Annotated in this window: 111 protein-coding genes and 2 riboswitches (2 of these 113 cut by a window edge); of the genes, 70 read left to right on the top strand and 41 right to left on the bottom strand. The window is 41.0% G+C overall.

What is annotated here, in order from left to right; translation table 11 throughout:
* From FQ085_RS04600 to FQ085_RS04505, 20 genes are all read left to right on the top strand, one after another.
* A protein-coding gene (locus FQ085_RS04600; RefSeq protein WP_149456040.1) for an acyl-CoA dehydrogenase family protein crosses the window boundary here: on the top strand, positions 1-459 show its final stretch. The gene continues 768 nt to the left of window position 1, outside the view; 459 of the gene's 1,227 nt are visible here — the last part of the coding sequence; its start codon lies off the left edge, out of view; the stop codon is at positions 457-459.
* 172 nt (positions 460-631) lie between these two features.
* Complete coding sequence (locus FQ085_RS04595) at positions 632-2,152, top strand: class I adenylate-forming enzyme family protein (RefSeq protein WP_149456039.1); 1,521 nt, start codon at positions 632-634, stop codon at positions 2,150-2,152.
* Positions 2,153-2,278: 126 nt separating this feature from the next.
* Positions 2,279-3,457: a lipid-transfer protein gene (locus FQ085_RS04590; RefSeq protein WP_149456038.1), complete on the top strand. Its 1,179-nt coding sequence runs from the start codon at positions 2,279-2,281 to the stop codon at positions 3,455-3,457.
* A 177-nt stretch (positions 3,458-3,634) separates the two neighbouring features.
* On the top strand, positions 3,635-4,261 hold the full coding sequence (locus FQ085_RS04585; RefSeq protein ID WP_149456037.1) for a TetR/AcrR family transcriptional regulator: 627 nt from the start codon (positions 3,635-3,637) through the stop codon (positions 4,259-4,261).
* Positions 4,248-5,015, top strand: a complete 768-nt coding sequence (locus FQ085_RS04580) for a 3-hydroxyacyl-CoA dehydrogenase (protein WP_149456036.1) — start codon at positions 4,248-4,250, stop codon at positions 5,013-5,015. The genes FQ085_RS04585 and FQ085_RS04580 overlap by 14 nt, the downstream gene beginning before the upstream one ends.
* A gap of 56 nt (positions 5,016-5,071) precedes the next feature.
* Entirely contained in the window at positions 5,072-5,845 is a 774-nt protein-coding gene (locus FQ085_RS04575; RefSeq protein ID WP_149456035.1) for an enoyl-CoA hydratase/isomerase family protein, read from the top strand.
* A 36-nt stretch (positions 5,846-5,881) separates the two neighbouring features.
* Positions 5,882-7,030: an acyl-CoA dehydrogenase family protein gene (locus tag FQ085_RS04570; protein WP_149456146.1), complete on the top strand. Its 1,149-nt coding sequence runs from the start codon at positions 5,882-5,884 to the stop codon at positions 7,028-7,030.
* 30 nt (positions 7,031-7,060) lie between these two features.
* On the top strand, positions 7,061-8,146 hold the full coding sequence (locus FQ085_RS04565; RefSeq protein WP_149456034.1) for a CaiB/BaiF CoA transferase family protein: 1,086 nt from the start codon (positions 7,061-7,063) through the stop codon (positions 8,144-8,146).
* Positions 8,147-8,372: 226 nt separating this feature from the next.
* Positions 8,373-9,776, top strand: a complete 1,404-nt coding sequence (locus FQ085_RS04560) for an MBL fold metallo-hydrolase (RefSeq protein ID WP_149456033.1) — start codon at positions 8,373-8,375, stop codon at positions 9,774-9,776.
* Between the two features lie 60 nt (positions 9,777-9,836).
* Positions 9,837-10,202, top strand: coding sequence for a rhodanese-like domain-containing protein (locus FQ085_RS04555; RefSeq protein WP_149456032.1), 366 nt, complete (start codon positions 9,837-9,839; stop codon positions 10,200-10,202).
* 166 nt (positions 10,203-10,368) lie between these two features.
* Positions 10,369-11,613 carry a dicarboxylate/amino acid:cation symporter gene (locus tag FQ085_RS04550; protein ID WP_058384297.1) on the top strand — a complete coding sequence of 415 codons (1,245 nt, stop codon included), beginning with the start codon at positions 10,369-10,371 and terminating at the stop codon, positions 11,611-11,613.
* A gap of 498 nt (positions 11,614-12,111) precedes the next feature.
* Positions 12,112-13,095: a LacI family DNA-binding transcriptional regulator gene (locus FQ085_RS04545; protein WP_058384298.1), complete on the top strand. Its 984-nt coding sequence runs from the start codon at positions 12,112-12,114 to the stop codon at positions 13,093-13,095.
* Positions 13,092-13,973 carry a ribokinase gene (gene rbsK, locus FQ085_RS04540; RefSeq protein WP_058384299.1) on the top strand — a complete coding sequence of 294 codons (882 nt, stop codon included), beginning with the start codon at positions 13,092-13,094 and terminating at the stop codon, positions 13,971-13,973. The genes FQ085_RS04545 and rbsK overlap by 4 nt, the downstream gene beginning before the upstream one ends.
* Positions 13,970-14,356 carry a D-ribose pyranase gene (gene rbsD, locus FQ085_RS04535; protein ID WP_058384300.1) on the top strand — a complete coding sequence of 129 codons (387 nt, stop codon included), beginning with the start codon at positions 13,970-13,972 and terminating at the stop codon, positions 14,354-14,356. Before rbsK ends, rbsD begins: the two co-directional genes overlap by 4 nt.
* Before the next feature lie 17 nt (positions 14,357-14,373).
* Complete coding sequence (locus tag FQ085_RS04530; protein ID WP_058384301.1) at positions 14,374-15,873, top strand: sugar ABC transporter ATP-binding protein; 1,500 nt, start codon at positions 14,374-14,376, stop codon at positions 15,871-15,873.
* Entirely contained in the window at positions 15,857-16,801 is a 945-nt protein-coding gene (locus FQ085_RS04525; RefSeq protein ID WP_058384302.1) for an ABC transporter permease subunit, read from the top strand. Before FQ085_RS04530 ends, FQ085_RS04525 begins: the two co-directional genes overlap by 17 nt.
* Before the next feature lie 13 nt (positions 16,802-16,814).
* Complete coding sequence (gene rbsB / locus FQ085_RS04520; protein ID WP_149456031.1) at positions 16,815-17,738, top strand: ribose ABC transporter substrate-binding protein RbsB; 924 nt, start codon at positions 16,815-16,817, stop codon at positions 17,736-17,738.
* A 167-nt stretch (positions 17,739-17,905) separates the two neighbouring features.
* Positions 17,906-18,175 carry a hypothetical protein gene (locus FQ085_RS04515; RefSeq protein ID WP_058384304.1) on the top strand — a complete coding sequence of 90 codons (270 nt, stop codon included), beginning with the start codon at positions 17,906-17,908 and terminating at the stop codon, positions 18,173-18,175.
* 178 nt (positions 18,176-18,353) lie between these two features.
* Positions 18,354-19,076 (top strand): gamma-glutamyl-gamma-aminobutyrate hydrolase family protein, encoded by a 723-nt coding sequence (locus FQ085_RS04510; protein ID WP_149456030.1) that lies wholly within the window; start codon positions 18,354-18,356, stop codon positions 19,074-19,076.
* Positions 19,077-20,030 carry a dipeptidase gene (locus FQ085_RS04505; RefSeq protein ID WP_149456029.1) on the top strand — a complete coding sequence of 318 codons (954 nt, stop codon included), beginning with the start codon at positions 19,077-19,079 and terminating at the stop codon, positions 20,028-20,030. It abuts the gene before it with no gap.
* A 59-nt stretch (positions 20,031-20,089) separates the two neighbouring features.
* On the opposite strand, the gene FQ085_RS04500 is transcribed toward FQ085_RS04505, so the two are convergent.
* The 3 genes from FQ085_RS04500 to FQ085_RS04490 form a co-directional block, all read right to left on the bottom strand.
* Positions 20,090-20,977, bottom strand: coding sequence for a YihY/virulence factor BrkB family protein (locus tag FQ085_RS04500; RefSeq protein ID WP_149456028.1), 888 nt, complete (start codon positions 20,975-20,977; stop codon positions 20,090-20,092).
* Between the two features lie 381 nt (positions 20,978-21,358).
* Positions 21,359-22,660, bottom strand: a complete 1,302-nt coding sequence (locus tag FQ085_RS04495; protein WP_058384308.1) for a hemolysin family protein — start codon at positions 22,658-22,660, stop codon at positions 21,359-21,361.
* Between the two features lie 88 nt (positions 22,661-22,748).
* Positions 22,749-23,378: an HD domain-containing protein gene (locus FQ085_RS04490; protein WP_058384309.1), complete on the bottom strand. Its 630-nt coding sequence runs from the start codon at positions 23,376-23,378 to the stop codon at positions 22,749-22,751.
* A gap of 235 nt (positions 23,379-23,613) precedes the next feature.
* Here FQ085_RS04490 and FQ085_RS04485 point away from each other — a divergent pair, with 235 nt between their 5' ends.
* Both FQ085_RS04485 and FQ085_RS04480 read left to right on the top strand, forming a co-directional pair.
* Positions 23,614-24,090, top strand: a complete 477-nt coding sequence (locus FQ085_RS04485) for a metal-dependent hydrolase (RefSeq protein WP_149456027.1) — start codon at positions 23,614-23,616, stop codon at positions 24,088-24,090.
* Between the two features lie 212 nt (positions 24,091-24,302).
* Complete coding sequence (locus tag FQ085_RS04480; RefSeq protein ID WP_058384311.1) at positions 24,303-25,949, top strand: SLC13 family permease; 1,647 nt, start codon at positions 24,303-24,305, stop codon at positions 25,947-25,949.
* A 23-nt stretch (positions 25,950-25,972) separates the two neighbouring features.
* Here FQ085_RS04480 and FQ085_RS04475 read toward each other — a convergent pair whose 3' ends face one another.
* Complete coding sequence (locus FQ085_RS04475; RefSeq protein ID WP_058384312.1) at positions 25,973-27,172, bottom strand: MFS transporter; 1,200 nt, start codon at positions 27,170-27,172, stop codon at positions 25,973-25,975.
* Between the two features lie 276 nt (positions 27,173-27,448).
* Positions 27,449-27,880: a hypothetical protein gene (locus tag FQ085_RS04470; RefSeq protein ID WP_058384313.1), complete on the bottom strand. Its 432-nt coding sequence runs from the start codon at positions 27,878-27,880 to the stop codon at positions 27,449-27,451.
* Positions 27,881-28,194: 314 nt separating this feature from the next.
* Here FQ085_RS04470 and FQ085_RS04465 point away from each other — a divergent pair, with 314 nt between their 5' ends.
* The 17 genes from FQ085_RS04465 to FQ085_RS04385 all read left to right on the top strand — a co-directional run bounded on the left by FQ085_RS04465 (position 28,195) and on the right by FQ085_RS04385 (position 44,637).
* Positions 28,195-28,872 carry an SOS response-associated peptidase gene (locus FQ085_RS04465; protein ID WP_058384314.1) on the top strand — a complete coding sequence of 226 codons (678 nt, stop codon included), beginning with the start codon at positions 28,195-28,197 and terminating at the stop codon, positions 28,870-28,872.
* A gap of 39 nt (positions 28,873-28,911) precedes the next feature.
* Positions 28,912-29,766 (top strand): patatin-like phospholipase family protein, encoded by an 855-nt coding sequence (locus tag FQ085_RS04460; protein WP_188074719.1) that lies wholly within the window; start codon positions 28,912-28,914, stop codon positions 29,764-29,766.
* 54 nt (positions 29,767-29,820) lie between these two features.
* A complete protein-coding gene (locus FQ085_RS04455) occupies positions 29,821-30,267 on the top strand; it encodes a GNAT family N-acetyltransferase (protein WP_149456025.1) in 447 nt (148 codons plus the stop codon).
* A gap of 50 nt (positions 30,268-30,317) precedes the next feature.
* Complete coding sequence (locus FQ085_RS04450) at positions 30,318-30,767, top strand: Lrp/AsnC family transcriptional regulator (RefSeq protein ID WP_058384316.1); 450 nt, start codon at positions 30,318-30,320, stop codon at positions 30,765-30,767.
* 229 nt (positions 30,768-30,996) lie between these two features.
* Positions 30,997-32,601, top strand: a complete 1,605-nt coding sequence (locus FQ085_RS04445; RefSeq protein WP_058384321.1) for a gamma-glutamyltransferase family protein — start codon at positions 30,997-30,999, stop codon at positions 32,599-32,601.
* A gap of 11 nt (positions 32,602-32,612) precedes the next feature.
* A complete protein-coding gene (locus FQ085_RS04440) occupies positions 32,613-33,194 on the top strand; it encodes a chromate transporter (protein WP_058386837.1) in 582 nt (193 codons plus the stop codon).
* Complete coding sequence (locus FQ085_RS04435; protein WP_058384322.1) at positions 33,191-33,724, top strand: chromate transporter; 534 nt, start codon at positions 33,191-33,193, stop codon at positions 33,722-33,724. The genes FQ085_RS04440 and FQ085_RS04435 overlap by 4 nt, the downstream gene beginning before the upstream one ends.
* 162 nt (positions 33,725-33,886) lie before the next feature.
* Positions 33,887-34,369: an RrF2 family transcriptional regulator gene (locus FQ085_RS04430; protein WP_058384323.1), complete on the top strand. Its 483-nt coding sequence runs from the start codon at positions 33,887-33,889 to the stop codon at positions 34,367-34,369.
* A gap of 20 nt (positions 34,370-34,389) precedes the next feature.
* Positions 34,390-34,629, top strand: coding sequence for a DUF896 domain-containing protein (locus FQ085_RS04425; RefSeq protein ID WP_058384324.1), 240 nt, complete (start codon positions 34,390-34,392; stop codon positions 34,627-34,629).
* A 14-nt stretch (positions 34,630-34,643) separates the two neighbouring features.
* Positions 34,644-35,522, top strand: a complete 879-nt coding sequence (gene hslO, locus FQ085_RS04420) for an Hsp33 family molecular chaperone HslO (RefSeq protein WP_149456024.1) — start codon at positions 34,644-34,646, stop codon at positions 35,520-35,522.
* Positions 35,523-35,660: 138 nt separating this feature from the next.
* Positions 35,661-36,263 (top strand): alpha/beta hydrolase, encoded by a 603-nt coding sequence (locus tag FQ085_RS04415; RefSeq protein ID WP_058384326.1) that lies wholly within the window; start codon positions 35,661-35,663, stop codon positions 36,261-36,263.
* Positions 36,264-36,408: 145 nt separating this feature from the next.
* Positions 36,409-37,374 carry a glutaminase gene (locus FQ085_RS04410; protein ID WP_058384327.1) on the top strand — a complete coding sequence of 322 codons (966 nt, stop codon included), beginning with the start codon at positions 36,409-36,411 and terminating at the stop codon, positions 37,372-37,374.
* A gap of 123 nt (positions 37,375-37,497) precedes the next feature.
* Entirely contained in the window at positions 37,498-39,543 is a 2,046-nt protein-coding gene (locus FQ085_RS04405) for a catalase (protein ID WP_149456023.1), read from the top strand.
* Between the two features lie 106 nt (positions 39,544-39,649).
* Positions 39,650-40,747 carry a DUF2382 domain-containing protein gene (locus FQ085_RS04400; protein ID WP_149456022.1) on the top strand — a complete coding sequence of 366 codons (1,098 nt, stop codon included), beginning with the start codon at positions 39,650-39,652 and terminating at the stop codon, positions 40,745-40,747.
* 92 nt (positions 40,748-40,839) lie between these two features.
* On the top strand, positions 40,840-41,040 hold the full coding sequence (locus FQ085_RS04395) for a YwbE family protein (protein ID WP_058384330.1): 201 nt from the start codon (positions 40,840-40,842) through the stop codon (positions 41,038-41,040).
* 149 nt (positions 41,041-41,189) lie between these two features.
* Positions 41,190-43,316, top strand: a complete 2,127-nt coding sequence (locus FQ085_RS04390) for an ATP-dependent helicase (protein WP_149456021.1) — start codon at positions 41,190-41,192, stop codon at positions 43,314-43,316.
* 52 nt (positions 43,317-43,368) lie between these two features.
* Positions 43,369-44,637: an MDR family MFS transporter gene (locus tag FQ085_RS04385; RefSeq protein WP_149456145.1), complete on the top strand. Its 1,269-nt coding sequence runs from the start codon at positions 43,369-43,371 to the stop codon at positions 44,635-44,637.
* A gap of 20 nt (positions 44,638-44,657) precedes the next feature.
* Here the strand turns inward: FQ085_RS04385 and FQ085_RS04380 are convergent, their stop codons facing one another.
* Complete coding sequence (locus FQ085_RS04380) at positions 44,658-44,969, bottom strand: DUF3243 domain-containing protein (RefSeq protein ID WP_049693048.1); 312 nt, start codon at positions 44,967-44,969, stop codon at positions 44,658-44,660.
* A gap of 162 nt (positions 44,970-45,131) precedes the next feature.
* Between FQ085_RS04380 and FQ085_RS04375 the strand changes: the two genes are divergently transcribed.
* Entirely contained in the window at positions 45,132-45,956 is an 825-nt protein-coding gene (locus FQ085_RS04375; protein WP_058384332.1) for a VLRF1 family aeRF1-type release factor, read from the top strand.
* Between the two features lie 32 nt (positions 45,957-45,988).
* Here the strand turns inward: FQ085_RS04375 and FQ085_RS04370 are convergent, their stop codons facing one another.
* Positions 45,989-46,672, bottom strand: a complete 684-nt coding sequence (locus FQ085_RS04370) for a hypothetical protein (RefSeq protein ID WP_262499751.1) — start codon at positions 46,670-46,672, stop codon at positions 45,989-45,991.
* A 130-nt stretch (positions 46,673-46,802) separates the two neighbouring features.
* On the opposite strand from FQ085_RS04370, the gene FQ085_RS04365 reads away from it, so the two are divergent.
* Positions 46,803-47,165: a VOC family protein gene (locus FQ085_RS04365; RefSeq protein ID WP_149456020.1), complete on the top strand. Its 363-nt coding sequence runs from the start codon at positions 46,803-46,805 to the stop codon at positions 47,163-47,165.
* 146 nt (positions 47,166-47,311) lie between these two features.
* Here the strand turns inward: FQ085_RS04365 and hmpA (FQ085_RS04360) are convergent, their stop codons facing one another.
* A complete protein-coding gene (hmpA, locus tag FQ085_RS04360) occupies positions 47,312-48,496 on the bottom strand; it encodes an NO-inducible flavohemoprotein (protein WP_470382025.1) in 1,185 nt (394 codons plus the stop codon).
* Between the two features lie 738 nt (positions 48,497-49,234).
* Positions 49,235-50,422: an NO-inducible flavohemoprotein gene (hmpA, locus tag FQ085_RS04355; protein WP_149456019.1), complete on the bottom strand. Its 1,188-nt coding sequence runs from the start codon at positions 50,420-50,422 to the stop codon at positions 49,235-49,237.
* Between the two features lie 90 nt (positions 50,423-50,512).
* On the opposite strand from hmpA (FQ085_RS04355), the gene FQ085_RS04350 reads away from it, so the two are divergent.
* Entirely contained in the window at positions 50,513-50,947 is a 435-nt protein-coding gene (locus FQ085_RS04350) for an RrF2 family transcriptional regulator (RefSeq protein ID WP_058384336.1), read from the top strand.
* Between the two features lie 34 nt (positions 50,948-50,981).
* Here the strand turns inward: FQ085_RS04350 and FQ085_RS04345 are convergent, their stop codons facing one another.
* The 9 genes from FQ085_RS04345 to FQ085_RS04305 form a co-directional block, all read right to left on the bottom strand.
* Positions 50,982-51,404 (bottom strand): pyridoxamine 5'-phosphate oxidase family protein, encoded by a 423-nt coding sequence (locus tag FQ085_RS04345; protein WP_058384337.1) that lies wholly within the window; start codon positions 51,402-51,404, stop codon positions 50,982-50,984.
* A 99-nt stretch (positions 51,405-51,503) separates the two neighbouring features.
* Positions 51,504-52,391 (bottom strand): EamA family transporter, encoded by an 888-nt coding sequence (locus FQ085_RS04340; protein WP_149456018.1) that lies wholly within the window; start codon positions 52,389-52,391, stop codon positions 51,504-51,506.
* 107 nt (positions 52,392-52,498) lie between these two features.
* Complete coding sequence (locus tag FQ085_RS04335; protein WP_058384339.1) at positions 52,499-52,729, bottom strand: hypothetical protein; 231 nt, start codon at positions 52,727-52,729, stop codon at positions 52,499-52,501.
* Between the two features lie 276 nt (positions 52,730-53,005).
* On the bottom strand, positions 53,006-54,223 hold the full coding sequence (gene pepT, locus FQ085_RS04330; protein ID WP_149456017.1) for a peptidase T: 1,218 nt from the start codon (positions 54,221-54,223) through the stop codon (positions 53,006-53,008).
* Positions 54,224-54,391: 168 nt separating this feature from the next.
* Positions 54,392-55,597 (bottom strand): M20 family metallopeptidase, encoded by a 1,206-nt coding sequence (locus tag FQ085_RS04325; RefSeq protein ID WP_149456016.1) that lies wholly within the window; start codon positions 55,595-55,597, stop codon positions 54,392-54,394.
* Positions 55,598-55,636: 39 nt separating this feature from the next.
* Complete coding sequence (locus FQ085_RS04320) at positions 55,637-56,470, bottom strand: MetQ/NlpA family ABC transporter substrate-binding protein (RefSeq protein ID WP_058384341.1); 834 nt, start codon at positions 56,468-56,470, stop codon at positions 55,637-55,639.
* Positions 56,471-56,502: 32 nt separating this feature from the next.
* Positions 56,503-57,153: a methionine ABC transporter permease gene (locus tag FQ085_RS04315; protein ID WP_058384342.1), complete on the bottom strand. Its 651-nt coding sequence runs from the start codon at positions 57,151-57,153 to the stop codon at positions 56,503-56,505.
* Entirely contained in the window at positions 57,143-58,174 is a 1,032-nt protein-coding gene (locus tag FQ085_RS04310) for a methionine ABC transporter ATP-binding protein (RefSeq protein WP_058384343.1), read from the bottom strand. The genes FQ085_RS04315 and FQ085_RS04310 overlap by 11 nt, the downstream gene beginning before the upstream one ends.
* A gap of 133 nt (positions 58,175-58,307) precedes the next feature.
* A riboswitch (SAM riboswitch) is annotated at positions 58,308-58,422 on the bottom strand.
* Between the two features lie 111 nt (positions 58,423-58,533).
* Positions 58,534-59,175 (bottom strand): glycerol-3-phosphate acyltransferase, encoded by a 642-nt coding sequence (locus FQ085_RS04305; protein WP_149456015.1) that lies wholly within the window; start codon positions 59,173-59,175, stop codon positions 58,534-58,536.
* 133 nt (positions 59,176-59,308) lie between these two features.
* A riboswitch (SAM riboswitch) is annotated at positions 59,309-59,424 on the top strand.
* Between the two features lie 98 nt (positions 59,425-59,522).
* Between FQ085_RS04305 and FQ085_RS04300 the strand changes: the two genes are divergently transcribed.
* A complete protein-coding gene (locus FQ085_RS04300; protein ID WP_058384345.1) occupies positions 59,523-60,815 on the top strand; it encodes an O-acetylhomoserine aminocarboxypropyltransferase/cysteine synthase family protein in 1,293 nt (430 codons plus the stop codon).
* A gap of 12 nt (positions 60,816-60,827) precedes the next feature.
* Complete coding sequence (metX, locus tag FQ085_RS04295) at positions 60,828-61,841, top strand: homoserine O-acetyltransferase MetX (protein ID WP_149456014.1); 1,014 nt, start codon at positions 60,828-60,830, stop codon at positions 61,839-61,841.
* A 115-nt stretch (positions 61,842-61,956) separates the two neighbouring features.
* On the opposite strand, the gene FQ085_RS04290 is transcribed toward metX, so the two are convergent.
* Complete coding sequence (locus tag FQ085_RS04290; protein WP_058384347.1) at positions 61,957-62,187, bottom strand: helix-turn-helix domain-containing protein; 231 nt, start codon at positions 62,185-62,187, stop codon at positions 61,957-61,959.
* A 273-nt stretch (positions 62,188-62,460) separates the two neighbouring features.
* Here FQ085_RS04290 and FQ085_RS04285 point away from each other — a divergent pair, with 273 nt between their 5' ends.
* Complete coding sequence (locus tag FQ085_RS04285; protein ID WP_058384348.1) at positions 62,461-63,723, top strand: mechanosensitive ion channel; 1,263 nt, start codon at positions 62,461-62,463, stop codon at positions 63,721-63,723.
* A gap of 122 nt (positions 63,724-63,845) precedes the next feature.
* Here the strand turns inward: FQ085_RS04285 and FQ085_RS04280 are convergent, their stop codons facing one another.
* The 5 genes from FQ085_RS04280 to FQ085_RS04260 all read right to left on the bottom strand — a co-directional run bounded on the left by FQ085_RS04280 (position 63,846) and on the right by FQ085_RS04260 (position 67,262).
* Entirely contained in the window at positions 63,846-64,481 is a 636-nt protein-coding gene (locus tag FQ085_RS04280; RefSeq protein WP_058384349.1) for a response regulator transcription factor, read from the bottom strand.
* Positions 64,456-65,502, bottom strand: a complete 1,047-nt coding sequence (locus FQ085_RS04275) for a sensor histidine kinase (RefSeq protein WP_058384350.1) — start codon at positions 65,500-65,502, stop codon at positions 64,456-64,458. The genes FQ085_RS04280 and FQ085_RS04275 overlap by 26 nt, the downstream gene beginning before the upstream one ends.
* Entirely contained in the window at positions 65,499-66,197 is a 699-nt protein-coding gene (liaF, locus tag FQ085_RS04270; RefSeq protein ID WP_058384351.1) for a cell wall-active antibiotics response protein LiaF, read from the bottom strand. Before liaF ends, FQ085_RS04275 begins: the two co-directional genes overlap by 4 nt.
* Before the next feature lie 65 nt (positions 66,198-66,262).
* A complete protein-coding gene (locus FQ085_RS04265) occupies positions 66,263-66,901 on the bottom strand; it encodes a PspA/IM30 family protein (protein WP_149456013.1) in 639 nt (212 codons plus the stop codon).
* A 13-nt stretch (positions 66,902-66,914) separates the two neighbouring features.
* Positions 66,915-67,262, bottom strand: coding sequence for a lmo0954 family membrane protein (locus FQ085_RS04260; RefSeq protein WP_149456012.1), 348 nt, complete (start codon positions 67,260-67,262; stop codon positions 66,915-66,917).
* A 337-nt stretch (positions 67,263-67,599) separates the two neighbouring features.
* Here FQ085_RS04260 and FQ085_RS04255 point away from each other — a divergent pair, with 337 nt between their 5' ends.
* The 4 genes from FQ085_RS04255 to trhO all read left to right on the top strand — a co-directional run bounded on the left by FQ085_RS04255 (position 67,600) and on the right by trhO (position 71,782).
* Positions 67,600-68,688 carry a metallophosphoesterase gene (locus FQ085_RS04255; RefSeq protein WP_149456011.1) on the top strand — a complete coding sequence of 363 codons (1,089 nt, stop codon included), beginning with the start codon at positions 67,600-67,602 and terminating at the stop codon, positions 68,686-68,688.
* Positions 68,689-68,701: 13 nt separating this feature from the next.
* Positions 68,702-69,316, top strand: coding sequence for a DedA family protein (locus FQ085_RS04250; RefSeq protein ID WP_149456010.1), 615 nt, complete (start codon positions 68,702-68,704; stop codon positions 69,314-69,316).
* A 72-nt stretch (positions 69,317-69,388) separates the two neighbouring features.
* Positions 69,389-70,339, top strand: a complete 951-nt coding sequence (locus tag FQ085_RS04245; protein WP_149456009.1) for a 2-hydroxyacid dehydrogenase — start codon at positions 69,389-69,391, stop codon at positions 70,337-70,339.
* 480 nt (positions 70,340-70,819) lie between these two features.
* A complete protein-coding gene (trhO, locus tag FQ085_RS04240) occupies positions 70,820-71,782 on the top strand; it encodes an oxygen-dependent tRNA uridine(34) hydroxylase TrhO (protein ID WP_149456008.1) in 963 nt (320 codons plus the stop codon).
* A gap of 52 nt (positions 71,783-71,834) precedes the next feature.
* Here the strand turns inward: trhO and FQ085_RS04235 are convergent, their stop codons facing one another.
* The 7 genes from FQ085_RS04235 to FQ085_RS04210 all read right to left on the bottom strand — a co-directional run bounded on the left by FQ085_RS04235 (position 71,835) and on the right by FQ085_RS04210 (position 78,394).
* Complete coding sequence (locus tag FQ085_RS04235; RefSeq protein WP_058384358.1) at positions 71,835-73,361, bottom strand: tripartite tricarboxylate transporter permease; 1,527 nt, start codon at positions 73,359-73,361, stop codon at positions 71,835-71,837.
* 18 nt (positions 73,362-73,379) lie between these two features.
* Positions 73,380-73,829 (bottom strand): tripartite tricarboxylate transporter TctB family protein, encoded by a 450-nt coding sequence (locus tag FQ085_RS04230; RefSeq protein WP_149456007.1) that lies wholly within the window; start codon positions 73,827-73,829, stop codon positions 73,380-73,382.
* A gap of 49 nt (positions 73,830-73,878) precedes the next feature.
* The gene (locus tag FQ085_RS04225) at positions 73,879-74,898 is read right to left on the bottom strand and encodes a Bug family tripartite tricarboxylate transporter substrate binding protein (RefSeq protein ID WP_149456006.1); all 1,020 of its coding nucleotides are present in this window, start codon (positions 74,896-74,898) and stop codon (positions 73,879-73,881) included.
* A gap of 136 nt (positions 74,899-75,034) precedes the next feature.
* Positions 75,035-75,712 (bottom strand): response regulator, encoded by a 678-nt coding sequence (locus FQ085_RS04220; protein WP_410477390.1) that lies wholly within the window; start codon positions 75,710-75,712, stop codon positions 75,035-75,037.
* Positions 75,705-77,297 carry an ATP-binding protein gene (locus tag FQ085_RS04215; protein ID WP_188074708.1) on the bottom strand — a complete coding sequence of 531 codons (1,593 nt, stop codon included), beginning with the start codon at positions 77,295-77,297 and terminating at the stop codon, positions 75,705-75,707. Before FQ085_RS04215 ends, FQ085_RS04220 begins: the two co-directional genes overlap by 8 nt.
* Before the next feature lie 106 nt (positions 77,298-77,403).
* Positions 77,404-77,544: a hypothetical protein gene (locus tag FQ085_RS17990; protein ID WP_169835278.1), complete on the bottom strand. Its 141-nt coding sequence runs from the start codon at positions 77,542-77,544 to the stop codon at positions 77,404-77,406.
* Complete coding sequence (locus tag FQ085_RS04210; RefSeq protein ID WP_262499750.1) at positions 77,537-78,394, bottom strand: MerR family transcriptional regulator; 858 nt, start codon at positions 78,392-78,394, stop codon at positions 77,537-77,539. Before FQ085_RS04210 ends, FQ085_RS17990 begins: the two co-directional genes overlap by 8 nt.
* A gap of 263 nt (positions 78,395-78,657) precedes the next feature.
* Between FQ085_RS04210 and FQ085_RS04205 the strand changes: the two genes are divergently transcribed.
* Both FQ085_RS04205 and FQ085_RS04200 read left to right on the top strand, forming a co-directional pair.
* Complete coding sequence (locus FQ085_RS04205) at positions 78,658-80,139, top strand: aldehyde dehydrogenase family protein (RefSeq protein WP_078080690.1); 1,482 nt, start codon at positions 78,658-78,660, stop codon at positions 80,137-80,139.
* 18 nt (positions 80,140-80,157) lie between these two features.
* The gene (locus FQ085_RS04200; RefSeq protein WP_149456003.1) at positions 80,158-81,324 is read left to right on the top strand and encodes a saccharopine dehydrogenase family protein; all 1,167 of its coding nucleotides are present in this window, start codon (positions 80,158-80,160) and stop codon (positions 81,322-81,324) included.
* 87 nt (positions 81,325-81,411) lie between these two features.
* On the opposite strand, the gene FQ085_RS04195 is transcribed toward FQ085_RS04200, so the two are convergent.
* Positions 81,412-82,323 (bottom strand): diacylglycerol/lipid kinase family protein, encoded by a 912-nt coding sequence (locus FQ085_RS04195; RefSeq protein ID WP_149456002.1) that lies wholly within the window; start codon positions 82,321-82,323, stop codon positions 81,412-81,414.
* A gap of 107 nt (positions 82,324-82,430) precedes the next feature.
* On the opposite strand from FQ085_RS04195, the gene FQ085_RS04190 reads away from it, so the two are divergent.
* The 5 genes from FQ085_RS04190 (at position 82,431) to FQ085_RS04170 (ending at position 88,433) form a co-directional block, all read left to right on the top strand.
* A complete protein-coding gene (locus tag FQ085_RS04190) occupies positions 82,431-83,612 on the top strand; it encodes an alanyl-tRNA editing protein (protein ID WP_149456001.1) in 1,182 nt (393 codons plus the stop codon).
* A 68-nt stretch (positions 83,613-83,680) separates the two neighbouring features.
* Positions 83,681-85,840: a beta-propeller domain-containing protein gene (locus tag FQ085_RS04185; protein WP_058384367.1), complete on the top strand. Its 2,160-nt coding sequence runs from the start codon at positions 83,681-83,683 to the stop codon at positions 85,838-85,840.
* Positions 85,841-85,941: 101 nt separating this feature from the next.
* Positions 85,942-87,081: a zinc-dependent alcohol dehydrogenase gene (locus FQ085_RS04180; RefSeq protein ID WP_149456000.1), complete on the top strand. Its 1,140-nt coding sequence runs from the start codon at positions 85,942-85,944 to the stop codon at positions 87,079-87,081.
* Positions 87,082-87,197: 116 nt separating this feature from the next.
* Positions 87,198-87,953 (top strand): threonine/serine exporter family protein, encoded by a 756-nt coding sequence (locus tag FQ085_RS04175; RefSeq protein WP_058384369.1) that lies wholly within the window; start codon positions 87,198-87,200, stop codon positions 87,951-87,953.
* 12 nt (positions 87,954-87,965) lie between these two features.
* A complete protein-coding gene (locus FQ085_RS04170) occupies positions 87,966-88,433 on the top strand; it encodes a threonine/serine exporter family protein (protein WP_058384370.1) in 468 nt (155 codons plus the stop codon).
* A gap of 224 nt (positions 88,434-88,657) precedes the next feature.
* On the opposite strand, the gene FQ085_RS04165 is transcribed toward FQ085_RS04170, so the two are convergent.
* A complete protein-coding gene (locus FQ085_RS04165) occupies positions 88,658-90,664 on the bottom strand; it encodes a bifunctional diguanylate cyclase/phosphodiesterase (RefSeq protein WP_058384371.1) in 2,007 nt (668 codons plus the stop codon).
* Between the two features lie 165 nt (positions 90,665-90,829).
* On the opposite strand from FQ085_RS04165, the gene FQ085_RS04160 reads away from it, so the two are divergent.
* The 6 genes from FQ085_RS04160 to FQ085_RS04135 all read left to right on the top strand — a co-directional run bounded on the left by FQ085_RS04160 (position 90,830) and on the right by FQ085_RS04135 (position 98,281).
* Complete coding sequence (locus FQ085_RS04160; protein ID WP_058384372.1) at positions 90,830-91,372, top strand: copper resistance CopC family protein; 543 nt, start codon at positions 90,830-90,832, stop codon at positions 91,370-91,372.
* Complete coding sequence (locus tag FQ085_RS04155; RefSeq protein ID WP_149455999.1) at positions 91,369-92,430, top strand: copper resistance D family protein; 1,062 nt, start codon at positions 91,369-91,371, stop codon at positions 92,428-92,430. The genes FQ085_RS04160 and FQ085_RS04155 overlap by 4 nt, the downstream gene beginning before the upstream one ends.
* A 54-nt stretch (positions 92,431-92,484) precedes the next feature.
* Positions 92,485-93,417 (top strand): DMT family transporter, encoded by a 933-nt coding sequence (locus tag FQ085_RS04150; RefSeq protein WP_058384374.1) that lies wholly within the window; start codon positions 92,485-92,487, stop codon positions 93,415-93,417.
* A 247-nt stretch (positions 93,418-93,664) separates the two neighbouring features.
* On the top strand, positions 93,665-95,392 hold the full coding sequence (locus FQ085_RS04145) for an ABC transporter ATP-binding protein (protein ID WP_058384375.1): 1,728 nt from the start codon (positions 93,665-93,667) through the stop codon (positions 95,390-95,392).
* Positions 95,385-97,208 carry an ABC transporter ATP-binding protein gene (locus tag FQ085_RS04140; protein ID WP_149456143.1) on the top strand — a complete coding sequence of 608 codons (1,824 nt, stop codon included), beginning with the start codon at positions 95,385-95,387 and terminating at the stop codon, positions 97,206-97,208. The genes FQ085_RS04145 and FQ085_RS04140 overlap by 8 nt, the downstream gene beginning before the upstream one ends.
* A gap of 227 nt (positions 97,209-97,435) precedes the next feature.
* A complete protein-coding gene (locus FQ085_RS04135; protein ID WP_149455998.1) occupies positions 97,436-98,281 on the top strand; it encodes a GNAT family N-acetyltransferase in 846 nt (281 codons plus the stop codon).
* Positions 98,282-98,349: 68 nt separating this feature from the next.
* Here the strand turns inward: FQ085_RS04135 and FQ085_RS17985 are convergent, their stop codons facing one another.
* Positions 98,350-98,496 (bottom strand): hypothetical protein, encoded by a 147-nt coding sequence (locus FQ085_RS17985; protein WP_188074707.1) that lies wholly within the window; start codon positions 98,494-98,496, stop codon positions 98,350-98,352.
* A 266-nt stretch (positions 98,497-98,762) separates the two neighbouring features.
* Here FQ085_RS17985 and kynA point away from each other — a divergent pair, with 266 nt between their 5' ends.
* Both kynA and FQ085_RS04125 read left to right on the top strand, forming a co-directional pair.
* Positions 98,763-99,617, top strand: coding sequence for a tryptophan 2,3-dioxygenase (kynA, locus tag FQ085_RS04130; RefSeq protein ID WP_058384379.1), 855 nt, complete (start codon positions 98,763-98,765; stop codon positions 99,615-99,617).
* A gap of 10 nt (positions 99,618-99,627) precedes the next feature.
* A complete protein-coding gene (locus FQ085_RS04125; RefSeq protein WP_058384380.1) occupies positions 99,628-100,341 on the top strand; it encodes a glycerophosphodiester phosphodiesterase family protein in 714 nt (237 codons plus the stop codon).
* Between the two features lie 95 nt (positions 100,342-100,436).
* On the opposite strand, the gene FQ085_RS04120 is transcribed toward FQ085_RS04125, so the two are convergent.
* From FQ085_RS04120 to FQ085_RS04105, 4 genes are all read right to left on the bottom strand, one after another.
* Positions 100,437-101,456: a DUF2804 domain-containing protein gene (locus FQ085_RS04120; RefSeq protein ID WP_058384381.1), complete on the bottom strand. Its 1,020-nt coding sequence runs from the start codon at positions 101,454-101,456 to the stop codon at positions 100,437-100,439.
* 129 nt (positions 101,457-101,585) lie between these two features.
* On the bottom strand, positions 101,586-102,449 hold the full coding sequence (locus tag FQ085_RS04115) for a DegV family protein (RefSeq protein WP_078080684.1): 864 nt from the start codon (positions 102,447-102,449) through the stop codon (positions 101,586-101,588).
* Between the two features lie 107 nt (positions 102,450-102,556).
* On the bottom strand, positions 102,557-103,117 hold the full coding sequence (locus FQ085_RS04110; protein ID WP_149455997.1) for a glycerol-3-phosphate acyltransferase: 561 nt from the start codon (positions 103,115-103,117) through the stop codon (positions 102,557-102,559).
* A 78-nt stretch (positions 103,118-103,195) separates the two neighbouring features.
* A complete protein-coding gene (locus FQ085_RS04105) occupies positions 103,196-104,572 on the bottom strand; it encodes a dipeptidase (RefSeq protein ID WP_149455996.1) in 1,377 nt (458 codons plus the stop codon).
* A gap of 149 nt (positions 104,573-104,721) precedes the next feature.
* Between FQ085_RS04105 and FQ085_RS04100 the strand changes: the two genes are divergently transcribed.
* The 3 genes from FQ085_RS04100 to FQ085_RS04090 all read left to right on the top strand — a co-directional run bounded on the left by FQ085_RS04100 (position 104,722) and on the right by FQ085_RS04090 (position 108,604).
* Positions 104,722-105,966, top strand: a complete 1,245-nt coding sequence (locus tag FQ085_RS04100; protein WP_149455995.1) for a CNNM domain-containing protein — start codon at positions 104,722-104,724, stop codon at positions 105,964-105,966.
* A 552-nt stretch (positions 105,967-106,518) separates the two neighbouring features.
* A complete protein-coding gene (locus FQ085_RS04095) occupies positions 106,519-107,055 on the top strand; it encodes an RNA polymerase sigma factor (RefSeq protein WP_058384386.1) in 537 nt (178 codons plus the stop codon).
* 94 nt (positions 107,056-107,149) lie between these two features.
* Positions 107,150-108,604, top strand: coding sequence for a phospholipase D family protein (locus FQ085_RS04090; RefSeq protein ID WP_149455994.1), 1,455 nt, complete (start codon positions 107,150-107,152; stop codon positions 108,602-108,604).
* A gap of 45 nt (positions 108,605-108,649) precedes the next feature.
* Here FQ085_RS04090 and FQ085_RS04085 read toward each other — a convergent pair whose 3' ends face one another.
* Positions 108,650-110,215 carry an ABC-F family ATP-binding cassette domain-containing protein gene (locus FQ085_RS04085; protein ID WP_058384388.1) on the bottom strand — a complete coding sequence of 522 codons (1,566 nt, stop codon included), beginning with the start codon at positions 110,213-110,215 and terminating at the stop codon, positions 108,650-108,652.
* A 37-nt stretch (positions 110,216-110,252) separates the two neighbouring features.
* The gene (locus FQ085_RS04080; RefSeq protein ID WP_058384389.1) at positions 110,253-110,435 is read right to left on the bottom strand and encodes an SE1832 family protein; all 183 of its coding nucleotides are present in this window, start codon (positions 110,433-110,435) and stop codon (positions 110,253-110,255) included.
* 146 nt (positions 110,436-110,581) lie between these two features.
* On the opposite strand from FQ085_RS04080, the gene FQ085_RS04075 reads away from it, so the two are divergent.
* Together FQ085_RS04075 and FQ085_RS04070 are read left to right on the top strand one after the other, a co-directional pair.
* The gene (locus FQ085_RS04075; protein WP_149455993.1) at positions 110,582-112,405 is read left to right on the top strand and encodes a cation:proton antiporter; all 1,824 of its coding nucleotides are present in this window, start codon (positions 110,582-110,584) and stop codon (positions 112,403-112,405) included.
* Between the two features lie 134 nt (positions 112,406-112,539).
* Complete coding sequence (locus FQ085_RS04070) at positions 112,540-113,103, top strand: NADPH-dependent FMN reductase (protein ID WP_008430413.1); 564 nt, start codon at positions 112,540-112,542, stop codon at positions 113,101-113,103.
* Positions 113,104-113,291: 188 nt separating this feature from the next.
* Here FQ085_RS04070 and FQ085_RS04065 read toward each other — a convergent pair whose 3' ends face one another.
* Positions 113,292-114,386: an NERD domain-containing protein gene (locus FQ085_RS04065; protein ID WP_262499749.1), complete on the bottom strand. Its 1,095-nt coding sequence runs from the start codon at positions 114,384-114,386 to the stop codon at positions 113,292-113,294.
* Between the two features lie 106 nt (positions 114,387-114,492).
* Here FQ085_RS04065 and FQ085_RS04060 point away from each other — a divergent pair, with 106 nt between their 5' ends.
* A protein-coding gene (locus tag FQ085_RS04060; RefSeq protein WP_149455992.1) for a DNA topoisomerase III crosses the window boundary here: on the top strand, positions 114,493-115,343 show its beginning. 1,309 nt of this gene lie beyond the right edge of the window; 851 of the gene's 2,160 nt are visible here — the first part of the coding sequence; the start codon lies at positions 114,493-114,495; its stop codon lies beyond the right edge, outside the window.

Raw genomic sequence — 115,343 nt, 5'->3', positions numbered from 1 at the left:
GGACCTGGGCGTATACATCATTGCATGCGTGCAATTGGTGCTGCGGAACGTGCACTTGAACTGTTGTGTAAACGTGCGGATAGCAGAGAGGCGTTTGGATCTACGTTAGCTGATAAAGACGTCATCCGAGAAATTATTGCTGAAAGTCGGATTGAAATTGAACAAGCGCGTCTTTTGACTTTGCATGCAGCTCACAAAATCGATGAAGGTGGGGTGAAATCGGCACGTAAAGAAATCGCTATGATCAAAATCGCGGTGCCACGCGTCTCCATTAATGTGATTGATCGTGCGATACAGGTTTTTGGCGGAGCTGGACTTACAGAAGATTTCCCGTTAGCAGCACATTACGCCAATGCTCGTGCACTGCGTTTGGTTGATGGACCGGACCAAGTGCATTTGCGGGATGTTGGTCGCCTTGAACTGCGCGAACAATTAGAAGAAATAATAAATATGAAATAAGGGAGGTGTGATAGGAGGAGAGTCGTTAACAGTCCATAAAATTCAAACCAAATAATCTCAAATTCTTCACTAGCACATTTTACAGAGTCAAAAAGTAAGAGGAGTAATTAAGTACTTTACTTTTAAGAAATTGATACTATAAAAATCAGAAACTATTATTGGAGGGGAACACATGAATATTGTTAGCATTTTAGCACAAAACGCATTGAGACATCCGGATAAACCAGCACTTGTTTTTGAAGACAGGTCGTACACGTATCATGAATTTAATAAAATGGTTAATCAGCTTGCCAACGGTTTAATTGCTTTAGGCATACAAAAAGGAGAAAAAATTGCATTGATGATGAAGAACTCGGATTACTTTGCGATTTCTTATTATGCAGTTGCTAAAGCAGGTGCCGTGGTTGTGCCCATGAACTTCAGACTAGTCGCACGAGAAGCAAATTATATTCTGGAACAATCAAATAGTGTTTTTGTTATTTGTGATCAAGAATATGAAAAAATGATTCACGATGCTAGCCGTACGATTCCTGCAGTTCGCCAAGTGATTACAGTAGAAACAGCAGAAAACAAAGGCAGTCTCTCTTTGCAAGATGTATTATCGAAAAATAGTGCTGAACCGGCTGTCGAAATCAACAACACGGATGATCTTCATATTTTATATACATCAGGAACAACAGGTAACCCAAAAGGAGCGGTTTTTGATCACCAGCGCGTTTTGAATGTAACTGTTGGGTGTATTGGATTGCTCGGTTATAACACGCGCGAAAGATTTATTCATGTAGCACCTTTATTCCATGCGGCTCAATTGGTTATTTGTATGACGAGTAGTTTTTTGTTAGGTGGATTCAATGTAATCCATAAAGAATTTAATCCAGAAGCCATGTTACGAGATATCGAAAAATATAAGATTACTAGTCTTTTTGCCATTCCAACGATGTTCAAATTCTTAATCGAATTCCCAGGTGGAGAAAAATACGATGTTTCTTCTATTCAACGGTTCCTGTATGGCGCAGCTCCGATGTCTAGAGAAATGGTCAATCAGACGATGAAATTCTTTAACTCGAACAATTTTTACAGCTTGTGTGGATTAACAGAAGGTGGACCATCAGGCATATACCTATCGCCGGAAGATCATAAAGAAAAAGTGGGTGCTTCTGGTAAAGACGGGCTATTGTTCACAGAAGCTAAGTTAGTTACGCCGGAAGGACAAGAAACAGAACCCAACGTGGTGGGAGAATTTGTTCTTAAAGGTGATACGGTGATGAAAGAATATTATAAAAAACCTCAAGAAACTGCCGCAACACTTAGAGATGGGTGGTTATACACAGGTGATTTAGGTTACCGAGATAAGGATGGCTACATCTACATTGTAGACCGCATAAAAGACATGATTATTACAGGTGGAGAGAATGTCTATTCTGTGGAAGTGGAAAACGTTTTAGGAACTCATCCGAAAATTGCAGACGTCGCAGTAATCGGATCACCTGATGAGCAGTGGGGTGAAATCGTAACAGCTGTTATTGCAAGCAAGCCAAACGAGACCATTGAACTGGATGAACTTGAAGCTTTTTGCCGACAACATTTATCGGGATATAAAATCCCGCGTAAAGTTGTCTTTGTAGAAGCGTTGCCTCGTAATACTTCTGGCAAGCTAATGAAATACAAACTAAGAGAATCGGTAAAAAAGTAATAAATGCAGAATAGCATGTATAGAAGGACAGTGAGGTCAAGCTTGAATCGAACATCTCACTGGCTTCTTCTGCATCAGAATAACTTACCTGTCATCAATACTGACGGATAAACAAGGAGGGATAAAATGAAAAAAAATGCCCGAGTACTTGGTGTAGATATGGTTAAGTTTTCGAAACCAGGAACAAATGAACCCTACGAAGTGATGGCTGCTAAAGCAGTAAAAGGTGCACTTACAGATGCAGGAATTGAATACCGAGAAGTGGAACAAGCTTTTGCTGGATATGTTTATGGAGACAGCACTTGCGGCCAACGAGCATTATATGATATTGGAATGACGGGTATCCCGATTATTAATGTGAATAACAACTGTTCATCAGGTTCTTCCGCATTGTTCATGGCTCGTCAAGCTGTTGAATCTGGTGAAGTCGAATGTGCACTGGCATTTGGTTTTGAAGAGATGAAACCAGGGGCCCTAGGAAGTGTTTGGGAAGATCGCACGCCACCACTCGGCTGGATGATAGATCATTTGGAAGAAATTGATCCGAATATCCCGAATTCTCCGGAAGCGATTAAAATGTTTGGCGCAGCTGGTAGTGCATATTTAGAAAAATATGGAGCGAACCCAAATATCTTTGCGAAAGTAGCTGTCAAAACGCGAAATCATGCTGTTTTGAATCCATATTCTCTTTTCAACAATAAACTATCGATTGAAGAAGTCATGAATGCACCACTGTTGTATCCAACATTAACTCGTCTCATGGCCTGCCCACCAACTTGTGGCGCAGCTGCTGCTATCGTATGTAGTGAAAATTTTGCGAAAAAACACGGTGTAGAGCATGCGGTTACAATCATTGGTCAAGCGATGACGACGGATACGGTCGTTACTTATGAAAATCCAATGACACTCGTGGGTGCTGAAATGACGCAGCGTGCAGCAAAGATTGTCTATGAAAAATCCGGATTTGGACCGCAAGATATTGATGTTATCGAATTACATGATTGTTTCACACCAAATGAAGTGATCACTTATGAAGGGCTTGGACTTTGTGGTGAAGGAGAGGCAGAAAAATTTATCAGTGATGGGAACAATACACACGGAGGAAAATACGTCATCAATCCATCAGGTGGATTAATGTCAAAAGGACATCCACTTGGAGCAACCGGATTGGCCCAATGTACAGAACTCGTATGGCAATTGCGTGGACAAGCAGGAAAACGTCAAGTTGAAGGAGCAAAAATTGCACTTCAACATAATTTAGGGCTTGGCGGAGCATGTGTAACGACCATGTATCAATTAGGTTAACATTTGGAATAGGAAGTAATAGGAAAAGCTCAAAAATATGAATACTATTATTTCCTTATTTTTTTATTCTATTTTTGAACGTGTATTCAAAAATAGAACGGATATTGATTTTACATTATAAGCGTATTTCTAGGGATAGTGCAGGATGGATCTATTCTATAAGAAAGAGGGATTCTCATGTCATTACATGCACAAAAAATTGCGAAGAAAAAAGAAGACATTATTAAAGCGGCGACTGCGATCGTCACAGAAAAAGGATATCTAGGAACGACCATGGAAGAAATTGCTGCTACCTTGTTAATGACAAAAGGCTCTGTTTATTATTATTTCGATAATAAACAAGACTTGTTGTATCAATGTTTCATCTTATTGCTAAACGAAAGCATTGCCAATATCGAAAAAGTAGAACAACAAAACGTGCCGTTTAAAGAAAAATTACACCAAGCGATGGTTGTGCATATCGTGTATGTATTACGCGAAAGAGGCGAATTTGAATTAGTAACTAAAAAGGAATCTTTTTTCGATGGGGAACAATTAGAGCATATTCTTGCGCTTCGAAATGATTACGAGCAACTATTTGATCGACTTATTGCTGGAGGTGTCAAACAGCGAGTTTTTCTGCCAGTAGACATAAAAATCGTTCGAAATCTTATACTTGGGGCCATGAACTGGATGATTGAATGGTATTCAGAAGATGGAGAAAAAAATCTTGATGATTTTGCCGAGACAAGCGCTAGTTATTTAATGAGACTTGTCTTACATTCTGAAATAGAAAATGGAGGAATAGAAAATGGATTTAAGTAAACTGGTAGCTGTAGTAACGGGCGGGGCATCTGGATTGGGAGCAGGAACGGTTCGGAATTTAGTTAACAGCGGTGCGAAAGTAGCTATTTTCGATTTGCAAGAAGAGTTGGGAACAGAACTTGCTGGAGAATTAGGTGAAGCAGCTATATTTTGCAAAACTGATGTGACAGATGAAGCAAGTGTAACGGCAGCGTTAGATCAAGCGGTAGAAAGGTTTGGTTACGTAAACACGTTAGTAAATTGTGCAGGTATTGGCGTTGCGGAAAAAACAATGGGGAAAAAAGGTCCACATAGTCTGAAATCATTTTCTAAGGTTTTAGAAGTGAACTTAATCGGTACGTTTAATATGATTCGCCTTACAGCTGAAAGAATGTCGAAAAACACACCAAATGAAAACGAAGAGCGAGGCGTCATCGTTAACACAGCTTCAGTAGCTGCTTATGATGGTCAAATTGGTCAAGCGGCATACAGTGCTTCAAAAGGTGGGATTGTTGGAATGACATTGCCTATTGCTCGTGATTTGTCTTCAGTAGGCGTGCGTGTTGTGACAATCGCTCCAGGCCTTTTTGATACACCCGCTTTCCAGGGGCTACCAGAAAAAGCAGTAGATGCATTAGGGAAAATGACGCCGTTCCCATCTCGTTTAGGGAAAGCTTCAGAATTTGGCTGCTTGGTTAATTCTATTATTATTAATCCCATGTTGAACGGTGAAACGATTCGATTAGACGGTGCGATTCGCATGCAACCTCGTTAAAATAGCTTTTTTTGGATGAGCTAGATTTTGTTAACTACGAAGGAGGAATAAATAACATGACGCAGTTATTATCTGTAGAAAAAAATGCTGGAATTGCAACAGTATTTATCGACAATCCACCTATGAACGTGTTGAATCAGCAGGTTATTCGCGAATTAAATAAAGTGTTTTCTGCTTTAAAAGAAGATGAAGAAGTGGTTGCGATTATTTTGACGGGACGGGGAGACAAAGCCTTTGTTGCAGGAGCAGACATTAAAGAATTTCCGGAAAGAACATCTACCAAGCCCAAGGAAGGACCTACAGTTCATGAAATTTTTAACATGATTGAAGACCTCCCAAAACCAACAATTGCTGTATTAAACGGCTATACACTTGGCGGTGGACTTGAACTCGCATTAACGTGTGACATCCGGATAGCAGAAGAACATGCTCAAATTGGTTTGCCTGAAGTGAAACTTAGCTTGCTTCCCGGTGCAGGAGGCACACAACGATTACCTCGATTGGTGGGTCCTGCTAAAGCAAAAGAACTATTATTCACGGGTGATTCGCTGTCAGCAACAGAAGCAGAGCGTTTAGGAATTGTGAATTCGGTTGTTCCACAAGGAGAAGGATTAGCAGCAGGAGCGAAACTCGCTGAAAAATTTGCAAGACAGTCTCTACAAGCTTTGTCTCGACTCAAGAGGCTTGTAAATGTGATGGATGAGCAATCATGGAGTGAAAGTTTGGCGCTAGAAGAGAAATTATTCGAAGAACTATTTGCGACAGAAGATGCCAAAGAAGGCATAACGGCATTTATTGAAAAACGCAAACCTGTATTCAAGCATCGCTAATAAAATAAGTGGAGAAGTGTGGGAGGAATTTTTATGATGAAGAGATCTTTTCTGACCGAAGACCATGAAATGTATCGGGATGCATTAAAGAAGTTTTTGCAAAAAGAAGCGGTTCCTCATTTTGATCAATGGGAAAAAGATAAAATGGTGCCACGATCTTTTTGGGAGAAGATGGGGAAACAAGGTTTTCTTTGCCCTCAAGTAGATGAAAAATATGGGGGTGCAAATGCTGACTTTGGTTATGCGACCGTGTTTATAGAGGAATTTGAAAAAGTAGGTACCGGGTTAACGGGACCTGGACTCCATAATGACATCGTTATTCCGTATATTGAATCTTATGGGTCTGAAGAGCAAAAGCAACGTTGGCTGCCGAAATCATTAACTGGAGAAATTATTTCGTGTATCGCGATGACTGAGCCAAATACAGGTTCTGATTTAGCGGCTATTAAAACAACGGCGATAAAAGATGGCGATGATTATATCATCAATGGGGAAAAGACGTTTATTACGAATGGCTATAGTGCGGATATCGCAATCGTTGTTTGCAAAACAGATCCAACTGCAGAGCCAGGCCACACAGGAATTAGTTTAATTGTGGTAGAAGCTGGTACAGCTGGATTTACAAAAGGTAAACAGCTAGAAAAAGTAGGACAACATGCAAATGATACAAGTGAGTTAATTTTTAATGACGTCCGTGTACCTAGCAGTCATCTATTAGGTGAAGAAGGAAAAGGCTTCTTGTACTTAATGCAAAAACTACAGCAAGAAAGATTGATTATTTCTATTTCGAGTATAGCGTCGATCGAAAGAATGTTAGACATTACGATGGATTACGTGAAGCAAAGAAAAGCTTTTGGAAAAAGAGTTAGTCAATTTCAAAACACGCAATTTAAGTTGGCTGAACTCAGTTCAGAGCTGCAAATTGGTCGTGCTTTCGTCGATAAATTGATTGAAAATCATATGGCTGGAACAGATATCGTGACAGAAGTATCGATGGCAAAATGGTGGACCACGGATTTAGCGCAAAAAGTTGCCATTGAATGTATGCAATTGCACAGCGGATATGGTTATACAGAAGAATACGAGATTGCAAGACGTTATCGTGATGTGGCAGTGACATCTATTTATGCCGGTACAAACGAAATCATGAAAGTAATTATTGCTAAAAACTTAGGAATAAAATAAACGTCAATTTATTAGCAAAGGAAGAGGTATATGGGACTTTTAAACAATTTAAAAATACTCGATTTTTCAACGTTATTGCCAGGTCCATTTGCGACATTGATGTTAGCAGATTTAGGCGCTGAAGTTTTGCATGTGCAACGACCGACAGAAGAAAAATTAACATCAATGGAAAACTACCTCAATCGTTCTAAAAAATCAATTGCGTTAAACTTAAAAGACGAAACTTCAATCGAAAAACTCAAAGAACTTGTAAAAGAGTACGATATTGTATTAGAACAATTTCGACCTGGTGTAATGGACAGGCTAGGTCTAGGTTATGAGCAATTAAAAAAAATAAATCCTAGAGTCATTTACTGTTCGTTAACAGGGTTTGGTCAAACAGGTCCATACCGTGATCGTCCTGGTCATGATATTAACTATGTGTCGATCGCTGGACTAGCAAGTTATTCAGGTACGGAACGGGACGGACCGGCAAATGTCGGAACGCAAATTGCAGATATTGCAGGAGGCTCTTTGCATGCGGCGATTGGTATTTTATCTGCTTTTATCTACCGCGAAAGAACCGGTGAAGGGCAATCACTGGATATTAGCATGACAGATTGTAGTATGTCATTAAACGCTATAGCGGCTGCTCCTTATTTGGTGGATGGAGAAAAACCGGCACCCGAAAAAATGCTATTAAACGGCGGTACATTTTATGGGTATTTCAAAACTAAAGACAATCGATACGTTTCAGTCGGTAGCCTAGAACTGAAATTCCGTATTCTATTATGTGAAGGGCTAGGTCGAACAGATTTAATTGAACTGTCTATGAGCCAAAAACCAAACGACATCGCTGACTTTAAACAAGCTGTAAAAGAATCATTTTTAAACAAGACATTTAAAGAGTGGAACGAGATTTTCGGTGAAATTGAAGCATGTGTAGAACCCGTACTGACATTAGAAGAAGTAATGCATCACCCGCATTCGATGGAGCGAGAGATGTTCGTAGATGTACCAGATTTACAAAACGGATTTCAAAAACAAATTGCTTGTCCAATCAAATCATCGGTTTTCACTCCAGAATATAAACATATTGGATTAAGGGCAGGCGCAAATAATCGTGAATTCTTTTGAAAGATTATTCCTCCAATCAGATCATTAGTAGGAACAAATAGGGTCTCTATTTGTTCCTACTAATGGTTTTTTTATATGTAAAGGCGTTTAAGTTCAAAGAGTTCAGGCTAGAGACCATTTTAAAGCTTTAGGGGATTGTCAAATCTTCTCCATAAGCAGAATATTTTACTTTATATACCCCTGGTGGTATATTGAGTTTATAAAATGATTGAAGGGAATTGATGATATGTTATTAAGATATTTCTACGATGATAATTTAGCGCACGCTTCATATGTAGTAGGCTGCCAGGCAACAGGAGAAGCAGTAGTAGTAGATCCAATGCGCGATATAAGTGCTTACGAAGAGCTTGCTGCAAAAGAAAACTTGAATATTGTCGGTGCTCTTGAAACACATATCCATGCGGACTTTGTTTCAGGTTCACGTGAACTTGAAAATCGTTTTGGTGCAAAATTATATCTGTCTGACGAAGGTGATGCAGATTGGAAATATCAAAATATCGATCATTTACATCACCAATTAGTAAAAGGTGGCGATCAGTTTAAAATCGGGAATTTGATTTTTGAAGTGATGCACACCCCGGGCCATACACCAGAAAGTATTTCATTTTTACTAACGGACCGCGGTGGTTCGGCAGATAAAGCAATGGGTATTTTCACTGGAGACTTTGTGTTTGTAGGAGACGTTGGTCGACCAGATTTACTTGAAAAAGCTGCAGGTGTCGAAGGAACTTCTAAAGCAGGCGCTAAAGATATGTTCGAATCACTTGAGCGCTTTAAAAAACTACCAGATTATCTTCAAGTGTGGCCAGCTCATGGTGCAGGAAGTGCATGTGGGAAAGCGCTTGGCGCCGTACCTTCTACTACTGTAGGTTATGAGAAAATGTTTAACTGGGCATTGCAATACGACGAACTTGAAGCGTTCCAAACAGAATTATTGGATGGTCAACCTGAACCACCTGCTTACTTCGCTGTGATGAAATCAGTGAATAAAACAGGTGTAGAGTTAATGAAAGATTTACCAAAACCACAAGTGATTGGGTCTGCAGATGAGTTGAAGAAACTAATTGCGGATGGACAGCAAGTTGTTGATTTACGTGCTTCTGCTCTATTCGGCAATGGCTATATTCCTGGAACGATTAACATTCCGTTCAATCAATCATTTGCCAATTGGGCTGGGTGGATCGTGGATTACAACAAGCCGCTTTACCTGCTATTAAATCCGGAGTCATTAGAACAAGTGGTTGGGGTATTGCGCTCTGTCGGTATTGACGGAGAAATTAGCTACGGAGATGTTTCGAAGCTAATTGAAGAAGCGGGAGAACTAGAATCATATAAGAGCGTGTCTCCTGAACAAGCGAAAGAAATGATCAAAGACGGCAAAGCCAATGTGCTGGATGTTCGAAATCAATCTGAGTACGATGAAGGTCATATTGAAGGAGCCAATCACATTATGATCGGTACATTAAAAAAACGATTGGATGAAGTTCCGGCAAGTAAAACCATTATTGTACAATGTCAGTCTGGAGCGCGTTCAGCGATTGCTACAAGTCTTCTTAAAGCAAATGGTTTTGATGATTTGGTTAACCTTTCAGGTGGCTATTCAAAGTGGAAAGAAGAACTATCGGTTTAGCTATGAAGTTTGAGAGAAATTAAAAATCATAAGATTAACTTGTGAAAAAGGAGCGATGAAATGATAACAAGTGCACTGCTGATTGGGTTGCCAGTTTCCATGGTAGCCTACAGTGTCTATAAAAGACACATGCCGGTCCACGGAATAAAACAAGAGCAGCTGGATCAAATTGACGCTGACTCTTGTGCTTTGTTGGATGTCCGCGCCTATAACGTATCCGATAAAGAATTGGTTTCTGGAGCCTTTAATCTTCCTATATCCTATTTCACAAGAGGTTATCGAGAAATACCGAAAAAATCTATCCATTTGATTGCAGAAAACCAACTAGAGAAAAACTTGGCGACTCGTCTGCTTCATCAAAGGGGATTCCACGTAACGAGTTATAGTTTAATAGGAAAAGACAAGATGCAAACGGCATGTTGTTAATTCGAAAACTATGTAAATGTACCTTAATTTACATAGTTTTTTTGTATTTCAAAATAATAATTTCGTTTTAAGAAACTGTATATTCGGTGAATTACTTAAAAGTTGTGCGGACTGTGTACTTTCCTATAAAATAGTTTTTACGTCTAGATATGAAAGAGGGAAATGGATGAAAAAACCTGGATTGACTGTAAAAGTGTTGACTGGACTTATCCTTGGGGCGATCGTTGGTTTGTTGATAAACCTATTCACACCGGGATCATTTGAAGCAATAAATACCTATTTATTTGTGCCACTCGGCCAAATATTTTTAAGTTTGATTAATATGCTCGTTGTACCACTTGTCTTGTTTTCTATTATACTCGGAACGGCTGGTCTTGGAGACCCTGCCAAATTAGGGCGTATTGGGATTAAAACAGTTTCTTATTTCTTGGTGACAACTACCATTGCGATTATTATAGGACTATCATTAGCGGCTGTTATTCAGCCTGGGCTTGCAGGAGACTTTGATCTGTCCTCTGCTGAGTTTGAAGTAACAAAAGCGCCTTCAGTTGGTGAGACTTTATTGGACATGATTCCGACCAATCCGATTGCGGCTTTAGGAGAAGGCAATATGCTGCAGATTATTGTTTTTGCTGTGTTTATCGGACTGGCATTGACGGCTCTTGGCGAAAAGACCAAAGGACTTGTCCATTTGTTTGAACAAGGCAACGATGTCATGATGTACTTAGTTGGCGTCGTGATGAAATTTGCTCCTTACGGTACATTTGGTTTGATCGCTACGGCGGTTGGATCTCAAGGGTTTTCAGCGATGAAAGCGATGGGATCTTATATGTTGGTGATTTTAGCTGCACTTTTCGTGCATGCAATCTTCACTTACGGAGGAACGATTAAGTTTTTAGCAAAGAAAAACCCGATTTGGTTTTTCAAAAACTTCGCCCCAGCAATGAGTGTAGGCTTTAGTACATCGAGTAGTACAGCAACTTTGCCGATTTCGATGGAAGTGGCTCAAGATAAATTAGGTGTGCCCAAGTCTGTTAGTTCGTTTGTTCAACCTCTAGGTGCTACCATCAATATGGATGGAACAGCTATAATGCAAGGGGTTGCAACAATGTTCATCGCACAAGCATACGGAGTTGAACTGTCCACGATGGATCTTGTCACGGTCGTATTAACTGCTGTGTTAGCGAGTATTGGTACGGCAGGGGTTCCAGGTGTCGGCTTGATTATGCTTGCCATGGTGTTGAGCAGTGTTGGACTTCCACCTGCTGGTATTGGTTTAGTAATCGGAATTGACCGTCTATTGGATATGACGCGTACCGCAATTAACATTTCAGGAGACGCTGCCTGTGCAGTTTATGTAGCAGAAACTGAAAAGAATAGAGAGTTACGAACAAAAAACATGAATGCTTAATATAAGAAGGACAGAGGCTGTCTCATAAACCTCTAAAATAAAACAGACAGAAAAAAGGAGTTCCTTTTTCTCTGTCTGTTTTTTGAATTTTCATGGAGAATGTAAAATAGGGGCCACTGTTACACTACTGAACTCGGTGTGCACTTTTCAAGGTTCTTAGGTGAAATATCCGGAAAGTTCGATTGTCCTTGATCGGACGGAAGACACTTTCTACGTCAATTTTGTGTCACTTATTCATCTTCAAAAATTGTGTTGGCCTTTGCTACGGAAAGCATCCGTAAATATTCTCCGATTCTGTCGCATACAAAAGAGCTAGACTCACAAGTCATTGTTCATAAGCTTTTGAGACAGCCCGTTTTTCATGAGTAGATAAAAGTATGTAGCATTCAATTGCTCTTGATTGGATAGATGGAAAATGTTCACATTGACAAGAAAATCGCTCCATTATATAGTATGTGTAACCGGTTACACATTGGTACAAGAACGGAGTCGTTTTGCATGACTACTATCAAAGACGTTGCGAAAAAAGCAGGAGTTTCAGTAGCGACAGTTTCACGGTTTTTAAACAACAGCGGTTATGTCAGTACAGAAGCTGCTCAAGCGGTAACTGTTGCAGTAGAAGAGCTGAAATACGAACTGAACCCGATTGCACGCTCATTGAACACGAAAAAATCAAATCTGATTGGTTTGATTTTGCCAGATATCACCAATCCTTTTTTTCCGGAACTTGCACGAGCAGTTGAAGACGTTGCGTTAACCTATGGCTATACAGTCGTGTTATGCAATTCAGACGAAGATCCCGAAAAAGAAAAAAACTACATTGAGACATTAAAGAAAAAATACATTGCTGGATTTATCGTAACTTCTAACCAACTAGATGCTCCGCATTATGCGAACGCCAATGTACCAATTGTGGCATTAGATCGAACAATTAATGAGAAAATACCAACGGTCTCTTCAAATAACAAAGAAGGCGCAATCATGGGAACGAATGCACTGTTAGAAAGGGGATGCAAACACATCCTATTTCTTAGAGGTCCAGAGAAGTTAAATCCGGCGAACGATCGTTATGAAGGATTTATGGAAGCCATTCAACGTTCGAATGTGCGGTATCAAGTTGTTACATGTCCTTTTCATTTTGCAGATTCACAAAAAATTGTTGAACGCATACTCCAAGAAAATCCGCTAATTGATGGAATTTTTGCCAGTAGCGACGTTTCAGCAGCTGGTGCTTTAAAAGCAGCAGGAACTGCTGGAAAGCATGTACCCGACGAATTGCAAATTGTCGGTTTTGATGGAGTTGCAATGGGAGCGATGTTATCACCAGGATTGACTACGGTCGCACAAGACGTTTATAAAATGGGTGCAGTTGCAACGCGTGTTTTGATTAAACGCATTGAAAATAAGAAGATCGAACAAAATTTTTATGAAGTTCCGGTGAAGTTAGTCATTCGAGGAACAACAAGGAGCGTGGTGGAATGATTACTGTAGTTGGCAGTATTAATATGGATTTGGTCGTTCAAACAGACCGCTTTCCAAAGCAAGGTGAAACAACTCTAGGAACTTTGTACACGACAGTACCAGGTGGCAAAGGAGCAAACCAAGCTGTAGCAGCTGCAAGGTTAGGCAATGAGGTCCAGATGATAGGCGCAGTCGGACAAGATGCATTTGGGACCGAACTAGTAGCTGGACTTGAGAGCGAAGGGATTCAGGTTGAATCAATCAAACGAATCGATGGTGCCAGTGGTATCGCCAATATTCTCCTATCCGAAGGAGACAATCGTATTATCGTTGTACCAGGGGCCAATCACAGTGTAACAGCTGAAGAGATAGTCGCTTTTACTGAACAACTAGCGGCTAGTGATTTGGTTATTATGCAATTAGAAACGCCGATTCCTGTTATTCAGCAGACATTAAAAATTTGTCATCAACATGGCGTACCGAGTATTTTAAATCCAGCTCCTGCAAGTGGATTTACAGCTGATTTCCTACCATATTGCACCTACCTAACGCCAAACGAAACAGAAGCAGAAGAAATTTTTGGTGACAATTGGGAAAAGGCGCTGGAAGAATATCCAAACCGTCTTGTCGTCACACTTGGACAAAAAGGCGCACAGTTTTATGACGGACAAAAGCATGTCCTAGTTAAAGGTTTTTCTACTAAAGCAGTTGATACCACTGGAGCGGGTGATACATTCAATGGTGCACTAGGTGCGGCATTAGTAGAAGGCCAGGGGTTTGAAGAAGCGGTCCGTTTTGCTAATGCTGCGGCATCTTTATCGGTAGAAAAATTTGGTGCACAAGGCGGTATGCCGAATCGAGCAGCTGTCGAAGCGCGGATGACAGGTGAGCGTTCATGAAAAAGCACGGCATGATCAATCGTGACATAGCGGGTGCATTGGCTCTTTTTGGGCACACTGATTTGCTGGTGATTGGTGATTGTGGTTTACCCATTCCAAAAGGAGTTTTATGCATCGATTTGTCTTATAAAGTAGGGGAACCGGCATTTTTAACGATATTGGACGCTGTTCTTGCAGACTTTGAGGCAGAAGCTGCATTTATTGCGCGGGAAATAACTAACGCTAATCCCCAAGTAGAGCAAGAAATTATGAAGAAGTTAAAAGCTGATTATATTACGCATGAAGAATTGAAAGTTCTCAGTAACCAGGCAAAATTGATTATCCGCACAGGAGAAGCGACACCGTATGCCAATATTGTCCTTCGCTCTGGCGTTATTTTTTAAAAAGGCAGGTGACTACGATGATTACTATGACGGATATCTCCAAATCGTTTAATGGCAATAAAGTATTGAAGAATGTTCATTTTTCTTTAGAAAAAGGTGAAATTCATGCGCTGATGGGCGAGAACGGCGCAGGCAAGTCAACCTTGATGAAAGTGATGTCTGGAATTTACACGCGGGATTCAGGCACGGTTGAAGTAAAAGGGCAGCAAGTCAATTTCACTTCACCAAAGCAGGCAGAGAATGCAGGCATTGCGGTAATTCATCAAGAGCTGAACATTCTGCCTCATCTGTCGATTTCAGATAATTTATTTCTTGGGCGCGAAGAAACAATCGGCCGGACAGGAATATTAAAAAACAAACAGATGGAAAAGAAGACACACCAAATCCTGCTAGACCTTGGATTGGATATTAATCCAGCTGACCCGGCAAGTACACTATCAGTTGGAAAGCAGCAAATTGTAGAAATTGCGAAAGCGTTATCGGTGGATGCAGAAGTCATTATTATGGATGAACCTACTGCAGCATTAACTGATCGTGAAATCGAGAGTTTGTTTAAGACGATTCGTGAACTTCAAAAACGTGGGGTATCTTTTATTTATATTTCTCATCGTATGGAAGAAATATTCTCACTATGTGACCGAATTACGATTTTGCGCGATGGTGAGTTTGTTGGAGAGCGGAAAATTAGTGAAACTACATTTGATGAAGTTGTCCAAATGATGGTTGGTCGCGAACTTGGAGAACGTTTTCCAGAGCGGAGATCAGAACTTGGAGAAATTAAGCTAGCTGTAAAAGGTTTGTGTCGAAAAGGATGCTTTGAAGATATTTCCTTTGAACTGCGAAAAGGTGAAGTATTATCAATTGCTGGACTTATGGGAGCAGGTCGTACAGAAGTGGCACAGGCGCTGTTCGGTTATAAGAAATTTGAGCGTGGTGACATTGAATTCGACGGCAAAAAAGTGAAGCTTGATACACCTAAAAAAGCAAAGGAAATGGGTATTGGTTATGTAACGGAAGATCGGAAATCAGAAGGACTCGTTGTCGATTTTTCTGTGGAAGAAAACGTGAGCATGACCAATTTTGGAGCCATCTCCAAAAACGGATTAATTTCCAAAGACAAAGAACGTAAACTTTATGATTCTATGGTCAAACGTCTTAGAATCCGAACCTCAGGACCTAACCAAGCCGCAAAATCGTTAAGTGGTGGAAATCAGCAAAAAGTAGTGATTGCAAAATGGCTAGGCATTGAACCGCAACTGCTGATTTTAGATGAGCCAACACGCGGCGTTGATATTGGTGCGAAAAAAGAAATCTATTCGATTATCAATGAGCTAGCTGAACGAGGTGTCGCGATTTTAATGATTTCTTCAGAGTTGCCAGAAGTCATCGGCATGGCTGATCGCGTCTTAGTCATGCATGAAGGCAAAATAACAGCGGATTTATCCAAACATGAAATGACACAAGAACGAATCATGCATTTTGCTACAGGAGGTGGAAAACTTGCAGTTGAAGACTAATCATCAATCCATAATTCAAAAGGTAGCACCATTTATTGGGTTAATTCTTATTATGGTAATTATCACGATTTTAAATCCAGACTTTTTATCTGTATCCAATTTAATGAATGTGCTCCGACAAGTATCCATTAACGCGCTGATTGCTTTCGGAATGACTTTTGTTATTTTGACAGGAGGCATCGATTTATCTGTTGGTTCGACTCTTGCATTAACGGGTGCCGTAACAGCAGGAATGATGGCCAGTGGAATCGATCCGATTTTCGCCATGTTACTCGGACTTTTGCTTGGTGCTGTTCTTGGAGCAATTAACGGAATTATTATTGCGAAAGGAAAAGTTGCACCATTTATCGCTACGTTAGCAACGATGACTATTTATCGTGGACTGACATTGGTATACACGGATGGTCGTCCAATTTCAGGCTTAGGCGATAGCTTAACTTTCCAAATGCTGGGTAAAGGATATTTCCTTGGAATTCCCATTCCAGTAGTAACCATGATTGTTAGTTTTGGGATCTTGTATTTCATCTTGAAAAAGACAACGTTTGGTCGTCGTGTTTATGCAGTAGGTGGCAACGAAGAAGCATCCATTTTATCGGGGATCAATGCAGATCGGATAAAAATTTACGTCTACTCACTGCTTGGGTTACTCGCAGCACTCGCTTCGCTCATTTTAACGTCACGGTTGAATTCGGCTCAGCCGACTGCTGGCGAGATGTTTGAACTTGATGCCATCGCAGCTGTAGTACTTGGTGGAACAAGTCTGACAGGCGGTCGTGGATGGATTGTGGGTACATTAATTGGTGCCTTGATCATTGGGGTACTGAATAATGGCTTAAATCTTATCGGGGTTACTTCCTTCTTCCAACAAGTGGTGAAGGGTGCAGTCATATTATTAGCGGTTCTTCTGGACCGTAAAAAAACAGCATAAGGGGTGTAGGAAAATGAAAAAATTGCAATTGGGGTTCATGTTAATGGTAATGATAATTTTGGCGGCTTGTTCAATGGATGCTCCGGGATCAAGTTCTGATGAGGAAAGCGATGACAGCGGCGAAGCAAACGGTGATTACACAATCGGTTTTTCTATTTCAACGTTGAACAACCCATTCTTTGTTACATTGAATGAAGGTGCAGAAGCAAAAGCGAAAGAATTAGGTGCAACATTAACTGTAGTAGATGCACAAGACAATGCTTCAAAACAAGCAAGTGACGTAGAAGATTTAATCCAGCAAGAGGTAGATTTAATCATGATCAATCCGGTTGATTCTGAAGCGGTTGCAGCTGCAGTTGAATCAGCCAATGCTGCAAACATTCCAGTCGTTACGGTTGACCGTAGTGCTGCGGGTGGAGAAGTCGTTTCTCACATTGCGTCAGATAATATTGCGGGTGGAGAAATGGCGGCAGAACATCTTATTTCAATTGTAGGCGAAGGCGCTAAAGTTGCGGAACTTGAAGGAGTTCCAGGATCTTCAGCTGCACGTGAGCGCGGAGAAGGCTTTAACAACATCGCTGCAGACAAGTTGGATATTGTGGCTAAGCAAACCGCGAACTTTAACCGTGCTGAAGGCTTATCCGTCATGGAAAATCTTCTTCAAGCAAACCCGGACATTACGGGAGTGTTTACTCATAATGATGAAATGGCCTTAGGTGCTCTTCAGGCAATAGAAGCTTCAGGAAAAGATATTGCCGTAGTTGGATTTGATGCTACAGAAGATGCTGTAAAAGCGGTGGAAGAAGGCCGTCTTGCTGGAACAGTTGCACAAAAACCTGGAATGATTGGTGAAATGGCTGTTGAAGCGGCTGTTCAATCACTTGATGGTAAAGAAGTAGAAGCATCCATTCCAGTTGAGTTGGAATTGATCAAATAACCAACCATTACTGGTTGTCACTAAGCTGTAGCTTTCTCGAATCATTTGAGAAAGCTACAGCTTTTTGTATGTAGAAATTACCGTAAAGGGTTACTGCAATATGTTTGGCGACTGACTATTCAGACTTCTGTTATACTAGTGTTAAAAGCAGTATGGGGGGTCAGTAGATGAAACATGTATGGACAGTGAAGTACAGGGAACATACAATTTGCGTCATCAATACATGGACCAATGAAAAATTGTTTGTCGATGGTGTTTTACAGGATGAGCAGGTCGGCTTGTATTTCACTTCTCGATTAGTTGGAAAAGTGAAAAATGAAGACGGTGAATACGAGGATATTAAAGTATCGCTTAGTACTAGTTTGTGTAGAGTCCAATGCCGCATGTTTGTTGGAGAGCGGCTAATTTATACAACAAAATTGCAAATGGGTGGATGACTGTGGAACAAAAAACGACTAGAAAATATGCATATAAATAGTGGGAATCTGCAAGAGTCAAAGCTCATGCAGGTTTTTTGCTGATTGTTCAAACGAATGTTGATAAACGAATTTCTAGTATTCTACAGTGAAAGTCTGTATGTTTAATCTATTCAGTTTTTTGAGGGGGTATACATAAATGAAACCAATTATTGGTCTTACCGCGTCTCTTGAACTAGGGCGGGATGAATATGGTATCGAAATTGCTGACACTGAAGCAATTTTAGCGGCGGGAGGTCTGCCATTCATGCTTTGTCACTTAACGGAAAAAGCGGACATTGACGAAATTGCTGAACATATTGATGGCTTGTTTTTGGCAGGAGGCTACGACATTGACCCAACCGTATTTGGTGAAGAGCCACATCCAAACCTAGGTGTCATCATTCCGTCTCGTGATGCATTTGAATTAGCGTTAGCCAAAAAAGTAATGGCGTTAAACAAACCCATATTAGGCGTATGTCGAGGAGCTCAAGTAATAAATATTGCTGTGGGTGGCGATATGTATCAGGACATCTCTACACAAGTAACAGCAGATTTGGTGCAACACCAGCAAAGAGCACCACGGTTTCACGGCTCTCATTTTGTTGAGGTCGGAGAAAGCACGCTTCTGCACCGATTAACAGGGATGCGGCGGTTAAAAGTGAATAGCCGCCATCATCAGGCAAATCGACTGGTACCTAAGCCTCTGATCATTAGTGGGGTGTCGATTGATGGCATTGTAGAAGCGATTGAAAGCACACAGCACCTCTTTGTTTTAGGAGTGCAATGGCATCCTGAAAATATGGCAAGAGTTGCAGACTCAGCATCGCTCGGAATTTTCAACGGATTTATCGAAGCATGCCGAGAAGAAGGAGATGAATAGATGCAAATTTTCGATACACATTGTGATGCGCTTCTAAAGCTGCAGGTAGCAAAACGAAACGCATTATTTAACGGAGAGTTGTTAGACTACCAACATTCAGATTTACTGGATACCAATTTCAACCGGCTCAAAGCGGGAGGTGTAAAAGTACAGTTTTTTGCTGTTTTTGTTCATCCAGACTTTCCATCTGATGAAAAATGGCAGCATGCACTCGAACAAATCGATCTTTTTTATAGTGAAATCCTTGAAGGAAATCCATTGATGAAGCACATCAAGAATTGGCAAGACATCGAGTGGCTAAAAGATGATGAAATTGGCGCGGTTTTGACGCTTGAGGGAGCGGATGCGTTTGGTAACGACTTGGCAAAACTTCGCCATCTTTACCGGTTAGGTGTGCTGTCAGTAGGGTTGACTTGGAACAACGCCAACCTATGTGCTGATGGAGTTGGCGATCCACGTGGTGCAGGTTTAACAGTGCTAGGAAAAGAAGTAGTTCTTCTCAATAATGAACAGCATGTTTTTACTGATGTTTCTCATTTATCCATAAATGGATTTTGGGACGTGATGGAACTAGCAAAATATCCAATTGCCAGCCACTCGAACGCCCGTGCTCTTTGCGATCATCCGCGCAATTTGAATGACGAGCAAATTCGAGCGATGTTCAAAAATAATGGAATGATCGATGTCGTGTTTTGTCCGCAGTTTATTAACAAAGACAGTGATCAAGCGACAATACCGGATTTGATTCGTCATATCGATCATCTTTGTTCGCTTGGTGGAGTTCGCCAAGTGGGCATTGGATCAGACTTTGACGGAATTTCCTCGTACATTACAGATCTTAATAATGCATCCGAATTTCCTAACCTGATTGACGCGCTACAAAAACACTATACAGCTACAGAAGTAGAAGGCTTTATGTATCGGAATTTTCTTGAACACCGTCCCGGAATTTAAATCTATAAAACGATGGTCACATAAGTAATCCCTTTCACATAAATGCGAAAGGGATTTTTTTAATATTTATTCATAGAGGATTCCGTATTTTCGATAGAAGCCTCACCTTGTGCGACGGCTTCAGGTGAAGCAGCTAGTCGACGTCTATGCAAAATTGCGTTTATTTCAGCGCCAATGACTAAAATTAGACCGGTCAAGAAGAACCACAGCATCAAGACAATGAGTCCTCCAAGGCTGCCATAAGTCGCGGAATAACTGCCGAAGTTTGACACATAGATGGAGAAGCCAAATGACACGACTTGCCATAAAACAGTTGCGATGACAGCGCCGATAATAACTTCTTTAAACGGAAAGTTTTTATCGGGAGCAAATTTGTACATGAATGCCAAAACCATACTCATGACTGCGATCGAAATGACCCAACGTAAAACTTGGAAAATGATTTCAGTTTGTTCAGGAAGATTAAAGAACGATTTAATCATATCGATAATCGTACCACCGAAGATAGGTAAAATAAGTGCAACGATGACCGCAATTAGCATGCCTAGTGTTAACACAATAGCTGTTGCTTTCAATTTGATAAACGAACGCGTTTCTTCAATGCCATAAGCTTGGTTGGTAGCATTAATAAAAGCAGACAGCGCATTCGACGCAGACCAAAGCGTACCCAGTATACCAAATGTCAACAAGCCACCTGATGGCGTAGTGACCACACTCACAATTGTATCTTGGAATGTAGAAGCCACTTCTCCTGGTAGTATGGTACCGATGAAATCTACGGCACGTTGTGGATCAATTTGCAGATAAGGCAAAATTGCCAGCAGCAAAATCAACAAAGGAACAATGGCTAGTAAATAATAATAAGCTTGTGCTGCAGCTAATGTTGTCGCGTTATCTTTTTTGAATTCATTGCCGAGCTCTTTAACAAATCCCATAGCTTTACTCATATGACGCCCTCCATTTAAAAAATTAGTTACTTTGTATATGCCCTATTAAAGAATACATTAACCCTTAAATAGTAATAAAAGAATAATTACAAAGCCACGACAAATCATTTAGTCCGAAAAAAAGGAACTGTCCCATAAGTCCCTAAAAAAAGAAGAAGAAAAAGAATTTTTTTCTTCTTCTTTTTTTAGAGTGAGTGCCCTGAAAGCAGTTGGCGGATGCCGGCTACTTTCAGGAGATTGTGGATCAATGCCACAATCCCGAAATTTCATCGAGGTCCTGGAGTAGCAATCGTCGGAATGGACATCAGCCTTTTCTCACAAATGCAAAAAAGAGCTGTCCCAAAAGTCATGAAAATGACTTTTGAGACAGCTCCTTAAAGCTTATTTCGGCAATAGATCACAGGCGACTTTTAAGATATGGTGATTCTCCATTTCAACAATAGACCATTGACAACCTTTTTTTACAAAGCGATCACCAGTCTCAGCTTCAATTAGCTGATGTTGTATCCATCCCGCAATCGTATCAATATCTTCGCTGTCTTCAAACTCAAAATCGAAACGTTCTTCCAAATCTTTTAACAGGACGCGTCCGTTTAGAAGATAGCGTGTCTCGCTTTCCTTAATAATTTCCTCATCTTCTTCTTCATCAAACTCATCTCGGATTTCTCCGACAATTTCCTCTAGTATATCTTCCATTGTAATCAAACCAGAAGTCCCACCATATTCATCGATGACAAGAGCGATATGCGTGCGATCTTTTTGCATTCTTACTAAGGCATTTTGAAGCGGTGTTGTTTCATGGAAATAAGGGAGATCGTGAATAAGTTCCAACATTTCAAAATGCCCGTTAACAGCATAATGCGTCAACACTTCTTTCGCATTGATAAATCCAATTAAATCGTCTTTGTCTCCGTCTTTTGCGATAGGATAACGTGTAAAACGATGGTCACGGATTTCAGCTAGAAGTTCCTCAGCTGATAAGTCATCTGAAAAGGCAATCATCTGAGTGCGAGGAATCATCACATCTTTTGCACTGCGTTCATCAAAAGCAAAAATATTTTGCATATAAGACAATTCAGTTTGATTGATTTCCCCACTTTGGAAGCTTTGAGCCATAATAATTTTCAACTCTTCCTCTGAATGAGCTTGATCTTCTTTGGCAGGTTCCACACCAAAAATCCGTAACAGAATACGAGCAGAGCCATTCAGAATGAAAATAAACGGATACATGATTTTACCAAACCAATAGAGAAAAGGTGATAATAATAGCGTCATGCGTTCAGCAAATTGAAGCGCTAGCGATTTTGGAGCCATTTCCCCGATGACAACGTGCAAAAATGTCACAAGCGAGAAAGCGATAAAAAATGAAATGACAGTAGAAGCGGAAGAAGGAACATCGAGCATTTCGAACAAAGGCAGCAAGAGCCGTTCAACAGTAGGTTTCCCTAACCAGCCTAATCCAAGAGCGGTAACAGTGATACCAAGCTGACAAGCTGACAAATAATAATCAAGATCACTGGTTATTTTTTTGACCAGTACGGCTTTTTTGTTTCCTTCATCAATCAATTGGTCGATGCGCGACATCCGGACTTTAACGACGGCAAATTCCGAGCCGACAAAAACAGCCGTTAACGCGATTAGTAAGACGAGTAAAGCTAGATTCAATATAAGTATGGGGTCCAATAAATTCCCTTAAATAAGGGATTCACCTCCGAAAGTAGTTGTTGAAGTTAAATTTACCATAATTTTACCGTTAAATATAGAGTAAAGCTTAATGCTCAGCAATGATCTGACGCGTGAGTTCTTTCACATCAATGGCTGTATCCTCATTAATTACATCATCTAGCATAACATTTTTAAAATAGCCAACACTCGTAGGTAGCGGCAGGCCGAGCAGTTTAGTCAAAGCAATTCGATACATAACAACAAACTCCTTGTCGGTATTCCCGCGTTTTAACTCTGCAAAAGCTTCGTAAAATTGATCGAGTTTATCTGCCATCTCCAGCAAACGTCCTTCAATCGTTGCGTCTTTTCCTTCTTTCATACGGTCGAAAAAGACATCGCGGAATTCTTCTGGAATCTCACGAAGGATAAATTTCTCCATCATGCCTTCCTCCACTTTCGCAATCATTTCTTTTAATTCGGGAGATGCGTATTTGACAGGTGTTTTAATATCACCAATAAACACCTCTGCGAAATCGTGATTGATTGTTTTCTCATACAATGATTTCCAATCAATTTCTTGACCGGAACGTTCTTCGATTGTTGCAAAAAACATAGCATACTGACTGACTTTCCAGGAATGTGCTGCAACATTATGTTCTTCAAACTTAAACATTCCAGGTGCCCGAATAATTCGTTCCAAATCATTCAATGAAGTAAAAAAACGATGAATTCCCATAAAAACGCCTCCTCTAAAAACAACTATATAGGTTGAACTAATGATTGCCACTTGTCGATATTCCGCAAACCAGCCTTCTTGCCAGAGCCATGCCCAAAGCGATGTAGAAAAGTCGCGTTCTTTCATTTAACAGGGATGAATTCCTATACATAGGTAATTTTCCTATCTTCAGCATACACGATTTTTAGTATAATAAAAATGATACTGAAAAAGCACGACAAAGGAGAAAAAAAGCATGACGGGTAAAACACATATTATCGGTGGCATAACAGCAAGTCTTGCTTTTGCACAAATTACGAACTATGAACCAGTTCTTTTAGTAGGAGCAGGTGTGCTTGGGGCAGTGATTCCAGACATTTGTCATGGCGGGAGCAAAATCGGACGAAGCCTGCCTGTTCTTTCAAAAATAATCAATGGTCTTTTTGGTCACCGTACATTTACGCATAGTTTATTGTTTCTGGCACTAATCGCATGGTTACTAAGCAAATTCATGCCGGTTGAAGCTATTTCAGCAGGATTGTTAGTAGGAATGATCAGTCATATTGTATTGGATATGGCAACGAAAAGAGGCGTTAAATTCTTTTTTCCATTCAAGTGGACGGTTCGTTTTCCAATAACCGCTACTACAGGAGGCGCTTCTGAATCTTTGGTTTTCGCTCTTCTGTCTCTTCTGACGGTGTACTTTGGATACGGTGTTCTTCTTGCGCTCTAAGTGTTTCACTTTTAGGCCTTAGGGATATAAAAGCAAAAATTGATAGCAATATAGGAGTTGAGGGAAGACGATTTTAAATCGTCTTCTCTTTTTTGGAATTTTTTAGCGGAAAATAGAGTTATCTTAGTTTTTAACCTTGTTTCTATTGATAGAAAACTATACAATTACAGGAATAAATATTCAACAAATTCTGAAAAAAATGGAGGGATTGTATGATTGCTGCAACATGGAATTGGATGTGGGAAAAGCATGATCAGGCCAAAGATACATTTCGTCTTTTTACCAACCCAGGAGCAGGTATTCCTGATGATCGTGACCGGGCAGAAGATGCCGGATCTTACGATGAACGTAAGAAAAACCGCAGCTATAATACACCTCAGTTAATTGGCTTGTTTCTCGGTCCGCTGCTATTTCTTTTAACTTTGCTTTTTTTTAATCCTGAAGGACTACCGCCTGAAGCGAGAGCGATACTGGCTAGTACTATTTGGATTGCGACTTGGTGGATTACGGAAGCTATTCCGATTCCCGCAACATCGCTTCTGCCCATTATTCTTTTTCCAATGACCAACGGGCTTGATGTAAGCGCTACAACTTCGGCATATGGCAATGATACAATTTTTCTTTTCATGGGTGGCTTTATGATTGCTTTGACAATGGAAAAATGGGATTTGCATAAGCGAATTGCCTTAACGATTATTTCAGTCATTGGTACAAACACAGAACGCATCATTCTTGGCTTTATGGTGGCTACTGGTTTCTTATCCATGTGGATTTCCAATACAGCGACGGCCATGATGATGGTACCCATCGGTTTGGCCATTATCTATCAAGTATCAGAAGCGCTGAAAGATGACGCTTCAATTGATACCTCAAAAGAAAATTTTGGTTTTGGTAAAGCACTGATGCTTGGAATTGCTTATTCTGCTTCACTTGGCGGGATTGCGACATTAATCGGAACGCCACCAAATACACTTTTAGCAGGGGCAATCAATGAAATTTACGGGATTGAGATTACTTTTGCTCAGTGGATGCTATTTGGTGTACCACTGGCGTGGATTTTTATTTTAGTTGCTTGGGTTTATCTAGTGAAAGTGGCTTATCCGCAAAAGTTGAAGCATTTACCAGGAGGAAGCGAAGTAATCCGCCAACAGAAAAAAGACTTAGGCGTAGCTTCTTATGAAGAAAAAGCAGTCTTTGTGGTTTTCGTAGCAGTAGCGCTTGCTTGGATTAGTCGTTCGTTTGTTCTCGATGCTTTTGCACCCAACCTGGAAATGACAGATGCGATGGTCGGTTTAATCGCCGCAATGATTTTGTTCATTATTCCATCCAAGAATAGAAAAGGTGATAATTTGTTAGACTGGGCGACAGCAGTCAAGTTGCCTTGGGGCATTTTGTTGTTATTTGGTGGAGGGTTAGCTATCGCTGCTGGATTTACCAATTCAGGTCTTTCTGAATGGATTGGAAACCAATTGATTGGACTGCAAGGTGTGAATGTTTTAGTCATTGTGTTGGTCGTAGCGGCTCTTGTGTTATTCCTGACTGAGATCACTTCAAACACGGCGACGGCTTCGATGATGTTCCCAATTATGGCATCACTTTCAGTAGCTCTTAGCATTCATCCGTATGCATTGATGGTCACTGCGGCCGTTGCAGCATCTTGTGCATTTATGTTGCCAGTTGCAACACCACCGAACGCAGTCGTTTTTGGCTCCGGCTATTTGAAGATTTCAGATATGGCTAAAGCTGGACTTGCGCTTAATATCTTTGGCATTTTCTTTGTTGGACTCGCCGTATTCTATTTCTTGCCGCTGGTTTGGGGCATTGACTTACTAACGATTCCAGATGAATTTCTAAAATAGCATTATTCATAGTAAAAGCAGGCTTACCTTCCGGTAGAGCCTGCTTTTTTTCTGTAAAATGCAACAGCTGCTATGTAAAGAAGTGGCAAAATGGCGGTAAAAAGAACAAGACCTGTCCAACCACCAGAGGTCCATAAAGGACTTAATAGGGAACTTCCGGCTGCGACACCCGTGTAGTAAGCTACTAAATACAAACTAGAAGCACTGCCTTTATGGTGAGTTGCTTGTTGACTTACAGAAGCAGCAGTTAAAGAGTGAGAGGTAAAAAATCCAAGGCAAGTTACGCAAAGGCCGACAACAATCATCCAAAGGTATGGACTAAGTGTCATAAAAATTCCAACTGATAAAATAAACACGCCTGCTAAACGAACATTGCGCAAGCCAAACTTTTCAGCAACTCGACCAGCTATTGGTGAACCGATAACACCAATCCCATACGCAAAAAACAAATAGGATATGGCCTGTAGCGACATTGTAAAGGGAGGCGCCTCTAAATAAAAAGGTAAGTACGTCCAAATACCCGTAAAGGAAATTTGCAAAATTGTACCAAGACCGAAGACGATGAGTAGTGCAGGATTTTTTAAGTGAAACAAGAAGCCTTCTATATCTTTTGCAAAGCTTACTTGGCTAGAGTTAAAATTTCGTGATGGCGGCAGTAAATAAAGGACAACAACGAATATGAAAAGTCCCGTCACGGCAAAAGCATAAAAGGAAATTTGCCACGAGAAATGGTCAGTTAGGAAGCCCGTTAAAAACCGTCCCAACATCCCGCCGAGCGCGTTACTAGAAATATAAAGAGCAGTGGCATAGGCAATATTTTTTCTATCGATTTCCTCGCTGATATAAGCAAGTGCTGCAGCAGGAACACCTGCCAGCGCAAAGCCTTGGATAAAACGAAGAATTAGCAGGATAGAAAATGAATCGGTCAAAGGAATGACGAAAAAAGGAATGGCTGAACCGAGTAAAGAATAAATGATATACGATTTTCTACCGTTACGATCAGAAAAAAATCCGAGAATAATGAGTCCAAGTATTAAGCCGATAATGGTTAGTGATAAAGACAAGCTAGCCGTAGAGACCGGAACTTGAAATTCTTCTACAAAAACCGGAAGCAAGGGCTGTACAGCGTACATGTTCGCAAAAATAAATAAAGAAGCAAACAGAAGACTGAGGATGATTTTCCAAAACTGACGGTCTTTAACAGTATAGCGTTGCGAATCCATAGGTCACGTCCAATCGATACTCACTTTTTTGTCTTAAGTAAATCAAAGAAATGACTTAAGAGTGAAGAGGCTTCATTGTTTTCTATTCTACATAAGTTTATCGAAAGATTTTACTTTTTCAGTTAGATAGATGTGAAAGTTGATATTTCACAACGAGAGCGAGGAGGAGAAATAGAGACTTTACGTTAAATTTCAACAAAATAAACAATTACAAAAGTAAACTTTCTCATCATAATGGAACAAAAAACCCGCATGCACAAAGGCAGCGGGAAAATTTTATAGTTTATTGAAGAAAGAAAGAACTTGTTTTTTTGTAGGTTCTTGCAAACGGTAGCGCAATTCTTTGTTCTGGGTATTAACGATATGATAGGCCGGATTTTCAGCAACTGTGAATTTCCAATGGGGTTTGGTATTTTTCTTTTTAATTTGAAGTTCAGGAAGCATCATCTTTTTAGTGAAGCTTTCAAGTTTCGCCATTAAAAAGGTATCCATGTACCGTACGAGCAAAAAGCCTTGTTGACGTTCCGGATCGAACTTCGCCAAATTGAATTCACTGACGTCAAATCCCTTTTCATATCGCTGAACAGACGGGGACAGTACAAAACAATCTTCATTCATAAAGATAGTTGAGTTTCCTTGTTGTTTCAGCCCTAATTCTTCAACCAGAAAATCCTTGTTGACGAGACTCATTTCGCGTGCAGTAGCCATGTGATTCCTCCTAATATAACTCGTTGTTCTTCTATTATAACACTATTTAGCCATTTAAGGGACCTTAACGAATTTTCCGTTGATTTTGAGTCTAAGAGAGTGCAAAGGCTCAGGGCTATCGATTTAAAGGGATAAAGAGCGGTACTAAAAGTCAAGCCAGAGCAGGACGAAAAAACTAGAAAAGTGAATAGTGTTACAATCTTAATATGTCATAAGTTGTCTGAATTTTATCCTCGTAAAAGACAAAAAGGATAAAAGAGTGAATTTTCTGTTATATTTATAGTAAATGATAAACAGAGGAAGGAGCGATTGAGATGTGTGGAAGATACTCGCTGTTCACTGATTACGCAGTATTAATTGAGCGTTTTACTATTGAAACGTCAAAAATTGATCAACATAGCTATTCAAAAAGCTATAATGTAGCACCTTCGCAACAAGTCCTATCAATCATCAATGATGGAGACAAAAATCGCCTTGGTGAACTCCGCTGGGGGCTGATTCCTTCATGGGCAAAAGACGCGAAAATTGGTTATAAGATGATCAATGCCCGGGCAGAAACGGTAGCGGAAAAACCTAGTTTTCGCAATGCTTTTAAAAAAAGACGCTGTTTGGTAGTGGCAGATTCCTTTTATGAATGGCAGCGCGCGGGCGCAGAAAAAATTCCAATGCGAATCAAATTAAAAACTGGAGAACCTTTTGCTTTTGCAGCTATTTGGGAATCGTGGACAGGACCTGATAACAAAACCATCAATAGCTGCTCGATCATAACGACAAGTTCAAATGCTTTAATGGAATCTATTCATGATCGAATGCCTGTTATTTTATCAAAAGAAGACGAAAAAACTTGGTTAGACCCACATGTGGAAGATATTGAGATATTAAAGAACTTGTTGAAACCTTACCGAGCTGAAGATATGGAGGCGTACCGTGTCTCTGAAGAGGTCAATTCTCCGAAGAACAATAAACCCGAATTGATTGAAAAAGTTGGCTGAATCAGGGAACCTTTACTGATCCAACTAGTCAAAGGGGGAATAACAATGAAGAGTGGCTTGGTATTAGAAGGTGGCGGAATGCGCGGCGTTTATACTGGGGGAGTGCTTGAAAAGCTACTAGAAGAAGAAATTTTTGTGGATTACGTCATTGGGGTCTCGGCAGGTGCTTGCCATGCATCTTCTTACGTCTCTAGACAAACCGGTCGTAACCGGGAAGTGACCATTGGCTATGTGAACCACCCCGAATATATTTCAATTAAGAACTTGCTGACTAAACGTGAGCTTTTTGGCATGGATCTGATTTTTGATAAAATTCCAAACAGTTTAGTGCCTTTCGATTACGACGGGTTTTACACTTCAACAGAAGAATTTGTAGTAGGTACCACAGATTGTCAGACAGGAAAAGCGGTATATTTTGAAAAGCAACGTCGACCCGAAGATGTGTTGACAATCGTCAGAGCTTCTAGTTCTTTGCCTTTAATGTCGCAGCCAGTAAAGTTTGACGGTAAACTATTGATGGACGGCGGTATTGCGGACCCACTTCCAATTCGTAAAGCACTATCAGATGGGGTGACCAAACCAATCATTATCTTAACTAGAGAAAAGGGCTATCGAAAAAAAAAGAGTCGATTTGCGAGAATTCTACCATCGTTTGTCCGCAAGTATCCTGCTATTGCAAAGACAATGGAAAATCGGCACCTGTATTATAACGAAACGATGGAATTTATTGAGAAGTTGGAAAGTGAAGGTTTGGCTTTAGTCATCAGACCCTTTAACTTGTATAAGATCAAAGGCATCGAACGAGATCCTAAAAAGCTCGAAATTTTGTACAATCAAGGCTATCAAGATGCGACTGACAAATTCAATGAAATACTTTCTTTTCTTCAAAAATAACTTTTGCAATTTTGGAAAACACATCGTGGTAAAATTAGTTGAGGTGATTGATTTATGATTTGCAAACTAAATCATCAAGATGAACAAATTGCTAAAAATATTCAGCAAATCCAACAGCAGGCTTACCGTATAGAAGCTGAAATGATGGGCTTTTATGGAATTCCACAGCTCCATGAACCAATTTTGGAAATCCAACACAGTACGGAAATATTTATCGGATTCAACGAAGAGCAATTACAAGGAGTCATTTCTTATCGGGTCGAAGAAGGACTGATCGATATCCACCGGCTAGTTGTTGCCCCTTGTTATTTCCGAAAGGGTGTTGCTAAACAATTAATCGAATATGTATTGAGAAACTACCGGGGATATGAATTCATCGTTAGTACCGGTACTGCAAACAAACCGGCAATTGCTCTTTATCAAGCGTTTGGTTTTCAAGAAAAACGGCTAATTGAAGTAGCACCCGGTATTTATTGCACACAATTTAGCTTGAGCAATTAAATGCAAAAATACGATAATCAAATTCTAAAATAAAAGCTTGAGGTGTATTTATGAGATTAGATGACATTGATCGAAAGATATTGGCGTTACTGACCGGCAATGGCCGGATGTCATACGTAGATATCGGTAAAGAATTAAATTTATCCCGTGTTGCGATTCGTGAAAGGGTTCACCAGTTAACGGAGGCGGGAGTTATCGAAAGTTTTACAGTGGTAATCAATAGTGAAAAAGTCGGCAAAAAAGTTTCTGGATTTTTTGAAGTAGACTGCGAACCGGCTTCTTTGGTGGAAGTCGCTCAAGCTTTAGCAGACAATCCAAGTGTCGCGAGTTGCTATCAGATGACAGGACCATCCACTCTTCATATGCATGTGCTAGTTGACGATTTTGCTGGCCTTGAAAAATTCATTAACGAAGAACTATATGCGCTCGAAGGAATCACGCGAGTCGAAAGTCATATTCTCCTCCGACGATTTAAAAGTCGTACAGGAATGAAATTATAAGATTCTGCAGCTATATTAAGCTGCAGAATCTTATTTTTTTAGTAGAAGAAACTAATTATCGCGAGAATGTTCTGTTATTTATATGGAAATAAGTAAACTTATACTTTATAATCGAAAGTATTCAACATTTACTAAAGTTAAATAAAAATAAAATAATGATTAACAATTGATGAAAAATAAGTTTTATTTTCATACAAAAGGTTAATTATTTCGAGAAGGAGGAGTTTTTATGGACTATTTACACAACCCATTTACAGCACAAAGACATACCGTATTTTCAAAAAAAGGCATGGTGGTTACGTCGCAGCCATTGGCGTCGCAAGCAGGCATTGAAATTATGCAAAATGGAGGTAATGCCATCGATGCAGCAATTGCCACAGCAGCGGCTTTAACGGTTGTTGAGCCGACCTCAAATGGTATCGGTGGGGATGCCTTTGCGCTTGTCTGGGTCAAAGACAAGTTGCACGGCTTAAACAGTTCAGGTCCCGCACCGAAAAGTATTTCTCCTGAAGCGGTCAAAGCTTTAGGGTACGAGAAAATGCCGACGCACGGTTTAGTGCCTGTGACAGTTCCTGGAGTTCCAGCTGCATGGGCTGAATTATCGAAGAAGTTTGGTAAGTTGTCTCTAGCAGAAGCTTTAAAACCAGCAATCCGTTACGCAGAAGAAGGTTATCCATTAACACCGATTCTGGGTAAATATTGGCAAGCAGCCTACGCTAAATACAAAGATTCGTTTACAAGCGAAGAATACCAAGGATGGTTTGATACGTTTGCACCAAACGGCAGGGCACCTGAAATCGGAGAAATGTGGTCATCTCCTGGTCATGCCAAAACATTAGTAGAAATTGGTCAAACCGATTCACGTTCTTTTTATGAAGGAGCAATTGCAGAAAAAATAGATGCTTTCATGAAAAAACATGATGGGTTCTTATCTAAAGAAGACTTGGTAGCTTTTGAACCCGAGTGGGTAGAGCCCATTTCAACTGAATACCGTGGTTACGAAGTGTGGGAAATTCCACCAAATGGACAAGGCATGGTTGCTCTTATGGCCTTAAACATATTCAAAGAATTAGCACCACCGAAATGGCAGTCTGCTGAAACTTTTCATGAACAAATCGAAGCGATGAAGCTGGCGTTTACAGATGGTAAAGCGTTTATCACAGAGCCAGAAAATATGCCAGTCAGCACGGAGCATCTATTGTCTCAAGAATATGCGGCAGCTCGGGCTAAAACGATTAATGAAACTGCTGCGGATCCTGTACCATACGAATTGCCTAAAGGCGGTACAGTTTATTTATCTACTGCAGATGAAGAAGGCAATATGGTTTCTTATATCCAAAGCAACTACATGGGTTTTGGTTCAGGAATTGTTATTCCAGAAACAGGCATTGGGTTACAAAACCGTGGAGCGGATTTTTCATTAGATGCAGAACATCCGAATGTATTGGCTGGAGGAAAACGAACATTCCATACGATCATTCCAGGATTTCTTACGAAAAACAAAAAAGCAGTCGGTCCTTTCGGAGTGATGGGTGGCTATATGCAACCTCAAGGACATTTCCAAGTGATTACGAACACCATTGATTATTTAATGAACCCACAAGCAGCACTCGATGCACCAAGGTGGCAATGGATTGAAGGCAAGACCGTTCTTGTTGAGCCGGACTTCCCTAACTATTTGGCACAAGGCTTAACACGAAAAGGCCATCATATCCAAGTAGCAACAGACAGTGGCAGTTTTGGAAGAGGACAAATCATTTGGCGCAATCCTGAGACCGGCGTATTATCCGGGGGCACTGAATCGCGTACAGATGGGGCGGTGGCTGTTTGGTAGGCGTCAAGAAAGTGGAGAAGCAGCAAGTCCAGCGTTCCCACTTGAAAATCAATAAGGACCTTTTTTTCGCATTTTTCCGCGTAGGTCTTCTCGGATTTGGTGGTGGACCTGCTGCTATTCCTCTTTTTCATCGTGAAGCTGTTGTCAATTACAACTGGATGACAGAAGACGAGTTCGGAGATACTTTAGCGTTGGGAAATACGATGCCAGGACCTATTGCGACGAAAATGGCAGGCTATATCGGTTATCGTGTTAATGGGATAATGGGTTGTCTTGTCGCACTGGCTGCGTCAGTCATTCCGACAGTTATCTTAATGATTGTTTTGTTGGGCATTTTACAAAAATACAAAGATCTTGAATGGGTCAATAGCATGTCAGCCGCAGTGGTTCCAGTCGTAGGCGTTATGTTGGCGGTAATGACGTGGGATTTCTTTCAGAAGTCAGGAAAAGCTTTAGGGTTAGGACGTGCCATTCTATTCACAGCGATTGCCATTATTTTACTAGAACTAATGGGAATCCATCCGGCGATTGTCATCGTAGGCATTTTGATTGTTTCCTTCACTTCATTTAAGAAGGGAGTCGGACCGAAATGATTTACTGGTCTATCTTTTTAGCATTTTTTATCCCCGGTATTTTAGGCTATGGCGGGGGGCCGGCCTCAATTCCGCTTGTGGAAAAAGAAGTAGTAGATCACTACGGCTGGATGACCACCCAAGAGTTTGGAGAAGTTCTCGCTTTGGGAAATGCTTTGCCAGGTCCCATCGCAACGAAAATGGCGGGATATATTGGTTATATGGAAGGCGGCATCCTTGGCTCTATTGTTGCTTTAGTTGCTTCAGTGGCGCCGTCACTTATTTTAATGGTGCTGTTGATGGTCACTCTTTTAAAGTACAAAGATTCACCAAAAGTCCAAAACATCACCAAATTAGTTCGCCCTGTAATTGCTGTCTTGTTGGGTGCCATGACATTGCAGTTTTTTATGACATCTATTCATACATCAGGAACTGTACAGACTGTTATTCTAGTGGTCGTTAGCTACTGGTTGTTAGAAATGAGAAAAGTTCATCCAGCCTTCGTTATAGTAATGGCACTCGGTTATGGTGCGGTGTCTGGGATCCTTTAGTTTTGTGTTTTCGAAAAAAATAAGCACACGAAGTCATCCGATTAGGGGTGGCTTTTTTTATGTGGTGAAAAAGACAGGCATTATGATTTACTTTTAATTCAAGAACGTATATTGTAGACAACAAGGATAATTATTATCTACAATTGAAAGAGGGTGATTTGGGTGCACATGAAACCAGGTGTAGAACAATCCGTATATGCCGTTCTTCTATTAAATATGTTGCCTGATAAAGCGGTGCTACCAGGAGAAGCGATTAGTCATCAACTAGGAACTTCGCCAACTTATTTTCAAAAGCTTTTGAGGAAATTGGTCAGTGCGGGCTTAATCACTTCTGTACCAGGAGTTAAAGGCGGCTTTAAATTAAACAAAAATCCTGAAGACATTAGCGTATTTAATATATATGTAGCCATTGAAGGACAACAATCGCTTTATTCACCAAGTGGGGTGTTAGGAGATTTGCTGGAACTTGAAGAGCCTGAGCGGTGCTGCTTGCTGACAGATTTAATGATCCAAGCAGAAAATGCGTGGCGCGACCGGATGGAACAAGAAACAATTGCTTCTCTTTCCGAAAAGATGAAAGAACAACAGTTTCAAGAAAAAACGAAAAAACTGACCGATTGGCTGTCTCAAAAATTAGTCGGTTAAAAGCGAAAAGAGGAATAATGATGATTGATAGTTTACCACGTATTAACCAGTTAGCAAAAAAAGCGCGAGAAGAAGGACTGACCAATGCAGAGAAAGTAGAACAACAAGTATTGCGTGAAGACTATTTGCGTTCAATTCGTGGGCAAGTAGAATCAACTGTCACTAGTATGACGGTTATCGATCCACTTGGTGAAGACGTTACTCCTGAAAAAGTACGAACAAAAAAAGAAAATAATCTAATCATAGAAAGTTTAAACTAGAGAGGAAGAACAAGATGAACGATTATTTAGTGAGAGCATTGGCCTATGATGGACAAGTGCGAGCGTATGCTGCCCGGACGACAGAAACTGTAGCGGAGGCCCAGCGTCGCCATTATACATGGCCGACTGCATCTGCAGCACTTGGAAGATCCATGACCGCAAGCGTAATGCTAGGCGCCATGATGAAAGGTGAAGAAAAGTTGACGATCCGTATTAACGGTGGAGGCCCAATTGGCACTATTTTAGTGGATGCCAATGCGAAAGGCGAAGTTCGAGGCTATGTGAGCAATCCGTTAACTCATTTTGATTTGAACGAACAAGGAAAACTTGATGTCAAAAGAGCAGTCGGTACAGAAGGAACGTTAGCAGTTTCCAAAGATATTGGGTTGCTTCAACCGTTTGTTGGACAAGTTCCGATCGTGTCAGGTGAGTTAGGTGAGGATTTTACGCATTACATTACAACCTCTGAACAAATTCCGTCTTCTGTAGGAGTTGGTGTAATTGTGAATCCTGACAACACGATTCAGGCTTCAGGTGGGTTTATCATTCAATTACTACCTGGTACAGAAGAAAGTATTATTGAAGACATTGAAGCGCGTCTAAAAGTAATTCCGACAATCTCAAATATGGTGCGCCAAGGTCTATCACCGGAAGATATTTTAGATGAAGTGCTGGGGAACGGAAACGTTAAAGTACTAGACGAAATGCCTGTGAAGTTTCAGTGCCAATGTTCAAGAGATCGTATTTCTAACGCGATTCAAGGACTTGGTGTTGCCGAAATTGAAGACATGATTGTGACAGACGGCAAAGCAGAAGCACAATGCCATTTTTGTAATGAAAACTATCTGTTCTCGAAAGAGAATTTGGAAGATATGTTGAAAACAGAAGCATAATTAGAACGAGAGGTCCACGCACATTGTTGCGATGGACCTTTTTTATTGGAATGATAAAAAAGGTATGTTATTATTATCTTGAATTCGAGATATATATTGATGCAATAAAAAGTAGAAGCAATTGGAGGTTATTAGAAGATGAAACATATTTTTAAACAAGGCACGAATCTATCAAAATCAACTTTACTTATGCTCCATGGAACGGGTGGAAATGAAACGGATTTATTAGCTATTGCGGCTCATATCGATCCGGAAGCATCTGTGTTGAGCGTTCGTGGAAATGTCTCTGAGAACGGCATGCCACGGTTTTTTAAACGCCTATCAGAAGGTATATTCGATATGGAAGATTTAAAATTCCGTACGGAAGAGCTGTATAACTTTATTGGTCAAGCAGCGGAGGAACATGGCTTTGACCGTACACAAGTTGTTGCAATTGGCTATTCGAACGGAGCCAATATTGCAGCTAATTTACTGTTCACGTATACTGGCGCATTAAAGGGAGCTATTCTTCATCATCCAATGGTTCCAAATCGTCATACAGATTTACCTGATTTGGCGAATACTCCTGTATTTATCGCAGCGGGTACAAACGATCCGATTTGCCCAGCAGAAGAATCAATAGACCTTGAAAAATTATTAAGCAATGCCGGTGCAGAAGTAGAATTGCATTGGGAAAATTTCGGTCATCAATTGACGATGCCAGAAGTAGAAGCTGCGAAAAACTGGTATGATAAGTTATAAAAGGAACCTTCCTCGAGAAATTGAGGAAGGTTTTGTTGGTTTTGATGCCATTCATAAAGCTTCTCGTTACGATAGGGTGCGAGTTTTTGACAAAGGCTGTGGGTTTCATTCATGATAGGAGAAAAGAAAGCTTAGGAGGAAAGAGATGCAAAATAATCCGCATATTCGAGAACAACTAGAGGCTTGGGTAGAAGAAAATAGAGGCCATGCAATATTAGGAAATACTGCACAATACATCCCGGCACTTGGAAAAGAGGATCCGAGTCAGCTTGGAATTTGTATGGTGGACGACAATGGAAATTATTATTGCGCAGGCGATACGGACAAAGAATTCACTTTACAGAGCATTTCAAAAGCGTTGACATTTATCGCACTCAGCTGCAACTACGGATTGGATTTCGTATTAGAACGAGTGGATGTAGAACCAACAGGAGAAGCGTTTAATTCCATTATTCCGTTTGAAATTCATCGACCAAACAAGCCGTTTAATCCTTTTATCAATGCTGGAGCCATCACTATTTCGGCATTGCTGCCAGGACAAACGAGTCAGAAAAAATATGAATTTCTGCTCCATTTTCTAGAAGAATTAGTCGGACATCCATTGGAGCTTGATAAAGAAGTCTATGATTCGGAATGGGCATCCTCACATCGCAACAGGGCGCTTGCTTATTATTTGAAAGAAGCAAAATTCTTAGAAATTGAAGTAGAAGAAGCACTAGATATTTACATTCGTCAATGCGCAATTAAGGTGAGTACGAAAGATTTGGCGTTAATCGGTTTGATCATCGCCTATGATGGTTTTAATCCCATTACAAAAGTAAAACATTTTTCAGAAGAAATCGCTCAAGTTGCCAAAGTACTCATGGTGACATGTGGCATGTATAATTCCTCTGGAAACTTTGCAGCTCATGTTGGCATTCCAGCTAAAAGTGGTGTGTCAGGTGGCATTATGGCCGCAGTGCCACCGAAACTCCATTCGCAAACTTATGAGTTTCGGGCAGGTGCGGGCATCGGTGTTTATGGTCCCGCCATTGATGTGCAAGGGAACAGTGCAGCAGGCACGATGATGCTGCGTCAAATTTCGAAAGAATGGGATTTGAGTATTTTTTAATAGTACCCCGCAAGCTGTCATAAGCTTGTGGGATTTTTTTTGTAAAAAATTTGTATGAATGTGTTTTAAAAAGCGAGACAGGGTAATAGGAGAATGAATAACAAAAGCAGAAGGAGTGGCAAAATGACAAAACAACCTGAAGTGAACAAAAACAGCAAAGATGAGCAACTTGAGCAGTACCGAGTAGATGATTCTGGCAAAAGCCTAACAACCAATCAAGGGTTGAAAATGGCTGAGGATGAATTTTCGTTAAAGGCTGGTGAACGTGGTCCTACCTTGTTGGAAGATTTTCATTTCCGGGAAAAAATGACTCATTTTGATCACGAACGTATTCCAGAGCGAGTCGTTCATGCCAGAGGATATGCTGCACATGGTGTATTTGAAACATATGATTCTTTAGAGCATTTAACGAAAGCAAAATTTTTATCTGAAAAAGGGAAAAAGACACCCGTATTCGTGCGCTTTTCTACTGTTGCCGGATCAAAAGGGTCTGCTGAGACCGTACGAGATTTGCGCGGTTTTGCTACGAAATTTTATACCGAAGAAGGAAATTACGATCTAGTTGGAAATAATGTACCGGTATTCTTTATTCAAGATGCCATCAAATTTCCAGATTTTGTTCACGCAGTAAAACCAGAGCCACACAATGAGATGCCGCAAGCTGCAAGTGCCCATGATACGTTGTGGGATTTTGTCATTAACAACCAGGAAACTGCACATACGATGATGTGGTTAATGTCAGACCGTGCAATCCCCCGCAGTTTTCGAATGATGGACGGTTTTGGCGTACATGCTTTCCGTTTCGTCAATGCAGAGGGCAAATCACATTTCGTTAAGTTTAGCTGGAAGTCTACGCTGGGTACCCATTCACTTGTGTGGGATGAAGCGCAGAAAATTTCTGGAAAAGACCCAGATTTCAATCGCCGCGATTTATACGATTCAATTGAACAAGGAGATTTTCCGGAATGGGAATTGGGCGTTCAAATTGTCGCGGAAGAAGATGAGTATAAATTCGACTTTGATTTACTAGATGCGACTAAACTATGGCCGCAAGAAGAAATTCCAATGCAGATGGTCGGCAAAATGACCTTGAATCGCAACGTGGATAATGTCTTTGCCGAAACAGAACAAGTAGCTTTCCACCCCGGACATGTGGTACCTGGAATCGACTTTTCTAACGATCCTTTGCTTCAAGGGCGTTTATTTTCTTATACCGATACGCAATTGCTGCGCTTAAACGGTCCGAATTTCCATGAACTGCCGATTAATCGACCAGTATGTCCGTTTCATAACAATCAGCGAGACGGTTTTGGCCGGCAATCGATCAATAAAGGACGAGTCGCTTATCAAAAAAGTTCGTTTACCAATAATACACCAGCTCCTGTAAGTGAGGCTGAAGGCGGCTATTCTCATTACCAAGAGAAAATGGAAGGGCGTAAAGTTCGTGCCCGTAGTGAAAGTTTTAAAGACCATTTTTCACAAGCTACGATGTTTTGGAACAGCATGACAGAACCGGAACGAAAGCATATTATCGAGGCCTTCAGCTTTGAGCTTGGGAAGTGTCAAGAAATTTGGATTCGTGAAGGAGCCATTGAAATGTTTGCAAATGTTAACTTGGAAATGGCACAAGCTATAGCTAAAAATATCGGAGTGACGTCTCCAACAACGGGTGGTTCAGCTGTCACCAAAGTTTCGCCAGCATTAAGTATAGACAATACGATTAAATCGGCTGCTACCCGTAAAGTGGGTGTATTGGTCGATACAGGTTTTAACGATGCCGAAGTGCTGAAGATTCTTGAAAAACTCAAAACTGAAGGCGTACAGTACGAAGTTGTTAGTGAAATGCAAGGCAAGCTAGAAGGTTCAAGTGGCAAAAAACTGGAAGTTGATCATACCTTCACGACGACTGACCCAGTGCTCTATGATGCCATTTATGCGGTTGGTGGACCGGATGTCAGCAAGAAATTCGCTAAAGAAGCGGCACGTTTCATCGGTGAAGCATTCGACCATTACAAACCGATTGGCGCTACGCATGATGGTCAAAAATGGCTTGAAACAGCAGGGATCGAGAGCCAGCCTGGTATAGTAGGAGGCGATCATTCTCGTTTTGCACAAGCATTCATAGAAGCAATTGCAGCCCACCGTCACTGGGATAGACAGGTCGAATAAAGAGTTAAAAACGAATTTTAATTTTTAAAAGGTTTAAGAAAATGAAGGTCGGGTAATTTCTAAACTAAGCAAACATATTCATATTAAAAAATTGGAGGAATAGTAAATGACTAACAATAAATTTATGGGTACGTTCGATAACGAAACAGAGGTATTAAGTAAAATTGAAGAACTAAAAGCACAAGGCTCTAAAGAAGATGATATGTACGTAATGGCTCGAGACGAAGGCCAGATTTCGATGGTACGTGGACGGACGGATGTAGATTACAAATCATCTGAAGGAAACTGGATGGATAAATTCATGGGCTTCTTATCAGGAGACGACTCAACACGTGAAGCATTTTCTGGTATGGGAGTAGATAAAGACGAAGCTGACCGCTACTATAACGAAGTACAAAACGGCAAGATTCTATTATTTGTAGACCGTGAGTATGGTGCAAACTACGAAGGACAAGCACCTTATGACAATACTTCAACAAGCACTGCAGCAGGAACAATGGGTGCAGCAGGACTAGGTAGCAACAGAAATCATCTAGATAACGAAGCTGTAGGCAGAGATGGTCTAACAGTAGACACAAATGATGAAAACGATGTTTATTACAATAAGAAAAACGATACATTTAGTCGAGACACAACTGACACAGCAGGTGTTGGAAAAGATGCAGGAACAGGCTTTGGTCTTGGATCTGACCGTACAACGGAAGATTTAAATCGTACAGATCGTCTTGATGGGACGGATAAAAACTTTAACCATGGAGACACAGAAGAAGAGAAACTTCGTTTACACGAAGAACGTTTAAGTGTTGACAAAGAACGTGTGCAAACGGGTGAAGTCAATGTTGGAAAACACGTTGTCGAAGAAAACCAAACAATTGAAGTACCAGTAGAACGTGAAGAAGTCTATATAGAGCGTCGCCCAGTAAATGAAGAAACAACAGGGAATTCCTTTGATAACAATTCTGGATTAACAGGAGATGCATATCAAGAAGGCGAAAACATCCATATTCCCGTGACAGAAGAACGCGTTGAGGTGACAAAAAAAGATGTAGTAGCTGAAGAAATTATAGTTGGAAAACGTAAAGTACAAGACACAGAAACTGTGAATGAAACGGTTCGTCACGAAGAAGCGGATATCGACGAAGATACCATTTCAACAAAAGACAAGTTAAATCATGATGATCACAAAGATCGTGATCGTTTCTAAAGAAAATCTAGTTGAAGGCGGGGATTAATCCCCGTCTTTTTGTTCGTCCAACAGGAATAGCGTATAGTAGAAAGAGGCAAGGAGGGATAGCAATGGATGGTAAAAAAAGAAGTGACGTTAAGCCAGGCATTGAAGTACATGTGATTTTAAAACAAGATCAGCGTTCAGGCAAGAAAACACACGGTGTTGTAAAAGATTTGCTAACAAATTCTGCGACACATCCACATGGCATCAAAGTTCGCTTACAAGATGGACAAGTAGGACGGGTCTGTGAGATTTTATCAGGAAAATAGAGCTTCTTTCACTTTTGTGTAAGAAAGCACTGTGCACCAAGCCTCTTTAATAACAAGGACTATTATAAGTTAAACAAAAACGGATCCATTAAAATGGGTCTGTTTTTGTGTTAATATAGGGATATTGAAAAATGAAGGAGTCTCTCAAAATGAGCCAATTCTTTGAACGTAAAAAACAGGAACTTGGAGTTCAATTAAATAAAATACAGCGAAAAGCAGTAGAGCGTACAGAAGGTCCTTTGCTGTTGTTAGCGTGTCCGGGGTCTGGAAAAACGACTACGATGATTATGCGTATCGGTTACCTAATCGAAGAAAAAGAGATATCTCCGCAACGTATCAAAGCGATTACATTTAGTAAGGCATCTGCTAATGATATGCTCGAGCGGTATAAACGATTTTTCCCAACGCTACAGCCAATTGATTTTTCGACTATCCATAGCTTAGCCTTTCAAATTACGCGTGATTATTTTTCAGGATCTCGTTACGTCATGATAGAAGGCAGTGAGACAAATGGCCTTCATAAGAAGAAACTCCTTCGTGAAATGTACCGAACGGAAAATGACGAGCCAATTACAGATGACCAATTAGAAGAGTTGATTTCTTTTATTAGTTACGTGAAAAATAAAATGCTGCCTAGGAAACAATGGGCGAAATTGAAAGAACCTTTTCCTGGAGCAATCGAAATCCTGAAAACTTACGAAGCGTTTAAAGAGAACTATGACGTAAGGTTAGTTGATTTTGACGATATGTTGTCGTTAGCCTACGAAGCACTGGAGAAAGACAAAAGTTTGCTTGCGAAGTACCAAGGACGCTGGGATTATGTCATGACAGACGAAAGTCAGGATACTTCATTGATTCAACATGCCATTGTAGAAAAAATAGTAGCTCGCCATCAAAACCTATGTGTTGTAGCTGACGATGACCAGTCAATTTATACATGGAGAGCTGCCGAACCGACTTATTTACTGAAGTTTAGAACAGTTTACCCAGACGCTTATATTATGAAAATGGAGCGTAATTATCGCTCCTCCCAAAATATTGTGCATACAGCTAACGAATTTATCAAAACCAATAAAAAGCGGCATGACAAAAACATGTTTACTAAGCAACCTGAAGGGGACCCCATCGTTTTAAGGCGCTTAGGTTCAGAAGAAGCACAATTTAAGTACGTTATGAAAGAGCTCAAGGAATTGACAGATTATGGAGATGTGGCGATTTTATACCGCAACAACTCGTCTTCAACTTTACTGATGAGTGAACTTGAACGTTTAGGCATTCCTTTCTATATGAAGGATTCTGATAATCGTTTTTTCTCTCATTGGATTGTAGAAGATATGTTAAATTTTATGCGTTTTAGCCTGAAGCCAGAACGCATTGATATTTATTCGAAAGTTGCTTCTAAAACGAATGCCTATTGGTCAGGGAGCCAATTGAAAATGCTAAGTCGCATGAATCCGACAGAGGAACATGCTTTTGATCAAATCAATTTAACAATTACCTTAAAAGACTATCAAATTAAAATTTTAGCTGAACAGAAAAAATGGTTTGCTGCGTTGAATGGCATGAAGCCGTTGAAAGTGATTCGAACAATTCGTGGGGAAATGGGCTATGATCAAATGCTCGCGAGTCGTGCCGAGAAGTTTGGGATGAAAATGACATACCTGGCTCAGATTTTGACGACATTGGAGCAAATTGCAGAGCCGCTTGAATCCATGACAGCTTTTGCAAAACGCCTAAAGCAGTTAGAACAAGTAACACAACAAGCGAAAAAAGAGAAAACTGACGATATGCTAACCTTATCAACATTTCACAGCTCTAAAGGTTTGGAATTTGAACGAGTTTACATGATTGACTTAGTAGAAGGAGTCATCCCAACTGAAGAAGATGGGGAAACGCCTGACAGTTTAGAAGAAGCGCGCCGCCTATTTTACGTTGGCATGACAAGAGCTAAAAGCCATTTAGAATTGATTAGTTACGGAAGTGAGTCTCGGTTTGCGGATGAAGTACGCAACTTAATCGTTCCTGAAAAAAGAATGGCAACGCCACAACGAACTGCAACGAAAACACCTATCAAAGTAAAAGTACCCGACAATCCGAATGCCATCCATTCAGAAGATGTATTGCGTGAAGGGGTTCAGGTTAGGCATCGCGTCTTCGGAGCCGGGGAGATTGTCGAACGAGATCAAGAACGAATCTCCATCCAATTCGCAAAAGAACGCAAAGAATTAATGATTGATATCTGCCTAAGTTATCGGTTATTAGAGATGATTAACTAGCGCCTCTGTGAACCTACAGATGTGACATACAGAAGAACGCGGGGAAATGGCAATGAAAATAAGGGATTGGGATCGAAGTTTAAAAGTGCGTCTAATCGGCGAGTTTTTTATGAATACAAGTTATTGGATGGTATTCCCATTTTTAGCGATTTACTTTGCGGAAGAATTTGGTAAGGGGACCGCAGGATTACTACTAGTTATTTCGCAAATGTTTTCTGTGGCATCAAACTTAGTCGGTGGCTATTGTGCAGACCGGTTTGGACGTCGCCGCATGCTAGTAGTGGCCTCTACTGCTCAAGGCTTGTCGTTTTTGCTATTTGCCTTTGCCAATTCTCCGTGGCTGCAGTCTCCTGAACTTGGCTTTGTCGCGTTTACACTTGCTGGCATGTGCGGTGCTCTTTATTGGCCAGCAAGTCAGGCGATGATTGCAGACGTTGTACCGGAAAAATACCGTAGCGATGTTTTTGCCATTTTTTATACGACCTTAAATATCGCAGTTGTAGTAGGTCCATTATTCGGAGCGATTCTGTTCTTTTCTTATCGCTTTGAATTATTGCTAGCGGTTACAGTGATTTCGATGCTTCTGAGTGTAGTTTTACGATTGCTTACAAAAGAAACCCTCTCACAAGCTATGGTGGAAAAATGGCGGTCGCAAACAGCAACTGGGTGGGTCGGAGCGATTTCGAAGCAATTTAAAGAGTACGGCTTAATTTTTAAGGATCGTCTGTTTCTCCTTTTTATTATTGCTGGCGTGTTAGGTGCACAGACATTCATGCAACTAGATTTGCTTATCCCGGTCTATTTGAGAGAAACCATTGATAGTCAAACAGTGGCTTCTTTGTTTAACCGAGAATGGTCTGTTACTGGAGAAACCTCTTTTGGTTTGTTGCTAGCTGAAAATGGATTGTTTGTGGCATTACTAACAGTAGTTGTAACTCGGTGGATGACGAAGTTTCCGGAAAAATGGGTTTTCTTCACTTCCGCTGCTTTCTACGGTTTAGCTATGTGGCTCTTTCCACTAACTGATTGGTTTTGGATGTTTGTAATTGCGATGGCCGTCTTCACCTTTGCTGAACTGATGGTGGTCGGTCTGCAGCAAAACTTTATCTCCAAACTTGCACCAGAAGACATGCGTGGCCAATATTTTGCAGCTGCTAGTTTACGTTATACCATTGGGCGCATGATTGCACCGATCTCCATCCCCATGACCGCCTGGTTTGGTTTTCCATTGACGTTCGGTGTATTGGGGTTACTGGCACTTGCTAGTGGTTTTGTCTACTTGCTTATGTTTCGATTATACGAAAAAAGGCCTTCCTATTGAGGAAGGCCTTTTGTTTTGCTTTACTTTTGGTCTTTAGCTAATTTAACTAGCATGTGTGCAAGCATGTGTTGCTCTTCTTTATCGCCAACCTGCCATAAGCGGTGCAATAAATATTCTTCACTATTTTTAGGATCTTCTTTTTTCGCAAGATAAGATGCAACTTTTTCAGCTAGTTGTGCGATGCGCTCTTCGCTCAAGCCCAATTTCTCGCCCATCTCAACTTTGTCACTTAAGTAATTCATGAATACAGAAAAATCTGCTAAAATTTTGTCTTTTTTCTGTTGGTCTGTATTTTCTAGTTTATCTTCAACTTTTTTATTGATGTTTTCCACTTGTTCGCCCAACTCCCTTATGATTTTTCAATACATTGATTATTTACCACGATTTTAAAAAATTAAACATCCAATTCGAAAAACGTTCAGAAGATTCGTTTAAATAGAATCGATAAGGGTAATGAGATAACAAGGATGGAATATAAGAAGGAGGATGATTGAATGACCTTATACGACAAAATCCAGGAATTGAAAAGTTTTGAATGTCCAGACCGCTGCGTGTTAAGTGTATATTTAAATACCAATCCAGCTGATTCAAATGCTCAAAACGGAGCATGGAAGATCCATCTGAAAAATGGCTTGAAGCGATTAGATGAATATTTAACAGCTTCGAACAATGAAAAAGAAATAAAAGCATATAAAAATTTGCGCAAAAAAGTGGAAAAAGAGATTTTAGACAATCAAAACGATCTTCAAAAAGGTGTTGTCATTTTCGCTTCAGAACACGAAGATCTTTGGTCAGTGCATTATGTACAAATTCCTGTGAAGACAAGTTTCCATTGGGAAAACAAACCTGTCCTAGAAGAGCTTCGTTATATGTACAAAGCTTATCCATACGCAGGTATCGTGTTGCCAGGATTTAAAGGGATTCGTGTCATTGATACGTCTATGGGAATTATCAATGAAGAATTTTTTTATGAGTTTGATTCAGGACTTGAAGTCTGGACAGAACAAAAGGGCGCACGAAGTTCAGGTCGAGTAGGAGCTGGAGGCGGGAGCACAGTCACTGGTGGTGGCGGTGGAAGTCCAGCCGATGAATTAGATCATCGGTTAAGAGAAAACTTAGAACGTTTCTACAAAGACATGGGCGGAAAAATGGAGAAGCTGAGAAAAGAACGCAAATGGGAAGAAATTCATGTAGTCGGCGAAGCCGAACATGCTAAGTCATTTGCTAAAACACTTCAACAAAAACCGAAAAGCTGTGTCTATAAAAACTTGATGAATAATGATTCTGGGAAAATTCTACACGAAGTATTCGAAGTATAAATAAACCACCTCAGCAAAGTTGCTGAGGTGGTTTATTTAGGTTTAGGGCAAAATGTGCACGTATTAAAAGATGGCATTTCTTTGTACAAGCAACAGGTTTTTCTAAGCGGTTTTGAAACAGCTTGTTGCAAGGAAGTGTCACCGAGTAATTTCGCAAGATAAGAAGTTTTGATTGGCTTCCAATTTTCTTCATTCATAAGCCATTCTAAGTCTGCGGCGACTTTTCGTGGATTTCGGGTTTCTAGATTAGCGTAAAACCACAAGACAGAACCGAGCACGTTTTCCCAGCAAGTGATAGGCGAGATTTTTATGTGTTTTTTAAATTCATTGAGCAACTCGTTTACTTGTCTATGAAGAATGTCATGAAACGCTTGGAACCTCCTGTGTACGTCAATCGGTTGAAATGTCGACGACTTCGCATGGACCTGTAAAAGAGGAAGCCCATAATTATGAACACGGTCAAATTCTAATTCACGCCAATCGACAGAAAAATACCCGTTATATTGATCGATTAGGCTAAACTGAGCAGTTACGTAAAGAGCATATTGTCGGAAAAAATAAGATACTGCAACGCCGGCGTTGTCAGTTCCACACCAGTGCTTTAATTCTTCGATCATTGTGGGGACATCTTGACTAAGTGGCTGTTGTGGAATGCGGTCTGTTGCAACAGATTGCGTGCTTAGCAAGTATTTGGCTTGTTGCGGGAAAGTCACCATGATTCACCTCTTCAGTTATTATGCTACGTTAAAAGGGAAGAGTTTGCAAAGTCATCAAACAATCTAACAAGAGCTATTCGCCTATTATTTTATTGAGAAGTCGATTAAACTGAGGAAAAGGAGTGAGGAAATGGAATTTTCTATTATAACAATCGACCACGTTCAGGTTGCAGCACCTGCAGGGGAAGAACAAGTTGCAAGAAACTTTTATGCGGAGATTTTGGGAATGCAAGAGATTGAAAAACCAGAAGCGCTAAAAGGTAGAGGAGGTGCCTGGTTCGAGTTTGGTAGTCAGCAATTGCATGTAGGCGTAGAAGAGCCTTTTTCACCAGCAAAAAAAGCACATCCAGCATTTCGAATAGCTGGTTATGAGGAGTTAAAGGAACATTTGTCAGTAAACAAAATTGAATTGAAAGAAGACAATAGCATTCCAGGTGTCGAACGATTTTTTGTTTTTGATCCGTTCGGCAATCGGCTAGAATTTCTGAAATAAAAATGCCAATGCCCGACGTCAGGGCATTAGCATTTTATAAATGGTTTTAGTAGCAGGTAAAATGGTGATTGGAGCCACTGCTATACATAATGATAAATAAGTGCATATCAAAAGCTGCCCGGTAAATAGGCAGCTTTTAGAAAAAATTATACGGTTTGAAGAGCGATTGCTGGACCGAAGAATTCAAAGTGAATTTGTTCTTCTTTCATGCCGAGTGCTTGCAGTTCTTGAATCATGGCTTCCATGAATGGAACAGGTCCACATACATAAACATCACCTGTGATGTCGACGTATTCTTCTAAAACCGTACGTGTAATATAGCCTTGTGGCTGGTCAGAGTAAAACGTTTTATAGCGTGCATCAGTCATAGTCGCAACGTATTTCTGAATATCCTTATCGAAAGCATGCATAGATTCATTGCGTGCAGCGTGAAGGAATGCAGTTGGACGTTCTGGAGTTAACGTAGCCACAGTTTCAAACATGCTCATCATCGGTGTAATGCCGACACCACCACTTACAAATGCGACGGGTGTAGTTTTTTCAGTATCGAGAACGAATTCACCTGCAGGAGCACTAACTTCAAAGCGATCGCCTACATTCATTTCGTCATGAAGATAAACGGAAACGCGGCCGTTTGGATCATTGTCTGCATCGCGTTTAACGGAAATACGGAATTCGTCTGCTTGAGCTGCTTGAGAAAGACTATATTGACGGTTGAACAAATACTGCTCTCCTGGAATTGACATGCGTAAAGAAATATATTGGCCGGGCTGATAAGCAGGAACATCTTTTCCGTCAGCTGGTTTCAAGTAGAAAGAAGTGATACTTTCGCTTTCTTTTTCTTTGCGGACAATTGAAAAGTCTTTAAAGAAACTCCAGCCGTTTTCTTGAGATTCCATTTTTGCATACATTTCTTTTTCAACGCCGATAAAGGCATCTGCAATTACGCCATATGCTTCTGCCCAAGCATTGATGATGTCATCGGTTGCTGCATCGCCCAAAACTTCTTTGATCCCCTTTAATAAGTATTCTCCAACAATCGGATAATGTTCCGGTTTAATTCCCAAACTTACGTGTTTATTAGCAATTTGGACAACTGCTGGAAGAATAGCTTCTAGATTATCAATATGGACGGCTGCAGCATAAACCGTGTTTGCCAATGCAGCCTGCTGACGACCTTTTTTCTGGTTCGCGTGATTAAAAATATTTAAAAGTTCAGGATGCGCTTCAAGCATGTTCTTGTAGAATACAGTCGTGATCGCTGTTCCGTGTTCTTCTAATACCGGTACTGTGGATTTGATGATCGCTCTTGTTTCTTGTGATAACATAATCAATCTCTCCTTTTGTTTTCTATATCTTGACTATACTCCTCTAATTCCTTTAAAGATATATTTAAAATACATCTTTAAAATTTGGACACAACTAATTTCACAGAAAAGTCACAACAAAGAAAAGCGGAAGCGACCATGTAGCTCCGACAGGCATAAGGCAGATCAGCAGTGTGGCGTTCTGTGCCACGCAGTTGAGTTGACTTATGACCCGAGGAGTTGGTCGCTGGAGTCTGGACAAAAAGAAAAGCGGAAGCGACCGTGTAGCTCCGACAGGCATAAGGCAGATCAGCAGTGTGGCGTTCTGTGCCACGCAGTTGAGTTGACTTATGACCCGAGGAGTTGGTCGCTGGAGTCTGGACAAAAAGAAAAGTGGAAGCGACCATGTAGCTCCGACAGGCATAAGGCAGATCAGCAGTGTGGCGTTCTGTGCCACGCAGTTGAGTTGACTTATGACCCGAGGAGTTGGTCGCTGGAGTCTGGACAAAAAGAAAAGCGGAAGCGACCATGTAGCTCCGACAGGCATGGGGTGGATTTGACACACGACATTTTTTTGGTCGTTAAACTAAAAAAACCATTAAATGGATATACAGTCGCTATTCATTCAAATACTGTCCGTTTGGCGATGAATACTGTCCAAACTAGGAAAATACTGTCCAAATCCATCAAAATACTTCATATTTAACCTAAACACTTCTCTACGCATAAAAAAAGTCCAGCATAAGCTGGACTGGAATGCATTTATTCACTATTCGTATTTAAATCCATAGCAGGCCCAAAAAATTCGTAGTGAATCTGTTCTTCTGGAATGCCCATGCGATGTAATTCACGAATCATAATCTCCATAAATAGCGCGGGTCCACAAACATAGACATCACTTGCGGGATCGACATATTCCTCAAGCATTTCCCGGGTAATAAAGCCGTTGGGTTCATCTGAATAAACAGCTTTATAGCGAGCATCGGCCATCATCTTAGCGTATACTTGAATGTCATTATCAAATGCTTGCTGCAGTGGATTACGAGCGCCATGTAAGAAGGTGGTCGGACGCTCTGGTGTAGATTTTGCAACTGTTTCAAACATACTCATCATCGGCGTGATGCCAACACCGCCACTGATAAATGCGACCGGAGATACCTTCGTCATGTCGAGGACAAAGACTCCGGCTGGAGCACTAATTTCAACGTGATCACCTTCATTGACACCGCTGTGCAAGTAGTTAGAAACGACGCCATTTGGATCGTTGTCATTTTCACTCTTTACCGAGATACGGAATTCATCTGATTTCGGTGCTTGAGAAAGGCTATATTGTCGAATAACTAAAAACTCTTCACCAGGCATAGAAAGCCGTATCGAAATATACTGACCGGGTGTATAAGGCGGTACGTCAGATCCATCTGCAGGTTTCATGTAAAAGGAAGTGATGACTTCACTTTCTTTTACTTTACGTGTCACAATAAAATCTTTAAAGAAAATCCAGCTATTTTCCTGCTCTGCCGTTTGTTTATACATGTCTTTTTCAACGCCGATAAAGGCGTCCGCAATAACGCCATAAGCCTCAGCCCAAGCTTCAAGTATGTCATCAGTTGCAGCATCCCCGAGTACTTCCTTCATAGCTTTTAATAAGTATTCGCCAACAATTGGGTAATGTTCAGGCAAGACACCGACACTCACGTGTTTATGAGCAATTTGAACAACTGCCGGAAGAATTTCCTCGAGGTTATCGATATTAACGGCTGCTGCGTGAACCGCATTAGCTAGTGCAGCTTGTTGACGACCTTGCGCTTGGTTTGCTTGATTGAAAATATTCAATAATTCAGGATGTGCCACAAAAAGGTTTTCATAAAATCGAGTAGTAATTGCCACACCATATTCCTCTAAAACGGGTACAGTCGACTTAACAATTGACCGAGTTTGTTCTGATAACATAGTAAACACTCCTTTTCGTATTTTGAGGTTCATTTGCTTTCGAAAGAACCAAAAAGTCTCTATAATAAACAATCAGAAGAGGTGAGTAAAATGAGATTGACCATGTATACTGATTTCTCATTACGTGTTTTGATTTATTTAGGCACAAAAGATCCAGAAAAGTTAACGACCATCCAAGAAATTTCTGATGCTTACAATATATCCAAAAATCATTTAACAAAAGTTACATTTGAGCTTGGAAAAGCTGGATTTATTCATACAGTAAGAGGAAGAGGCGGTGGTATTCGTCTGGCAGATCTCCCACAACATATTAATATTGGTACGGTAATTAGGAAAATGGAAGACGACTTCCATTTGGTTGAATGTTTTAATTCAGCTACAAATCGTTGTCCCATTTCATCAATTTGCGGGCTACGCGGTGCTTTAGGCAAAGCACTCAACGCATATTTATCAGTACTGGATGAATATACGCTTGAAGACCTCATGTTTAATCGAGAAGGGCTCCGCGAAATTCTGAAGACATAAAAAAACGGCTCAATCTCTTGAGCCGTTTTTTTATTTATAGTTCTAGAGTTTGCGGCTCTTGCCCTTTTTTATTCATTAACCGTACGCGATCAGGTTTAATGGCTAAAATAACAAGATTCGGATCATCAGGTCCTTCAAACCAACCTTCCAAATGCTCATTCCAAACTTTGTCGATCATTTCACGTTCGTCATGTATCGACATGGTTCCTTCAATTTCTAAGAACGAATCGCCAACTCCTTCGCCTTCATATCCCAAAAGAATATGAGCATGTGGATTAGCTTCTAGCTCGTCGACTTTTTGCGTCTTTTTACTGGTAGCGGTGTAAAGTGTAAAATCATCGTTAAAAAAAGTCATATAACGCGAATGAGGCTTATTGCCTTTAATTGTTGCGAGAGTTCCCACGTAACTTTCCTCTAAAATTTTTAACGCTGCTTTTTTAACATCTTCCTGATTCATCCATACCACTCCTTTTGTCTTTGTACTTAATCTATTCCTTTTTAAACTTTAACTAAACATAAAAGACCCGCTAGAAGGAGCGGGTCTTTTATGTTTGTTCTATTCTATTATTTTAGGTGTTCGATTAAATGCACTTGGCAGCACCATACCAATTAGAATAATGAAGATTCCTCCGATTTGAAGAGGTGTCAACACTTCGTCCAGAATAATAACCGATGCGAGAACAGCTACTGGCAATTCCATCGCGCTTAAAATGGAGGCAAGTCCTGAACCAACACGCGGAACTGCGATGGAGAAAAAGTAAATAGGCATAATAATACCGAAAAACCCGAGTAACAAGCCGTAAACCCACAAACCTTCAGCGAATAATTGTCCATTCCAAACAATTTCGGGTGTTTGAAAAAAGCCAACAATAATCGCTGCGAAAAGTGATACGTAAAACAGACGAGCTGAAGTGTCCATACCGTCGATTTGCTTGCCGTTAACAAACATGAAAGCCGAAAAACAAAAAGCAGCTCCAATTCCCCAAGCCCATCCTTGCCAAGGAATCGCGCTTAGATCTGTTCCGATGATTCCAGCGGCAAACAGTGTTCCTGTAAATAATAAGATTAAAGAAAAGACTTCTGTTCGTTTCAGCCATCGCCGATTGACGATACAATCAAGGAACATACCGATCCATGTAAATTGGAACAATAAAACAACTGCTAGTGAGGCGGGAAGATAGTTAAGAGAGTGTGCGTAAACCATACCGGTAGCAGCTGTGAAACTGCCGGACAGCAGTAAGATTTTCCAACCTTTAATTCTTGGCATTTTGCGCTGTGTTATAAAAAATAAAAGGGCTGCTAATACGAACCCTATAAAATATTGACTAGTCACGGCTTCAGCGGCTGTGAAACCATTTTTCATTGCGACTTTTATAATAGTTGAGAGAATTCCATAACAGCTTGCTGCTACGACAACCATAAGTGGATAAATCCAGTTTTTCATTTTCTTTCACTCCTGTTCAAACGAGAATCATAGCATAAAAAAACCATAGAGAATAGTCTCTATGGTTTTTTTAAAAAAGTATTTACTTTTATGAGCGTTCATATTTATTATTCTGGGAATTTTTCTTCGCTTGAAGAATTACTTTTCGTTCCACGTTTATCGCTTTCTTCACGCTTTTCTTGTTTCAAATCTTCCATTGGGATGGTGTCGACAGTCATTTCTTCTTTGTGCATTTCCGTAAGTGTTTTTTTATCCGTTTTGTACTGTTCAGGATTATCCATGGGACCGCCATCGCTTATGTTACGATCTTCATCCTTAAATGGTTTTTTGTCTGACATGTAAAGCACCTCTTTCTTTTTTGTAGTAGTCTTTATATTCCTTAAATGAAACTTTTGAAACATGAAGTAGACCCACATTTTCTAAATAACTAACCCTTGATATAGCTTTGATCTGTCAGTAAAAATGAGCATGTCCACCACAAAGACAGGCATCGACTTATCAAAGTTCCACTGCTTCCAACTTCTTCAATATGGTATTCACTGTGCACGCGCACAAAACGCCAGAAGTGTTATCTAAAAAAACAGGTGTATTGGACTGGGTCCAATACACCTGTTTTATTTAACGGACTTTACAATTTCGATAATGACTTGTGTTGCTTTCTCCATATTTTCCGCAGAAATGAATTCGTATTTTCCGTGATAATTTTCGCCACCTGTGAAGATGTTTGGTGTTGGAAGCCCCATGTACGACAATTGAGAACCATCTGTACCGCCACGAACAGGCACAATGTTCGGCTTGATTTCTAATGCAGTCATAGCGTGCTCTGCGCGATCGACAATTTCCATAACGGGTTCGATTTTTTCGCGCATATTGTAATATTGATCTTCAATTTCTAGCAGAATGGCTTGTTTGCCATATTGCTGTTGGAGCTTTTCCGCAACTTCTTCCATATGCCGTTTTTTATCTTCGAATTTATTTTTATCGAAATCACGGATAATATAGCTCAATTCCGCTGTTTCAATATCGCCAACAAAATTATTCAAATGAATAAATCCTTCATAGCCTTCTGTTAACTCAGGAACTTCATGTTTCGGCATTTCTTGTTGGAATTGAATAGCGACTGTTTGCGCATTGACCATTTTATCCTTTGCTGATCCCGGATGAACGCTTTTCCCTTGAATGGTCAGTTTCCCGCTCGCTGCGTTAAAACTTTCGTACTGCAACTCGCCAAGAGGGCCGCCGTCCATGGTGTATGCATATTGTGCACCAAAGCGTTCAACGTCGAATTTATGTGGACCGCGACCAATTTCTTCGTCTGGTGTAAAGGCGACGCGGATTTTTCCATGCTCAATTTCAGGATGAGCATTTAAATATTCCATTGCAGTCATAATTTCAGCAATACCGGCTTTGTTGTCTGCGCCAAGTAATGTCGTGCCATCTGTTGTGATTAGCGTATGGCCCACGTAGTCTTTTAAAGAAGGAAAATCCGACACAGTCATCGTAATGCTGTTATTTAGTGAGATGTCCTGTCCATTGTAATTATCAATACGTTTCGGATTAACGTTTTTTCCAGTAAAGTCTGTTGCAGTGTCAACATGTGCCAAAAAACCAATTACAGGAACTTCTCTGTCGGTATTGGCCGGAAGCGTGCCGAAAAGGTAACCGGATTTATCCATATCGACATCAGTCAAGCCAATGGTTTTCATTTCCTGTTCCAATTCACGGAGCAAGTCCCACTGCCCAGTTGTAGAAGGGGTGGTGGTACTAGTGAAATCGGATTGTGTATCGATTTTGGTGTAACGAACGAGTCGTTCAATTAAAGTCTCTAACATGTATAAATCCTCCTAGAATAAGTTCTGTACAAGTTGAATGGTGTTGCCGACTTTTTAGAGTTATGGAACAGCAACTTCAACCCATATAGTAGTAGTTTAGCACGAAGTGGGAAAATGGTGAAAATTCTGGTCACAAAAAAACGACGCCCGGCAAGGGACATCGTTCAATTAGTTTTGCTTTTTCAGTTTTAATGCTTCTGTATGCGCAGCTTGTACTTCCTCTAGTAGAGATGTCTTTGTCAGCAATAGATACCCAGTAGTAGCTAATGCTTTAGCGCCTTTGATCAACGCATTATTGCCTTGCTCTGATTTAGCAGCTTCACGAAACTCAGCAGTATGGGCAATTAGGCTTTCAGGACCAATTTTAATATAGCCATGTGCAGTAGGGACTACGTAACTAATGTTGCCAGCATCGGTAGAACCAAGACCAGAAATCCGGGAATCTGCCACCGCCTCACCTAGTGCTTCAAGCTCGCTACGAACAATCACATCCAAAGCGGGTGTAATGACCAAGTCACGCACTTCATTTTGGAAACGTTCGATTTTCACTGTAGCACCAGTTGCCAATGCCGCGCCTTCAGCAATCGCTCGAATTTTACGAGCAGTGTCAGCTGTTTTCTTCCAAGAATCACCCCGAATATAAAAGCGTGCCGCCGCATATTCAGGAATGATGTTCGGTGCATCACCTCCATGAGTGATAATCCCGTGGATACGCGCATCTGAAGGTAATTGCTGACGCAAAGCATTGATGCTATTAAATAGCTGCAAGACCGCATCAAGTGCATTAATGCCTTGTTCAGGAGAGCCTGCTGCATGCGCGGGCTTACCGTAAAAGTGGAATTCCAATGGATCAACAGCAAGGGAAGGACCAGTGACAGCTGAATTTCCAGAAGGATGTAGCATCAAAGCCGCATCAATACCTTCGAGCAGGCCGTGTTTAACGAAACTGCCCTTGGCGCTACCATTTGGACCGCCTTCTTCTGCAGGTGTTCCAAGAACGACAACTCGGCCACCAATAAGGTCTAAGGTTTCTGATAATGCAATGGCGGCAGCGACGCTAGTGGTTCCAATAATGTTGTGGCCGCAGGCATGACCGATTCCAGGCAGTGCATCATATTCAGCAAGGTAAGCGATTGTTGGCCCAGAAAGTGAGCTTTCTTTACTGGCAAAAAAAGCAGTGTCGTGACCGGCGACGCCTTTGTCAACGGTAAATCCTGCGTCTTCAAGCAAATCAATTAATAAAGAACTCGCATAAAATTCTTCATTACCAAGTTCAGGTTTGGCGTGAATTGCCTGGCTTGTTTCAATATATATCGTACGTTGCGAGTCGATGGATTGAGAGATGATCTGTCTTGCTTCCTTGATAAGGGTCATTGGAATTCCTCCTATATAGATAACTTCATAGATAACTTCTTATTGGTAATCGACAAGCTCATCTACTGTAACAACAGTTGGAATTTGAGCACCTTTCGTATGCTCAATAATAAATTCAGCGGTATCTTCCTGTTGATAAATCTCGACGATTTTCTGGTAAGCTTCATTATCAGCGTCTTCAGCGTTTGCAGCAATCAAGTTAATATACGGTTTAGCCGTATCACTTTCGCGAGCGATTGGATCTTTAGTTGGGTTTAATCCCGCATCAACGGCAACACCATTGTTGATGATTGAAGCAGCCACATCAGGCATTGCACGTGGTGTATGACCAGACACCATAGGGACAATTTCAATGTTTTTTGGGTTTTCGATAATGTCTTCTGCCGTTCCAGTAAGTCCAGCATCGTCAGAAAGTGTGATCAATCCTGCTTCGTCGAGAAGTAATAGTGCGCGGCCCATGTTGGTCGCTTCATTGGGAGTTGCGATTTGTGAACCTTCAGGAATATCATCGATAGATTCGTATTTATCAGAATACAAGCCCATCGGTGCAATGACGGTCGAACCAATCGGCACGATATCAATATTATGCTCAGCAACAAATTCATCAAAATAAGAAATCGTCTGGAACGCATTCAAATCCAGTTCCCCTTCAGCTAGCGCTAGGTTCGGAGCTACATAATCAGAAAAAGTTTGGATTTCCAACTCAATTCCTTCCTTCTCCGCTTTGTCCGCAATATAATCCCAAATCGTCGTATCCGAACCGCTAATACCAAGTGTTACGGTCGTTTTGCCTTGTGCATTGCTATCGTCTCCGCAAGCAGCCAAAATGAATACCAGTAGTAAAAGTAATGTTGCTGTTAAAATTTTTTTCATGAGTAATTCCTCCATTTTTAAGGTGTATTTTACTAATTACGTCTGACTTGCCTCGATAATACATTTCCAAAAGATTGAACGCCTTGTACCAGTATGACCAAAATAGCTACTGTGATGAACATTACGACCGTGTCGAATCGTTGATATCCGTATGTAATGGCTAAGTCCCCAAGACCACCGCCGCCAATAGCGCCAGCCATTGCAGAAGCACCAATAAGTCCAACTACAGCGATTGTCAAAGCAAGAACAAGTGAACTTAACGCTTCGGGAATCAAGAAGCGAAAAATAATTTGCAACGGAGAGGCACCCATTGCTTGTGCGGCCTCGATCACACCTTTATCAACTTCAAGCAAAGAGTTTTCAATTAACCGAGCAATGTATGGCCCCGCATAGAAAACTAGTGGAACGATGGCTGCAGCTGTACCAATCGATGTACCGACAATGAGCCGAGTTAATGGAATAATGGCAACCATTAAAATAATAAAAGGAATAGAGCGAAAAATATTGATGACGACATTCAATACTTTAGACACGATTTCATTTTCCAACAAATGTCCATGACGTGTAACGACTAACAAGATACCGAGAGGAAAGCCAATCAATAACGAAAATCCAAACGCAACACCTGTCATATAGACGGTTTCCCATAAAGCTTCCAAAATTTGTTCGTAATCAACGGACATAATCAATGACCTCCTCTATTTGAATAGTGCTGTCCCTAATAGAAGATAAGGCACGTTCCACTTCGCTTGACTCTCCAGAGAATTCGACAATTAAGTTGCCGTATGGAACACCTTGCAATTCGGTAATATTGCCGAATAGTACATTCAAATCAACGTTAAAGTCACGTGACACTCGGGACATGAAGGGTTGACCGACTGATGTGCCAGTAAACTGCAACCGGTATATGGCCTGATTATTTTGTTTATCTTGAATTTGTGCTAGCAGCGATTCAGGCAACTCGTCGTTCATAACAGAGCGAACAAATCGTTTGGTGGTAGCTTGCTGTGGATTAGAGAAAACGTTAAAGACGCTTCCTTGCTCAATAACTTTCCCTGCTTCAAGCACGGCCACTTTGTCACAGATTTCTCGAATGACGCCCATTTCGTGTGTGATGAGCAGGATGGTAATATTGTATTCTTTATTGATTTTGCGAAGTAGGTCCAAAATCGATTTCGTCGTTTGTGGATCAAGTGCTGATGTTGCTTCGTCGCATAACAGAACGGAAGGATTCGTTGCAAGAGCACGAGCAATGCCGATGCGTTGCTTTTGTCCACCTGACAGCTGGTCTGGATATTTTTGCGCCTGATCTGCAAGTCCAACGAAATCGAGCAACTCTTTTACTTGTTTTTCGATATCATTTTTCGGTGTGTTAGCTAACAGGAGCGGCATAGCGACGTTATGATAAACCGTTTTTGAATGGAGTAAATTAAAATGTTGGAAAATCATACCGATATCTTTTCTGATAGTACGAATTTCTTTGCTAGATAGCGTCGAAATATCCTTTCCGTGAATTAATACACGTCCTTTAGAAGGACGTTCGAGCAAGTTTACAGTGCGGATTAGCGAGCTTTTACCGGCTCCACTAAAGCCAATAACTCCGTAGATTTCGCCAGTTTGGACAGTTAAATCGATGCCGTTCAATGCATAGATTTCCTGTTTACCTGATTGGTAGGTTTTGGCGACGCCTTCGAATTGAATCATAGTAAGTAGACCTCCTCATGCTGTATTGTTATTCAAATCGTTAATGCTCACAATCCGTCGAGAAACTAGACAAAAAGAGCCCCCTTTTTTCTTAACCATAAGAAAAAAGAGGGCTCCTGTTGAAACCATCTAATTCTCATCTTCCAAATGCATGGATGCATTTGCAGGAGTTGGCACAGTTTTTGCGGTTAAACAAATCTGCTGCCGAAACGTCATAGGGCCTGTCCCTCGGTTTCTCTGGATAAGAAAGTGATGTATGCTATTCGATTCGTGATTCCTACTTTATGGCGGAATAACAAAAAAGTCAAGATGAATATTGAAATTTATTTTTTAATCTTCAAAATTCATTGTATTCCTTTCTAAATGGACGGGGTAGGTTTCTTTCGAAAAACTGATGATACTGTAGGTTCATTGCCATTCTTTATTCGTATAATATTTTCTCGATGTTTCCATACAGCCATCGTGAACAGGACTAGCGCTATTAGTAACGGCCATAGACCGACTGCAGGGATAAAGGCAATTACAAAATACACGGCGTACAAAACGAATACGCCAATGACAAGATAATTTGTTACCAGTGAAACAATGATCAATAACAATAATCCGAGCAACCCGAGCTTCCAGTCAAGCGCTATCATTACACCTATTACAGATGCTGTACCTTTTCCGCCGTCAAAGTTCATATAGAACGGAAAATTATGACCAACTATTACGGCAGCTCCTGCAACGAACAATAGTGTCCAGATTGTTGCAGTTGAAAAGCTACTTAAGTCCACTAACAAACGTAACCCTGCAACAACAGCAAAGCCTTTGAAAACGTCAATAAAGGCAACGAGCAAACCATATTTCCAACCCAGCACGATGGCTGCATTAGAAGCACCGGAATTTTTTACGCCCGAATTTTTGATGTTCACGCCTGATACGGCTTGTGCAACAAGTGAACCATGACAACAACCGATAAAATAACCTGTAATCAATAAGAGCAAAATCCAAATGACCATCATTAATTCCTCCTCTACACTAAAAGATAACGTTTGAAAGAAGACAAGGTTTCAAATTTTTTTGACTAATAAGCTTGACAAACGCCAATAAAGTTTTTATACTTCACAACAAGATCAAAAATCAAATCAAATACTCTTATCAAGAGTGGCGGAGGGATAGGCCCTGTGATGCCCGGCAACCGACAGACATTTTGTTTGTAAAGGTGCTAATTCCTACAGAATCGATTTACAGGTTCTGAGAGATAAGAGGAGGAAACTCCGTAATTTACGGCCCTCTTCTTAGCGAAGGGGGCTTTTTTCGTCCCCTTTAGCATGTGTTACTACTAAAAAAACAGGGGGAATAGAAAATGACAAACTTTAAACCAGAAACATTATTATTACACGGAGGACAACAACCAGATCCAACGACAGGCTCTAGAGGTGTTCCTGTTTATAAAACCACTTCGTATGTTTTTAAAAATACACAGCATGCACAAGACCTCTTTGGACTGAAAGATACAGGCAATATTTACTCACGCATTATGAATCCGACGGTCGATGTCTTTGAACAACGAGTAGCGTTACTAGAAGGTGGCACTGCAGCAGTTGCTCTTTCTTCAGGAATGGCCGCTATTGCTTTTTCCATTTTGAACATTGCAGAAGCGGGTGATGAAATCGTAGCAGATAGCAGTCTTTACGGTGGCACCTACAATTTGTTTGCTAACACGCTACCACGCTATGGCATCACAACAAAATTCGTCGATGCGACCGATCCAGAAAATTTTAAAGCAGCAATTACAGATAAAACAAAAGCGATATTTGGTGAAATTATTGGCAATCCAAGCTTGAATGTTTTTGATGTCGAAAAAGTAGCAGAAATTGCCCATGCTAACGGATTGCCGTTATTGATTGATAATACATTTGCCTCTCCTTACGGCAGCAACCCGATTGAGTTTGGTGCAGACGTCGTCATTCATTCTGCGACAAAGTGGATTGGCGGACACGGAACGACAATTGGTGGCGTTGCGGTGGATGCTGGGAAATTCAATTGGGACAATCCACGTTTCCCAAATTATACACAGCCTGACGAAACCTATCATGGACTGCGGTACGGCATTGATGTACCAGGTGCAGCTTTTGCGACAAAACTTCGCGTTCAATTATTACGTGATTTTGGCCCTTCACTAAGCCCGGATAGTGCTCATGCTTTACTGCAAGGATTAGAAACTTTACATTTACGGATTCCAAAACACAATAGCAACGCTCAAATTATTGCAGATTACTTAAAACAGCATCCACAAATCGAGTGGGTAAACTTCCTTGGATTTGAAGAACATCCTTCTCATCAATTGGCGAAGAAATACTTGAAAAATGAAGGTTATGGATCGATTGTCAATTTTGGTATCAAAGGTGGAAGAGAAGCAGGACGTAACGTAATTGATCACATAAATCTCTGGTCTCATGTAGCCAATGTAGGAGACGCCAAGTCGCTAATTATTCACCCGGCTTCCACGACACATCAGCAATTGAACGATGAAGAGTTAACTGCATCTGGCGTAACGGAAGAGTTGATTCGTTTGTCTGTTGGATTGGAGAATGCAGAAGATTTAATCGCTGATTTGGAACAGGCCATACAGGCAGCAGTTTTGGAAAAGGTATAAGGAGGGATCGTCATGAAAACAGTATCCATTGGCTCATTAATCCTGGACTCTACTAAGACGATAGATGATGTGGAACTTGCATACGAACGTCTCGGAGATGAAACAGCTCCTGCGATCCTGATTTGCCATGCATTGACAGGTAACCAATACGCATTCGGTACTGAAAAAAATCCAGGGTGGTGGGCAGGATTAATCGGACCAGGAAAACCCGTGGATACAACTGTTTTTCAAGTGATTACCTTTAACGTACTCGGAGGCTGTCACGGATCGACGGGTCCTTTATCGAAAAATCCGAAAACAGGAATTTCTTACCGAGCTGACTTTCCAACATTGACGATACGTGATATGGTTCGAGCGGAATATCGTGCATTAAAAGAATTGGGAATTGACCACCTTGCAGGAGTCATTGGCGGTTCCCTTGGTGGAATGAAAACCTTAGAATGGGGAAACCTCTATCCAGATTTTACGGATGCGATTTTTCCGCTAGCTGTCACTCCCTATTACAGTGACTATGGAGTGGCGTTTAATCACATTGGCATATTGGCGATTGAAAGTGATGGGGATTTTAATAATGGAGACTATGCAGATGCGTCTCTTTTGAAGGGGTTTCATGTTGCTAGAATGGCAGGAATGGTTACTTATCGAAGCGGTCATATGTTCAATCGGCGCTTTGGTCGTAGTGGCGATGGCGAAGAATTTGATGTGCAGTCATATTTGAATTATCAAGGCAAGAAATTAGCCGGTCGTTTTGATGCCAATAGCTATGTATTACTGCTGAGAGCTATGAATACACATGATATCCAAGATGCTGTACTAGATGTTCCCGTCTATTCCTTATCTTTTACGCGCGATTTGTTGTATCCAAGTGAGCTAATGGCTCCGTGGCTTGAAAAACAAAAGACGGCAAGTTGGAAAATCGTTGAAACAGAATTTGGCCATGATGGATTTCTTGTTGAATTTGATAAATGGAGCGGATTTATCGAGAATAAGCTAAAAAGCCTAGTAGTGCCTGAGCTCACCAGATAATTAGTGAATTTCTGCTCGCACTGTTTCGCAAGCAAGACGTTGAAAATTATCTTCGATAACAAAAAGGCACCTAAAGGATACGCGTCCATTAGGTGCTTTTCTATGTGTACTAAAGTTAGTCTTCGTCTTTAATATCCACATCTTCTGGTATGGGCATAGTGCGCCATTCTTCTAGCGCTAGCTTGGCCTGTTCCAATTGTTGAAAATGCGCTTCAAATTGAGAGGTATTGATGATGTATTGTTCCCCGTCATGAACTGCGCGGATACGACCTTCTAATACGTAACGATTTACTTGTTCTTCGGGCATGGATAAAAAAGTGGCAGTTTCCTGGACTGTCATGTACATGGGATCTCCTCCTCTTTTCTTTTATTATAATAGAAGAAGACGGCTACCTCAAACCATTGGTGTCATCGTGTGTTCGTTAAAAAAAGAATGTTAGTAGACGATGTTAATCATCAATTACCTTTTTTTCTTTAGAACTTTAACATCTAGACTTCGAACTGTTCGTTAATAAGAGTTTTTTTATGCGACTAAGGTTTTAATATATTAAGCGTTTAGCGATAGGAAAGTACGGGGATAGTACTAGTGAATACTATACAAAAAAAGGAGGACGACTGTATGAATGATATTGGTAATTCTTTTAGAGGCGTCGGATATACAATTATTGACTACATTCCAAATGTTTTAGGCGCGTTACTATTACTGCTTATCGCCTGGATTGTCGCAACAATTGTACGAGCCATTTTCACCAAAGGGTTAAAAAAAGCAGGTGCAGACCGGGCCATGGTCAAAGGACATATGGCGAAAACAAAAGAAAGTGCAGACAGCATGTTGGATTCCATAGGGAAAATTCTTTATTACCTCATTTTCATTTTGTTTATTCCGAGCGTTTTGCAAGCTTTGGATATGAACAACGTAGCACAGCCAATTTCAAATATGATGAACAAGTTATTGGCATTCCTGCCTAATCTGTTCATGGCCATCATCATTTTAGTCATTGGTTATTTTGTTGCCAAATTTGTGAAGAACCTTGTGTTCAGTCTTTTAACAGCGATAAATATTGATAAATGGTTCAATAAATTTACTAACAAAACAAGTGGTGCTTCGACAAGTACGACAAGAATGGACGCTGGAGACAAAGCAACTCTAGCTAATGTATTGGCTAATGTAGTGTTTGTTATCGTCTTGATTCCGATTTTGACCATTGCGTTAGAAACATTAAACATCCGTTCGATTTCTGAACCAATTGTCAATATGCTCAACCAAGTTCTAAACATGATCCCGAATATTTTCGTAGCGATCATCTTGATCTTGGTAGGTGTATTAATCGGTAAATTTGTAGGAGACTTGTTGATTAGCCTATTGAATGGAACAGGTATCAATCGCTTCTCAACGTATTTGAACACAGACAAAACCAAAACACCGAGCATTGATATTGCGAACATCATTGGCAAAGTAGTACAGGCGATCATCATCATTTTCTTTACTGTAGAAGCTATGAATGTTTTACAGCTTGATGTATTAAACGGGATTGGTGAAGCCGTAATCGCATACTTACCACTTCTGATTAGTTCGCTAATTATTCTGGGTCTTGGATTAATCGGGGGAAGTGTGCTTGGGAACTACGTGAAGCAGTCTTCAGGTAACCGTTTCCTTGGTACAATTGTCAAATATGCGATTATTATTATCGCTGTATTTATGACACTTGACCAGTTGAACTTTGCAACAAATATCGTTAACCTTGCCTTCCTGTTCATTATTGCGGGACTTGCAGTAGCCTTTGCTATTTCCTTCGGTATGGGTGGACGTGAGTTTGCTAAACGTCAGCTTGAAAATCTTGAGAAAAAAATGGAAAAAGAGAACGACAAACCAAATCTATAAGATTATTTAAAAACTCCCAAAGCTACTTGTAGCTTTGGGAGTTTTTTATTGATTGGTGTGTATTTATGAGCATCCAATTATAAGACGATTAAATGAGTTCCCCATTCCCATTTTTGAGGGGTTTATTTAAGTGGAGAGATGAGTTTATGCTGGAATGCATAAATAACTGCTTGAGTCCGGTCATGAACTTCAAGTTTTGCCAAGATATTACTGACATGTGTTTTCACTGTTTTCAAGGCAATAAACAATTGATCGGCAATTTCTTGGTTGGTCAGACCATCAGCTAGCAACAACAAGATTTCCATCTCACGTTCAGTTAACTCGTCGTGTAGAACCCGTTCATGACGCATTTGCTTCATCATTTTTGTCATCACTTCTGGCTCAAGTACGGGAGTGCCATTCATCGTTTCACGAATCGAATCAGCAATCCGTGAAGCTTTTGAAGTTTTTAATATATAGCTAACGGCTCCGGCTTGAAGTGCAGGATAGACTTTGTCGTCGTCGAGAAAGCTTGTGACAATCATAATTTTGGCTTCTGGCCATTGATCAATGATGGCTTTTGTCGCTTCTGCACCGTTCATAATGGGCATCACCATGTCCATTAGGATCAAATCAGGTCGCAAGTCCAATGCCAATTGCACGGCTTCTTGCCCGTTTGTGGCTTCGCCAGCAACTTCCATATCTTTTTGAGACTGCAAGTAAGCAGAGACACCTATACGGACCATTTCATGATCATCTACTAACAAGATTCGAATCATTAGGCTTCTTCCTTTCAATTGGAACTTTTACTTCCACAATGGTCCCTTCAGAAGGAACAGAAACAATTTTGCTCGTAGCACCAATTTCGATGGCGCGTTCTTCAATATGTTTAAGACCGTAAGAAGTCGATTTGGATTGTTCACTTTCAAATCCGACACCATTGTCTTGAATACGCAAAATCGCAAAATTATCGCGTTCAACAAACAAAATATGAACTTCGGTTGCTTTGGAATGGCGCAATGTATTGGATAAAGTTTCTTGCGCAATACGGAACAGATGATCTTCGGCTCCTTTTTGCAGGGGCACTTCTTCTAATTTATGATCAATCGTAAAATAGACTTTTTCTTTAAGTTCACTAACCAATTCAAACAATCCTTGACGCAAGCTTTTGTCGTGAAGAGCGGCGGGACGTAAATGCAAAAGCAGTGCGCGCATTTCCAACTGAGCTTGCTGAATCATTTTTTCTGTCTGCAACAGTCCAGGCTGCACCTCTTCGCTTTCAGTCATCGATGACAGCAGCATGGAAGCAGCAAAAAGCTGTTGAGAAACGGAGTCGTGAAGCTCTCTAGCAAGCCGTTGACGTTCCATAATTAAGCGCTCCTGGATAATCTGATCCTGCGTTTCTGCACGTTCATTGGCAATGCGAGTCAAGCTTTTACGCTGTGATTCTAATAACTTTTGCAATTTTAGAATGGAACTCGACAAATTGCGCGGCAAGGTTTTCATTTGGGCAGCTTGAACGACTGTTTTGTCTTCATTGCGCAAAAGGGCTTGGAAAATCTGTTCGATTTCCTGCACTTTTGATCGCGACAAAGATTCGGTCCACCATGATATGCCGACGGACAGAGCGAGCATCAGAACGAGCAACCAAATGCCCAAAGGAAGGCCGGCGATAAAATCTTCCCACAGAACGGACCAGCTATTGAATGACGGCAAACCAAGCAAAGCAAATAGAATGCTGAAGATAATCAAGGCAAAGAGAGAGGTGAAAAACAGGCTGCGTGGCACAATCTGTCTCATCTACGAATCACCTCGACGTCCCCCATCCAAGTAGTCACGGATACAATCAACTCAGCTCTGTTGCCTTCGTCCGCAGGATAGCCGTCTTCCGCGTGAATGGTGGTATTGAGAATGCGCTGGCTATCCCCATTGAAAAAACGAGCTTCTCCCAAAAGTGTAGAATAAAAGACGCGTACCGGAACTTCATACGGCACGATAACTTGGACTTTTCCAAAACCTTGTCGTATGGAAATCAATGAAGGTTTTTTAGGTAAAACAGTATGTGTAGTATCTACAAGGATATCCCCGATAAAACCTTGCACATGAATGTCTTTCCACTCGTAAGATTCGATTGGCGTACTTTGAGCGGCCATTACTTTATTCTGGATTAGACCTGTATCTGCGGAACCTTGTAAAGGGGTGGTCTGAAGCCATGCTTGCCCTTTCCATAGACGAAGCAACAGGTAAATGGCAAGCCCGAAAATCATCAGTCTCAGACTCCACATAGACAAAATAGAAACGCCGATAAGAAAAGCACCTATCCAAAAATAGGATCTTCGGTATTTACTGGTGTTTCTCAGCGCATAGTAAAGAGTTCCGATACCAAGAAGAATCAAAAACACACTGCCATTTCCAAAAAAGGCAGCTTCGACGAATATCAATAATAAAGCACTTAGCAAAAAAAATGCTTGTCTGTTTGTTGGGAAATGTTGCATGGCTTTTACCTCCTTCTTTGTATCAGAAAAAATGAGAAGAAGAAAAAACTTCTTCTCACTCTATTTTAGACAAGTTCTTTTGGAGTTGTGCTATTTTTTTCTAAAGAATCCAAACGACGTTCCATTGTTGAACGCTCATGCCGCTCTTCAACTTTAGCACCGAGTGTTGTGATGTATAGAGCCATGTCGTCAAAAGAGCCAATACGTTCAGCGACAAGTTCAGGACTTAGCACTTTGTCCATCTGGTGATGAGCACGCGTGGCATTTTCTTTGCCCATCAATTGCAGTTGCTTTACTTTCATGTCTTTTACTTTGTGTTTCATTTCTTCGTAGCGGTATTCTAAGCCAGTCAGTTCAGCTATGTTTTCACTTAAGTTGTTTTGCAACACTGAAACGCGAGTAGCGTAAGATTGAACTTCCATTTTTGCAAAATCAGCGAGATCAGACTCGCCTGAGGTTTGTGCTAATTCCAATTGTTCGTGGCGCTTAGTGAGCATGGCGGATGCTTCTGCCAATTCTTTCTCTAGTTTACCATTTAGCTGAGCTTGACGTTCAACCCATTTTCCAGTGGTGGTTGTCTGGTTTTCAGCTTCTGTAACGTAGCGATTCAGTAGAACAAGTGGATTTTTCTCCTCTTTTTTTACGACGACGGCATCCAAGTCGGTTGCGACAGCAAATTTAAAACGTTCCCATAACGTTATCATATTCATTCTCTCCTTATTTAGTTAGTTTGTTCCATTGTTGTTCAAAGTTCATAAATGGATCGCTTTCTTTTACAGCTGTGACAGAAACGCTTTGGCCATTCCATTTGCGGTAAATCATCCACAATGCGACAAGGGCGGCGACGCCGATCAAAGCAGGTACATTCGAAATGGCTGCAATTCCTCCGACAATCCCTACAGCTACCCACCATACTTTCGCTAATGTCAAAGTGCTTTTTAAATAGTAATGCACCCCGGCGTAGACGATTAGTAAAGATACTGCCAATCCAATCATGTGTCCCAAATTGCTGAGTACGACGATTCCAGCAATGATGCCGAGCGTAATTAACCAAAATTTGTTCATCTTTTTTTGCCTCCTCGTTGATTTCTAAGTTAATTATACGAAGAGAATGAGTTTTTCAATACGGTCTCTGAATGCATCTTTGACTAGGTCTTGGGACGTAGAGTGAGCTAGTCCCGGGAGATGTATTTAATCGCACTTGGCCAGAGCTCCCGCTAGAAGCCAAGCAAAAAACGCTAGTCTTCGAGCTCTGCTTCGTCCTTGTGCGCGGTGGTGCTAGGGGCGAGGGAGAGTTGTTTTGTGAAGGATATGAGTTGGAATGCTATACTGTTTTTTATCACATTGAAAAAATGTATCTTTCGTACAGAGATTTATTTTAAAAGAAGAAAGAGGCGTTTTTATGAAAATAGTTGCGGGCATCGGTAGTTTCTTGTTGATTTATACAACGCTTGTTGCCTATTTGGGCTGGGCGGTTTATGTTTGGCTAATGAGTTTTTTAGAGGGTGTAAATCTGTGGATTTTTGCGGCTTTGTGGTTGGTGGTTGCTTATAGTTATGCAATTGGAAGAATTGGTCACAGATGGCTTGGATTTACGGTGCTCGGTTCTTATTGGTTCGCTTTTTTGCAGTATGCGATTTTGTTGATTCCTGTGGCAAATCTCCTTGTGCTAGTGGTGGATTTAAAAAATGATGTGTTTGTTGTAGGTTCATTAACTGCCATTATGTTATTGCTGCTATTTAGTGTCGGCACTTACTTGGCTTACAGTCCGGTTGTTCGAAATCTTGAAATTACCGTAGAAGGTAAAGAGGCGGAACCTCTTCATATGGTCGTAGGTTCCGATTTTCACTTAGGGTTTTTATCGGGCAAGCGACATTTGCAACGTTTTGTTACTAAAACAAATGCGCTTGATCCGGATGTTGTCTTTTTAGCAGGTGATTTAGTGGATGACGATCCGGTCTGGTATGCGCGTTATGGCATGTCGGAAGTCATGGAACAGTTGAAACCAGCTCTGGGTGTTTACGGTGTGTTAGGAAATCATGAGTATTACGGCAAGAAAATTCCATTGCTCGTAAGACTAATGGATAAATCAGGTGTGAAAATGTTAAGAGATGAAACTATTTTAGTTGCGAATCGTTTTTATTTAACGGGACGTGAAGATCGTACGAATGGCAATCGGTTGTCGTTGCTTGAGTTGAAACCTGAAAAAGACACGGTGCCTTGGATCGTGATGGACCATACGCCGGCCGATTTGAAAACGCCCAGAGAATTAGGCGCAGATTTGCACATGTCAGGCCACACACATAAAGGGCAGATGTGGCCGAATCATTTATTGACTAAACGAATTTTTGAACTGGATTACGGCTACCGTTTAATCGAAAAGACACATTTTCTTGTGTCTTCCGGATTTGGATTTTGGGGTCCGCCGTTGCGTATCGGAAGCCGTTCAGAGTTATGGTCGATAACGATGAATTTCCGTTCATCTTCTTAAGAGGAGTGTTGTTATGGAAGAATGGATTACCTCAGTCATGTCGGATTATGGCTATTTGGGTATATTTTTTCTAATTATGCTAGAAAACGTCTTTCCACCGATTCCGTCAGAAGTGATTTTAACGGTCGGCGGATTTATGACAACGACGACCACAATGACAATACCGGGAGTGATTTTAGCTTCAACTGCGGGCTCTGTCCTTGGAGCGGTAATGTTGTACGGTGTCGGTTTATTACTAGACGTTGAGCGGCTGGAGAAAATCATAGATAAATACGGCAGTTGGTTGCGCGTAAAAAAGCAAGACATTCATAAGGCCGATAGCTGGTTTGATCGTTTTGGGGTTTGGACTGTATTTTTTGGCCGGTTAGTTCCTTTAGTGCGTAGTCTAATTTCAATTCCTGCGGGTATGTCGAATATGAAATTTGGACTGTTCGTTGGCTTTACGACGCTCGGCACCTTGTTGTGGAATACTGTTTTGGTGTTTATCGGAAGAGCAGTGGGAGACAACCGGGAACAAATTATGCATCAGTTTGGTCTTTATTCCAATGTTGTGTACGTCTTATTAGCGTTGAGTGTTGTCGTAGCTATTGGGTATTACATCAAAAAAATAAAAACAACAAACGAATAGGAAACTGCTGGCAATTGCCTGCAGTTTTTTAAATTGTTATAATTGTTTAATAATATAGGATGGAGGATGGGTATGAAGCCAATCGTATTTATTACACAAAAGCTGCCGGATCAAGCAGTAGCTGAATTAGCAGAGCAGTATGAAGTTCGCATGTGGCCGGAAGAAGACACTCATGCACCGCGTGAGAGATTGCTTGAAGAAGCAAAAGAGGCGCATGCACTTTGGACGATGCTATCTGACCAAATAGACAACGAAGTGTTTAGTTCAGCACCGAACTTGAAAATCGTTAGCAACTTAGCAGTTGGCTACAATAACATCGACTTAGAAGCAGCACGGAAGCATGGTGTCACGGTAACCAATACGCCTGATGTTTTAACTGAGGCGACCGCAGATTTAACATTTGCTTTGTTACTTGCGACGGCCCGCAACATAATGGAAGCAGAAAAAACTGTTCGTTCGGGACAATGGAAATCTTGGACACCGATGGGAATGACCGGACAAAATGTTGGCGGTGCTACGCTCGGAATTATTGGTATGGGGCGAATTGGTGAAGCTATAGCTCGCCGTGCTCAAGGTTTCGGTATGAATATCCTTTACCATAATCGTACGCGAAAAAGTCTTGAAGATGTCCGTTATGCTGAATTTGAAGAATTGCTGAAGCTTTCAGATTACGTGGTGATTTTAACGCCGCTGACACCTGAAACTAAAGGGATGATCGGAGCAGCCGAACTGGCATTGATGAAAGATACGGCTTGTTTGATTAATGTAGCTAGAGGCGGTATTGTTGATGAAACGGCCTTGTATGAAGCTTTGAAAGAACAGAAAATATGGGGTGCCGGACTGGATGTATTTGAACAAGAGCCTGTACCATTAGACCATCCCTTATTGACATTGCCAAATCTTACGGTGTTGCCGCATATTGGCAGTGCCACGATTCAAACTCGTTTAGAGATGATGGCATTGAATGCTGAAGCCATTAAAGCATGTCTAGAAAACAAATCAGTAAAAAATAGAATCTGCTAACTAGCAGAAAAAGTGCAGCTGCTGTAATAGCTGCCTTTTTTGATTGGGTTATTTTAGCTGCAATTTATAAACTTAGAAAATTCGCGGATTATTCCAAAGCGTCGCTAATTTAGACCAGCCTAAGGCATTACTACTTAATAACTATATAAGCTGAATGAAAGAAACCGAATTTTCTACATCGCTGGCTGCTTTGGGCGAAGTAACTTGTTAAGTAAGAAGGTAGTGTCTATTTTTCCGTTAGTAACGAGAAGATATGGCACAAGCCTTTGGCAACTGGCACCGTGCCGTCCGATCGCGCCAGTTACATGACCTGCAACCTATGGATTCGAAAGCACAGTTGGTTTGCGGAATATTAACAAGTAGAAATCATGAGTTCAATCAATATAGAGTTGAAGTTTTTCGTTATTTATTATAAAATGGTTGAGGTTTTTGTTGCTTTTTTGCTACAGAAGCAAATTGAAGAAATAGGAGGTATGATTCATGCAAAATCATACACACAATGTCTTACTTTATTATAAATACGTCGAGGTAGAAGATCCAGAAACCTTTGCTACCGAGCATTTGGCTGCTTGTAAGGAGCTAGAGCTAAAAGGTCGAATTCTTGTTTCTAACGAAGGAATTAACGGAACGTGTTCAGGAACAATTGAGCAAACGGAAGCATATATGAAAATGTTAAAAAGTGATCCACGCTTCTCGGATACAGCTTTTAAAATCGATGCTGCTGAAGGCCACGCGTTTAAAAAAATGCACGTGCGTGCAAAAAATGAAATCGTTCATCTTGGATTGGAAGAAGACATCAACCCGAACGAACTGACCGGCACTTATTTAGAGCCAGTGGAATTTTATAAACAAATGCAAGAACAAGATACCATCGTTTTGGACGCGCGAAATGATTACGAATACGATCTTGGGCATTTCCGTAACGCGATTCGTCCAGATATTGAAAACTTCCGCGATCTGCCAGAATGGATGCGGGACAATAAAGAACAATTTGAAGGTAAAAAAATTCTGACGTATTGCACAGGCGGAATCCGCTGTGAAAAGTTTTCTGGCTGGCTGAAAAAAGAAGGATACGAGGATGTTTCTCAACTTCACGGAGGCATCGTTAATTACGGCAAAGATCCTGAAGTAAAAGGTGAATTATGGGATGGACAATTATATGTATTCGACGAACGTATTGTTGTACCTGTCAATCAAGTTGAACACGTCATTGTCGGCAAAGACCATTTCACAGGAGAACCTTGCGAACGTTATGTGAACTGTGCAAATCCTGATTGCAACGCGAAAATGTTGGCTTCTGAAGAAAACGAACACAAATACATGCGCTCGTGTTCAGACGAGTGCCGCGAACATCCACGTAACCGTTATGCTTTCGAGCACGGGTTGACTGGAGAGCAAGTACAAGAACGTTTAAATGCATTAAAGGAAGTAACAACAATCTAATACAAAAAAGCCTCCATAATTTTTGGAGGCTTTTTTGTATTAGAAATCTATATCAATCTTCTTCGTTTAACACAATAGTGCGACCTTTCAATTTCAATAGCAAAGGGATTAATAACCAAGCGGCAGCTACCATCAGTAGAATTAAAGACAGTGGCTTGGTAAAGAAAATCATGAAATCGCCATTTGAAATCGTCAATGCTCTGCGGAGATTATTTTCAATCATGGGCCCTAAAACCAAAGCTAACACGAGTGGTGCCACAGGGAAATCGTTTTTGACGAGTACATATCCCAGTATTCCACAAGCAAGTAGTAAGAAGAGGTCGAATGTGGTGTATTGGACAGCATATACACCAAAGAAAGAAATCGCTATGATGATGGGCAATAAATATTTTTTGGGGGTTTCAATAATTTTGGCAAATACTTTAACCAAGGGCATGTTCAAAATTAATAACATCAAGTTACCGACGAACATACTGGCGATAAGTCCCCATGCCACTTCAGGATGATCATCAAATAATAATGGACCGGGTTGAATGTTATACATGATAAGTGCTCCCATTAGGATAGCTGTGGTTCCAGACCCTGGTATGCCCAATGTTAAAAGTGGAATCATAGCACCACCAGATGCAGCATTATTGGCTGATTCAGGACCTGCAACACCCGCAATGGCCCCGGTCCCGAATTTTTCAGGAGTTTTGCTGAATTTTTTCTCGGCAATATAAGAGAAAAACGAAGCGAGCGTTGCGCCGGCACCAGGAAGTACGCCGATAAAGAATCCTAAAAGAGATCCTCGCATAATTGGTTTTGCACTATCTTTTAAATCTTGTTTAGTAGGAAGGATTCTACCGATTTTAGCAATCGTACCATCTTCATGCTCGCGTTCTAAAATCGTTTTAAATACCTCACCTAGCGCAAACAAACCAACTGCGATTGTTAAAAACTCAAGACCCGAGTAAAGAACGGGTAAATCGTAAGTAAAGCGAGCAATTCCTGATACCGCGTCAATGCCGATTGTGCCAAGAATCAAACCGAAAACGGTCATCATTAAGGCTTTCGTCATCGATTTTCCAGCCAAACCGCTTACTGCGGCGAGTCCGAGTAACATGAGTGAAAAATATTCAGCGGGTCCGAATTGGAGAGCCACATTGGACAAAGGCTCTGCCAATAATACTAGACCAATCAAAGAAACAATTCCTGCCACAAATGAACCGATTGCTGCAATCGATAAAGCGGCTCCTGCTCTACCTTGGCGCGCCATTTGATAACCGTCAAGCGTTGTGACAACAGAAGAAGATTCTCCTGGTGTGTTCAAAAGAATAGAAGTAGTGGAGCCGCCGTACATCGCACCGTAATAAACTCCGGCCAATAGGATGATGGAACTTGCTGCAGCTGCTTCTGTCGGCATGCCGGAAGTGATTGTTGCAGTTACTGGAATAAGAAGAGCTACACCACTCATGGGTCCAATACCTGGCAATACACCAACAGCTGTTCCAATAAGGACCCCTACAAACGCAAAGAGAATGTTCTGCCACTGGAATGCGATGCTGAAGCCATCCATTAAAAATTGTAAAGTAGTCATTGCCATCCGCCTTTCGTTTTAAAATTCAGGGAATCCCGGTAATGAGCCGCCGAGAAATTCGGCGAAAAGATAGTAGACACCAAACGAAAATGCGGTGGCAATAATCAATGTATGAAGCCATTTTCCACTTTCCATCGTTTGAAAGGCTATGACTAAAAATAAGAAAGTCGTAATGACGTAACCAAGTGTCTCTAAGAAAGCAGCATATAGAACAGCACTAAAGAAAATGATGAAAAACTTTTTGTATTTAATCGGTTCATCGTTTTTTGCAACGGCCTCGTAACGAAAAGTTTCATATAGCAAGCGAGCACTTAAGAGGATCAAAATAGTGCCTAAGCCGATTGGAAAGATATCGGGTCCGACTGCTGAACCGTAAGAACTCTCGGATATTCGCTGGCTTTCCATGACAAATAAAAGGCCGATTAGTAAGAAAATAATGCCAGCAAACCGATCGAAGGTTTTACTCATTGTCTTTCACTCCTTTTAAATTAGAAAACGGCCGAAGCCGCTGTTCTAATTACTTTTGCATATCAAGTGCAGTCAACAACTCAACAATCAATTCTTCTTGAGTTTGTAAATATTTTTCGAAATCCTCGCCGTTTTTGTATTCACTTTGCCAACCATTTTGCTCAAGTTCTTGTTTCCATTCCTCGCTGCCAGACATTTCTTCTAGTTTTTCTGACCAGTACTTGTATGCGGTATCTGACATGTCTTTAGGACCGAAAATACCGCGCCAAATCGTAAATTCAGTATCAATACCTTCTTCTTTGAATGTCGGGATTTCGCTTAAGTCACCTTCTAAACGTTCCGGAGAACTTACGGCCAATACTCGAACATCACCAGATTTCATGTATTCTCCAATCGTAGATGCATCTGTTGCGATGACATCTGCGTTATCGCCAAGCAATGCAGCTACGGCTTCGCCACCACCATCATAAGAAACGTATTTCACTGATTTTGGATCAATGCCATATTCAAATGCTGGCAAAATCCCGACCAAATGATCCATTGAGCCCGGAGCAGAACCACCAGCAAATGTAACCGTTTTTGGATCAGTCTTTACCGCGTCGAGAACATCGGTTAATGTTTGGAATTCAGAATCTGCACGAACAACAATCGCTCCATAATCACGTGTTAGTTGAGCCAGTGGTGTTGTATCCTTATAACCGTATGGACTGTTTCCTTCAGCTTTACTATTGTTGATTAGAATCGGTGGAGATTTAACCATAAGCATGTAGTCATTGTCGACTTCTTTCGTAGCGTATTCTGCCATATAAACGGCTCCACCACCACCGGGTTTATTTTCGACCATAATTGATTCTTCAATGATGCCTGTTGTATTCATAGTTTTTGCAATAGAGCGCGCAGTCAAATCCCAGCCACCGCCCGCTCCAGAAGGGGCCACAATTGTTAGTCCACGTTCGGGATAATCGGACGAACCAGCATCACTAGCTTGAGAATTTTCTTCAGATGAGCAGGCAGCAAGACCAATTGCTAACATACCAGCAAGAGAAACAGCAATCATTTTTTTGAACATATCATTCATCCCCTTTTATAATAGTAAAAAGACAACGCTTTCAGCGCTGTCTTCAACTTATCAGAATATAGGATGAATTCGATGTTTATTGTCATAAGATGGATACTGTGCATATTGTTAATACTGTTCATAAAGTTCACGGAGTGAAAAAATAGCGTCTTTCAGGTCTTCCAATTGTTCCGTAAAGTAATTCTGCTCGGGCCTTCTGGTCTGCTGTTAAGTGTTCAAGATAACGGCGTGCAGTTGAACGGCTCATGCCACAGGCAATTCCCATTTCTTCAGCTGTTATGCCAGTTGAAGAGATCGCCAGTTTTTCTTTTATTTTAATCATTGTACTTGGGTCTATGCCCTTGGGAGTAATCACTTGTTCCATATAAGCTTCGTGGTTTTTGTTCCATAACTGTTCGATCGATTGCTCATTCAAGGAATCGGATTTCTCAAGTGACATGCTTTTCGACTGATAGGCAAGAAGGCTTTTTTGAAAGCGATCAAAAGTCAGTGGTTTGAGCATATAATCAGAAACGCCGGCTCTAAAAGCTTTTTTGACAATGGCTGTTTCAGAAGCAGCTGTGATAAAAATAATATCGGACTCAGGGCTTTCAGATTTGATAAAAGGCAACAAGTCAGTACCTTTCATATCTGGTAAGAATACATCAAGCAAAATTAGTTGTGGCTTTAATACTTGTATCCAATCTTTTGCTTCAGCACCATTATGTGCAGCACCTATTACTTGAAATCCTTGGATTTTCTCAATAAAGCGCCTGTGTATGTCTGCAATCCGCTTGTCATCTTCAATAATGAGAATCTCAATCATCTTCATTTCCTCCGATCGGTATGGAAATAATAAACAAAGCTCCACCAAAATCGCCATTCTCCATCGTTATTTCTCCTTGTAAATCGTGAACATTGCCATAAACTTTTACTAGGCCATAGCCGCGATCGTTGCCATTTTTTGTGGAAATCCGTTCTTTAAAAAGAGTGGAAAGAATGAGTGGGTCCACCCCTTTTCCGCTATCTTCAACTTCAATCAAAATTTCATGGCCATTATCAACAAAGAGAAGCCTAACCAAACGTTCATTTTCAGGGAGATAGTCAACGGCTTCAAAGGCATTAGTTACAAGATTACCGAGAATCGAGACAAATAGGCTTTTTTCAAGATAGGAAGGAAGTTTTTCTAAATAACTGTCTTCATCCAGAAGAAATTTGACTTTTAACTCTCTGGCTTTGTTGAAAAGACCGATAACAATGCCACCAAGTAGAGGGTCTTGCAATCGATTCGTAACAAACTGAACGAGTGATTGCTGCTCTTTTGCTTCGCTATGGATGAGATCCATCGCTTCATCTAGTGAGTTTAATTGAATCAGTCCCGAAATCGTATAAAGGAAGTTGTGGTTTTCATGAGTTTGTGAACGGAGCAAGTCGGCATATTGCCTAATCTGAGTCAGTTCATTGCGAAGACCATCTAGGTCTGACTGCAACCGAAAACTAGAAACTGCTCCCGCGATTTCATCATTAATAACAATGGGGATACGATTAACAATCGTTTTCTTACCACGTATGGTCATGGGGCGATCTAATTGCTGCTCGCCTGTGAGCAGTACTTGAGGAAGTAAGGTATTGGGAAGTACTTCATCAATAAGTTGTCCAATAAGCTTTTTTTCTTTCGGCAACGATAAAACTTCATAGGCTGATGCATTAGCCATTGTGATTTCACCGCTTTTGTTGACCATAATGATGCCTTCTCTGACTGATTCGATTAATGTATTTCTTTCGATAAACAAACTAGCGATTTCGGCAGGCTCCAACCCAAATAATATCTTTTTAATATTTTTAGAGAGAATCATTGAAGCAACTCCGCCAATCGCAATCGCGATTAGCACAATAACAAGAATAGAATCGGCATATTGCATGAAAATAGAGGTCATGTCTGCTTTTAAAAAGCCTACAGAAATAACACCAATGATATTATTCTGCCCATCAACAATCGGTGCCTTTCCTCGAAGAGAAGAACCCAGTGATCCAACTGCTTCTGAGACATACGATTCGCCTTGAGAAATAGCGCGCTCGTTATCATCGCCAACCATTTTCTGACCAATCCGGTCTGGGAGAGGATGTGTATAACGGATTCCTTCTGCATTACCAATGACGACATATTCAGCACCAGTCTGTAGTTGAACTTCATCAGCGATTGGCTGAAGTGAGACATGAGGGCTGTCAGCAGCAAAGCCTTGCACTATATCTGGTCGATCGGCAGTGGTAACAGCAATATTCAAAGCACGTTTTCCCATTTGTTCTTCAATCGCTTCTGAAATCGTAAAATAAAACGATAATCCAGCAAAAATCATTATAAATGCTACAAATAAAGCTCCATATAAGAAGATCCTTCGCTGCAAGGGCATCTAAATATCACTCGTTTCCAGTGTGCTGTCATAGTTAATGGGCTAATTATATAGTCAATAATAGGGAAATTCCATGTTTTTTTAAAAAGAAAAAACGCAAAAGCTTTTACTTTTGCGTCAGTTCTTCTTGCTGTTCTTCACATTCAAAGCAAATCAGTTCTCCGTCTACATAAACGCCATCCAAAAAACCATCACGACAATAGATATCTTTGCCACAATTGCTACACGGTCCGATAAGTTCACGCATCTTGTAAGTCTTCTGCATAAATGTACATGGCGTCTTTGAGGTATTTAGCTAAGCCTTGGCCATGTTGATCAATGTTGCTTGCAAAGCGACTGTCTGACGCGTACAAATCGCCTAACCCACGGAACATTTTGGGCGAACAGTCATAAAAACGATTTAACAGCGTATAGTATGCTTTCATTTCTTTTTGTACCGCTGGTGTTTGTGGAGACAAGTGCATTAAGCTTGCGACCGTATTGTAGATACGGTCTCCTTCACGATTGATTTCGTCCAAATCTTCCTCTTCTTTTGCCACTTGAACGGACTCACTAGAAGTTGAAGGCGATTCTTCGTGCAGTACTGTGTCAACAGGAGCAACGACAACAGTTGAATCTGATTCGTAAGCAGAAGCAATTTGAGAAGTTTCTACTTGTGCCACATCTGGGGAACCGATATCGGGCTTTTGGTATTGTTGAATCAGATTTTCAGCTTTACTGCTAGCAAATGCTGAAAAACGTTCTTGATCAGTCAAATTCTCTGAACCTTGTAACTCCCGCTGAGTCAATTGTGCAGTCTGAATCAGCTTTTCGATGCGCTGTTTTTTCTGTTGAAGTAATTCGATATGCTGAGCTAGTGCATATTCTCGGTCAAAACCTTCAGCGACAAGTTCTTGAATTTTCTTAAGTGAAAAATCCAGCTCTTTTAGGAATAAAATCTGTTGAAGCAATTTCAAATCTTGCCCATTGTAATAACGATAGCGGTTAGTTCCGATGTTGGACGGTTTTAGTAAGCCAATACTATCGTAGTGATGAAGCGTCCGCACACTAACACCGGCTATTTTTGCTACTTCTTGTACTTTGTACAATCTAATCACCTCTCTCTTTAAAATACACTATAACGCACCGTTAGTGTCAAGCATTTATGAGAAATGATGTGGAAATGTGTTGTTTCTTTTCTTACGGGGGTGAAGTTCTAAGTTTGAGAGGAAGTTAAAACACATGTCTTATGACATGACTTTCACATCAACAAAATAAATAAATCAGATATTTCAGATATCTCCTATTATTTTCTAGATAATTGTGAAATAATGAAAGTGGAAGCGCTATCAAAGATAGGTAGTCGAGAGGGGTAATGGCGATGAAATTGACTAATTTTGTGAATGGTAAGTGGCAGCAGGCAGAACATGCGGAATTTAGACCTGTTTTGAATCCGGCAAATGGGGAAGAGCTGGCACAAGTTCGAATGTCTACAGCACAGGATGTCGACTTAGCAGTAAAGGCAGCACTAGGAGCACAAAAAAAGTGGGCAAAAGTACCGGCACCTAGACGTGCGGATTATTTATATGAAATTGGTCGACTGATGAAAGAGCGAAAAGAACACCTCGCTCAAGTGTTAACGAAAGAAATGGGAAAAGTGATTGAAGAAGGTCGTGGTGAAGTACAAGAAGGAATTGACATGGCTTATTATATGGCGGGAGAAGGAAGGCGCATGTTCGGCGAAACAACCCCGTCAGAACTGGCCGACAAATTCGCAATGAGCATCCGGTCACCAATTGGTGTCGTAGGATTGATCACTCCGTGGAACTTCCCTGTAGCAATTGCCACGTGGAAATCATTTCCTGCAATTGTTGGAGGCAATGCATTTATTTGGAAACCTGCAACGGAAACGCCAATGATGGCCTATGAGATGGCAAAGATTTTTGAAGAAGTGGGTCTTCCAGAAGGTGTCGCTAATATTGTTTTTGGAGCCGGCTCAGAAGTAGGCACAGCACTTATCGAACATGAAGGCGTAAGGGTTATCTCGTTTACAGGATCAACAGAAACCGGTCGCAAAGTAGCAGAAGCAGGAGGGCGCAACTTGAAAAAAGTATCTCTCGAAATGGGCGGGAAAAATGCCGTCATCGTTATGGAAGATGCTGATTTAGATTTAGCCGTAGAAGGTATTCTTTGGAGTGCATTTGGTACAGCTGGTCAGCGTTGCACAGCTTGTAGCCGTGTAATTGTTCATGCCGATGTAAAGCAAGAACTGCAGAAACGGCTGCTTTCGAAAATGGAAACTTTGACAATTGGAGATGGTACAGACGAAACCATCAAAATCGGACCGGTTATCAATCGAAAAGCAGTCGAAAAAATTCATTCCTATATTGAAATCGGCCAGCAAGAAGGAGCTACCTTACTGGTTGGTGGAGAGATTTTGACCGGCGGTATTTACGACAAAGGGAACTATTACGCTCCGACATTGTTCACGGATGTTAAACCCGAAATGCGCATTGCGCAAGAAGAAATTTTTGGTCCTGTTGTATCAATTATCGAAGTGGCAACTTTCGAAGAAGCAATTGATGTGAACAATGGTGTGATTTACGGGTTGTCGAGTTCAATTTATACAGCTGATGTAAATCGTGCATTTAAAGCGCAACGTGATTTAGATACCGGGATTGTCTACATTAATGCGGGAACGACCGGAGCGGAAATTCACTTGCCGTTTGGTGGAACTAAAGGGACTGGGAATGGTCACCGTGATTCAGGCGTTGCGGCATTGGACGTTTTTACAGAATGGAAGAGTGTCTATGTTGATTACAGTGGGAAGTTGCAGCGTGCGCAAATCGATAACGAAGCTTGATTGAGAGGGGATGGGGAGATGAAAATCGTCGTATTAGGCGCAGGATTAATGGGCAAACAAGCAGCTAGGGATTTGGTTGCTGACGAGGCTGTGGAACGCGTCTTTTTAGCAGATCGAAATACAGCTCAAGCTGAAGCATTCAAGGTGCAACTCGGCAATAACAAGCTAGAAGTATTCGAATTGGATGCTAGTGATGACGAGGCATTATCGGCAGCTATTTCAAAAGGGGATATCGTTATTAATGCGCTGTTTTATACTTTTAACGAAAAAGTAGCAGCCACTGCGCTCAAATGTGGTGTTCACTCCGTAGACTTAGGCGGCCATATCGGAGGTGCTACAGATGCAGTGTTAGAGATGCATGATGAAGCTCAGCGAAAAGGGGTTACGCTAATTCCCGATTTGGGCGTAGCACCTGGCATGATTAATATTTTAGCAGGGTATGGCGCCAGTAAACTCGACCAGGTTTCCGATATCCGGTTATTTGTTGGTGGAATTCCAGTTCATCCAGAACCACCATTAGAATACAACCACGTTTTTTCACTAGAAGGCGTGTTCGATCATTACACAGACAAATCGCACGTCATTCGTGAAGGGAAATTATTGGAGGTTGAATCTTTATCTGAAATTGAGCATGTGAAGTTTGAGGATTTTGGTGAACTAGAAGCTTTTCATACTTCTGGAGGAACTTCGACTTTGACGGATACTTTCAGTGATATCAATTCGTTGGAATACAAAACTTTACGTTATAAGGGGCATGCCGAGAAGGTTAAATTATTAGTTGATTTAGGTCTCACTAATCGAACGAAAACAGTGACTGTGGACGGAAGTGAAATAAAGCTTCGGTCTGTTTTAAAAGCCGTGCTTGAACCGATAACAGAGCTTGGAGACAAACAGGACGCGGTCGTCTTACGGGTAATGGTGTCGGGTATCAAAGCGGGAGAAGAAATCCGCTACGAATACAATATGGTAACGATTAAAGATCCTGAAACCGGTGTCACCGCAATGGCACGAGCTACGGCTTTTACTATTTCAGTCGTAGCGCAGATGATTGGCAAAGGCATAATAGACAAGCGAGGCGCTTATCCACCAGAAATGATCGTCCCTGGAGAAGAATATATAGCAGAGATGGCGAAACGTGGAGTGGCTATTAAAGAAACTGTTCATCGCTCAGCCCTTCAACAATAAAAAACTAGCGATGTCAGTCTAATTCAGCAGAAAGACTGACAACTATAAAAAAAGAGAGGATTCCTATCGGGTCCTCTCTTTTGACGTTCAAATAAGCAGTTCCCCCTTTTTTGGCACTAACATTTTCAAACTACTTGGAAGTATTTCGATGTCGAGTGGCGTTTTTAAATAAATTTCGCCGTCCGTATCGACATCCAATTCTGTATCGGTCGTGATGGAAATAGAGCGCCCCTGGTAATGAGCGACATGCTCTAATTCTTCTGTTGCAACTTCAGGCTGAGCTAATGAAAACCATTCCCGCAGTGCAGCCAAGGATGAGGTTTGGATAATAAATAAATCCAATAAACCATCAGCTGGGTCAATCGTTGCCAGCGGAAAGTTATGAGTGCCAATCGATTTGCCGTTCATAACCAGTACGAGAACACCTTCTTCAGCATAGCTAATCCCATCGATTTTTAAATGCATGGAAAATGGAGTGGCTTGCCGCATGGATTGCAGAGCGCTCATGAAATAACTAATTCTACCGTAACGTTCTTTTAAGAAAGGATCGATGTTAGAAGACGCATCGGTAATCAAACCGATTCCCGCGAAATTCAGAAAAGATCCTCCATTAATTCTCCCAGTATCTAACTCTTTGATTTCGCCGTTGATCAATTCCGATGCTGCTAAATCTAAGTCTAGCGGAATATTCAACGTACGCGCAAAGTCATTGCACGTACCGCTCGGCAAAATGGCAAGTGGCGCAGGTGACTCAATTGTCGATAAAGCCCGAACTGCAGAATGGACAGTACCGTCACCCCCCGCAATGAACAGAACATCTGCATCCTTCGCAGCAAGCTTGCAAGCTGTTTCAAATTCCTCTGGAGAGTGCGTCTGAATTATTTCGAGTGACTGAGATGCTTGAGACAAATGAGGTACAGCGAGTCTTAAAACAGCGTCTACCGTAGACGGTCCTGCATTGCCGTTATACAATAATACGGAACGATTGAATTTAGGCATGTCTCTTGCCCTCCTGTAAGTCTGTTTATCTTTATAATTCCACTAACACAAATTATATAAACTACAAAAGCGAGTAAAGCTGTACCTACTAAAGAAGAGGTGTTTACATGACCACGAAATTGTATTACCAGGATTCTGAAATTTCAACTGCAGACGTACGAGTAATGAATAGCGGCAAAGACGAAACCGGTTACTATGTCATTTTAAATCAAAGTTGCTTTTATCCAGAAGGTGGGGGGCAACCGGCAGATACGGGAGAGATTGGACCAGCCAAAGTAGTCGATGTACAGTCCGTGAAAGGTGAGATTCGTCATTACGTAGATATCCAGCTACCGGAAGAAAGTTTTTCTATCCAAATAGATTGGCAAAGAAGATGGGATCATATGCAACAACATGCGGGACAACATTTGTTGAGTGCGCTATTTGAAGATAGTTTAGGCTTAAAGACACAAAGCTTTCATCTAGGAAAAGAACGAGTTTCCATTGATTTGGATTTGGATACAGCAACAAACGCACAGCTTCAAGAAATTGAAAAAAAAGCAAATAACCTCATCGGACAAGGCCTGCCGATCTCTACGACATGGGTAAATGCTGAACAAGCTAAAGAACTAGCTTTGAGAAAGCCACCAGTCGTGGAAGGGGATATTCGATTAGTTGAAATCGCTGGAATTGATTTGAACGCTTGTGGAGGAACGCATCCGAAAAACACAGCAAGTATTGGTCAGTTGAAAATTATTTCGACTGAGAAAGCAAAAGGCGGTATGCGTATTTATTTTTTATGCGGCAATCGTGCATTGCACTATTTTAATTTCTTAGTAGCAACGACTGATCAGTTAGTTGCACAGCTAAATGCTCCAACGGCAGAACTACCGAATGCAGCAGAAGCCCTACTCACAGACAAGGCAGTAGCTGACAAAGTGATAAAAAGTCTTCAAGAACAAGTGTTAAACTTAGAAGCAAATGCGATTTTACCAGATAATGGTGCCGTATCGAGAGTTTTCGAAAATCGTCCACTTAAAGAATTACAACAACTTGCTCGACTAGTGATCAGTCAGCATCCATTTTCAACGGTGCTGTTGATGAGCATGGCAGAAAATGACGTACGTTTCGTTTGTGCAAAAGGACAACAAGCCCAAGGAGATATGCAGGAAGTGCTAAAGTCACTCTTAGCATTGACGGAAGGCAAAGGCGGCGGAAATGCTCAATTTGCTCAAGGAGGCGGCAAGACTACTGAATTGCCAGAAACATTCATATCTATTTTTTCGGAAGAATTAAAAAACGTTGAGTGAAACGTGTAACTTTTCCAGTGATTCCCTGTCTAATGAGAAAAGGGATGTCTGAAAGGGTGTGAAGTGTCATGAAGAAGAAAAAGATTTGGATCGTTGCTGTCATTGCCGCTGTAGCAATTGGTTTAGTAGTTATTTTTCTCAATGATAAAGTCTCTGTAAGTGCTTCCCCTGTTGTTTTAACAGAACAAGGGTGGAAGGCTAGCTTTTCTTCGCCGCTCCAACTAAAAGCCGTTGATAAGGGGGATGTCTACATTACGGATGCACAAGGCAAACGTGTGGAAGTTGAAATGCGCATTCAGAACAACGGCAAGACATTGGAAATACCAGAAATTACTACCGGCGAATATCAATTACATGTTAAAAAAGCTGCATTGAAAAACAGCTTCATGAAAAATTTAGTAGACACAGAAATCTTATTTGTTGTACAAGAGCAATTGGAGAAGTTGTCGGGTGAGAAAGAATTAACAGCTTATTTTGTGCGTTTATTGGAGATGCAACAAAATAACCAACAAAATGGCGGCGTTGTTTTAGAAAGTGGAGGAGAAGAGTCAGCAGAATCCACAGACACGGCGTCTGGTACTGGTATGGATGCAGAAAGAAGTTATTCGACTACTAACAATCAAGTGGAAGGGGTAGACGAAGCGGACTCGGTGAAAACGGATGGTTCGTATATCTATTCTATTAGTGAATCACGTGTCATTGTGACAGATGTTCAGAATCCAGAAAAAATGACTGTTGCAGCGGAGCTGTCGTTTAATGATGATATGTATCCCCAGCAACTATTCTTATCAGGAGACACATTAGTAGTCATGGGCAGTTGGTACTCAGCTCAACCAATCGATAATTTCCGTCTACCACATAACTACCGACCGCAGATGGGTGTTACTTCTGTCCATTTATACAACATCAGCAACCCAAAATCTCCTCAACTGCTTCGTGAGTTTGGAACGGAAGGGAATATGAGCGGCGCTAGGTTGACGAATAACATTCTTTACTTTGTTACAAACGTTTATCCCGATTATTGGATGCTAGAAGAACAAGAGAAGCCTGAACTTCGTCCTCATCAATATGATTCGAAGCATGGAGGCGAATTTGAACCTGTAGATTACGACAGCATTGCCATTTTGCCTGGAACGGCAGAAGGTAGCTATAGCGTCATCACAGCCATTGATTTGACGGCACCTGACACGAACGATATTTCAACAGAAGGATTTTTGGGTGGCAGTGACCAGCTTTATATGAACCAAGACCATCTTTATTTGACGGCACCTGTGTATGTTCCGTTAACGAATGAAAAACTACGTGATAGTCCGAGAATGGATGTTTGGCTCCCTCAGCAAGCGAATACAGAAGTCTTTAAATTCAATTTGAGTGGTGTAGATGTTGAGTTTTTAGCTTCTGCAGAAATAACCGGTTCCTTGCTCAATCAGTTTTCCATGGATGAATACGAGGGTCATTTCCGAGCAGCTACAACGGAAGGCGTTGCGTGGGACTTAACCAGCCCTTCAAAAAATCATTTATTCGTACTGGATGAGCAGATGAAGCAAGTGGGATCGGTGGAAGATTTGGCTCCCGGTGAGCGAATTTATTCAGCACGCTTTATTAAGGATAAGGCCTACATGGTGACATTTAAAGAAACAGATCCGCTTTTCGTCATTGATGTTTCGACTCCTGCTTCTCCAAAAGTACTTGGAGAATTGAAGATACCAGGCTTCTCTAATTATTTACACCCACTGGATGAAGATCACTTGATTGGTTTTGGCTATGACACAAAGCTAATACCTGTTAAGAACGGAGAACCGCGAGTAGTCGCAGGAGGAATGAAAATTTCCTTATTCGACGTCAGTGATTTTGCGAATCCACTAGAAAAAGACACTGAAATTATTGGAGGACCTGGAACATACTCTGCACTTCAATACGATCACAAAGCTTTATTTACTCATCAAGAGAAAAATCTATTTGGCTTTCCAATTAGTTTATATGATGAAACTACTGGTGAGTATGTAGAATTTGAAGGTGAAGGAGCATTGATTTACACAATTACTCCAGATGGTATTTCACAAACGGCAAGTTTAGTTGAACAAACGAATAATGAGTACGAAGATTGGCATTCAGCTATTCAGCGAATTCTCTATATTGATGAGGCGCTCTACACGATAGCTACTAGCGAAATCCATAGCTATGGATTGGAGACATTCGAACCAATCAGCGATTTGGTATTCGATTAATACGTAAAGAAGCGAGTGTTATTCGCTTCTTTTTTTATGTTTTAATCAAGATAAAAAGGGAACAGGAACAGTATTCTAAAACTACAATTGGAGGGATAATGATGAAAGCAGTAACGTTTCAAGGAACGAAAGATATGCAAGTGAAAAATGTTAAAGATCCTGAAATTCAGAAAAAAGATGATATTATTGTAAAAATAACGGCAACAGCTATTTGCGGAACAGATTTGCATATCTATCAAGGTGCATTACCGACAACCAAAAACACGGTCATTGGACACGAACCGATGGGAATTGTAGAAGAAGTGGGACCGGACGTTACTAAAGTGAAAAAAGGCGATCGCATTGTCCTACCGTTCAATATCAGTTGTGGTAAATGTTTTTACTGTAGCAACGAAATGGAAAGCCAGTGTGATAACTCAAACGGCAATCCCCATTTTGATACCGGTGCCTATTTTGGTCTGACAGAACGTTATGGTGATTATTCAGGTGGTCAAGCGGAGTATTTGCGCGTGCCTTATGGAAATTTTACACCCCTGTTGATTCCTGAATCCTCGGAGTTAGAAGATGAATCGTTGCTGTTTTTATCAGACGTCTTACCGACTGCCTGGTGGAGTGTAGAACATGCAGGCGTAAAAAAAGGCGATACCGTAGTTGTTCTAGGTTGTGGTCCTATTGGGCTCATGACTCAGAAATTTGCTTGGATGCAAGGCGCCAGTCGCGTTATTGCAGTAGATGAAATTTCTTACCGAATGGAACTCGCTAAAAAAATAAACAATGTGGAGATTGTCGATTTCAGTAAGCACGACAACACGGGTGCGTTGATTCATGAAATCACGCAAGGTGGAGCACGTGTTGTGATTGACTGTGTTGGAATGGATGGCAAAAAATCGCCAGCAGAAGCCGCACAGCAAAAATTGATGCTGCAGGGCGGAACACTTAGTGCCATTGACATCGCAAAAGATGCAGTAAGCAAATTTGGAACGATTCAATTGACAGGGGTTTACGGATTGACTTATAATCAGTTCCCGCTTGGAAATATGTTTGAGCGCAATGTCACATTGAAAATGGGACAGGCTCCAGTAATTCACTTAATGCCAATGCTTTATCAAAAAATTGAAAACGGAGAATTTGATCCCCGTGAAATTATTTCACATATATTGCCTTTAGAAAGTGCTAGCGATGCTTATCAAATTTTTAATGACCATCAGGACAATTGTACAAAAGTCGTGTTGAAACCATAGTTGATAATGTGCATACGAAAGTATTGACTAAACGCCTCGATTCTTCGGGGCGTTTAGTTTTTTGTCTATCTGCGTTATGATGAATACAGAAATCAACTGCGAGAGGAGCAAACTATGTGACGCAAGTAGGAGAAACCAGACGTGAGCTCGCCTTGGATTGTTTTCTGCTAGCAGGCAGAATTATGATGGAAAGTGGAGCAGAAACCTATCGAGTTGAAGATACGATGATCCGAATGGCTGGTTCACAAAACATGGTAAATTCTCACTGTTTCGTGACGCCAGCAGGTATCATGTTTTCTCCAAGTGAAGAATTGGCTACGCGATTTGTGCGTATTAACAACCGCAGTACAGATTTAGAGAGAGTTGCCCTTGTCAACTCTGTTTCGCGAAAGTTAGTAGCTGGAGAATTTACATTGCAACAAGCTTATGACGAACTGATGACCATTGACCAAACCAATTATCGATTTCATATATGGGTGCAAACTTTGGCAGCTTCTATAACAAGTGCTTGTTTTTTAATTTTATTGGGAGGTAGTTGGATTGATCTTCCTTTTGCGTTTGTGTTTGGAGGCACCGGTTTTATTATTGTAGAAACCATTCTTGAAGAAACTCGTGTGAAGATATTCGCGGAATTTATCGGAGCTTTCATCGTCGGAATTTTAGCCTCTATCGCGGTATATAGCGGATTTGCGACCGATTTGGACACATTGATTATTGGCTCACTTATGCCGCTTGTTCCTGGATTGCTCATCACCAATGCGGTTCGGGATTTGATGGCAGGACATTTCGTATCGGGATTGTCTAAAGGAGCAGAGGCGTTTTTAACAGCGTTTGCCATTGGCGCAGGAATCGCGGTAGTTTTATCATTTTAAGGAGGAGATCGCATGAACTGGCCATTAGAAGCATTTCTCAGTTTTTTGGCTGCCGGCGCGTTCGGCGTCATCTTCAATACGCCACGTAGAACGCTGGTCAGCTGTGGACTGGTCGGCATGAGTGGCTGGCTCATTTACCGCACATTTTTCCTGGCCTTTGGAGACTCGGTGCAGGCATCTTTTGCCGGTGCATTTGTTGTCTCTATTGTAGCGCATTTGCTGGCTAAAAAATTCCGTATGCCGATGATTATTTTTAGTATCGCCGGAATTATTCCATTAGTACCGGGGAGCAAGGCGTATAATGCGATGCGGAATATTGTTGAACATAATTATCTAGAAGCCATCTCATTTGCTTCTGAAGCATTGATGGTTTCGGGTGCTGTTGCAATGGGCCTGGTCTTTGCAGAAGTAATGATGCAACTGTTTTTCAAGCGGCAGGCAAAAAGAATACAAAGAAAAATGGGCCTGACACAAGAATAATTCTTGTTTGTCAGACCCATTTTTAAGTTGTTAAAACGCCTGTTTTTATATTTCGAGCAGTCTTTACGACTTTTGTTTCGAGCGCGTGCGCTTTTCTTTATTGTCTAGCGCAAGCGCCCAGATTCTAGGGTCATAAGTCAATGCGGCAGTGCGGCTGAAAACATGCCGCTTCGCCACATCGCCTTATGCCCGTCGAATCTACATGGGCGCGTGCGCTTTTCTTTTCACCCCAGCCATTTTTCTAGTTCGGTAGCGTTCATTGGGTGCCCGATGATGTAACCTTGTAGGCTGTCGCAGCCCATCGCGCGCAGGAGTTCGAATTGTTCGTTGGTTTCAACGCCTTCAGCAGTTACTTGGAAATCAAGTGATTTGCCGAACTGAATCATACCGTTGATTAATTTTTGGATTTTTTCTTGTTTGGTGATGGACTGAATAATCATTTGGTCTATCTTTATTGAAGATATTGGCAACATGAGCATATAGCGGAACGAAGCATAGCCAGTTCCAAAGTCATCTAATGCAAAGCTTATGCCTTCTTGATGGAGGCTCTTCATCTGTGTCATGATTGACCGTTCTGCTTCTGCTTCTAGCGCAAATTTTTCAGTGATTTCAATCATCAACGAACTTGCTTGACAATCATTAATCTTTAATTGCTCAAGCAGCATCTTCGCCATATCTTTGTCTCTGAATTCGTGAATTGAGGAGTTAATGCTAATTTGCAAATCGATGCCTTTTGATTTCCAGTCTTTTAATTGTCGGCATACCGTTTCAACGACGAAACTTCCAATTTCATTGATTAACCCATTTTCTTCGGCAATCGGTATTAGCTCATCGGGAGTAATCACGCCGATTTCTGAATCGGTCCAACGTACCAATGCCTCTACTCTTTCGACTTTGCCGTTTTCCAAATTGACTTGTGGCTGATACAAAAGCTGCAAATCTTTACGATCTAATGCGTATATTAATCGTTTTTCAATATGTGCTTTTCGGCTCAAGCGCTCATGATCGTCGGATGTCAATGCAGAAATTGCGCTGCCTCCACGATCTTTCACTTTCTTGATGGTCGCATAAGAAGCTTTGATTAGATGCATAAAATTTTGCTGATCTTCCGGATATTTTGTAATGGCTCCACTGACTGTTAGTGGCATGGCTGTTCCACCTAAGTAGATGGGGTGCTGTTGCAAATAATGGAGAAATCCTTCAATAAACCAATTGCTTAATGGCGTTACTAAAGCAAATTCATGTAAACCAGCGCGTGTAATAATAGAATCGGAAAAATACATGCGTAGACGTTTAGTGAATTCAATAAGTAACTCATTTTCAGTAGCTGTGTCCGACACATCACGTAAGGTATAAAAACGGTCAATATCAAGAAAAATAAAGGAGAAATGGCGTCCTTCTTCTATGTATTCATTGACTATCTGCTCAAGACGATGACGATTTTCCAAGCCTGTGACCGGATCGATAAAAGCAATTTCCTCAAGATGCTGTTGAGCTTGTTTAGTGGCTGTAATGTCTTTTTCTAGAAAAATATAATAAGTATCTTCATTAGAAAGTTGCATAGGAATAGCTGTTAGATCTACCCAGTAAAGTTCGCCATCTTTTTTTACTTTTTTTGCTTCGCCGTTCCAAATTTTACCTTCTCGTAAAGTGGTAATAACTGAGTCGACAAAACGGACATCTGTTTCGCTCTCTCCAAACATATGCCATACAGGCTTGCTTAAAATGCGTTTAGGTGTCCATTTACTTAGCTTTAAAAATAATGGATTTGCATAGGTAATTAAAAATTCTTGATCGAAATACAGCATCATGAAAGAATCATCTAAACCATTTCTCAAATGATTTAATTCTTTCGAGGAAGAGTCATCTTTATCTGCTTCATCCATTTCATAGATGGTCATCACAAACTGTTGGTCTTCGAATGTGTAGGATTTAGCTACGACAGTCGTATATGCCTTAATTCCTTCACCTAATTCGATTTCAATATCTTCAAATCTCACCGGTTCCTCGGCATGTAATAACTTATCCCACGAATGCTTGCTTAGAGCTGCCTTCTCAGGATTCATATAAGGAGAGATTTTTCCTGTAACCGCTTCAGATTGTATTTGGAAAACGCGCTCTGCATGCTGGTTACACCACGTAATCAAGCCGTTTTTGTCATTAATGATGATAGGGAAGGGAATATGGTTGAAGACAAGGGTGTCAGTTAGTTTTTTTTGCAGTTCATTCATTCGTTGACGCTCCTTAACCGTAGTTTACTTTCATTATAGAGAAGAAAAGGTCTATCGTCATCCTTTTCCAAATATTCTCTAGTGAGATTTGTAGAATTTTTGCTGTCCTTTCCGCGAAAATCGTGAGAGAATAGGCATAAATCATATGAAAATTGAGGTAAAAAAATGTATAAGAAGTTTTTTGTATTTGTATTCCTACTCTTACTTGTTCCTGTTTCAGTTCAAGCACACACAACTTTATTGTCTTCGACACCTGCTGAAGGCGAGAATATTATGGAAGCTTTAAAAGAAGTACAATTAGTTTTTGGTACAAAAATTGAAGAAGGCAGCACCATGACCATCGAGGGAGAAAGCGGTTCTTTTGAATTTGACCGTATTGTCGTTGGAGATGATTCGTTAGTTGGAACCCTTAATGAAGCATTGCCTAACGGATCTTACCGTATCCTTTGGAATATCATCGGAGAAGATGGTCATCCGATTGAAGGAGAGATTACTTTTGGGGTCTCTATCGAAATTGAAGAAGAAGTGACGCCTGCAGTGGTATCTGAAAAGACAGAAGAGCCAGAAGCAAAAACTACAGCAGCTTCAGAAACAGTAGCGGAAACTCAAACTGAAAGTGACAGCAATCTACTCGTAACAATCTTACTGGTTCTTGCTGCAATTTTAGTGGTTTACGGCATTTATAAATTGCTGTTGAAGAAAAAATGATTTTTTTTACTGGATTTGCTGATGTCTTGTTGTATATTGCTTTTTCCTATCTTGCAGGTTTTGTTGTGTTGCAATTCATACCAGAAGACCGAAAACCGTCGCTGTCTACCTCTAAAGTTTTGTTGCTAATTAGTATTGCAGGAATAGCTTTGCTGTCATTTGTCCCTGTGTTTGAATTGACTGTATTTTTGCAGAGCAGTCAGGGGCTAGTAGAAGCTTATCAAAATGCTATTACTGAGTTTCGAATAGGACAAGGATGGTTAATTACCTTATTGCTTAGTATCATTTTGGCAATAGTAATTTATTTAAATGGCAGCCGTTATATTCAAGCCTTGTATTTGCTTCTACTTATATTAACTGTCGGGTTTTACAGCCACATTTCAACGATTGATCTATGGGTTGGGTTTGCTCTTCATTCAAGTCATATTCTTTTAATGTCGATTTGGACAGGAGTTTTGCTTCACGTAGCGTGGTTTGCAAAAGATGGAGCGAACTGGCGCAAGTTTCTTGTGTGGTTCACGCCACTTGCCTTATTTTGTGTAGCAGGAGTAATTGCCAGCGGAATTATCATTATGTTTTTTTTCGTAGCACCTGCGGATTACACGAATTCTTGGGCTCTGCCGTATGGTCAGTTGCTGTTGCTCAAGCATGTAAGCATCGTACCCGTTTTGCTAGCCGCTCTCATAAATGGTTTTCTTAACAAGAAAAAAGATTTTCAGCCAACCTGGCTAAAGGTCGAGAGCTTACTTTTACTGTTAGTCTTTGTGTTTACAGCTTTTATGAGCAAACAAGCACCGCCTCACGATATTAATGATACATTGCGGATTGAAGGAAGCGGCTGGTTTATCGACAAACTCACAGGTCCGTTTTATATTCCCATTGCTGCCGAGCTCGATGTGACTTTGAACGGCTCTCTACTAATGGGTCTCAGTTTGTTATTACTAGCATTAATGGTTGTCGGCTTTTACCGACAATTAAATACTTGGTTGTCGCTGTTTTTTAGTGTAGGATTTATCAGTTGCTTTTATATAGGATTGATGTTGAATCTGTCGTTTTGAGTAATTACGGGCCAATCTTTCGGGATTGGTTTTTCTATGTGGAGGGATGCGGAGATGGATCGTTTAAAAGGAATTTCAATGATATTGATTGGTGCGATGATGTGGGGAGCAACAGGCCCTTTGATGGAGTGGATAATGAATAATTATGCTATCACGGTGCCGTTTCTTATTACGATACGGCTGTCGGTTGCGGGCTTATTATTGCTATTATTTCTGAAGTTAAAAGGAGTTCATATCACAGCCGTTTTTCGCAATAAATACTGGATTCGACCTTTACTGATTTTTTCTATTCTTGGAATGCTCGGTGTTCAATATAGTTTTGTTGCGGCCATTGAAGCAAGTAACGCAGTAGTTGCAACGTTAATGCAGTTTCTTGCTCCCGTTTACATTATTGTTTTTGTTTCCATTACTCATAAAAAAATGCCACCTGTTTATCAAATTATCGGGATGCTAGGCACGTTAGCTGGGTTGTTTTTACTGTTAACTAATGGCAAACCTGACCAACTGATTATTAGCGGAGAAGCTGTTTTCTGGGGGATCTTAGTAGGTCTAGCGTTTACTTTTTATACACTTTATCCTGCGCGTCTTATGCAGGAATGGGGAGTATTAGTTGTTGTCGGTTGGTCAATGCTGTTTGCTGGGATTTTCTTAGGGTTAGTAAATCCAATCTTTTTATCAGATGAATGGCCAATTTTAGCTGAGCCAGCAGTTGCGGTGTCCATACTTGCTATTATTGTTATCGGGACAGCTGCTTTTGTGCTATTCCTCAGCAGCATGCGCTATATTACTGCAGTTGAAACGAGTATTCTTTCATCACTTGAACCATTGACGGCAATGGTTATTTCAATGTTCTGGTTTGGCCAAGTATTGACGAAGATTCAGTTATTTGGTGCACTGGCAATGCTAGTATTTGTCGCTTGGCTATCGCTTGCTGGAAATCCAAAAAAGGAAAAAAAGCAGGTTGATTTGCCACAGACTATGGAATAACTCTCCACTATATAGGTTGAACGTATCATTTCCACTCGTTGATATTACGTAAAACAGCTGTATTTCAACTTATTAATAGGATAATTCTTGTCTGGTTTTCTAGTCTGTATTGATTTGAAGAGAACGATGCCTTTTTATAGGCATCGTTTTTCTGGTTTAAAATAGAAATTCCTATTCGATATCAGAAAATTATGGCATACTATTGAGTATAAAGGTTCGAGTTTCGAAACGTTTAGGAGGCATTCACATGAAAACCGTTTTCTCATACGCTAAACCATATAAATTTTACATTGTTATTGCGTTGATTTTAATGCTTCTGGAATTAATAGTTGAATTGATACAGCCACTTGTCATCGCTCGTATCATTGATGAAGGAATTGTTGCGAAAGATCAAGGTGTCATTATTCAATTAGGAATTGTACTGATGGCTTTATCCGTCATCGCTTTTATTTCGGGTATTGTTAACTCGTATTTTGCCGCGCATGCATCACACAGCTTTTCGTTTGATCTCCGACAGGCTCTCTATGGGCGCATTCAATCTTTTTCATTGGCCATGTTCAATAAATTTCCAGCTTCTGGTTTAATCACACGGTTGACCAGTGACATAACGATGGTTCAGCAAGTTCTCTACATGGGATTACGGATTATGCTACGAGCCCCTTTGCTAGTAGTGGGCAGTATGATTATGGCATTTGTCGTTAATCCAAAACTAGCTCTTTATTTAGTCATTGTTTTTCCTATTCTACTAATTTTTCTGTACGTCATGGTTAAAAAAGGCGTTAGCTATTTTGGCTTTGTTCAAAAACGCTTAGACCGTGTTAACCGTATTGTTCAAGAAAACCTGCAAGCAGTGCGGTTGATCAAAGCATATCTACGAGGGAAATATGAATCTAACCGTTTTTCTGAAGTGGCGGGAGCATTAAAAGTTGATACGGTAAAAGCATTCAGGGTTATGGAAATTATTTTGCCGATTTTATTATTTGGCATGAACCTTTCTTTATTGGCGGTTCTATGGTTTGGTGCTTTTGAGATTCGTAGTGGTGGAGCGCAAATTGGTGAATTGGTAGCTATCGTCAACTATGCCATGCGAATGACGGGTGCGTTCTCGATGTTTTCTTTTATCATTATGATTTTTGCACGAGCAAAAGCTTCTTCTGAGCGAATTGAAGAAGTGTTGCTAGCAGAAGATGTTCATGAACAAGATGAAATTGGCGAGGTCAAAGCTATTCGTCGCGGAGAAGTCCGATTTGAGCATGTATCGTTCGCTTATCCTGAAACTGCGCAACCAGTTCTAAAAGACGTTTCTTTCCATTTAAGAGCCAATGAAAAACTGGCAATTATGGGGGCGACAGGATCTGGGAAATCTTCTTTACTGCAACTGCTTCCGCGTTTTTATGACGCGACTGAAGGAACTGTGTCGGTGCACGGCCGGGATGTCACAGAGTGGTCGCTGCGCGCACTGCGCAAAACGATTGGCATTGTGCCACAGCAATCACTGTTATTTACAGGAACAATTTCTAACAATCTCTCGTGGGGGAAAGATGAAGTGGCGCAGGATGAACTGGCTGATGCCGCGATTAAAGCTCAGATTCATGAAACCGTCGAGCGTTTCCCCAAAGGATATTTTACACGGGTTGGCCAAAAAGGGGTCAATTTGTCTGGTGGTCAAAAGCAGCGTTTGTCTATAGCGCGTGCTTTGGTACGCAAGCCTTCTATTTTGATTTTAGACGACAGCACGAGTGCACTGGATGTAAAAACCGAAGCTGCATTATGGGCAGAACTGGACCGTGAAAATGCAACGATGCTCATAGTCACTCAAAAAATTCGGACGGCAATGAGAGCAGATTGGATTTTACTACTAGAGGATGGCATCGTGTCAGGTTATGGAACCCATGAACAGCTCATGAGGAGTTCGGAGTTGTATCGTCAAATTACGATGTCCCAACAAGAGGAGGAGGTGGATGAATATGTTTGATGCTATTCGTCGTCCTTTCGGTCATGAACCGATTCTGACAAAAGAAGACTTGAGTAAAAACAAAGAAAAGAAAAATGAACGTGCTGAAAATTGGAAATCGACGCTGCTGCGAATTTGGAAGTTAGTGGACGAACAACGAACCTTACTCATTGTAGTGTTGGCGCTCGTTTTTGTCAGCTCATCTCTAGCGTTACTAGGTCCTTATTTAATCGGCTTTATTATTGATCAGTATATTGTCCCGCAAACTTTTGCGGGTATGGGCATTGTGGTGCTATGGTTAATTGTTGTGTATATGGGCCATTCCGCATCTTTGTATTTGCAAAATTTTTGGATGGTGGGAATTGCCCAACAAGTTATTTACCGATTACGAACAAGACTCTTCTCACATCTTCAACGGCTGCCTGTAACTTTTTTTGACAAGCGACAACACGGTGAATTGATGAGTCGGATGACTAATGATATTGAAAATGTTTCTTCAACATTAAATACTTCATTTATCCAAGTGTTTTCAAGTATTTTAACTTTAACAGGTACAGCGATCGTCATGCTGACACTTAGTCCTTTGTTGACGTTATTCACGTTGATTATTATTCCGCTCATGTACATTTCCATTCAATGGATTACGAAACGAACTAGCCGTCTTTATAAAGAGCAACAAAAAGCAATTGGTGAATTAAATGGCATGATTGAGGAAACGATTTCTGGACAAAAAATCATAAAGGCGTTTTCACAAGAACCGCGTGTTATGGAGGATTTCAGAGAAAAAAGTGAACGGCTTCGACACGCTGGATTTTGGGCTTGGACTTATGCTGGATTTATTCCAAAAGTGATGAACTTTCTTAATAACGGAAGCTTTGCGGTAGTAGCTGGTGTAGGAGGAATTCTTGCTTTTAATGGATCCATCTCAATAGGTGTCATCGTTATTTTCACCGAGTATTCACGGCAATTTACGCGGCCGTTAAACGATCTGGCCAACCAGTTTAATACGGTGTTGTCAGCAATAGCAGGGGCTGAGCGTGTTTTCTCGATTATGGATGAGGTAGAAGAAAAAGACGATCAAGTTTTGAATGTGGAGAAAAAATTAGAAGGGCAAGTCGTCTTTGACCAAGTTTCTTTTAAATACGAAGGTTCAGAAGAAGCGTGGACTATTCGCGATGTCAGTTTTACCGTTGGCATTGGTCAAACAGTAGCGCTCGTTGGTGCAACGGGAGCAGGGAAAACGACCGTCATGCAATTGTTAGCACGCTTTTATGATGCCAATAAAGGTGAAATCCGTCTAGATGGCACGCCGATTTCTTTTATGCCTCGCGAAACCTTACGTAAACAAATCGCTTTTGTGTTGCAGGATCCTTTCTTGTTTGAGGCGACGGTCAGCGACAATATCCGCTATGGAAAATTGGACGCGACCGACGAAGAAGTAATAGCCGCCGCAAAAGGTGCCAATGCACACGACTTTATCGCGAACCTGCCGAATGGCTACGATACCATTTTAACTGGAGACGGGTCGATGATTAGTCAAGGACAGAAACAATTGCTGTCAATTGCACGAGCATTGATTGCTGATCCGGTTATTCTATTGCTCGATGAGGCGACGAGCAGTATTGATACCGTTACTGAGCTGAAAATACAAGAAGCACTTGAGCATCTTATGTCGGGCCGAACGAGCTTCGTCATTGCGCACAGATTGAATACCGTTCGAAAAGCTGATTTGGTGCTGGTTATGGAGATGGGAAAACTGGTTGAATCGGGAACACAACAGCAGTTGTTAAATAAAAACGGTATTTATGCCACTATGCTGGCAGATGCGAAGTCATAAAAATGAGTTTCTCCAAGTCAGATTCGCTCTAGTACAGATAGTCTAATTGGAGAAAAAGGTCTGTTCCGGTTAATACGGAACAGGCCTTTTGGTTTAACCGTCTTTATTTGTCCTTTTGAGGCGAATACCGGATTCCGCTACTGTATGATAGGATAAAATACAGGGAGATAGTAAAATTTTTTCTGCAAACCGCTTTAGTGGAATTTAAATTTTTAGGAGGTCGTAAGATGGAATTGTCGTTATCAATCCTTTCATTTCCAGTAGACGAACAAACAGCCAGGGATATGGAGCAGTTGTTGAGCGACTTGCCGACTGAGCATCAAACGGTTCTTCATCCCAACTTGTGGAGAGCTGCTGATTCAAGAGGGTTTGCCGTGATTGCCTACACAGATCAAGAAGAGTTGATTGGCTTTGCCGCAGCAGCAGATATGGTCGGGTTGCATCATTATGAATGGTCACTATTTGTTCATCCGGATTACCGAAGACATTCACTTGGAACCGCTCTAGCAGATGGTGTTTCTCATGCCCTGGAACAGCGCCAAGCGGAAAGTAAGCTAGCGGCTTTCGCCGGAGATATGGAAATTTCTGCGTTTATGGAAAGTATCAACTATCACCCAGACTTTAATGAAATAGTGCTTTCTGCTAAGCCATTACGAGATGATAAAGAAACTGAAGGCGTCGAGTTTGTTCCTTATGCAGGTGCAGCGAAAGAATTAATGGAGTTGTTGACCGCGTCATTTGACGATACAATGACACCAATTATGGAGCACAATATGGTAGATCCAGAAAGAGAGATTTGGCTGCTGCAAAAAGACCAGCAGTTAATCGCGACTGCAACGCTTGTGATCGAAGAGAACGCCTTATGGGTAACTGCATTTGCCGTTCATCCGGATCAGCAAGGCCGTGGGTATGGTCAACAGTTTTTAACGTGGTGTCGGCAGTTGGCGTTTCAGCGGGGACTTACGGAAGTGCTGCTAGACGTCGAAACGGATAATGACGCACTATATGTTTACGAAAAATCCGGATTTCAAAGAATACAGACCATTTCTTACTGGAAACACGAAACTGTATAATCAAAAAATCATCCGCATCAGCGAACGATTTTCTGGAGTACGTTGCAACTGACAGTCTACTCAACAAATCAGTTGCTGATTTGTTTGTATTCTTTTTTTATGCCGTCCGGATACGTAACTTCGACTTTAATTTCATCGTCCATCCCTGGATAGTCGACGTTGACATCAAACTCAGTAAAGCCGAATGTGTTACCTCCAATATGATTTTGGTCCAAACTACTGTCCGAATGGAGAGATTGTTCTTGATTGTCATTGGTTACAGGGTCAGTTACCTGTTTATCATCTCCACACAGCAAGCAGCCAAACAGAAGATAGCAGTAGAGGCAATGTATTCTTGTTATTAAAAATCATCTGACTTCACCCTTACATTTAGCTTATACTGTGTATATTCCCGGATTTTTAGGGGTTACTCAATTGTTTACAGAAGACCTTACAACTGAGACTAGCAGAGCCTAAGCTGAGAACAAACGGAGTGATTTGAATGAACAATTACGAAAACGGACAAAATATCGCAGCTGCAACCGAAAAGAATATTCGTACAGATTTTAAAGAAAGTATGACCTATGGGGACTACTTGCATTTAGATAAGTTGTTAACAGCACAAGATGGCGTTAGCGGACATCATGATGAAACTTTGTTTATCATCATTCACCAAGTATCAGAACTATGGATGAAGCTAATTTTGCATGAGTTGCAATCAGCTATCGATAACATTACGAAAGACGATTTGCAGCCAGCATTCAAGCAATTGGCAAGGGTATCGCGGATTCAAGCGCAGATTATCCAAGGATGGGACGTCTTGTCTACATTGACCCCTGCTGAATATATGGAGTTTCGTGATGATCTTGGTAACGCCAGTGGATTTCAATCTTATCAATACCGTATGATTGAATTTGCTCTGGGTTATAAAACGAAACACGTATTGAAAATTTATGAAAAAGACGCACCGCTTCACGCACAGCTTGAAAAAGCGTTCAATGCTCCCGGTCTTTACGATGCGGCGATTCAGAAACTGGCAAGAAGTGGATTTGTGATCGATGAAGAAGTATTGCAACGCGATGTCAGTATGGTTTATGAATCTAATGATAGCGTCCGTGAAGCTTGGAAGACGGTTTATCGTGACGTGGATACTTACTGGGAATTGTATCAATTAGCGGAGAAATTAGTCGATATTGAAGATTGGCTACAGCAATGGCGTTTCCGCCACATGAAGACAGTAGAACGGATTATTGGATTCAAGCAAGGAACTGGAGGTTCATCTGGAGTTAATTACTTGAAAAAAGTATTAGATCAATACTTTTTCCCTGAACTGTGGGAAATACGAACAGATATCTAGGAGGGTTTTTGTGAAAATTTATGCACATAGAGGGTGCTCGGGTAGTTATCCAGAAAATACAGCAGTAGCTTTTCGTGCAGCGGCTGAATTGCCAATCACAGGCGTAGAAATTGATGTTCATTTGACCAAAGATGGTCAAATTGTCGTCATCCACGATGAAAAAGTTAACCGCACGACCAACGGCAAAGGCTACGTAAAAGACTTAACGTTAAAAGAATTAAAAGAGCTTGATTGTGGCTCTTGGTATTCTGAAGAGTGGAGCGATGAAAAAATTCTTACGTTGGACGAAGTGTTCGACATTTTTCAAGAGACCAACCACCGACTGAATATCGAGTTAAAATCGGATGTCTTTCCATATGACGGCTTAGTCGATGGAGTAATTGATTTGGCTGCTAAGCGAGGATTTACGAATCGTGTATTGATTTCTTCTTTTAATCACGAAGACATTCAAACAGTTGTGCAAGGAAAACAAGTGGAAAGTGCTATCCTAACATTTGAAGTAATGGTAGACGTCTATGATTACGCGCGCGTCATTGGGACAAAGCGGATCAATGTTTCCTTGCCATCAGCTTTTAGAAGAATGACTACCGACGCATTGAGAAAAGGCGCGATTGTTTATGTTTATACAGTCAATGACATTAGCTATGCAGAGGAATTACAAAGAATTGGAGTTCATGGCATCTTTACGGATTATCCAGAAAAAATGCTCGCCCATTTTGGGTGAACAACTAAAACTAGCAAGCTGAATAAAATGATATTTATCACAAAAGTGAACGGCAAAAAAGCCGAATTGGATTTTTCCAATTCGGCTTTTTTGAATTACCATTTAGCATAATTCTCCTCGATAGAGCCGAGAAGTTGCGTAATTTTTAGTTTTTTGCCATCAGCATAGCGTACGTAGCCATTGTAATAGCCAAAAAGTTGATGAATTTCCGACTTAACGAGCCGCGCATCATTTGCGGACACACGTTCAAAAAACGGAGAAAAGGTCAATCTGACATCATCAGAAAACCTACTATGAATCAACCAAGGTCTTTTGTAGTCTTGGCGGTCATAGTGAAACAAGACATCTTCATGGATTTTCGTCATCTTACCGTTAACGAAAAAAGCATTTTCTGTCATTCCTGTGCCATCTGTCCACTTGCCGCCTAAATTCAAGCCGATCACTTTTCCGAGCGATCGTTGGGAAGTCATCGCCCAATTCCGAAGAGATTCTCGGGGCCAAACACCTCGTCCGAAGTCCAATACGGCAAAGCTGTCTAGAGGATCAAACTTAAAATTCTGACTGCCAATTTTAACCATGCCAGTTACGGGTAAAGACATATGCTTACCGGTGAACTGGAAAGTATGACGATTCCAGGGGACAACGACATTCAACGAGTCATAATCTTTAGGGTGCCTAATAACCAAAATCGCTTCTAAATCTTCTCCGTCAAATTCTTTCGCGTTGACAGTAAGATGGGTTGCGTTCTGGCTATGTATAGATTCAATCGTCATAGAATCGCTACGGAAATAGCAAGGAGCCAATGCGTTTTCGGGTAATTTCACATGGCGCGTGAATGGCATGATGACTGTTTTTTCATAAAATCGTTGTGTTTCATAATTAAGGAAATAAACAACACAAACAGTCGCGTAATCGAGATGAGAAATAGTTGCTGAAAACAAAATTTCATCACCGAATATGCACCATGAATTCCATTTTTTTTTACGCATAAAATTACCACGTAAATTACTTTCTACCAAAGGTTGCTTTGCATATCCAATCGCTTTTGGATTTAATTTGCCTCTTGCATCACAAAGTTTTACAAATTCAGTAAGCTCTCGTTCTACATGTTGCATTAAATCCACCTCACCATCATTCTTCTACTCTTATTGTAGCAGAACAAATACTAAATATCCTTTTAGGACGGGTGGATTCAGTTGGAAAGTCTAGAAAGATTAAATGACTATCAGGTCATTAGTCCTGTACTAATGCGACAAAACTGGTTTTCGCCATTGCAAAGCAACTGTCCCTTCTCCAGCATGAACGGCCAGTGATGAACTCAAGTCACCAATTAAAATATCCGCAGCCGGAATTTCTTTTAGGAGCTCTTGTTTTAGACTTTCAGCCTCTTTCATGACGTGACCATGCATGATTTGGAAGCGCTGAACACCGTACTCATCATGATCTTTTTTCGCATGATTTATTAAATACTGAATGGCTTTTTTATGTGAGCGAACTTTATCAATCGGTTTTAATTCACCATCAGGGGTCAGCTGAACAATCGGTTTAATCTGCAACAAACTTCCCAAATAATATTGAGCGCCACTCATTCGTCCACCTTTATAAAGTTGGGACAGATTACCGATTAAAATATAATTACGGAAATCCGCTGTTTCCTTTTCCAATCGCTGCGCAATTTCCATAGCTTCGAGCCCTTGTTTTTCAAGCGTAAGTCCACGTTCAATCAAGCCAGACAAGCCATAGGATAACGCTAGTGAATCGATGGCATAGATTTTAAAGTCACTCATTTCCGCACCAGCAGTAGAAGAGGCAATGGTTCCGCTGAGTTTTGTCGAAGCATGGACAGCAATAGCGCATTCATAGTCATTTTTTAATTTGTCATACAACTCCGCGAATTTTCCAGCAGATGGCTGAGAAGTTTTTGGGAAACTGGTCGCTTCTTTAATACGTTTATAAAGTTCATCGTTCGTCAAATCAATGCCATCGTCAACAAACTCTTCTGTGCCAAAATGAATATTCAGTGGAACGATATAAACGTCCGGATGTGCTTTAAATTCTTCAGTTACAAAGCCAGTCGTATCCATAATCCACGCTATCGGCTTTTTCATAAAAAAACCCCTATCTTTTTTAGAATAATTTGAATACAAAAACTATACCATGGATAATATTTCAACGATAGTACGAGTTGAAAAACTACTCATAACGAATGAGAAAATCAGCGGAATCGGCTATTGAATGATTTTTGGATATCTGATTTATGCTTAATTACAATAACGATAATCGCTATAAATAGCGGCCAGATGACAAACCATACCTGCAAAAGTAACGCCATTGCTACAAACCCGGTAAAACTTGCAAGCATGGATAAGGTGGCGCTTTTGAACCAAGGATAAAACGCCAAAAATAAAATAAACATAACTAAAAATAAATCCGGTGTTAAACAAAAAGTTACACCGACAAAAGCAGCAATTCCTTTGCCACCTCGGTACTTGAGCCAAAAAGGAAACAAGTGACCGAGAATAACAGCCAAACCGGCGACAGCTATTGCCCAAATAGAAAAATTAAAAAAGAAACCAATCCAGACAACTAACGCGCCTTTTCCAGCATCGCCGAGAAAAGTCAAAACAAACGCGGATTTTCCGAGAATAGCGCCGGCATTTCGCGCGCCGAGATTACCGCTGCGTTGCTGACGTAAATCAACACCTTTCCATTTACCAATCCACCAAGCAGTTAGGAAATTACCGATTAAATAGGATACTAGCCAGTAAACAATCATAGAAAGTCCCCCAATTCCAAAAATAGCTCAAAGTATAAAGGCCTTCCCTGCATATCAGGAAGGCCTTTATAGAATAGATTAATTTAGCTTGGCTGCTTCGAAAAGGTAGTCGCTAATGACGCGAAGTCCTTTATCAAAGTTCTCCAAATGGAAATGTTCATTGGGTGCATGAAAATTTTCAGATGCCAGTCCGAAGCCCATTAAGACAACAGGCAAGCCAAGAATTTCGTCGAATGCAGCAACAATTGGAATCGATCCGCCCATCCGTGTAAAGGCAGTTGGCACTCCGTAAACTTTCTCGTAAGAACGTCCGGCTGCTTGAATGGCAGGGTGATCGAACGGTGTCAAGAAAGGTTTTCCTTTATCAAACTCCGTAATTTCAACAGTTACGCCGGCAGGTTTATGGGATTCAACATGTGCTTTTAGTTTCGCTACGATGTCGTCTGGGTCTTGATTAGGCACTAAGCGACAGGTAATTTTTGTGCTAGCTTCAGCAGGAAGCACAGTTTTGATGCCTTCACCTGAGAAGCCCCCAGTAATGCCGTTTACTTCAAGTGTCGGGCGAATCCAGGTTCGCTCAACAAAAGAATAGCCTACCTCACCAAAGTCCTCCGAAATACCAATTTCCTGTTTTTCGTGTTCAAGATCAAATTCAAGTGCGGCAAATTCTTCGCGCTCTTTGTCTGATACTTCGATAACGTCGTCATAAAAACCGTCTACTTGAATTAAGCCTTCTTTGTCGCGGAACGATTGTAAGATTTCCACAATAGCATGCAATGGGTTTTGGACTGCGCCGCCGTAAAGACCAGAATGCAAATCGCCTTTTGGTCCTTTGACATCAATTTGAATACCAGCAAGTCCGCGCAAACCATAGCATACAGCAGGACGCCCAGGTCCTTGCATGCCTGTATCGGAAATGACGATGATATCCGCCTTTAATAATTCTTGGTTTTCTTCGACGTATTTCGGAAGATTCGGACTGCCGATTTCTTCTTCACCTTCGATAATGAATTTAATGTTCACTGGCAATTCATCGTTTAACTTGAGTAAAGCTTCCACGGCTTTGACGTGCATAAAAACTTGTCCTTTGTCGTCACTTGCACCGCGAGCAAACAATTTGTTATCGCGCACTTGTGGCTCAAAAGGAGCTGATTCCCAAAGGTGTAGAGGGTCTACTGGCTGCACATCGTAATGGCCGTATACGAGTACAGTGGGTTTGCCTTCTGCATGAAGCCAGTCTGCATAAACAACAGGATGTCCATCAGTTTGGTCGATTTTAACATTTTCCAAACCTACATGTTCCATCGCAGTGACCAGCCATTCTGCAGCTTTGTGCATATCGGCTTTGTGTTCAGATAAAGAACTTACTGAAGGAATGCGTAAAAACGTTTTTAATTCGTCTAAATGTGTTTCCCGGTTGTCTTTAAAGTATTGGTCTACAGCTTGAATGTTCATCAGGATCCCTCGATTCGTTAAATTTACGTATAAAAAAAGTATAACATACCAGGTTTTGGTTTTCGACAAGTGGAAATTGGCTATGGTATAGTGTTTACTACGGAAAGAGTTCGTAAAATTTTGTGTTTATGACACTGGAGGAAATAAAATTGTTTATAGCATTAGGTATCTTTTTATTCATGTCGTTTTTCTTATCGGGAAGCGAAACGGCATTGACCGCAGTAAATAGGATGAAGGTCCATCTTCGCGCAGAGCAGGGTGACGCCAAGGCGCAGAAACTGCAGAAATTGATTGCGAAGCCGGACCGAATGATTACAACAATCTTAATCGGTAATAATATTGCCAATATTATGTTGCCAACGCTGGTAACGACAATCGCTATTACTAGAGGATGGGAAGTCGGAGTTGCCACTGCCATTTTGACGGTCATTTTAATTATTTTTGGAGAAGTGTTACCTAAAACCATTTCAGCTACATTTGCTGATAAAGTGGCTTATATTGTTTTCCCAGTTATCAGTTTTATGGTCGTTGCATTGCTGCCGTTAACTTGGTTGCTGGCGCAATTTACGAATATTTTTATTCGTATCATTTCAAAAGGTACAGTAAAAGAAGCGACTATGACGAAAGAGGAATTGCGAACGATGGTTGATATTGCATCGACAGAAGGCACTTTTGAAGAAGATGAATCTGAACGTATCAAAGGAGTTTTGGATTTCCCTCATAAAGACGTATCAGATGTTATGTCTACTCACCGAACAGACACGGTAGGAATTTCCATTGACTCGACCTATGAAGAAGTTCGCGATCTAATCTTAGATTCGTCTTATACGCGTTATCCTGTTTACGAAGAAAGCATGGATAATGTCGTTGGCTTGTTTTATTCGAAAAAATTGATTGAATGGTCGATGAATCCGAATTTGACCTTAGAAGAATTGATGGACGATAATCCACTGTTCGTTGTCCAATCGGTTAGTGTGGAAAAAGTCTTTAAGATGATGATGTCGAAGAAAAAGCATATGGCTGTTATTTTAGACGAGTACGGTGGCACACTAGGCATCGTTACACACGAAGACATTATCGAAGAAATGATTGGTCAGGATATCGAAGATGAAACAGATGAAGATGATGATGAATTAGTTTTTGAAATGACCGACAAGATATTGTCTTGTCATGGGCGTCTTGAAATTGAAGACGTCAACGATATGTTCAACGTCGAAGTGCCAAATGATCATGACACCATTGCAGGATTTGTCATGCAGCAACTGGGTCATGTGCCAGAAGAAGGCGAACAGTTTACCTATGAAAATCTTTACGTTGAAATCAACGAAATGGATCGTAACCGGATTGTTCGCTTAACCATTACAAAAACAGATAAAGAAGAAGTCTCAGTCTAAAAAAACCTCTGTCTCCGGACAGAGGTTTTTTTTGATAGATGACTAGAGAAATCATCTATCGTCATACTATTGTAGGGAAGCGAGCAGAGTAGAAATTTAGAAATAGGTTGAACTAATGATTTCTACTTGTCGATATTCCGCAAAACAGCTGTGTTTTCGGGCCTACAGGATTTGGGATATGCATCTGGTTCGAAAGGACGTCACGGTATCAGTTGCCAAGGGCTTGCGCCGAACTCACTTTGGCTGGACGCACAAGTGAGTTCGGCAGTTCACTTACCCACGGAAGTCATGCCTAAAGCGGTGTAGAAATTCGGTTTCTTTCATTTAACTTATCTAACTTGAGAAGTGCCCACAACCGAAACTTTCCAGCTGTCAGTTATTAGTTCAATTTATACAATTTCAAATTGCAGGTTCCCAATATTACACATTTGTAAGGAGAATGAAAGTACAAGCGATAGAGTGAAAGCAAAATTTCCGTCAATATAAGGATATAAGACAAAGCGGAAGCGTTGATGGCTTCGCTGGACAATCAGAACGGACGGGGGCACGATCATGGAAACGTTATATACAGAATACAATCGATACATCTACCATTTATGCTTAAAACTAACACGCAATAAAGCAGAAGCGGAAGATTTAATGCAAGAAGTTTGGCTAAAAGTTGTACGCTACGAATCCTCTATTGCTGAGGTGGACCATGTCAAAGCATGGCTGACAACCATCTGTATGAATACGTTCCGTGATCGTTACCGCAAAAATGTAAGACGCAGCAAGCACTTGATACAACAGCCAGAAGGCTTGGACGTTTCTTTGCTTGATCTAATCGCTTCGGATTCAGAAGGTGTAGCTGAATTGTTGGAAAAACAAGATGTTTCCGTTATGATTCGACATAAAATTTCAGAGCTAGATTCGATTTACCGTACGACAATTTTGTATTTTTATGTTCACCAATACTCGTTGATTGAAATTGCCGATGTCATGAAAGTGTCAATCGGTACGGTGAAATCTCGTTTGTTCCGCGGCAAACAACGCTTAAAAGATATGTTGATGGATGATGCTCGGACACGCGAGTACGTCGTAGCCATTTAAAAAAGCAACCGAATTTTCGGTTGCTTTTTTTATGGAAAAAATTATAAGAATTTTAATCTTTTGCTGGTTATAATGGACTTAAGGGGGAAAGTCTATGAAAAAGAGAACGTTTAAAAGTGGGAGCAAAAGAAAAAGAATTAGTATGAGAAGTCTCGGTGTTCTGGCGTTCCTTTATATCGCAGTTATCGCTTGGCAGACATTTAAGCCTTTACCTGAAGGAGTTTCAACTGCAGGTGATCTTCACAAAGTAGACCAAGTTGAAATGATCTATGACTTGTCGTATGCACAAGACAAAGAAGGTACGGAAACAGAAAGTGAACTGCAGATATTCAATGAAATTTACGCAATGATTGATCAAGCAGAAGAATTCATCGTCATAGACCTTTTCCTTTTCGATAATTACAATGACCAAAAAACAGATTTTCCAGCAGTAGCAGAAACTTTAACAGATCACTTATTAGATAAAAAAGAAAAAAATCCGAATCTGCCAATCTATTTTATCACCGATCCATTAAATTACGGTTATGGATCTTATGACAGCCAATTTCTAGATACATTAGAAACTGAAGGCGTTGAAGTCATTGTGACGGATCTGGACAAGCTACGCGATTCCACACCACTTTATTCCGGATTTTACCGTATCATTTTTCAATGGTTCGATAACAGTGGAAAGGGATGGATACCAAACGGCATGTCGAGTGATGCACCTGATTTAACGGCATCTTCTTATCTGGAAATGATGAATATTAAAGCCAATCACAGAAAAGCGGTCATTACCGAAAAAGAAGCAATCATCAGCTCAGCAAACCCTCACAATGCCAGTGGGTTGCATGGCAATATGGCTTTCAAAGTCAGTGGTCCGATCATCAATGATATTTTAGCAGCTGAAGAAGCCGTGTCCCAGTTTTCAGGCGGACCGGACTTTCCGAGAATCAAAGCAACTGAACAACAAGGTCAATACGAAGTTCAATACCTGACAGAGCGAAAAGTGTTAGATGCGTTACTTTCCGATATTGAACAAACAAAAAAAGGAGACTCGATTCAACTGGCGATGTTCTATATCTCAGAGACGAGTGTGGTCAATGCGTTAACGGATGCGGCTAATCGCGGGGTCGACGTGCACCTGATACTAGATGCCAACGAAAATGCTTTTGGTACCGAAAAAACAGGATTGCCGAACCGACCTGTAGTGAATGAAATGCTTGCCGAATCAGATGATCATTTGCAAGTGCGTTGGTATAATGCAGTCGTCGGCCAGTTTCATACAAAATCTATTATGATTCAAAGGCAAGATGAAACAGTCGTCATGGGCGGCTCAACGAATTATACGGAACGAGCATTCAATGACTACAACCTTGAAAGTACATTACGCATCGAAGCACCGAATGACAGTGAACTGACTACAGAAATGACTCAGTATTTCGATCGGCTATGGAGTAACGAGGATGCGCTTTATACACTCGATGTCGAAGAATATCAAGATGATTTCAGCTTTTGGCAACGCGGAATTTATGGCTTCCAAAAACTGTTTAAGTTAACGACTTATTAAAAAAATGCCTCTTCTGGAAAACCAGAAGAGGCATTTTTTCGGTTCTTAAACTTCTTCCGGTTTACCCGCAGAAATCCATTCTTCAACATCCCAGACTTTTGTTGCCAGTCCTTCGTAAAATTCAGGCTCGTGGCTGACCAAAACAATTGTGCCTTTATATGCTTGCATCGCACGTTTTAATTCAGCTTTTGCATCGATGTCCAAGTGATTCGTAGGCTCATCGAAAATGAGCCAATTGCTTTCTTCCATCATCAACTTGCACAGTCGAACTTTAGCTTGTTCGCCACCGCTCAACTGCGTCATTGGACGTGAGATATGCTCGTTTTTCAAACCTGTACGAGCAAGTGCGCCACGTACTTGGCCCTGGTCCATACTTGGGTAAGCTGACCAGATTTCGTCCAGCGGCGTATGAGTTGGCGCTTTGACTTCCTGTTCGAAATAACTTGGCGTCAAATATTCTCCGCGCAGAACATCACCATCAAGCGGTTTGATTTTGCCGAGCATTGTTTTGAGTAACGTCGATTTACCGACACCATTCATGCCGACAAGCGCAATTTTTTCCCCGCGTTCGATCATAAACGTTAATGGTGGAAGAAGTGCTTTGTCATAGCCAATCGATAGAGCTTCCGCTTCCACAACATAACGACTCGGGCTACGTGTTTCTTTAAAAGCAAATTGCGGTTTTGCTGCAACTTCAGGCTTATCAATGCGGTCCATACGATCCAGCTGTTTCTGGCGAGATTTAGCACGACCCGTTGTAGAAGCACGAGCTTTGTTTTTCGCAATAAAGGTCTCAGTTTTTTTGATCATGTCTTCTTGTCTTTCATAAGCATCCAAATGCTGTTGCTTGCTTAGTTCTGCAAGTTCAATAAATTTCTCATAAGTTGCTGTGTAGCGAGTTAAACGTGAAAATTCCAAGTGGAAAATGACGCTCGTAACACTGCTCATAAATTCCGTATCATGTGAAATCAATAGGAAGGCATGTGGGTAGTTTTTTAAATAGTTAACAAGCCATTGAATATGCTCTTCGTCGAGATAGTTGGTCGGCTCATCCAAAAGCAAAACTTTTGGTTTTTCAAGAAGCAGTTTGGCAAGCAATAGCTTTGTGCGTTGTCCGCCGGAAAGAGCTTCAACATTGCGGTCAAGTCCAATTGCATCAAGACCCAAACCGCGAGCGATTTCTTCCACTTTGCCATCAAGTGTGTAAAAATCACCAGCATCTAAAGCATCTTGCGCTTCAGCCATTTGCTCAAGCAATTCTTCTAATCGCTCAGGATCCGCATCGCCCATTTGCATCGCAACATCGTTCAGTTCTTCTTCTTTTTTATAAAGAGGTAAGAACGCGTCTTGAAGAGTTTGACGGATTGAACGTCCTGGTTGCAATTGCGTATGTTGATCTAAATAACCATAATGTGTCCGTGGCTGCCATTCAACGCGTCCGTCGTCATGAATGATTTTGCCCGTTAAAATGTTCATCATTGTCGATTTACCAACTCCATTGGCTCCGACTAATCCCACATGTTCGCCTTCGACCAAACGGAATGATACATCGTTAAAAAGAGTACGATCACCGAAAGTATGGCTTAAATTTTCTACTGTTAATAAACTCATTTAATAAATTCCTCCATTATCATAAAAAAAATCGCGGTTACAGATCCGCGAGTTTTTGGTTTAATTCCGCAAGTTGTCGTTCCATTTTTTCTAACCGTAGTTCTGCTTTCTCCACCATGCCAGCGTGTCCAGTCGTTTCGAGCTTTTCGATATCACCTTGATGGCTTACATAATCCATCTTCAGTTCAGCAATCGCATATTCCAATTCCTGCTTGTTCACAAAATCACCCTTATTTTTCTACCAGTGTAACACAAAAACACGAAAATTGAATGCTTTACGATTCCCATTCAATATATAATACCTGTATAATGCCAAAAAAGAACGAAAGGAAGTGACCTGCCATCGATACCTTATTATTTGACTTGATGCTTATTATTTTTCTGGGAGTGCTTTCCCAATGGATCGCTTGGCGTCTTCAGCTTCCTGCTATTGTACTGATGTCAATTGCGGGGCTTCTCGTAGGCCCGATTTTTGAAGTGATTCACCCTGCAGAGAGTTTTGGAGAATTGTTTAATCCGTTTATTTCGTTAGCGGTTGCCATTATCTTATTTGAAGGCAGTTTGAATTTAAATTTTAAAGAAATTCGTAACTTTAGCAAACCCATTTTACGAATCGTTACACTTGGTGCTTTTATCGCCTGGATTGCAGGATCTCTCGCAGCCCATTATATAGCTGGGCTATCGTTTGGTGTAGCGTTTGTTATTGGTGGCTTATTCATCGTTACCGGACCTACGGTTATTTTACCGATGTTGCGGCAGGCTAAGTTAAAATCACGTCCTGCAGCTATCTTGAAATGGGAAGGAATTGTAGTGGATCCTTTTGGTGCGCTGCTCGCTTTGTTTGCGTTTCAATTTGTGTTGTTTGCCATTGGTGATGAGACTGCAGCTGCGTTTGGCTTATTTTTCTTGGCATCATTGTTTGCTGTTGCACTCGGTGCTGGAGCAGGATGGCTAATGGGAATGATGTTCGAAAAAGGACAAGTTCCAGAATTCCTCAAAGCTCCGATGGTATTTGGTGTAGTGTTATTGGTTTTCGTTGTGTCAGACATTGTAATGCACGAAACAGGACTACTAGCAGTTACAGCAATGGGAATGATTATGGCCAACATGAACATTGCGTCTATTAACGATATGCGTCATTTTAAAGAAAATATTTCTGTCTTGTTGATTTCTAGTATTTTCGTCATGCTCACGGCTTCGCTTAGCTTAGAGGTCTTGATCGGTATCTTTAATTGGCAAGTGATTTCCTTTGTATTGGCAATGCTGTTTATCGTTCGACCTTTATCCATCTGGTTGTCGACCATTGGGACGGACTTGACGATTCAAGAAAAAACGCTGGTTGGCTGGATCGCACCTCGTGGCATTGTCGCATTGACCGTCTCGGGGTATTTTGCAGGCGTCTTGCTGGAAGCTGGTTTTGCGGATGCGGAGTTGTTGACCGCTTTAACATTTGCACTGGTCTTTTCTACTGTGATTGTCCACGGCTTTACGATTGGCTGGGTTGGCAAAAAGCTTGGACTTGCGACAGCTGACGATCCAGGGGTCATTATTATCGGTGCTAGCCGGTTCGCGACAAAACTCGGCAAAGTATTAGCGGATCTTGAAAAAAGCGTTTTGATTATAGATTCCTCTTGGGGGCGTTTGCAAGAAGCCCGTCAAATGGGACTAAAGACGTATGCCGGTGAAATTCTATCGGAACACACTGATTATGAAGTTGATTTAACGCCGTATGAAACGATGGTGGTTGCGACTGGAACTGATTCGTATAACGCGCTCGTCGTTAATAATTTTGTTCCAGAAATGGGCCGTGCAAATCTTTACCAGACAGCGATTCAAGAAGGCGACCCAGGCGATTTTCATTCCTCATTGAGTGGTCGAACATTATTTGGAGAAGAATGGAACATCCATAAGTTGGAAACAAAAGCAGAAGCAGGCTACACGATGCGCAAAACACAATTGTCGGAGCAGTTTACTTATGAAGATTTCAAGACAAAATGGTCTAACGATACCATTCCTTTGTTTGTTCAATACGCCCAAGGCAAAATTGAGTTTTTTGCAGAAAACAACAAACTCGAGCCAAAAGCTGGAGACACCATCGTCAGCTTTACTGCATCTTCTCCCGAATCTGAGCGAACGCAGGAACGTTTAGAAAGCAAACGTTCAAAAAACGGAACTCAGACTAAAGAATGAAATCTCTCGCTCAAAAGTAATTAAGGTACGTAATGTGAAACAGGGTTTGTTATGATGAAGACAAACAGGTTATTGCGATGCTGCAAGTAGATGCAGTCGACAGCAAGAACGTATTTTGAGGAGGACAAGAGAGTATGAAAGTTTTATTAGTAGACGGCACGATCATCGGCAGAAAAACCGGTGCCATTCTGGAACAAATTCAAGTTTATATTAATGAAACCAATCCTGAAATTGAGTTAAAATTGTTAAAGTTAGCTGATTACGATCATCAGTTTGTTGATGGGCGACCGCTTGGCGAATACAATGACAGCATGCAAGAAATCGTTCGTCGCTTTGAAGAAGCAGATGGCTATATCATCGCAACACCGATTTTCCAAGGATCCATTCCGGGTGTGTTGAAAAATACATTTGATATGCTTCACCCGCGCACGATGCGTTACAAACCGGTATCAATCGTGGCAAACGGTGGAACGTATCAGCATCACTTAGTGATTGAAAATCAGTTAAAGCCGATTCTTGATTACTTCCGCTGTCTTGTAACGCCAAACTATGTGTACACGCATACGAGTCATTTTGACGAAACCAATACGATTGTCAGTGAAGACGTTCACAATCGCTTGCGCGAATTGGCACGTGTTTTCGTGCAATATGCTGAAATGAGTAAGCATTTGTCGAAAGAAACATTGGATAATCATTAATAAGGTAGTGAAGAAACCTTCCGGATGTGGGAGGTTTCTTCTTTTTGGATTTTATTTGAAATGGGTTTAGTTTTTATTCCATTAATTGGTCTTACTGTCGAGATGAGGCGAAATACTGTCGGAATTGGCTGGAATACTGTCCAAATTCCACCAAATACTGTCCAAATCACCAAAATACTGTCCAAAAGCTAAAACGCCTCGGGAATCACATACTGCCGATCTTTAAAACTGCCGTGATATGCCATTTTCGAGCTCGCTAATAGCTTTGAAGCGATTGAGGGAGACATAATTCCTGTAAAGTCGCGAAATTCTCTACTGCTGATAGTCGTTTTGACCAAACTGCGGTATTGCCTGAGCGCATCAAGATGCGCGAGAGGATCAACATGCAGACATGCATTGCAACGCCATTTTCCACCACGATAATGGAGGAAGCAATATGGGCAGTTGGGGCATAACACACCAGGTGGAAATGAATCCGTAAGTCCAAGTGACGCAAATGGTTTTATTGAATAGAGCGCAAGTAAGTTTTTCGCCAGCACTTCCGTTTTCTTCTTAGATAATACATCGTGTGGGTGACGAATCAGTAATTGTTCCATGAGGTGTGGTAGTCCAGATGACTGAATCATGATGCGACTGCCTGCGCGAGATTGAATCACAGACGATGGGTACGTAAAAATGATGGCGCCGACAACAGGCAGCTGGATGCGTTGCTTGCGTAAAAATTGTTCCAGCCACTTTTCGTGGCGGCGCAATTGATCGTCTGGATTGTTCATGCCATCAATGCTGCCGTCTTTATTGGTTCTGGAAAATTGCCTCAAAGTAGGATCGAAATTGAGTAAGCCGGAAATGCTTTTGATTTCTAATACCAGTACGAATCGGCTGGTCACTAGAACGCTGTCAATTTGATGGGAAGACTTCTCTTTTTGGATGAACAAGTCGTGGATGAAATAATGCGGTAACGAGAGGTCGATTTCGTGCCAAAAGGAGTCTACGCGCAATTCGCCGTGATATCCGGCGGTGATGCGACGGAGTTTTTCTGTCCAGTGGGGATGTCGGGGATGGACAGTGGGCATTCGTTGAAGCAAACTTTCTAGTTGGAAAATTTGAGGGGGCTTTGTGCGTGTTTTAATGATCAATCGATCCTCTCCTTCATGTGAAATTACTTTAAATATAGCTAGAATGTGGGTGTTGTGCAAGTGGAATTTGAAGTTAATGGAAGTACTGTCGGGAATGGTTGAAATACTGTCCAAATTCGCTAGAATACTGTCCGAATTCAACCACATACTATCCGAATCACGAAAATACTGTCCAACCCCAAAAACACTTCCGAAAAGCCAGTCCCAACAGAAAATGTTACACTAATCACAGTAGAAATGAGGGTGAATATAAATGAAATCAATCGTTTTAGCAGAAAAGCCATCCGTTGCGCGTGACATTGCACGTGTTTTAGGGTGCGAACAAAAAGGCAACGGCTATTTAGAAGGCAAACAGTATATCGTCACATGGGCACTCGGCCATTTAGTGACGCATGCGCAGCCAGAGCAATACAACAATGATTTTAAAGAGTGGAAAATGGATACGTTGCCGATTATTCCAAAACCATTTAAATTGGTGCCAATCAAACAATCGATGAAACAATTTAATGCGGTAAAATCTCAATTACAGCGCGGCGATGTCAAAGAAGTCATCATCGCAACAGACGCAGGCCGCGAAGGGGAGCTTGTCGCCCGTTGGATTTTAGAGAAAACCAATACACGTAAACCGGTAAAACGGTTGTGGATTTCATCGGTTACCGACAAAGCGATCAAAGACGGATTTAATAACTTAAAAGACGGTCGCGCTTACGAAAATCTATACGCAGCAGCCGTAGCGCGCGCAGAAGCGGATTGGGTCGTCGGCATTAACGCAACACGCGCACTAACTGTTAAATACAACGCACAATTATCAACAGGGCGCGTACAAACGCCGACACTTGCGATGATTGCGGAACGCGAAAAGCAAATTCGCAACTTCCAGCCGAAACCTTATTACGGCATGCAAGCCATTACGGACCAAGCGACATTTACATGGACGGATGGCAACTCGACACAATCATTTGATAAAGAAAAAATTGACAAGCGATTCAACAAACTCGAAAACACACATGAAGGCACCGTGACGGACATTAAAATCACGCCGAAACGTCAGCCAGCACCGCCTTTATTTGATTTGACCGAACTGCAAAAAGAAGCTTATAAGCG

Source organism: Planococcus sp. ANT_H30 (genome assembly GCF_008369335.1).
Taxonomy (GTDB): Bacteria; Bacillota; Bacilli; order Bacillales_A; family Planococcaceae; genus Planococcus; species Planococcus kocurii.
This window is presented reverse-complemented; position numbering and strand designations above follow the sequence as displayed.

Excerpts from the sequence above, each read along its gene's own strand:
- FQ085_RS04595 (WP_149456039.1), top strand. The coding sequence starts at position 632 with ATGAATATTGTTAGCATTTTAGCACAAAACGCATTGAGACATCCGGAT.
- FQ085_RS04590 (WP_149456038.1), top strand. The coding sequence starts at position 2,279 with ATGAAAAAAAATGCCCGAGTACTTGGTGTAGATATGGTTAAGTTTTCG.
- FQ085_RS04585 (WP_149456037.1), top strand. The coding sequence starts at position 3,635 with ATGTCATTACATGCACAAAAAATTGCGAAGAAAAAAGAAGACATTATT.
- FQ085_RS04580 (WP_149456036.1), top strand. The coding sequence starts at position 4,248 with ATGGATTTAAGTAAACTGGTAGCTGTAGTAACGGGCGGGGCATCTGGA.
- FQ085_RS04575 (WP_149456035.1), top strand. The coding sequence starts at position 5,072 with ATGACGCAGTTATTATCTGTAGAAAAAAATGCTGGAATTGCAACAGTA.
- FQ085_RS04570 (WP_149456146.1), top strand. The coding sequence starts at position 5,882 with ATGAAGAGATCTTTTCTGACCGAAGACCATGAAATGTATCGGGATGCA.
- FQ085_RS04565 (WP_149456034.1), top strand. The coding sequence starts at position 7,061 with ATGGGACTTTTAAACAATTTAAAAATACTCGATTTTTCAACGTTATTG.
- FQ085_RS04560 (WP_149456033.1), top strand. The coding sequence starts at position 8,373 with ATGTTATTAAGATATTTCTACGATGATAATTTAGCGCACGCTTCATAT.
- FQ085_RS04555 (WP_149456032.1), top strand. The coding sequence starts at position 9,837 with ATGATAACAAGTGCACTGCTGATTGGGTTGCCAGTTTCCATGGTAGCC.
- FQ085_RS04550 (WP_058384297.1), top strand. The coding sequence starts at position 10,369 with ATGAAAAAACCTGGATTGACTGTAAAAGTGTTGACTGGACTTATCCTT.
- FQ085_RS04545 (WP_058384298.1), top strand. The coding sequence starts at position 12,112 with ATGACTACTATCAAAGACGTTGCGAAAAAAGCAGGAGTTTCAGTAGCG.
- rbsK (WP_058384299.1), top strand. The coding sequence starts at position 13,092 with ATGATTACTGTAGTTGGCAGTATTAATATGGATTTGGTCGTTCAAACA.
- rbsD (WP_058384300.1), top strand. The coding sequence starts at position 13,970 with ATGAAAAAGCACGGCATGATCAATCGTGACATAGCGGGTGCATTGGCT.
- FQ085_RS04530 (WP_058384301.1), top strand. The coding sequence starts at position 14,374 with ATGATTACTATGACGGATATCTCCAAATCGTTTAATGGCAATAAAGTA.
- rbsB (WP_149456031.1), top strand. The coding sequence starts at position 16,815 with ATGAAAAAATTGCAATTGGGGTTCATGTTAATGGTAATGATAATTTTG.
- FQ085_RS04515 (WP_058384304.1), top strand. The coding sequence starts at position 17,906 with ATGAAACATGTATGGACAGTGAAGTACAGGGAACATACAATTTGCGTC.
- FQ085_RS04510 (WP_149456030.1), top strand. The coding sequence starts at position 18,354 with ATGAAACCAATTATTGGTCTTACCGCGTCTCTTGAACTAGGGCGGGAT.
- FQ085_RS04505 (WP_149456029.1), top strand. The coding sequence starts at position 19,077 with ATGCAAATTTTCGATACACATTGTGATGCGCTTCTAAAGCTGCAGGTA.
- FQ085_RS04500 (WP_149456028.1), bottom strand. The coding sequence starts at position 20,977 with ATGAGTAAAGCTATGGGATTTGTTAAAGAGCTCGGCAATGAATTCAAA.
- FQ085_RS04490 (WP_058384309.1), bottom strand. The coding sequence starts at position 23,378 with ATGGGAATTCATCGTTTTTTTACTTCATTGAATGATTTGGAACGAATT.
- FQ085_RS04485 (WP_149456027.1), top strand. The coding sequence starts at position 23,614 with ATGACGGGTAAAACACATATTATCGGTGGCATAACAGCAAGTCTTGCT.
- FQ085_RS04480 (WP_058384311.1), top strand. The coding sequence starts at position 24,303 with ATGATTGCTGCAACATGGAATTGGATGTGGGAAAAGCATGATCAGGCC.
- FQ085_RS04475 (WP_058384312.1), bottom strand. The coding sequence starts at position 27,172 with ATGGATTCGCAACGCTATACTGTTAAAGACCGTCAGTTTTGGAAAATC.
- FQ085_RS04470 (WP_058384313.1), bottom strand. The coding sequence starts at position 27,880 with ATGGCTACTGCACGCGAAATGAGTCTCGTCAACAAGGATTTTCTGGTT.
- FQ085_RS04465 (WP_058384314.1), top strand. The coding sequence starts at position 28,195 with ATGTGTGGAAGATACTCGCTGTTCACTGATTACGCAGTATTAATTGAG.
- FQ085_RS04455 (WP_149456025.1), top strand. The coding sequence starts at position 29,821 with ATGATTTGCAAACTAAATCATCAAGATGAACAAATTGCTAAAAATATT.
- FQ085_RS04450 (WP_058384316.1), top strand. The coding sequence starts at position 30,318 with ATGAGATTAGATGACATTGATCGAAAGATATTGGCGTTACTGACCGGC.
- FQ085_RS04445 (WP_058384321.1), top strand. The coding sequence starts at position 30,997 with ATGGACTATTTACACAACCCATTTACAGCACAAAGACATACCGTATTT.
- FQ085_RS04435 (WP_058384322.1), top strand. The coding sequence starts at position 33,191 with ATGATTTACTGGTCTATCTTTTTAGCATTTTTTATCCCCGGTATTTTA.
- FQ085_RS04425 (WP_058384324.1), top strand. The coding sequence starts at position 34,390 with ATGATTGATAGTTTACCACGTATTAACCAGTTAGCAAAAAAAGCGCGA.
- hslO (WP_149456024.1), top strand. The coding sequence starts at position 34,644 with ATGAACGATTATTTAGTGAGAGCATTGGCCTATGATGGACAAGTGCGA.
- FQ085_RS04415 (WP_058384326.1), top strand. The coding sequence starts at position 35,661 with ATGAAACATATTTTTAAACAAGGCACGAATCTATCAAAATCAACTTTA.
- FQ085_RS04410 (WP_058384327.1), top strand. The coding sequence starts at position 36,409 with ATGCAAAATAATCCGCATATTCGAGAACAACTAGAGGCTTGGGTAGAA.
- FQ085_RS04405 (WP_149456023.1), top strand. The coding sequence starts at position 37,498 with ATGACAAAACAACCTGAAGTGAACAAAAACAGCAAAGATGAGCAACTT.
- FQ085_RS04400 (WP_149456022.1), top strand. The coding sequence starts at position 39,650 with ATGACTAACAATAAATTTATGGGTACGTTCGATAACGAAACAGAGGTA.
- FQ085_RS04395 (WP_058384330.1), top strand. The coding sequence starts at position 40,840 with ATGGATGGTAAAAAAAGAAGTGACGTTAAGCCAGGCATTGAAGTACAT.
- FQ085_RS04390 (WP_149456021.1), top strand. The coding sequence starts at position 41,190 with ATGAGCCAATTCTTTGAACGTAAAAAACAGGAACTTGGAGTTCAATTA.
- FQ085_RS04385 (WP_149456145.1), top strand. The coding sequence starts at position 43,369 with ATGAAAATAAGGGATTGGGATCGAAGTTTAAAAGTGCGTCTAATCGGC.
- FQ085_RS04375 (WP_058384332.1), top strand. The coding sequence starts at position 45,132 with ATGACCTTATACGACAAAATCCAGGAATTGAAAAGTTTTGAATGTCCA.
- FQ085_RS04370 (WP_262499751.1), bottom strand. The coding sequence starts at position 46,672 with ATGGTGACTTTCCCGCAACAAGCCAAATACTTGCTAAGCACGCAATCT.
- FQ085_RS04365 (WP_149456020.1), top strand. The coding sequence starts at position 46,803 with ATGGAATTTTCTATTATAACAATCGACCACGTTCAGGTTGCAGCACCT.
- hmpA (WP_149456019.1), bottom strand. The coding sequence starts at position 50,422 with ATGTTATCAGAACAAACTCGGTCAATTGTTAAGTCGACTGTACCCGTT.
- FQ085_RS04350 (WP_058384336.1), top strand. The coding sequence starts at position 50,513 with ATGAGATTGACCATGTATACTGATTTCTCATTACGTGTTTTGATTTAT.
- FQ085_RS04345 (WP_058384337.1), bottom strand. The coding sequence starts at position 51,404 with ATGAATCAGGAAGATGTTAAAAAAGCAGCGTTAAAAATTTTAGAGGAA.
- FQ085_RS04340 (WP_149456018.1), bottom strand. The coding sequence starts at position 52,391 with ATGAAAAACTGGATTTATCCACTTATGGTTGTCGTAGCAGCAAGCTGT.
- FQ085_RS04335 (WP_058384339.1), bottom strand. The coding sequence starts at position 52,729 with ATGTCAGACAAAAAACCATTTAAGGATGAAGATCGTAACATAAGCGAT.
- pepT (WP_149456017.1), bottom strand. The coding sequence starts at position 54,223 with ATGTTAGAGACTTTAATTGAACGACTCGTTCGTTACACCAAAATCGAT.
- FQ085_RS04325 (WP_149456016.1), bottom strand. The coding sequence starts at position 55,597 with ATGACCCTTATCAAGGAAGCAAGACAGATCATCTCTCAATCCATCGAC.
- FQ085_RS04320 (WP_058384341.1), bottom strand. The coding sequence starts at position 56,470 with ATGAAAAAAATTTTAACAGCAACATTACTTTTACTACTGGTATTCATT.
- FQ085_RS04315 (WP_058384342.1), bottom strand. The coding sequence starts at position 57,153 with ATGTCCGTTGATTACGAACAAATTTTGGAAGCTTTATGGGAAACCGTC.
- FQ085_RS04310 (WP_058384343.1), bottom strand. The coding sequence starts at position 58,174 with ATGATTCAATTCGAAGGCGTCGCCAAAACCTACCAATCAGGTAAACAG.
- FQ085_RS04305 (WP_149456015.1), bottom strand. The coding sequence starts at position 59,175 with ATGGTCATTTGGATTTTGCTCTTATTGATTACAGGTTATTTTATCGGT.
- FQ085_RS04300 (WP_058384345.1), top strand. The coding sequence starts at position 59,523 with ATGACAAACTTTAAACCAGAAACATTATTATTACACGGAGGACAACAA.
- metX (WP_149456014.1), top strand. The coding sequence starts at position 60,828 with ATGAAAACAGTATCCATTGGCTCATTAATCCTGGACTCTACTAAGACG.
- FQ085_RS04290 (WP_058384347.1), bottom strand. The coding sequence starts at position 62,187 with ATGTACATGACAGTCCAGGAAACTGCCACTTTTTTATCCATGCCCGAA.
- FQ085_RS04285 (WP_058384348.1), top strand. The coding sequence starts at position 62,461 with ATGAATGATATTGGTAATTCTTTTAGAGGCGTCGGATATACAATTATT.
- FQ085_RS04280 (WP_058384349.1), bottom strand. The coding sequence starts at position 64,481 with ATGATTCGAATCTTGTTAGTAGATGATCATGAAATGGTCCGTATAGGT.
- FQ085_RS04275 (WP_058384350.1), bottom strand. The coding sequence starts at position 65,502 with ATGAGACAGATTGTGCCACGCAGCCTGTTTTTCACCTCTCTCTTTGCC.
- liaF (WP_058384351.1), bottom strand. The coding sequence starts at position 66,197 with ATGCAACATTTCCCAACAAACAGACAAGCATTTTTTTTGCTAAGTGCT.
- FQ085_RS04265 (WP_149456013.1), bottom strand. The coding sequence starts at position 66,901 with ATGATAACGTTATGGGAACGTTTTAAATTTGCTGTCGCAACCGACTTG.
- FQ085_RS04260 (WP_149456012.1), bottom strand. The coding sequence starts at position 67,262 with ATGAACAAATTTTGGTTAATTACGCTCGGCATCATTGCTGGAATCGTC.
- FQ085_RS04255 (WP_149456011.1), top strand. The coding sequence starts at position 67,600 with ATGAAAATAGTTGCGGGCATCGGTAGTTTCTTGTTGATTTATACAACG.
- FQ085_RS04250 (WP_149456010.1), top strand. The coding sequence starts at position 68,702 with ATGGAAGAATGGATTACCTCAGTCATGTCGGATTATGGCTATTTGGGT.
- FQ085_RS04245 (WP_149456009.1), top strand. The coding sequence starts at position 69,389 with ATGAAGCCAATCGTATTTATTACACAAAAGCTGCCGGATCAAGCAGTA.
- trhO (WP_149456008.1), top strand. The coding sequence starts at position 70,820 with ATGCAAAATCATACACACAATGTCTTACTTTATTATAAATACGTCGAG.
- FQ085_RS04235 (WP_058384358.1), bottom strand. The coding sequence starts at position 73,361 with ATGACTACTTTACAATTTTTAATGGATGGCTTCAGCATCGCATTCCAG.
- FQ085_RS04230 (WP_149456007.1), bottom strand. The coding sequence starts at position 73,829 with ATGAGTAAAACCTTCGATCGGTTTGCTGGCATTATTTTCTTACTAATC.
- FQ085_RS04225 (WP_149456006.1), bottom strand. The coding sequence starts at position 74,898 with ATGTTCAAAAAAATGATTGCTGTTTCTCTTGCTGGTATGTTAGCAATT.
- FQ085_RS04220 (WP_410477390.1), bottom strand. The coding sequence starts at position 75,712 with ATGATTGAGATTCTCATTATTGAAGATGACAAGCGGATTGCAGACATA.
- FQ085_RS04215 (WP_188074708.1), bottom strand. The coding sequence starts at position 77,297 with ATGCCCTTGCAGCGAAGGATCTTCTTATATGGAGCTTTATTTGTAGCA.
- FQ085_RS17990 (WP_169835278.1), bottom strand. The coding sequence starts at position 77,544 with ATGCGTGAACTTATCGGACCGTGTAGCAATTGTGGCAAAGATATCTAT.
- FQ085_RS04205 (WP_078080690.1), top strand. The coding sequence starts at position 78,658 with ATGAAATTGACTAATTTTGTGAATGGTAAGTGGCAGCAGGCAGAACAT.
- FQ085_RS04200 (WP_149456003.1), top strand. The coding sequence starts at position 80,158 with ATGAAAATCGTCGTATTAGGCGCAGGATTAATGGGCAAACAAGCAGCT.
- FQ085_RS04195 (WP_149456002.1), bottom strand. The coding sequence starts at position 82,323 with ATGCCTAAATTCAATCGTTCCGTATTATTGTATAACGGCAATGCAGGA.
- FQ085_RS04190 (WP_149456001.1), top strand. The coding sequence starts at position 82,431 with ATGACCACGAAATTGTATTACCAGGATTCTGAAATTTCAACTGCAGAC.
- FQ085_RS04185 (WP_058384367.1), top strand. The coding sequence starts at position 83,681 with ATGAAGAAGAAAAAGATTTGGATCGTTGCTGTCATTGCCGCTGTAGCA.
- FQ085_RS04180 (WP_149456000.1), top strand. The coding sequence starts at position 85,942 with ATGAAAGCAGTAACGTTTCAAGGAACGAAAGATATGCAAGTGAAAAAT.
- FQ085_RS04170 (WP_058384370.1), top strand. The coding sequence starts at position 87,966 with ATGAACTGGCCATTAGAAGCATTTCTCAGTTTTTTGGCTGCCGGCGCG.
- FQ085_RS04165 (WP_058384371.1), bottom strand. The coding sequence starts at position 90,664 with ATGAATGAACTGCAAAAAAAACTAACTGACACCCTTGTCTTCAACCAT.
- FQ085_RS04160 (WP_058384372.1), top strand. The coding sequence starts at position 90,830 with ATGTATAAGAAGTTTTTTGTATTTGTATTCCTACTCTTACTTGTTCCT.
- FQ085_RS04155 (WP_149455999.1), top strand. The coding sequence starts at position 91,369 with ATGATTTTTTTTACTGGATTTGCTGATGTCTTGTTGTATATTGCTTTT.
- FQ085_RS04150 (WP_058384374.1), top strand. The coding sequence starts at position 92,485 with ATGGATCGTTTAAAAGGAATTTCAATGATATTGATTGGTGCGATGATG.
- FQ085_RS04145 (WP_058384375.1), top strand. The coding sequence starts at position 93,665 with ATGAAAACCGTTTTCTCATACGCTAAACCATATAAATTTTACATTGTT.
- FQ085_RS04140 (WP_149456143.1), top strand. The coding sequence starts at position 95,385 with ATGTTTGATGCTATTCGTCGTCCTTTCGGTCATGAACCGATTCTGACA.
- FQ085_RS04135 (WP_149455998.1), top strand. The coding sequence starts at position 97,436 with ATGGAATTGTCGTTATCAATCCTTTCATTTCCAGTAGACGAACAAACA.
- kynA (WP_058384379.1), top strand. The coding sequence starts at position 98,763 with ATGAACAATTACGAAAACGGACAAAATATCGCAGCTGCAACCGAAAAG.
- FQ085_RS04120 (WP_058384381.1), bottom strand. The coding sequence starts at position 101,456 with ATGCAACATGTAGAACGAGAGCTTACTGAATTTGTAAAACTTTGTGAT.
- FQ085_RS04115 (WP_078080684.1), bottom strand. The coding sequence starts at position 102,449 with ATGAAAAAGCCGATAGCGTGGATTATGGATACGACTGGCTTTGTAACT.
- FQ085_RS04110 (WP_149455997.1), bottom strand. The coding sequence starts at position 103,117 with ATGATTGTTTACTGGCTAGTATCCTATTTAATCGGTAATTTCCTAACT.
- FQ085_RS04105 (WP_149455996.1), bottom strand. The coding sequence starts at position 104,572 with ATGAACATTCAAGCTGTAGACCAATACTTTAAAGACAACCGGGAAACA.
- FQ085_RS04095 (WP_058384386.1), top strand. The coding sequence starts at position 106,519 with ATGGAAACGTTATATACAGAATACAATCGATACATCTACCATTTATGC.
- FQ085_RS04090 (WP_149455994.1), top strand. The coding sequence starts at position 107,150 with ATGAAAAAGAGAACGTTTAAAAGTGGGAGCAAAAGAAAAAGAATTAGT.
- FQ085_RS04085 (WP_058384388.1), bottom strand. The coding sequence starts at position 110,215 with ATGAGTTTATTAACAGTAGAAAATTTAAGCCATACTTTCGGTGATCGT.
- FQ085_RS04075 (WP_149455993.1), top strand. The coding sequence starts at position 110,582 with ATGCTTATTATTTTTCTGGGAGTGCTTTCCCAATGGATCGCTTGGCGT.
- FQ085_RS04070 (WP_008430413.1), top strand. The coding sequence starts at position 112,540 with ATGAAAGTTTTATTAGTAGACGGCACGATCATCGGCAGAAAAACCGGT.
- FQ085_RS04065 (WP_262499749.1), bottom strand. The coding sequence starts at position 114,386 with ATGTGGTTGAATTCGGACAGTATTCTAGCGAATTTGGACAGTATTTCA.